At 62.7% G+C, this 113968-nt stretch carries 110 protein-coding genes (2 of these 110 cut by a window edge); 70 read left to right on the top strand and 40 right to left on the bottom strand.

The annotated features are described in order from the left end of the window. The 4 genes from IEY38_RS09660 to IEY38_RS09645 all read left to right on the top strand — a co-directional run. Positions 1-2667, top strand: the 3' portion of a protein-coding gene (locus tag IEY38_RS09660) for an ABC transporter permease (RefSeq protein WP_188977316.1). The gene continues 399 nt to the left of window position 1, outside the view; 2667 of the gene's 3066 nt are visible here — the last part of the coding sequence; the start codon falls outside the window, past its left edge; its stop codon occupies positions 2665-2667. 89 nt (positions 2668-2756) lie between these two features. Then, positions 2757-3032, top strand: a complete 276-nt coding sequence (locus IEY38_RS09655) for a hypothetical protein (protein WP_188977314.1) — start codon at positions 2757-2759, stop codon at positions 3030-3032. After that, on the top strand, positions 3032-4126 hold the full coding sequence (locus IEY38_RS09650; protein ID WP_188977312.1) for a DUF4350 domain-containing protein: 1095 nt from the start codon (positions 3032-3034) through the stop codon (positions 4124-4126). The genes IEY38_RS09655 and IEY38_RS09650 overlap by 1 nt, the downstream gene beginning before the upstream one ends. Further along, a complete protein-coding gene (locus IEY38_RS09645) occupies positions 4119-5129 on the top strand; it encodes an AAA family ATPase (protein ID WP_188977310.1) in 1011 nt (336 codons plus the stop codon). The genes IEY38_RS09650 and IEY38_RS09645 overlap by 8 nt, the downstream gene beginning before the upstream one ends. 14 nt (positions 5130-5143) lie before the next feature. Here IEY38_RS09645 and IEY38_RS09640 read toward each other — a convergent pair whose 3' ends face one another. From IEY38_RS09640 to IEY38_RS09630, 3 genes are read right to left on the bottom strand one after another with little or no spacing between them, the layout of a single operon-like run. Further along, the gene (locus IEY38_RS09640) at positions 5144-6100 is read right to left on the bottom strand and encodes a hypothetical protein (protein WP_188977308.1); all 957 of its coding nucleotides are present in this window, start codon (positions 6098-6100) and stop codon (positions 5144-5146) included. After that, positions 6097-6600, bottom strand: a complete 504-nt coding sequence (locus tag IEY38_RS09635; RefSeq protein ID WP_188977306.1) for a hypothetical protein — start codon at positions 6598-6600, stop codon at positions 6097-6099. Before IEY38_RS09635 ends, IEY38_RS09640 begins: the two co-directional genes overlap by 4 nt. After that, positions 6597-8042, bottom strand: coding sequence for a DUF58 domain-containing protein (locus IEY38_RS09630; protein ID WP_188977304.1), 1446 nt, complete (start codon positions 8040-8042; stop codon positions 6597-6599). The genes IEY38_RS09635 and IEY38_RS09630 overlap by 4 nt, the downstream gene beginning before the upstream one ends. A gap of 281 nt (positions 8043-8323) precedes the next feature. Between IEY38_RS09630 and IEY38_RS09625 the strand changes: the two genes are divergently transcribed. After that, positions 8324-9247 carry a thrombospondin type 3 repeat-containing protein gene (locus IEY38_RS09625; RefSeq protein ID WP_229775260.1) on the top strand — a complete coding sequence of 308 codons (924 nt, stop codon included), beginning with the start codon at positions 8324-8326 and terminating at the stop codon, positions 9245-9247. 28 nt (positions 9248-9275) lie between these two features. On the opposite strand, the gene IEY38_RS09620 is transcribed toward IEY38_RS09625, so the two are convergent. Beyond that, on the bottom strand, positions 9276-10490 hold the full coding sequence (locus IEY38_RS09620) for a glycosyltransferase family 2 protein (RefSeq protein ID WP_188977302.1): 1215 nt from the start codon (positions 10488-10490) through the stop codon (positions 9276-9278). Positions 10491-11386: 896 nt separating this feature from the next. On the opposite strand from IEY38_RS09620, the gene IEY38_RS09615 reads away from it, so the two are divergent. From IEY38_RS09615 to IEY38_RS09605, 3 genes are all read left to right on the top strand, one after another. Beyond that, complete coding sequence (locus IEY38_RS09615; protein ID WP_188977300.1) at positions 11387-11587, top strand: hypothetical protein; 201 nt, start codon at positions 11387-11389, stop codon at positions 11585-11587. A gap of 72 nt (positions 11588-11659) precedes the next feature. Further along, positions 11660-12493, top strand: a complete 834-nt coding sequence (locus tag IEY38_RS09610; protein ID WP_188977298.1) for an inositol monophosphatase family protein — start codon at positions 11660-11662, stop codon at positions 12491-12493. Between the two features lie 107 nt (positions 12494-12600). Beyond that, complete coding sequence (locus tag IEY38_RS09605) at positions 12601-13749, top strand: DUF63 family protein (RefSeq protein ID WP_188977296.1); 1149 nt, start codon at positions 12601-12603, stop codon at positions 13747-13749. 48 nt (positions 13750-13797) lie between these two features. Here IEY38_RS09605 and IEY38_RS09600 read toward each other — a convergent pair whose 3' ends face one another. The 3 genes from IEY38_RS09600 to IEY38_RS09590 form a co-directional block, all read right to left on the bottom strand. Further along, a complete protein-coding gene (locus IEY38_RS09600) occupies positions 13798-15507 on the bottom strand; it encodes a YcaO-like family protein (protein ID WP_188977294.1) in 1710 nt (569 codons plus the stop codon). 31 nt (positions 15508-15538) lie between these two features. Next, positions 15539-16357 (bottom strand): transcriptional regulator TbsP, encoded by an 819-nt coding sequence (tbsP, locus tag IEY38_RS09595; protein WP_188977292.1) that lies wholly within the window; start codon positions 16355-16357, stop codon positions 15539-15541. A gap of 377 nt (positions 16358-16734) precedes the next feature. After that, the gene (locus tag IEY38_RS09590) at positions 16735-18822 is read right to left on the bottom strand and encodes a hypothetical protein (RefSeq protein ID WP_188977290.1); all 2088 of its coding nucleotides are present in this window, start codon (positions 18820-18822) and stop codon (positions 16735-16737) included. A gap of 154 nt (positions 18823-18976) precedes the next feature. Here IEY38_RS09590 and glyA point away from each other — a divergent pair, with 154 nt between their 5' ends. The 4 genes from glyA (at position 18977) to IEY38_RS09570 (ending at position 22348) form a co-directional block, all read left to right on the top strand. Beyond that, positions 18977-20224 (top strand): serine hydroxymethyltransferase, encoded by a 1248-nt coding sequence (gene glyA, locus IEY38_RS09585; RefSeq protein ID WP_188977287.1) that lies wholly within the window; start codon positions 18977-18979, stop codon positions 20222-20224. Between the two features lie 81 nt (positions 20225-20305). Next, entirely contained in the window at positions 20306-20896 is a 591-nt protein-coding gene (locus tag IEY38_RS09580; RefSeq protein WP_188977286.1) for a hypothetical protein, read from the top strand. Positions 20897-20971: 75 nt separating this feature from the next. Continuing rightward, positions 20972-21865 carry a bifunctional methylenetetrahydrofolate dehydrogenase/methenyltetrahydrofolate cyclohydrolase gene (locus tag IEY38_RS09575; RefSeq protein ID WP_188977284.1) on the top strand — a complete coding sequence of 298 codons (894 nt, stop codon included), beginning with the start codon at positions 20972-20974 and terminating at the stop codon, positions 21863-21865. Next, the gene (locus IEY38_RS09570; RefSeq protein ID WP_188977281.1) at positions 21866-22348 is read left to right on the top strand and encodes an NUDIX hydrolase; all 483 of its coding nucleotides are present in this window, start codon (positions 21866-21868) and stop codon (positions 22346-22348) included. Positions 22349-22352: 4 nt separating this feature from the next. Here the strand turns inward: IEY38_RS09570 and IEY38_RS09565 are convergent, their stop codons facing one another. Beyond that, a complete protein-coding gene (locus IEY38_RS09565) occupies positions 22353-23072 on the bottom strand; it encodes a DUF7117 family protein (protein ID WP_188977280.1) in 720 nt (239 codons plus the stop codon). 59 nt (positions 23073-23131) lie between these two features. On the opposite strand from IEY38_RS09565, the gene IEY38_RS09560 reads away from it, so the two are divergent. Continuing rightward, on the top strand, positions 23132-23278 hold the full coding sequence (locus tag IEY38_RS09560; RefSeq protein ID WP_188977279.1) for a hypothetical protein: 147 nt from the start codon (positions 23132-23134) through the stop codon (positions 23276-23278). Between the two features lie 248 nt (positions 23279-23526). Here the strand turns inward: IEY38_RS09560 and IEY38_RS09555 are convergent, their stop codons facing one another. Beyond that, positions 23527-23739 (bottom strand): amphi-Trp domain-containing protein, encoded by a 213-nt coding sequence (locus IEY38_RS09555; protein WP_188977278.1) that lies wholly within the window; start codon positions 23737-23739, stop codon positions 23527-23529. Positions 23740-23997: 258 nt separating this feature from the next. Here IEY38_RS09555 and IEY38_RS09550 point away from each other — a divergent pair, with 258 nt between their 5' ends. Both IEY38_RS09550 and IEY38_RS09545 read left to right on the top strand, forming a co-directional pair. Next, positions 23998-24273 carry a PadR family transcriptional regulator gene (locus tag IEY38_RS09550; protein ID WP_004518082.1) on the top strand — a complete coding sequence of 92 codons (276 nt, stop codon included), beginning with the start codon at positions 23998-24000 and terminating at the stop codon, positions 24271-24273. 114 nt (positions 24274-24387) lie between these two features. Next, entirely contained in the window at positions 24388-25671 is a 1284-nt protein-coding gene (locus tag IEY38_RS09545; protein ID WP_188977370.1) for an MgtC/SapB family protein, read from the top strand. On the opposite strand, the gene IEY38_RS09540 is transcribed toward IEY38_RS09545, so the two are convergent. Further along, complete coding sequence (locus IEY38_RS09540) at positions 25668-25994, bottom strand: hypothetical protein (protein WP_188977277.1); 327 nt, start codon at positions 25992-25994, stop codon at positions 25668-25670. The two genes, IEY38_RS09545 and IEY38_RS09540, sit on opposite strands and share 4 nt — an antisense overlap. A gap of 158 nt (positions 25995-26152) precedes the next feature. On the opposite strand from IEY38_RS09540, the gene IEY38_RS09535 reads away from it, so the two are divergent. Together IEY38_RS09535 and IEY38_RS09530 are read left to right on the top strand one after the other, a co-directional pair. Further along, positions 26153-28018, top strand: coding sequence for a sensor histidine kinase (locus tag IEY38_RS09535; protein WP_188977276.1), 1866 nt, complete (start codon positions 26153-26155; stop codon positions 28016-28018). 121 nt (positions 28019-28139) lie between these two features. Then, positions 28140-29075 carry an HhH-GPD family protein gene (locus IEY38_RS09530; RefSeq protein WP_188977274.1) on the top strand — a complete coding sequence of 312 codons (936 nt, stop codon included), beginning with the start codon at positions 28140-28142 and terminating at the stop codon, positions 29073-29075. Positions 29076-29115: 40 nt separating this feature from the next. Here IEY38_RS09530 and IEY38_RS09525 read toward each other — a convergent pair whose 3' ends face one another. After that, entirely contained in the window at positions 29116-29655 is a 540-nt protein-coding gene (locus tag IEY38_RS09525) for a GNAT family N-acetyltransferase (protein ID WP_188977272.1), read from the bottom strand. 248 nt (positions 29656-29903) lie between these two features. Between IEY38_RS09525 and glmS the strand changes: the two genes are divergently transcribed. The 7 genes from glmS (at position 29904) to IEY38_RS09490 (ending at position 35144) form a co-directional block, all read left to right on the top strand. After that, on the top strand, positions 29904-30350 hold the full coding sequence (gene glmS, locus IEY38_RS09520) for a methylaspartate mutase subunit S (protein WP_005534263.1): 447 nt from the start codon (positions 29904-29906) through the stop codon (positions 30348-30350). Between the two features lie 127 nt (positions 30351-30477). Then, complete coding sequence (locus IEY38_RS09515; RefSeq protein ID WP_188977271.1) at positions 30478-30648, top strand: hypothetical protein; 171 nt, start codon at positions 30478-30480, stop codon at positions 30646-30648. 109 nt (positions 30649-30757) lie between these two features. Next, positions 30758-31336, top strand: a complete 579-nt coding sequence (locus tag IEY38_RS09510; protein WP_188977270.1) for an NADPH-dependent FMN reductase — start codon at positions 30758-30760, stop codon at positions 31334-31336. Positions 31337-31426: 90 nt separating this feature from the next. Beyond that, the gene (locus IEY38_RS09505; RefSeq protein ID WP_188977369.1) at positions 31427-32059 is read left to right on the top strand and encodes a YIP1 family protein; all 633 of its coding nucleotides are present in this window, start codon (positions 31427-31429) and stop codon (positions 32057-32059) included. A gap of 26 nt (positions 32060-32085) precedes the next feature. Continuing rightward, positions 32086-32349: a hypothetical protein gene (locus tag IEY38_RS09500; protein WP_004592637.1), complete on the top strand. Its 264-nt coding sequence runs from the start codon at positions 32086-32088 to the stop codon at positions 32347-32349. 64 nt (positions 32350-32413) lie between these two features. Continuing rightward, positions 32414-34615, top strand: coding sequence for a DHH family phosphoesterase (locus IEY38_RS09495; RefSeq protein WP_188977269.1), 2202 nt, complete (start codon positions 32414-32416; stop codon positions 34613-34615). Positions 34616-34655: 40 nt separating this feature from the next. Beyond that, entirely contained in the window at positions 34656-35144 is a 489-nt protein-coding gene (locus IEY38_RS09490) for a cupin domain-containing protein (RefSeq protein WP_188977268.1), read from the top strand. A gap of 3 nt (positions 35145-35147) precedes the next feature. On the opposite strand, the gene IEY38_RS09485 is transcribed toward IEY38_RS09490, so the two are convergent. Both IEY38_RS09485 and IEY38_RS21650 read right to left on the bottom strand, forming a co-directional pair. After that, positions 35148-37040, bottom strand: a complete 1893-nt coding sequence (locus tag IEY38_RS09485; RefSeq protein ID WP_188977267.1) for a methyl-accepting chemotaxis protein — start codon at positions 37038-37040, stop codon at positions 35148-35150. A gap of 360 nt (positions 37041-37400) precedes the next feature. Then, positions 37401-37535 (bottom strand): hypothetical protein, encoded by a 135-nt coding sequence (locus IEY38_RS21650; protein ID WP_268238762.1) that lies wholly within the window; start codon positions 37533-37535, stop codon positions 37401-37403. 106 nt (positions 37536-37641) lie between these two features. On the opposite strand from IEY38_RS21650, the gene IEY38_RS09480 reads away from it, so the two are divergent. The 11 genes from IEY38_RS09480 (at position 37642) to IEY38_RS09435 (ending at position 52418) form a co-directional block, all read left to right on the top strand. Next, entirely contained in the window at positions 37642-39297 is a 1656-nt protein-coding gene (locus IEY38_RS09480) for a tRNA uridine(34) 5-carboxymethylaminomethyl modification radical SAM/GNAT enzyme Elp3 (protein ID WP_170096180.1), read from the top strand. A 390-nt stretch (positions 39298-39687) separates the two neighbouring features. Beyond that, a complete protein-coding gene (locus tag IEY38_RS09475) occupies positions 39688-42687 on the top strand; it encodes a CARDB domain-containing protein (protein ID WP_188977367.1) in 3000 nt (999 codons plus the stop codon). 109 nt (positions 42688-42796) lie between these two features. After that, entirely contained in the window at positions 42797-43921 is a 1125-nt protein-coding gene (locus IEY38_RS09470; protein ID WP_188977266.1) for a hypothetical protein, read from the top strand. Between the two features lie 71 nt (positions 43922-43992). Continuing rightward, complete coding sequence (locus IEY38_RS09465) at positions 43993-45027, top strand: NAD(P)/FAD-dependent oxidoreductase (RefSeq protein WP_188977265.1); 1035 nt, start codon at positions 43993-43995, stop codon at positions 45025-45027. A gap of 36 nt (positions 45028-45063) precedes the next feature. Beyond that, positions 45064-47217 (top strand): ribosome rescue protein RqcH, encoded by a 2154-nt coding sequence (gene rqcH, locus IEY38_RS09460; protein WP_188977264.1) that lies wholly within the window; start codon positions 45064-45066, stop codon positions 47215-47217. Between the two features lie 45 nt (positions 47218-47262). After that, positions 47263-48291 carry an AIR synthase family protein gene (locus IEY38_RS09455; protein WP_188977262.1) on the top strand — a complete coding sequence of 343 codons (1029 nt, stop codon included), beginning with the start codon at positions 47263-47265 and terminating at the stop codon, positions 48289-48291. Positions 48292-48440: 149 nt separating this feature from the next. Next, positions 48441-49142 (top strand): DUF4013 domain-containing protein, encoded by a 702-nt coding sequence (locus IEY38_RS09450; RefSeq protein ID WP_188977260.1) that lies wholly within the window; start codon positions 48441-48443, stop codon positions 49140-49142. A gap of 124 nt (positions 49143-49266) precedes the next feature. Then, complete coding sequence (locus IEY38_RS09445; protein ID WP_229775258.1) at positions 49267-49863, top strand: DUF4013 domain-containing protein; 597 nt, start codon at positions 49267-49269, stop codon at positions 49861-49863. Beyond that, positions 49818-49982: a hypothetical protein gene (locus IEY38_RS21230; RefSeq protein WP_229775257.1), complete on the top strand. Its 165-nt coding sequence runs from the start codon at positions 49818-49820 to the stop codon at positions 49980-49982. The genes IEY38_RS09445 and IEY38_RS21230 overlap by 46 nt, the downstream gene beginning before the upstream one ends. A 91-nt stretch (positions 49983-50073) precedes the next feature. After that, positions 50074-51141, top strand: a complete 1068-nt coding sequence (locus IEY38_RS09440; protein ID WP_188977258.1) for an mRNA surveillance protein pelota — start codon at positions 50074-50076, stop codon at positions 51139-51141. 119 nt (positions 51142-51260) lie between these two features. Continuing rightward, positions 51261-52418 (top strand): sensor histidine kinase, encoded by a 1158-nt coding sequence (locus tag IEY38_RS09435; RefSeq protein WP_188977250.1) that lies wholly within the window; start codon positions 51261-51263, stop codon positions 52416-52418. On the opposite strand, the gene IEY38_RS09430 is transcribed toward IEY38_RS09435, so the two are convergent. After that, positions 52415-53167 carry an MBL fold metallo-hydrolase gene (locus IEY38_RS09430; RefSeq protein ID WP_188977239.1) on the bottom strand — a complete coding sequence of 251 codons (753 nt, stop codon included), beginning with the start codon at positions 53165-53167 and terminating at the stop codon, positions 52415-52417. The genes IEY38_RS09435 and IEY38_RS09430 overlap by 4 nt on opposite strands. A gap of 283 nt (positions 53168-53450) precedes the next feature. Here IEY38_RS09430 and IEY38_RS09425 point away from each other — a divergent pair, with 283 nt between their 5' ends. After that, positions 53451-54065: a class I SAM-dependent methyltransferase gene (locus IEY38_RS09425; RefSeq protein WP_188977237.1), complete on the top strand. Its 615-nt coding sequence runs from the start codon at positions 53451-53453 to the stop codon at positions 54063-54065. Between the two features lie 23 nt (positions 54066-54088). Here IEY38_RS09425 and IEY38_RS09420 read toward each other — a convergent pair whose 3' ends face one another. Both IEY38_RS09420 and IEY38_RS09415 read right to left on the bottom strand, forming a co-directional pair. Further along, the gene (locus tag IEY38_RS09420) at positions 54089-54913 is read right to left on the bottom strand and encodes a helix-turn-helix domain-containing protein (protein ID WP_188977236.1); all 825 of its coding nucleotides are present in this window, start codon (positions 54911-54913) and stop codon (positions 54089-54091) included. A gap of 148 nt (positions 54914-55061) precedes the next feature. Beyond that, a complete protein-coding gene (locus IEY38_RS09415; protein WP_188977234.1) occupies positions 55062-55934 on the bottom strand; it encodes a dihydrodipicolinate synthase family protein in 873 nt (290 codons plus the stop codon). Positions 55935-56031: 97 nt separating this feature from the next. Here IEY38_RS09415 and IEY38_RS09410 point away from each other — a divergent pair, with 97 nt between their 5' ends. After that, the gene (locus IEY38_RS09410) at positions 56032-58782 is read left to right on the top strand and encodes an ATP-dependent helicase (RefSeq protein ID WP_188977232.1); all 2751 of its coding nucleotides are present in this window, start codon (positions 56032-56034) and stop codon (positions 58780-58782) included. A gap of 93 nt (positions 58783-58875) precedes the next feature. Beyond that, positions 58876-59514, top strand: coding sequence for a beta-class carbonic anhydrase (locus IEY38_RS09405; RefSeq protein WP_188977230.1), 639 nt, complete (start codon positions 58876-58878; stop codon positions 59512-59514). A 13-nt stretch (positions 59515-59527) separates the two neighbouring features. On the opposite strand, the gene IEY38_RS09400 is transcribed toward IEY38_RS09405, so the two are convergent. Then, positions 59528-59893, bottom strand: a complete 366-nt coding sequence (locus tag IEY38_RS09400; RefSeq protein ID WP_188977228.1) for a hypothetical protein — start codon at positions 59891-59893, stop codon at positions 59528-59530. A 149-nt stretch (positions 59894-60042) separates the two neighbouring features. On the opposite strand from IEY38_RS09400, the gene IEY38_RS09395 reads away from it, so the two are divergent. Next, complete coding sequence (locus tag IEY38_RS09395) at positions 60043-60504, top strand: PH domain-containing protein (RefSeq protein ID WP_188977225.1); 462 nt, start codon at positions 60043-60045, stop codon at positions 60502-60504. Then, positions 60501-62186, top strand: a complete 1686-nt coding sequence (locus IEY38_RS09390) for a PH domain-containing protein (protein ID WP_188977223.1) — start codon at positions 60501-60503, stop codon at positions 62184-62186. The genes IEY38_RS09395 and IEY38_RS09390 overlap by 4 nt, the downstream gene beginning before the upstream one ends. Here the strand turns inward: IEY38_RS09390 and IEY38_RS09385 are convergent, their stop codons facing one another. After that, a complete protein-coding gene (locus IEY38_RS09385) occupies positions 62187-64922 on the bottom strand; it encodes an AAA domain-containing protein (protein ID WP_188977221.1) in 2736 nt (911 codons plus the stop codon). 69 nt (positions 64923-64991) lie between these two features. Next, positions 64992-65387, bottom strand: a complete 396-nt coding sequence (locus IEY38_RS09380) for a DUF2237 family protein (RefSeq protein ID WP_188977219.1) — start codon at positions 65385-65387, stop codon at positions 64992-64994. A 159-nt stretch (positions 65388-65546) separates the two neighbouring features. Between IEY38_RS09380 and IEY38_RS09375 the strand changes: the two genes are divergently transcribed. Continuing rightward, positions 65547-66092, top strand: a complete 546-nt coding sequence (locus IEY38_RS09375) for a hypothetical protein (RefSeq protein ID WP_004961247.1) — start codon at positions 65547-65549, stop codon at positions 66090-66092. Positions 66093-66132: 40 nt separating this feature from the next. Continuing rightward, entirely contained in the window at positions 66133-66468 is a 336-nt protein-coding gene (locus tag IEY38_RS09370; protein ID WP_188977217.1) for a hypothetical protein, read from the top strand. Here the strand turns inward: IEY38_RS09370 and IEY38_RS09365 are convergent. Then, on the bottom strand, positions 66465-66692 hold the full coding sequence (locus IEY38_RS09365; protein WP_004518043.1) for a ribbon-helix-helix domain-containing protein: 228 nt from the start codon (positions 66690-66692) through the stop codon (positions 66465-66467). The genes IEY38_RS09370 and IEY38_RS09365 overlap by 4 nt on opposite strands. Positions 66693-66766: 74 nt before the next feature. On the opposite strand from IEY38_RS09365, the gene IEY38_RS09360 reads away from it, so the two are divergent. From IEY38_RS09360 to IEY38_RS09350, 3 genes are all read left to right on the top strand, one after another. After that, positions 66767-68116: an MFS transporter gene (locus IEY38_RS09360; RefSeq protein ID WP_188977213.1), complete on the top strand. Its 1350-nt coding sequence runs from the start codon at positions 66767-66769 to the stop codon at positions 68114-68116. A 69-nt stretch (positions 68117-68185) separates the two neighbouring features. Beyond that, positions 68186-68872, top strand: coding sequence for a glycosyltransferase (locus tag IEY38_RS09355; protein WP_188977211.1), 687 nt, complete (start codon positions 68186-68188; stop codon positions 68870-68872). A 42-nt stretch (positions 68873-68914) separates the two neighbouring features. Then, positions 68915-70702 (top strand): ArnT family glycosyltransferase, encoded by a 1788-nt coding sequence (locus IEY38_RS09350; protein WP_188977209.1) that lies wholly within the window; start codon positions 68915-68917, stop codon positions 70700-70702. A gap of 29 nt (positions 70703-70731) precedes the next feature. Here the strand turns inward: IEY38_RS09350 and IEY38_RS09345 are convergent, their stop codons facing one another. Genes IEY38_RS09345 through IEY38_RS09330 form a run of 4 tightly spaced genes read right to left on the bottom strand, consistent with a single transcriptional unit; the run spans position 70732 to position 73664 of the window. Beyond that, entirely contained in the window at positions 70732-71754 is a 1023-nt protein-coding gene (locus IEY38_RS09345; protein WP_188977207.1) for a lysylphosphatidylglycerol synthase transmembrane domain-containing protein, read from the bottom strand. Next, positions 71751-72608, bottom strand: a complete 858-nt coding sequence (locus IEY38_RS09340; protein ID WP_188977205.1) for a polysaccharide deacetylase family protein — start codon at positions 72606-72608, stop codon at positions 71751-71753. Before IEY38_RS09340 ends, IEY38_RS09345 begins: the two co-directional genes overlap by 4 nt. Then, entirely contained in the window at positions 72601-72987 is a 387-nt protein-coding gene (locus tag IEY38_RS09335; RefSeq protein WP_170096154.1) for a DUF2304 domain-containing protein, read from the bottom strand. Before IEY38_RS09335 ends, IEY38_RS09340 begins: the two co-directional genes overlap by 8 nt. Before the next feature lie 2 nt (positions 72988-72989). After that, complete coding sequence (locus IEY38_RS09330) at positions 72990-73664, bottom strand: glycosyltransferase family 2 protein (protein WP_188977203.1); 675 nt, start codon at positions 73662-73664, stop codon at positions 72990-72992. Between the two features lie 273 nt (positions 73665-73937). Here IEY38_RS09330 and IEY38_RS09325 point away from each other — a divergent pair, with 273 nt between their 5' ends. The 3 genes from IEY38_RS09325 (at position 73938) to IEY38_RS09315 (ending at position 76464) form a co-directional block, all read left to right on the top strand. Continuing rightward, positions 73938-74360 (top strand): cobalamin B12-binding domain-containing protein, encoded by a 423-nt coding sequence (locus IEY38_RS09325; protein WP_004592670.1) that lies wholly within the window; start codon positions 73938-73940, stop codon positions 74358-74360. Beyond that, entirely contained in the window at positions 74357-75415 is a 1059-nt protein-coding gene (meaB, locus tag IEY38_RS09320; RefSeq protein ID WP_188977201.1) for a methylmalonyl Co-A mutase-associated GTPase MeaB, read from the top strand. Before IEY38_RS09325 ends, meaB begins: the two co-directional genes overlap by 4 nt. 107 nt (positions 75416-75522) lie before the next feature. Next, on the top strand, positions 75523-76464 hold the full coding sequence (locus IEY38_RS09315; protein WP_188977199.1) for an alpha/beta fold hydrolase: 942 nt from the start codon (positions 75523-75525) through the stop codon (positions 76462-76464). Between the two features lie 3 nt (positions 76465-76467). Here IEY38_RS09315 and IEY38_RS09310 read toward each other — a convergent pair whose 3' ends face one another. From IEY38_RS09310 to IEY38_RS09290, 5 genes are all read right to left on the bottom strand, one after another. Continuing rightward, the gene (locus IEY38_RS09310; RefSeq protein ID WP_005534330.1) at positions 76468-76854 is read right to left on the bottom strand and encodes a Zn-ribbon domain-containing OB-fold protein; all 387 of its coding nucleotides are present in this window, start codon (positions 76852-76854) and stop codon (positions 76468-76470) included. Next, the gene (locus IEY38_RS09305; protein WP_188977197.1) at positions 76851-78017 is read right to left on the bottom strand and encodes a thiolase domain-containing protein; all 1167 of its coding nucleotides are present in this window, start codon (positions 78015-78017) and stop codon (positions 76851-76853) included. Before IEY38_RS09305 ends, IEY38_RS09310 begins: the two co-directional genes overlap by 4 nt. Positions 78018-78174: 157 nt before the next feature. Beyond that, positions 78175-78372, bottom strand: a complete 198-nt coding sequence (locus IEY38_RS09300; protein ID WP_004592677.1) for a DUF5800 family protein — start codon at positions 78370-78372, stop codon at positions 78175-78177. A 105-nt stretch (positions 78373-78477) separates the two neighbouring features. After that, entirely contained in the window at positions 78478-79116 is a 639-nt protein-coding gene (gfcR, locus tag IEY38_RS09295) for a transcriptional regulator GfcR (protein WP_005534332.1), read from the bottom strand. Between the two features lie 331 nt (positions 79117-79447). Next, on the bottom strand, positions 79448-80323 hold the full coding sequence (locus tag IEY38_RS09290; protein WP_188977195.1) for a hypothetical protein: 876 nt from the start codon (positions 80321-80323) through the stop codon (positions 79448-79450). Positions 80324-80382: 59 nt separating this feature from the next. Here IEY38_RS09290 and IEY38_RS09285 point away from each other — a divergent pair, with 59 nt between their 5' ends. The 13 genes from IEY38_RS09285 (at position 80383) to IEY38_RS09225 (ending at position 94806) form a co-directional block, all read left to right on the top strand. Continuing rightward, a complete protein-coding gene (locus IEY38_RS09285; RefSeq protein ID WP_188977193.1) occupies positions 80383-81372 on the top strand; it encodes an aldo/keto reductase in 990 nt (329 codons plus the stop codon). Positions 81373-81432: 60 nt separating this feature from the next. Beyond that, on the top strand, positions 81433-82509 hold the full coding sequence (locus IEY38_RS09280; RefSeq protein WP_188977191.1) for a TrmB family transcriptional regulator: 1077 nt from the start codon (positions 81433-81435) through the stop codon (positions 82507-82509). Positions 82510-82741: 232 nt separating this feature from the next. After that, positions 82742-84274 (top strand): extracellular solute-binding protein, encoded by a 1533-nt coding sequence (locus IEY38_RS09275; protein ID WP_188977189.1) that lies wholly within the window; start codon positions 82742-82744, stop codon positions 84272-84274. Positions 84275-84352: 78 nt separating this feature from the next. Then, positions 84353-85333: a carbohydrate ABC transporter permease gene (locus IEY38_RS09270; RefSeq protein ID WP_188977187.1), complete on the top strand. Its 981-nt coding sequence runs from the start codon at positions 84353-84355 to the stop codon at positions 85331-85333. Position 85334: 1 nt separating this feature from the next. Continuing rightward, a complete protein-coding gene (locus tag IEY38_RS09265) occupies positions 85335-86336 on the top strand; it encodes a carbohydrate ABC transporter permease (RefSeq protein ID WP_188977185.1) in 1002 nt (333 codons plus the stop codon). A gap of 4 nt (positions 86337-86340) precedes the next feature. Further along, complete coding sequence (locus IEY38_RS09260) at positions 86341-87537, top strand: ABC transporter ATP-binding protein (RefSeq protein ID WP_188977183.1); 1197 nt, start codon at positions 86341-86343, stop codon at positions 87535-87537. A gap of 1 nt (position 87538) precedes the next feature. Then, positions 87539-87742: a hypothetical protein gene (locus IEY38_RS09255; protein ID WP_005534343.1), complete on the top strand. Its 204-nt coding sequence runs from the start codon at positions 87539-87541 to the stop codon at positions 87740-87742. 25 nt (positions 87743-87767) lie between these two features. After that, complete coding sequence (locus tag IEY38_RS09250; RefSeq protein WP_188977182.1) at positions 87768-88844, top strand: Gfo/Idh/MocA family protein; 1077 nt, start codon at positions 87768-87770, stop codon at positions 88842-88844. A 40-nt stretch (positions 88845-88884) separates the two neighbouring features. Next, complete coding sequence (locus tag IEY38_RS09245) at positions 88885-89949, top strand: glucose 1-dehydrogenase (RefSeq protein WP_005534346.1); 1065 nt, start codon at positions 88885-88887, stop codon at positions 89947-89949. A 276-nt stretch (positions 89950-90225) separates the two neighbouring features. Continuing rightward, positions 90226-91602 (top strand): ABC transporter substrate-binding protein, encoded by a 1377-nt coding sequence (locus IEY38_RS09240; RefSeq protein ID WP_188977180.1) that lies wholly within the window; start codon positions 90226-90228, stop codon positions 91600-91602. Between the two features lie 180 nt (positions 91603-91782). Continuing rightward, on the top strand, positions 91783-92835 hold the full coding sequence (trmB, locus tag IEY38_RS09235) for an HTH-type sugar sensing transcriptional regulator TrmB (RefSeq protein ID WP_170096139.1): 1053 nt from the start codon (positions 91783-91785) through the stop codon (positions 92833-92835). A gap of 431 nt (positions 92836-93266) precedes the next feature. Then, on the top strand, positions 93267-94043 hold the full coding sequence (locus IEY38_RS09230) for a helix-turn-helix transcriptional regulator (protein WP_170096138.1): 777 nt from the start codon (positions 93267-93269) through the stop codon (positions 94041-94043). Between the two features lie 49 nt (positions 94044-94092). After that, on the top strand, positions 94093-94806 hold the full coding sequence (locus tag IEY38_RS09225) for a dolichyl-phosphate hexose transferase (protein ID WP_188977178.1): 714 nt from the start codon (positions 94093-94095) through the stop codon (positions 94804-94806). Positions 94807-94836: 30 nt separating this feature from the next. Here the strand turns inward: IEY38_RS09225 and IEY38_RS09220 are convergent, their stop codons facing one another. From IEY38_RS09220 to IEY38_RS09195, 6 genes are read right to left on the bottom strand one after another with little or no spacing between them, the layout of a single operon-like run. Beyond that, positions 94837-95418, bottom strand: coding sequence for a gluconate 2-dehydrogenase subunit 3 family protein (locus IEY38_RS09220; protein ID WP_188977176.1), 582 nt, complete (start codon positions 95416-95418; stop codon positions 94837-94839). A gap of 9 nt (positions 95419-95427) precedes the next feature. Continuing rightward, complete coding sequence (locus IEY38_RS09215; protein WP_188977173.1) at positions 95428-97434, bottom strand: ArnT family glycosyltransferase; 2007 nt, start codon at positions 97432-97434, stop codon at positions 95428-95430. Continuing rightward, positions 97431-98561 carry an ABC transporter ATP-binding protein gene (locus tag IEY38_RS09210; RefSeq protein ID WP_170096134.1) on the bottom strand — a complete coding sequence of 377 codons (1131 nt, stop codon included), beginning with the start codon at positions 98559-98561 and terminating at the stop codon, positions 97431-97433. Before IEY38_RS09210 ends, IEY38_RS09215 begins: the two co-directional genes overlap by 4 nt. Next, a complete protein-coding gene (locus tag IEY38_RS09205) occupies positions 98561-100183 on the bottom strand; it encodes an ABC transporter permease (RefSeq protein ID WP_188977171.1) in 1623 nt (540 codons plus the stop codon). The genes IEY38_RS09210 and IEY38_RS09205 overlap by 1 nt, the downstream gene beginning before the upstream one ends. 1 nt (position 100184) lies before the next feature. After that, positions 100185-101351: an extracellular solute-binding protein gene (locus tag IEY38_RS09200; RefSeq protein WP_188977169.1), complete on the bottom strand. Its 1167-nt coding sequence runs from the start codon at positions 101349-101351 to the stop codon at positions 100185-100187. 55 nt (positions 101352-101406) lie between these two features. Further along, the gene (locus IEY38_RS09195) at positions 101407-102570 is read right to left on the bottom strand and encodes an alpha-1 4-glucan-protein synthase (protein ID WP_188977167.1); all 1164 of its coding nucleotides are present in this window, start codon (positions 102568-102570) and stop codon (positions 101407-101409) included. A gap of 218 nt (positions 102571-102788) precedes the next feature. On the opposite strand from IEY38_RS09195, the gene IEY38_RS09190 reads away from it, so the two are divergent. Genes IEY38_RS09190 through IEY38_RS09180 form a run of 3 tightly spaced genes read left to right on the top strand, consistent with a single transcriptional unit; the run spans position 102789 to position 105430 of the window. After that, positions 102789-103532: a beta-ketoacyl-ACP reductase gene (locus IEY38_RS09190; protein ID WP_188977165.1), complete on the top strand. Its 744-nt coding sequence runs from the start codon at positions 102789-102791 to the stop codon at positions 103530-103532. Between the two features lies 1 nt (position 103533). After that, positions 103534-105117 carry an acyl-CoA carboxylase subunit beta gene (locus tag IEY38_RS09185; RefSeq protein WP_188977163.1) on the top strand — a complete coding sequence of 528 codons (1584 nt, stop codon included), beginning with the start codon at positions 103534-103536 and terminating at the stop codon, positions 105115-105117. 1 nt (position 105118) lies between these two features. Beyond that, positions 105119-105430 (top strand): hypothetical protein, encoded by a 312-nt coding sequence (locus IEY38_RS09180; protein ID WP_188977161.1) that lies wholly within the window; start codon positions 105119-105121, stop codon positions 105428-105430. Here IEY38_RS09180 and IEY38_RS09175 read toward each other — a convergent pair. Next, entirely contained in the window at positions 105427-105612 is a 186-nt protein-coding gene (locus IEY38_RS09175) for a DUF7836 family putative zinc-binding protein (RefSeq protein WP_170096128.1), read from the bottom strand. The genes IEY38_RS09180 and IEY38_RS09175 overlap by 4 nt on opposite strands. A gap of 143 nt (positions 105613-105755) precedes the next feature. Here IEY38_RS09175 and IEY38_RS09170 point away from each other — a divergent pair, with 143 nt between their 5' ends. From IEY38_RS09170 to IEY38_RS09155, 4 genes are all read left to right on the top strand, one after another. Beyond that, positions 105756-106922 carry an ABC transporter substrate-binding protein gene (locus tag IEY38_RS09170; protein ID WP_188977159.1) on the top strand — a complete coding sequence of 389 codons (1167 nt, stop codon included), beginning with the start codon at positions 105756-105758 and terminating at the stop codon, positions 106920-106922. A gap of 7 nt (positions 106923-106929) precedes the next feature. Continuing rightward, on the top strand, positions 106930-107757 hold the full coding sequence (locus IEY38_RS09165; RefSeq protein ID WP_188977157.1) for a DUF7551 domain-containing protein: 828 nt from the start codon (positions 106930-106932) through the stop codon (positions 107755-107757). A 64-nt stretch (positions 107758-107821) separates the two neighbouring features. Continuing rightward, complete coding sequence (locus tag IEY38_RS09160; protein ID WP_188977155.1) at positions 107822-108973, top strand: thiolase family protein; 1152 nt, start codon at positions 107822-107824, stop codon at positions 108971-108973. Next, the gene (locus IEY38_RS09155) at positions 108970-109350 is read left to right on the top strand and encodes a Zn-ribbon domain-containing OB-fold protein (protein WP_188977153.1); all 381 of its coding nucleotides are present in this window, start codon (positions 108970-108972) and stop codon (positions 109348-109350) included. Before IEY38_RS09160 ends, IEY38_RS09155 begins: the two co-directional genes overlap by 4 nt. A 107-nt stretch (positions 109351-109457) precedes the next feature. Here the strand turns inward: IEY38_RS09155 and IEY38_RS09150 are convergent, their stop codons facing one another. Continuing rightward, positions 109458-109937, bottom strand: a complete 480-nt coding sequence (locus tag IEY38_RS09150) for an HTH domain-containing protein (RefSeq protein WP_188977152.1) — start codon at positions 109935-109937, stop codon at positions 109458-109460. A gap of 79 nt (positions 109938-110016) precedes the next feature. Then, positions 110017-110601 carry a DUF7547 family protein gene (locus IEY38_RS09145; protein ID WP_188977151.1) on the bottom strand — a complete coding sequence of 195 codons (585 nt, stop codon included), beginning with the start codon at positions 110599-110601 and terminating at the stop codon, positions 110017-110019. A gap of 149 nt (positions 110602-110750) precedes the next feature. Between IEY38_RS09145 and IEY38_RS09140 the strand changes: the two genes are divergently transcribed. Beyond that, a complete protein-coding gene (locus IEY38_RS09140) occupies positions 110751-110900 on the top strand; it encodes a hypothetical protein (RefSeq protein ID WP_004517997.1) in 150 nt (49 codons plus the stop codon). A gap of 144 nt (positions 110901-111044) precedes the next feature. Here IEY38_RS09140 and dpsA read toward each other — a convergent pair whose 3' ends face one another. Both dpsA and IEY38_RS09130 read right to left on the bottom strand, forming a co-directional pair. Beyond that, entirely contained in the window at positions 111045-111578 is a 534-nt protein-coding gene (dpsA, locus tag IEY38_RS09135; protein ID WP_170096121.1) for a DNA starvation/stationary phase protection protein DpsA, read from the bottom strand. Between the two features lie 178 nt (positions 111579-111756). Next, the gene (locus IEY38_RS09130) at positions 111757-112146 is read right to left on the bottom strand and encodes a hypothetical protein (RefSeq protein ID WP_188977149.1); all 390 of its coding nucleotides are present in this window, start codon (positions 112144-112146) and stop codon (positions 111757-111759) included. Positions 112147-112279: 133 nt separating this feature from the next. Here IEY38_RS09130 and acs point away from each other — a divergent pair, with 133 nt between their 5' ends. Further along, positions 112280-113968, top strand: partial view of an acetate--CoA ligase alpha subunit gene (acs, locus tag IEY38_RS09125; protein WP_188977147.1) — the 5' portion only. Its footprint extends 417 nt past the window's final position; 1689 of the gene's 2106 nt are visible here — the first part of the coding sequence; its start codon is at positions 112280-112282; its stop codon lies off the right edge, out of view.

The raw sequence follows: 113968 nt of genomic DNA, 5'->3' as shown, positions 1-113968 counted from the left end.
AGCGGGTCGAACGGCACCGTCTCGCTCACCGTCGTGCCACAGGAGCGGGGAACGACGTTCCTCTCGAATCAGTGGTATGCGACGAACGCCTCGACCGCTCAACGGGTCGGCGTCACCGGCTACTTCGTCATCGACCACAGCCCGAGCGGAACCGGGCTGGGGAGTCTGCCCAGCGAGGGAGCACCGCTGGTCAGCGCGCTCCTGTACGTCCTCGGCGGCTTGGAGCAGGTGCTCTGGGCGCTTGGCATCGCCGCGGCCGCCGGCGGATTGCTGGTCCTCATCGTCGTCTACAACGTCACGCGGATGAGCGTCCGCGACCGCCTCGACGCGATCCGGGTCATCCGCTCGACCGGCGCGTCGGGGTGGCGCGTGGGACTACTGTTTACGCTCCGCGCTGGTCTCCTCGTCACGACCGGTGTCGTGCTGGGCTACGCCGTCGGACTCATTCTGATCAAGGCGCTTGTCAACGTCGCCATTTACGTCGGCCTGCCTATTGCGCTCGACGTCACCGTCACGGGCCAGAGCGCAACCGTCGTCGGTGGCGTCGCCGGAATCTTCGTCTTGATGGGGCTGGTCGCCGGCGCGCTCGCGGCCTATCCGGCGGCGACTCGCCCGCCGGCATCCCTCGGAAACCGTCATACTCTGTCTGGCCAGTCCGGACAGTCGACGCTCGCGAGAGTCCGAAACTGGGTCTCCCCGACGTTCCTGTCGTGGCGCTCGGTCGTCCCGACGGCGGCGACGCTGACCGTCTTCGGCATCACGTTCCTGCTCGTCGTCTCACTGGCCGGCCTCGCGTCCCCGCTCGGCGGCGGGGCGGGTGGCTCCGGGACCATCACCGAAGCCGGCGCGCCCCACCCGCTGAACAGCCGCCTCGACGCTGAGTACGCCGCAGCCCTGCGGGCCGACGGGACACCGGCTAGCCCGGAGATAATCTACGCTCAGGTTTCGGACGGCCAGCCGTACATGGCTCACGGGGCGGAGTACGACGCGTTCGCGAACGTCACCGGGGCCACGCTGGTCGAAGGCAAGCGGCCACAGCGACACGACGAGGCCGTCATCGGGAGCGACCTCGCGCGGACGCTCGATGTCGAGATCGGTGACGAACTGACCGTCAGCGGGAGCGTCAAGCCCGGGTTCCGCCGGGTCACCGTCGTCGGGCGGTACGACGCCCCAAGAACGCTCGATGACCTGCTCATTCTCCCGCTTGACTCCGCGGCCGATCTGGCGACCGGGCAAGGACAGGTCCATATGATCCGCGTGAAAGGGTCGGTATCAGGGATTGACGATGCCGACGGTGTCACGGCCAACCGGTCGGGCGCTGTCGTGACGGGGCTATCGGGTCCGAGGCGCGTCACGAAAGGTGACACAGTCAACCTCACCGTCGCCGTCCGAAACGTCGGCAACGAGCGTGCAGACCGGGAAGTCACCGTCCGGTATCGCGGCGACCAGCGGACGATGACGGTGGCTGTCCCGCCGGGACAGGAGCGGACTGGCACTGTCTCATTTCCCGCGTCGGAGCTTGGGACCACAAACGCAACCGCCGGGGAGTACACTCATTCAGTGACCGTCGTCTCGCCGAACGCAATCGAGATTCCGAGCCAGTTGCCGTCACAGGCCCCGCCCGGATCGGGGCTCTCCGTCCCTGTCGTCACGAAAACTGGCGAGCGCGTTTCGAACGCCACCGTCACGGTGAACGGGCCGTCGCTCAGAACCGGATCGAGCGGTGTCGCCGTCGTTCCCCTGCCACGCGAGCCCGGGAACTACACGATAACAGCTCGTTCGGGTGACCAGACGGCGACACACGCCATCCAGATCGTTCGGGGTACCGAGCGGGAACTGTACGGGGAGTTGTCGATCTCGCCGTCTTCGGGGTCGGTCCTGACGACGCCAACCCTCAGGATCGGACTCGCAAACCCCTGGCAGGAACCTATCACCCGCGACGTGCGCGTCGTCGGTCCCGGTGTCTCCAGGAACCGGACCGTCTATATGCCGCCGGGGAACGTCACGCAAACGCGGTTCTCTCCGGATGGCGGACGAGGCCAGCCCGGAACGTACACCTATCGAGTGACAGCCAACGGGACCACCCTCACCACGGCGGACTACGAGGTGACTGGTGATCGCCGGCTGGCATCTGCGGTGGCAAGCAGCGGGTCGTACGCGTCCGGAACGCCGATCGAGCGCTCCGTCGAGGGTGTGTTCGGAAACGTCCAGTTGATTCTGGGCGTCCTTGTCGTCCTCTCGGCGCTGAGTACTGTCGGAAGTACCACGGCGACGTTCGCACAGGGAGTCCACGCGCGTCGGCAGGCGATCGGTATCCACCGCTCGACCGGTGCGACGCAGTGGCGGGTTTTACGGACGATCCTGGCCGACATCGCTCGTATCGCGATTCCGGCGACTGGGCTCGCGCTCGGCCTGTCGGTCGCCGCGTTACAACTGCTGGAGCGGGCTGGCTGGCTGGTCTTCTTCGGCTTCCGGCTCTCCGCGCGGACGCCGCCGGCGATCCTCGCAGCGATATTCCTCGGCGGCGTCTCGCTTGCCCTATTCGGTGCCCTCGTCGCAACGGTTCCCTATCTGACGGCCTCGCCGGTTTCGTTGCTCCCGAGTGGTGACCGAACGCGGACGCCCGATGCCGAGTCGGTCGACGAGAGACAGCCTAGCGACGACTGAGCCGAACTGCTAGGGTAGCCGTTACCTCGTGGCTCAGTCAGCAGCCGTCGGTCGGAACTTTGACTGTCTCCCGACAAGAACGCCGTAGCATGGCGACCCGACAGCGCCAGCAGTTCATCTACGGGCATCTCACGTGGGTGCTTGGTACCATCCTCGTGTTGACCCTCCTGGATGCGCTGACGCTGGAGCTGTTTTTCGTTGTCTCGCTGATCGGGTTTCTCGTTACTGTCGAACTGGTTGCACCGCAGGCCGTGTCGCCGCGCTGGCGACGGCGGCTCTGGTGGCTCATCGGACTCGGTCTGGTGGGCTTTGCCTATGTGGTCATCAAACGGATCCTCGAGATTCTACCGCCGGGGCTGGTCTGATGGCGCTGACACCGCTCTCTGAGGACTCCCGGTTGCCGTCGCTCACTCTCCCGCAGCTCCTGCTGGCCGCCTACACCGTCCTCACGGTCATCGCACTCGTCTACGCCGCGAGTACGTCCTCGGCGGCGTTCGGTGCGTACAACTCCCAGTGGGATGGGGCAGGTGAACTCCAAGGCGTCGTAGCTGATGCCGGTGCAAACGTGACTGTCGGAACGAACGTGAGTCAGTATCCGACGAGTGGCGCGGACGGCACCGTTGCGGTCGTTCTCTCGCCGGCAGAGCCGTACTCGTCGAGCGAGCGCACACGGATTGCGGAGTTCGTCCGGGGCGGCGGGACACTCGTCGTCGCCGAGGATTACCACCCACACGGAAATGAGCTGCTCGCTGCTGTCGGTGCAGACGCACGCTTCGACGGCCGCCCGGTGTACGACAACCGGAACTACTACCGTAACTCTTCGCTCCCGGAAGCGACGCCTGCCGGCGACTATCCGGAGACGACCGGCGTCGATACTGTCGTCCTCAACTACGGGACGACTGTCAGAGCCGGCAACGCGACGACACTCGTCAACACCTCCGAGTATGCCTACCTCGACAGCAACGGGAACGCCAACCTTGACGGTGAGGAGCAGTTAGCGTCTCGACCCGTCGTCACGAGCGAATCGGTCGGCGACGGTCGAGTTATCGCCGTCAGTGATCCGAGTATCTTCGTGAACGCGATGCTCGAACGTGGTGACAACCGACGGTTCGTCCAGAACATCGTCGCCAATCACGACACGGCCCTACTGGATTATTCACGCGCCAGCAGTGTTCCGCCAGTGGCCGCTGCCGTCCTCGCCGTGCAGCGGTCGGACGCGCTGTTGCTGTTCTGTGGCGTCGTGCTGGTCGGGACGCTGCTCGCGTACGACCGCCGTCTCGACGATCGACTCCGAGAGCGACTCCGGGAACATAGAGGCCGCAAGCCGGACCCGCATCTCTCCCGGGATGGCGTTGAGAAGTATCTTAGGGCCCGTCATCCAGATTGGGGAACCGCACAGGTAGAGCGAGTAACGGAAGCCATTATTAAACAGCGGTCCGAACGTCAACGCAATGACTGATCCGTCGGTGCTGTACGACCGTCTCAAGGAGGAGACGGAGACCGTTCTTATCGGTAACGAGCAGGTCCTTCGCCACATTACTGTCGCCATGCTTACACGCGGTCATGTGCTTCTGGAGGGAGTCCCCGGTGTCGCGAAAACGACGATTGCCACGCTCGTCGCCAACGCGACGGATCTCGAGCACTCTCGGGTCCAGATGACGCCCGACCTCCTCCCTGCGGATATCACCGGAACGACGGTGTACCACCAGCAAAACGGCGAGTTCGAACTGCAGAAAGGCCCAGTGTTTACGAATCTGGTCATCGCCGACGAGATCAACCGCGCCCCGCCGAAAACACAGAGTGCACTCCTCGAAGCGATGCAGGAGGAGCAGGTTTCCATTGAAGGAACGACACTCGAACTCCCGACGCCGTTTACCGTCGTTGCGACGATGAACCCCTTGGAGATGGAGGGGACATTCAAACTCCCGGAGGCCCAGCGCGACCGGTTCCAGATGAAACTCGTCACTGAGATTCCCAACTCCGAGGAGGAGCGTGCCATCCTCGACCAGTTCGACACGAACCCGACGCTTGACGCGGACTCTATCTCGCAGGTTATCTCCCGGAAGGAACTTCTAGACGCCCGGTCGGTGGTCCCTGAGACACACATCGAAGACAGCATCAAGGAGTACATTCTCGCCATCGTGGGCGCGACGCGGGACCATCGAAACGTCGTTCACGGGGCCTCACCCCGGGCGACAATCGCCCTGCAGAATACGGCCAAAGCAGTCGCTCGTCTGAACGGCCGGGAGTACGTCATTCCGGACGATGTCAAGGAGATGGCGCTCCCGGTGTTGCGGCATCGTCTCATTATGAACAGCGATGCCGAACTAAGCCAGATCGGTCCCGAGGCGGTTATCGAAGAAATCCTCCAGTCGATTTCGCCGCCCGGGTCCGACACCGACCACAGTACGGGTGTCGAGAAAGCGGTTGGTGATGGCGGGACGAAACGGGAATTCGAGTAGCGACCGGACTGACGTCAGCTGTTTTCCGGGGCTGGTGTCGTCTCTCGTTCTCGGGCCGCTACGCCATCGGACTGCGCCGATGGTTGTTCGAGTGTATCCCACGAAACGGTCACGACACCGCTGAAGCGGTCGTCGTCGCGCGTATCGACAGTGACAGGTCGGTCAAGGCCCGTGGCAAACCCTACCGCAAGCAGGGACACCACTGGGTGATCTAGTTGGTGAATGTCGCCGAACGCAGGATTGTCGATAGCAATAGAAGCGGTTCGGTTCTCGTCATCGATTTCGATTGTCGTGTCCTCGACGAGTTCGAACTGCTCGGACAGGGCTGCAGTCAGTTGTGTTGCTATTGCATCGGGGTCGCTACCGAATTCGCCCGACATCGTTTGCTCGAACTCGGTGTACAGACGATCTCCAGTCGGGGGAAGCGATATGCCCTGCTCCGCCTCGGCACCGCTCGTAACGAACAGTTCTCCCAACTGCTCTGGATCCGGAACCGCGTACTCGACGTGCTGGGGGACGAACAGACGCGCATTCGTCTCTGGACGGGATGCCATCGGGACATACACCGTCTCGGTCTGGAGTTCCAGTTCGCTGACGAGGTGCTGTTCGACATCGGCCAGCGTGTCGAACACCGTGTCACTGACTGACGCCGAGACGAACCGCTCGGGAGTGAGATAGAACGTGACGATGCCGGCGAACACACCGGTTCCAGCGAACGCGACGAAGATGGTCTGCAGGGCTGGAAAGAGGAACGCCGCTATGAGTGAGAGTCCACCGACCGCAAAGAAGCCCACTGCGGTCCGTCTGAACGTTGCCCGCTTCGCATGCGCGTAGGAGTCGCGCAACCGGCGGTTCTCCTCCCGTAACACTTCCATCTCCGCTTCGAGTGTCTGGCGGTCCCGCACAATATCCGTCTGTTGGGTGCTGTCATCACCTGATACATCCGGTCGCGTAGGTTCGGGTTGGCTCATAGGAAATCACGATCCGAAGCTGTGTCTTCAGTCACGATGTCGAGTTCTATCAGCAGATAGCGATGGAAGAGATAGCCGACGATGGCAATACCGATGACCAGGGCGGACCCGGCTCTGAGGGGGCCCACGTTCCAGCGCCAGAGCGACAGCCAGGCGAGACTGCCGAGCAGTGGAACGACAAGTGCGACGAGGCTGCCGGCGACTCGGCTGTCGGGCGTCTCGATAGTTACCGAAAGCAATGCAAGGAACAGGCCGCCTTCGACAAGGACGAGCGGTAGCAGTGATGGTGTATCGACTGTGACGAGTGCTATCTGTCCAAGCACGACCGCGAGAACGGGTGTTCCGGACAGGTAGAGACCGCCGAGGACAACACCGACGAAACCAAGCCATACCGGCCCGCCCCAGACGAGTCCACCTGTGGCTACGACGATGCCCAGCAGGCCGAGCACGGTGGGCAGTGATCGGAGCGAGCGTACCCTCGTTTCCAGTGTGACGCTCATGCGTACTTCCTCTGTTCTGTGCTCGCTGGGCTACCGGACAGAATAGCCGAGATCTGGTCTGGGGACCCAACCTCGTAGGCTGTCACCGAGTCGATCTCGTTCAGTTCGCGCCGGAACTGGTCGAAGGCTCGATACCGTTCGTATGCGGTATCGAGATCAGTGAGCAGATCCGTGTCGAAGGCTACCGATGGAGCGATAAACACGACAACCTCCGTTGCGTTGCGTCTCGCCAGTCCAACTGTGTTCCGTAGTTCACTCGGGTTGCTGTCGTCGGTACAGATGACCAGCAGATCCGCGTTGCGTATCTCGTGTGGTGCCGCCTGCAACCCGTTGTACAGCGGTTGGTTGGGAAGCTGTCGTTTTGATCCGGCGGTGTCCCGATACGCGAGCAGCGTCGCTTCCATCGGTGATTGCGTGTCGGCCGTCGGGGACATCGTCCCTGCCATCCGTCCGGTGGAAGCCGTTGTTGCGGTGGCTGTTACCGTCGTTTCAGCTTCGGTATCGATGTCGTTGATCCGATGCTGGCACGATCTGTAGGCCTCGGTTCTCGCTGCCGGGATTCCGGTTTCCGTTACGCCTGCGTCGTCGATAGTCACGTACCCTAACGGATCGCGGGTCGTTTCGGCGCGCTGCCGGAACGCCGCGGCGACCGCTTTGAGGTGTTCCAGCTTCGTTTCGCCAGGTACACCGTCGCCCAGCGTCTGACGGTGATTGAGGACGAGGACTACGCTACGGTTACCCTCGGCTTCGTAGTTGCGGACGTGCGCCTCGTCTAGTCTGGCAGTCGCCTTCCAGTCGACATACTTCAGTGCGTCGCCCGGGACGTACTTCCGGATTTCCTCGGCTGACAGGCCGCCGGTTCGCCCGCGGGCATCATGCTCGCCGACACCGCGTAGCAACTGTTTCCCGCTCTGGCCAACGTGAATCGGGCCGACCGACGGGGACTCGACTGCTATTTCCGGTCCAGGAGCCGTTGTGAACGACTGAGCAAACAACCCGGTGCCGTCACTGACCGTCACTGTGGCTCCGGGAACGGTGTAGATGCCAACAGTTTCCCAGGTGAGCGGGAGTGTCACTGATGACGACTGCATCGACGCACCGAGAGTGATATCCGGAGAGGGGCCCGCTTCCATCTGCGCTGTGAGTGGAATCCGTGCTTCGATGGAAAGCGGCAGATGATCGCCGGCAGCGTCAACCGATGCATCAAGTGTGTACTTCGCTTCGGCACCGGTCCGTATTCGGGACCGGTCGAGCGACTGGCTAACCGTGAGTTCGTCTTCGAGCCGTGAAACGCCACGAACGAACGCAAGCTGCATTGCGAGCAGCCAGCCTGCGAGCCCGACAGCTCCGACGACTAACAGGGGCGCATCGAGCAGCCCACCACCTACGACGAGGCTCCCGATAGCAGTGAGTGTGAGCCAGAACCGCCGGGTAACACGCATTAGCTCCTGTTACTGAATCGAGCCCATTGAAGATACCGACAGACTCGCTGAATACTCCAGATGTAGGTCTGTACCCGATATCGAAATCGATACTGATATTCGGAGAATCAGTTACTTAATCTCCAATCGAAAACATTGGCGTATAGATGTCTCAAAGCTCTACTATATTCCGATTTTTGGGTATCTGTCTGAATGCGGTTTTTGGAATCAGTCTTAATACTGAGGCTAAAGATCAAGATGACGCTGCCGGTTCAAGTCCCCGCTGGTTCCATAACGTGTCGATGGTTCGCTTCGGTGCTATTGTCCTCGTCACGGTACTTCTGGCGGGTGTTGTGTTTCCGGTCGCTGGAATGTCTCCACAGGTGAACACCGCTAGTGGTGGTGGAGCCGATACACCGAATGTACAGCAGGCACAGGCCGATGCGAACGCCACTGATACAGATGGAGACGGCCTGTCGGATTCGCTAGAGCGGTCCGTTTACGGCACTGACCCGACCGACGCGGACACGGATGGCGACGGCTATCCGGACGGCATGGAAGTCCGCTGTGAGCAAGCTATCCCGGATGCAGACCCGCTGCGAACGGACATCTACGTTGAAGTCGATTCCACACAGGCAACGACGCTCAGCGATCCGGTTCGGACATCTATTGTCGAGACTTTTGAGAATGCACCCGTTTCGAACCCCGACGACTCCACCGGGATCGATATCCATCTCGTCACGGACGATACGAACCTCTCAGCCAACGGAACAGTCCACTCGAAATCCCGTGCTGGTGTCGGGAACGACATCTACGACTTCCGGGCCAACCATTCCGAGTACCGTTCTGAGGGCTACTACTACGTCCTGCTAACCGATGACGTCGCATACAACGGTGATGACTACTTCGTCGGTGCAGGCCGACCTGAAATCGCGGCAATGGAGCGGTTCGATTCGACGAAGATCACCGCGTCGCTGTTCATGCATGAATTCGGGCACGCGATGGGGCTCGACGCCCATCAAGATGGTATCGACGAGGAGCGCTACTCCCGGACAGAATACGATAGCGTGATGAACTACAACGGGCTGTACAGACAGCTCACCTATTCGAACGGCACCGACAGCGTGGGTCGAAACGAGTGGCAGTTCGTCGCCGAGAACCGAACACAGCCCGACATCGAATGCGTCGAGAACGGAACGTGCTCTAGCAGATGTACGCAGAACTGACTAATCCCGTTAAAACGACAGTCAACGGTTAGCTGCTGTCTGCTAGCATACTCATGAAGAACGACCCGAACACTGTCTGTAGCCCCAGCACCACGACTGTCGAGGCCAGAAGGGTCGCCGTGGCTGACGGCAACGCCGCTTCCCCGGCAAGCAGCCACTGTCCGAACACGCTCCCCAGGTACAGAATCCCGGCTGCAGCCGCGAGAATGCCGATCGACGCGCCGTGTTCCAGTTGGAACTGCTCCCGTATTATGCCGACGAGTACACCGTCGGGCTTGTTTATCGGGTTCGCAGCAATGGAACTGAACAGCGCGAGCGTCCAGACCTGATACCCGACGATTGCTAGCAACGATCCGCCGACCATGGTCTGTATGCCGAAGTTGACGCCACCGATCGACAGCCGAGCGATTGACAGCGACATCAACACTGCCCCGACCGAGACGAGCAACAGAGCCGGATACGAGAACAGGTAGTCCGGCGCGTTCACGAGCATGAATCGGACGTGTCGCCAGCCGTCACTGAAACTATCGAGCGTTTCCTCGCCTTCCCGCTCGTGGTAGATAATCGGGACTTCCTCGATGGTGAGGTTGTTCGCACCGGCCTCCATGATCATCTCGCTGGCGAACTCCATCCCGGTCGTCTCTAGCTCTAGCGTTTCGAGCGCGTCTTTGGTGAACACACGGAAGCCGCTGTGTGCATCGCTTACACCGGCCCCGTAGAACGTGTTCAGGAACCGCGTCAACAGTGGATTGCCGACGTATTTGTGCAGTGGCGGCATTGACCCGTCCCGGATCTCGCCCTCCAGTCGGCTTCCCATACAGATGTCCGCGTCGCCGTTCTGGACCGGTTCGAGAAGCTGGGGAATCATCTCGAAATCGTACGTCGTGTCGGCATCGCCCATCGCTATGTACTCTCCCCGTGCCTTGTCGAACGCGTAGCGATACGCATAGCCATAGCCCGGTTCATCAGGTGTCACGACTGTCGCACCACGCTCGCGAGCTAACTCCGGAGTCGTGTCGGTCGAACTGTCGCTCACGATGATCTCAGTCGGCACACGTAACTCCGAGATAGCTGTCTTGATCCGATCAATACATTCTACGATTCCTTTCTCCTCGTTGAGGGTGGGCATCACGACGCTCAAAACCGGCGTGACTTCGCTCTCTGGCGTGACGAGAAACTCGTCTACAGTCTTCGTGATCCCCTGTTGACCCGCTTGATTTGCCTGATTTGCTTGTATCGTCATTCCCGTACCTCGGCTATAGCTGGTGCGTCTGGTAGCATGCACTCTCCACTCCCCTGGTCGGCTTTCGATGAATACGGCTAGTAGGCCCCATTTTATCTAATCTCAATGGTTAATTTCTGACAGGTACCGCACGGCTCCCACACAGGCTGTCATGTCAAAGCAGCGTATAATAAAGTTGTCGGGTGGAATAACCCATCATTAATAATAAGGGTTGGCATGAGAAATCCCGTTTTCCGCTGATTGTACACAATTTCTTCGGTCCATGACCCTCGTGTAGCGTACCATCTATCAATAAAGCACATTATTCACGCACTAATGTACGTTGTGAAGCAGACATCTATCAGACTAGTAGACTATGTCTCCTGCGGGTTTCACCGTATATATTTCAAGCAAGGTGATAAGACGGGCGCTGACAACAGGAAGCCACGTCTGCGAATGTCGAACGACACTGGGAAACTACTACGAGAGGCACTGGGCAGCGGCCCGGAACTTATCTGTAATCGGGAAACTGCGGTAGTTCGAGTAGACGAGTTTCGGGTACAGTCACTTGATTCCATGCGCCGGTCGGTGGCTTTGGCGTCATGGTTGCTGAGCGTCTTATGCTGGGCGGCGAAGCCGGCTCCGTATCTCGCCACCAACAGCATGTATCCGCGGCAGTCGATCCTCCGATGCACTGATCAGCGTTGCCACGCTTAACCCAAGGACGTAGACAACTCCCAAAAATGCGATAACTGAGATGTCCTTGCTGAACCGAAGTGCCCCACGTATCGATGCCATATATGTACATATCTGGGCTGAGTATAAGCCGTTGTGGCCCAATTATTAATATTTGTAACTGGCTGGCCGTTGTTGTCCAGAGCCGTAGATTTAAGCCGCCCTATGTGCTAAACAATAACATGGCCACAGATCAGTCCGAGGGGGCCAGCCTGCACGTGCCACCGCTGGAGAATACAGCGTTTTTCTCCATTGAGGACGATGACGGCTACGTCCGTATTGAACAGTCACTGGGGAACCAGATCCTGTACACGCCCAATGAGGCGCGGGACATCGCCGAAGCCATTCTCGACGCTGTTGATGAGGCTGTCGAAGAAGAGTAACTCCTCGCTGGCGGTCGGCCCTGTTTTGCTGGAAGGCGAGACGGTTTGAACGCGGGCGGTCCACCGTTAGGTATGACAGATGCAAGCCATCGGGCGGCGGTCGCCGAGCGAGCGGCCCGCGCTGGCGGTATCGTGGCCCGGGAGCAGTTCCGGGGCGATCTCAGCGTCGAGTCGAAGGCCAACAAAAACGACCTCGTCACGGAGACGGACCGTGACGCCCAGCGGCAAGTCGTTGCTACTGTTCTGGAGGAGTTCCCCGGCGACCGGTTCCTCTGTGAGGAAGACCTTTCCACGCGGGCCAGGCCGGAGGCCGATTACGACCCTGAAGCAGTCGATAGCATCCCAGACAGCGGCTCTGTGTGGGTAATCGATCCGATCGATGGAACGGCGAACTACGTCCGTGGGATGCGTCTGTGGGGGACGGTCGTCAGCGCAGTTGTCGACGGCGAGCCGGTCGCATCGGTGACCTATCTCCCCTCGTATGGCGACCTTTACGCGGCCGGCCCAGAAAGTGTGACGCGAGACGGGACTCAACTTTCGGTAAGTGGACGAACCGACCCGGAGACGTTCGCCGTGGCTCCCGTCGGCTGGTGGGACCGCGATGACAGGGACGAGTTTGGTCGGTTGTGCAGCGCCGTCGGCGACCGTTTCGGTGACATCCGGCGCCTGGGCTCGTTCCAGGCAACGCTGGCGCACGTTGCCGACGGGGCGCTCGAAGGACTCGTCTGCACGCGCCCGATGGCACCCTGGGATACGCTCGCTGGCGTCCATATGATCCGACAGGCCGGCGGCACGGTCACTGACCTCGATGGCGAGCCCTGGACCCACGACAGCGATTCCGTCGTCGCCTCCAACGGCGAGGCACATGAGGCCTTCGTGGCGGCCGGCAACGAAGCGCTCAGGTAGGACTGAGCGTACTTTCGCTCAGCAGTTCGGCACCACTGGGCCACGGACTTCCGCACCACGCACACGGGACCGGAACGCTAAAACCGCCTGCCACCGGTCACTCGGCCATGGAAACGCTCGAGCGAGCCGTCGATGAGTACGGGCCCGGCCAGCTCTGGGTGGGCTCTTTCGTTGCCGTCCTCCTCGTCGCTGTCGGAGCCGTTGTGGCCGCTCCACAGGCCGTCTGGGATCGGTTCCTCTGGCAATACTTCTGGGGGCCAGTGTACGCGGACGCCAAGTCGGCCAGCTGTGCCGAGATGACTGCGTCCGGGCCACAACCGGTGTACGAGGGCTGTAAAGCGGCTATACAGGAGGGACGGCTCATCGCAGAACCGGGGTACACTATCGTCTCAGAGATCGGCTACATGCTGATTCTGGTGTACATGCTCGTCGGTGTCTACTTCCTCCTCGAGCGGCTGGACATCGCCGAAGACCCGAAGCTCTACTTCGCGTTCGTCCCGTTCATGCTGCTCGGCGGCGCGTTGCGGACTGTCGAGGACGCGACCGACCGCGCGGTCGACGCCGGAGTCACACCCATCGTCGAGTACCCGCTGAGTTCGCTCATCATCAGTCCCGTCATCTACGGGACGGTGTTCCTGCTGACGCTGCTCGTCCTCGTCGCCTGCGTGGATCTCGAACGCCGGGGAATCATCGACAGCTACTACCGGGTGACCGGCGCTATCGGCGGAGCGTTCGTCGCCGTGACGCTCCTGTATCTGACGTTTGTCGCCCTCACCCGCGAGTACGCGACACTGTACCCGTCAGTCCTCATCACGACCGTCGGACTGGCGTCGGCACTGTCGTACGGTCTGTACCGTCTATTTGAGTCCTACCGACCGGCACTGAACGACGGAACTGGCTATATCGGCTCGCTCGTCATCTGGGGCCACGCCATCGACGGCGTCGCGAACGTCCTGCTGGCCGATTGGCTCGACACGCTCAACGTCCCGCTGACGTACTACCCGAAACACCCGGCTAACAGGTTCGTCATCGAGGCCACCGAGGCGCTCCAGCCAGCGGGAATAACAGCCGCTATCGGTACGTCATGGCCGTTCCTGGTCGTCAAGCTCGCCGTCGCTTCGCTGGTCGTCTCGCTGTTCAATCAGGAGTTCATCGACGAAAGCCCGCGGTACGCGCTTCTGTTGCTCATCGCCGTTACCGCAGTCGGCCTCGGGCCGGGCATGCGGGATATGCTGCGGGCGACGTTCGGTATCTGAACACCCGGCTATCCGGTATCTGCCTCCCCCCTCACTGCATCGCTGTTTCTACGGGAATGGATGATGCTCCCGTTCGAGTCGCGGCTCGAAGCCCATATCGGCCGGCACGGCTTCGGCCCGCTCGCCGAAGAACGAATCACCGAAGAACAGCGGCTGTGCCGACGGACAGACGACACGGACCGCCTCGAACCCGAGTTGTTCGAGGTCGCGCGTCGTCAGCCGCGTCCCGTACGGCGCGAGCCCTGCGTCAGCCGCCCGGTCACACAACGTCTCTAGCTCTTCCTCGCCGGAGAGGGCTGCGTCGGGGCCGAGCGAGTCCAGCGGGACCGCCGTCTCTGCCTCCGTCAAGTCGGCCGCCTTGCCCGGAGACTTGGCATAGCGGCCGATAGCGCCCTGTGCGTCCATGGCCGCCTCCGGACCCATATTGTCGAGTTCCATCCAGTTCTGGAGCGCCTCCTCCAGCGCGCCAACGGCGGCGGAACCAGGGTCCAGATCCGCGTCAGTCCCGAGCGCAAAGCGCGGCCACTCGTCCTGTTCCAGTGCGACAGTGATGACTGGCACGTCAACATCCTGTGTCAGCAACAGCGCTGTCACGTCGAGGCCCTCAGATGTTGCGCGCCGCCGAAGCGTGTCGTACTGCTCGTGGTCATCGACAGCCACCCGGAGCGGCTCGAACATCGAGTACCACGACAGCATCGCGGCGTCGCGCTCGATGACCTCGTACAGCCCGGTCAGCAACGCCTCCGTGACGGTGTTTCCCAGCCCGAGCCCGGTCGTCGTTGCCGGTCTGACGGCGTTCGACGGCGGCGGATAGTGGACGGTCTCGGCGGGCAGCGACCGACGTTCGTCGGTCAGCAGGTTCTCGGCCGGGACCCAGGGGAGTGCCGTCGATTCGTCCCACTCGGCCTCGTCTCTGACGAACGCATCGGGTGTGACGGCATCCGGAACATCGGCAACTGTCCCGTACTGCAGATTTCCTTCTCGGTAGACGCCGGCTGCATATCGCTCGTAGTTCTCGCCCAGCGCCTTCATGAATGCTGTGTCCCAGTCGATGGCGACACCCGCGGCCTTGGCGGCGGCAGACACGTCGCTGAACCCGGCGGTGTCAGCCAGCGTCGACAGATAGTACGGGGCCGGGAACGATTCGACTTCGCCGACCTCCGTAGCGATGCCGACTCGGTCGTCAAGGCCCAGTTCCGCCCGTGACAGCGCCTCGCTGTCATGGGCCGTCTGTCGACCGTCACCGAGGGCGTGGCTCTGTGTCCCGCCACAATCACAGCCCGGGACGGGGAGGAATCGCCGCTGGGTGTGTGGGAGTTCCGTGACAGTCCCGAAGAGGGCAGCGTCGCCGTCGAGAAACTGGGCTACCAGCCGACCGGCCAGCGACCCCGCGAACCGCTGTGTGGCTGCCGGCGGGGCCGCTGTGGCTTCCTCGGTGTCATCGACCGTCGCCTCGACCCGAGTCCGAAGGCAGTCGAAACAGCCCGTCTCGGGTCCGAATCCGCTGATCGCGGCGTCAGTCACTGGAACGCCACCGACGCCACCCAGTTCGACGGCGACCCACGGAATTGCATCGTCTTTCGCCCGGTCGTTCCACGCCGCAAACGTCTCCGAACCGACGGTATCGACGACAATGATGAGGTCGCCACTGCTCTCCGCCGGTGTCGAGGGCTGTGCCACTGAAACGTCGATATTAGCGAGAAACGCGACAAGTGCATCGACGGCCGGTCCACGCCCGACGACTTCGACAGTTCGCATGCCGAAGCCCTCGTGGTGAAGGGGGAAAAACCTACGCGGCGAGGATAGACTGGGCGACGGAGGCCAGTTCGTCCGGGTCGGCATCTTTGAGCCGGTCGTCGCCGAGCATCAGGCGGAGTCGTGGTCGACCCACATCAATCGGGACCTTCTCGGTGTCGATGAGGTTCATGTCTTCGAGCTTCGTCTTCGTCCGCGAGAACGTCGCCTTGCTCGCCAGCCCGACATCTTCGCCCCACTTGCTGATGTCGTACAGTAGTTCGCCGTTCCGTGCGGCCACGAGCAGGCTGATGGTGACCTCATCGAGGCCGTCGCCGTCGCCGCGGGCCGTCGACAGTGAGTTCAGAACGTCGTTGAAGTCCGACGCGGTTTCCGGGCCGATGTCGGATTCCAGCGTGCTCTGGACGCGGTTGAGCGGCGGCGTCCGGAGCGAGTACTCGTCGGCGTCTTCCCACGCCGAGTCGTAGTAGTCGTAGGCGTTGTCCACGAACTCTCCGTCGTCGGTCCCGAGACCGCCGACCGTATCGCTGATCGTGACGAGCGCGTACACCGTATCGACGGTTACCGCGACCGAGTGGTTCGGTACGTCGTCGAGCAGCCGCATCGTGAGCCGCCCCTCGTCGATGAGGTCGGCTGCGGTGCTCGCAACGAGAAAGTCGTCCATGACGTCTTTCAGTGCCCGTTCGTCGGCCAGCAGCCGAACTTCGGGAGCGCCCGAATCTGCGTCTAGTGTCGATACAAGCTCAGAGGTGGTCTGCCGCGACGGGTTCACGACGTACACCGGCTCGTCGGTTGCCCCAAACACCGTGGTCAACATAGACCCGACGTCGTCTTGCAGGAGATTTTCGGTCATTGTCCCTTGCCAGTATATAGTGTACTGTTATATTTAATTTTACCGGCCATACTGTGTTGATTTCGCCAACAATCCGACAACACCCACCAGCGAACAGCGATAAAATATTGGTCAGTTGTCCTAAGCAGAAGCCGTTAGACTCACGGACTGAACCACTTGCCCCACTCGTTAACGTCGTGTAAATCTGATTGAACCAGTGGCTGGTGTCACTGTTGCCTTCCCGCCAGAAGCCAGGACCTGGGTACCGGATCAAATCTTATCTTTGGTGTCAAAAGTTCTTGTAGGACATTGTATTGCCGCGACCACTCGGTCGGCCAGTTCGAAAACAGACGGCGGCCGTTTCGGTCTATGTCGACCGTCTGGTATCTCTACCGTCCTCAGAAGTCCGTCCGGAGACGCGCAGCCAGATCGTCGGACCAGTGAAACTCCCCGTCGTAGATGACAGGCAGCGAGGTCTGGCCCAGTGCGTCAGCCAACTCCGTAGCGTCGAGCGAGTGGCTCGTCTGTTCGCCGTTCAGTGCGGCGCTGTCGTCGAACGGCAGGCGGTAGCTCTCACCAGGCCGTTCCGGAGACACGACCGTACACTGTACGTCGAACCCTGTCTCCCCCTCAGAGAGCCAGACGACGGCCGGATGTGCAGGAGTAGGAACGATTGAATAGGTCCCGTCGCCGACAACCGCATAGTCCTTGCACATCATTATTCGCCGGCGAGCGAGTTCCAGCGCTCGCTGAATGCTGAACCCGTTACTGAGCAGGCGTGCGAAGGCGGTCCCGACCAGAGCGGCGTGCTTGTCCAGCACGTCGGTGAGTGTCACTGCGCCGGCGACCGCACCCTGTTTGACCAGATCAAGCCCTTCATCGTAGGAGCCACAGGCGTTCAGGAAGAACGTTTGCGTTCGGGCTTCCGAGAGCGACGACAGCGACAGATTACCGTCGGGGCAACGCAGTCCCGCCTCGTCGCAGTGGCCGATGAAGTGGACGAAATCGGTCGGTTGGCGGAACACGTCGGCCAGTTCGTTGACCGACAGCAGTTCGCTGACCCGCACGTCCATTGGGAGGTCCGCTGCCCGATATATTTCCGTGACTTCTGTGTGCTCGTCGGCCATCTCCTCGTCGTTGAGGACGACCGCGACCTGTTGACTGTCGGTGTCACGGTTCTGACTCCGGTAGCGGTTCACGTACGCTTCCGGCGGCGTTTTGCAGGCGTCTATCGGGTTCCCCGGAGCGAGCCACGAGTGCAGTTGGCCCTCGCGCAGGTTCGGCTCGATGACTGGCGGGCGCTCGGTCGATCCGCGACTCAGATACGAATCCGCGAGCGTTCTGTCGAGCAGTTCATCCTGGTCGAGTCGGGAGCTGTCTGGCAGGTAGATGAGACTGAGCCGGTCAAGGAGGAAGGGCAGATAGCGGACCCGCTCCGGCTCTGGCGAGACGTACGTCGAGAGGGGCCACTCAGGCAGAATCGAATTCACGGCCTCGTCCGAGACCTCGATGTACCGTTCGAGTCGGCCGGCCGGCGACAGCGACCGAAGCGTATCCGGGTCGAGCGAGAGCGCCGACGTGATACGGGGGCCGCTCTCGGCCGGGTCGACGCGTCTGACCTGGCAGTCGAGATAGAACACCTTTCGAAGCAGCGCTGCGACGCCGGCCTGTAGCGATGGCCACGCGTCGAAAGAGAGGTGTACTGACGTGTCTTCGGCCGTCAACAGTGCGGCATCCCGTGACTCGACCACCACTTCGGCCCCGAGATAGTACGCCAGCGGTGCGCTGACGAGCAGTTCCGCCTCGCACTCCGGAACACGGAGCGTGATACCAGTCTCGGGACGGTTCTGCCGAACCGTTTCGGGAATCCGGGTCGTCTCGCCGGTCGTGACTATCGGCGGGTGCCCGCGGAGTTCCGGGTGCGAGCGGGACGGCTGCATCGTGTGATGAGCGCCGCTCAGATGTGTGATCGCCGTCGCGAGCCCCGTGGGCGTCGCGGGGACCTGCAGATGCGGCCGCTCCGCGTTCGTCTCCCAGACGAACCCGACGGTAATGTTCGTCGGCTCTTTGAAACCGAGCACAGTTGTAATACCGGCCGAGTGGAGCGACGCCGGACCGTCGAAGCGAACGTGGATCCGAATGTCGTCTACGACGCCCAGCGGCGATTCCCGGTCACTATCCGCAGCACGGGCCTGCATCGTCAACAGGTACTCTCCGTCCTCAAGCGTTGTCGGTGAATCAACTGTCCCAGCATCGGCGTCAGTGTCAACTCGGGTTACCGTGGCACTCACCGCCGGCAGCGCCAGTTCGGTGACAGACCCGCGGTAACAATCGTCGACACGCCGTGGTAGCTGCTCTCCGTCCGTACTCTCTCTGTCGTGTAATTGGTGCACCAGTGCGGTCGGGTCGACCGTTTCCCCATCCCAGTCCAGCGTTTCACCGCCGTCCCGGCCCACCCGCTCGCCTGCCACCCCCCAGGTGACCATGTGTGGATATGTGGAACGTCATCTGATATATACGTATGGTTGTCAGCACGCCGTCACCGCCCACCATACCCGCGGTACCAAATGAGGAACAATAACGCTACACACGCGTGGGTCAAAGGGTAGATTATTGTCGTATCGGTCCTGACTCGGATACATGAGCTACGAAACCGTACGGGAAGCGGACCCGGCAGTCGCGGACGCTCTGGAGGGCGAACGAGGCCGGCAGAACGATACGCTGGCGATGATTGCCAGCGAGAACCACGTCAGCGAGGCTGTGATGGAGGCACAGAGCTCCGAACTGACGAACAAGTACGCCGAGGGCTATCCCGGTGAACGCTACTACGGCGGCTGCGAGTACGCCGACGACGTTGAGGGGCTCGCTATCGACCGCGCAAAGGAGCTGTGGGGCGCGGACCACGTCAACGTCCAGCCACACTCCGGCTCACAGGCCAACATGGGCGTTTACCTCGGCGTCCTTGAACCCGGCGACAAGATCCTCTCGCTTGACCTGACCCACGGCGGCCACCTCTCGCACGGCCACCCGGCGAACTTCGCCGGCCAGGTGTACGAAGTCGAACAGTACAAGGTCGACGAAGAGACCGGCTACATCGACTACGAAGGTCTGCACGACCACGCAGAGGAGTTCGAGCCGGACATCATCGTTTCGGGCTACTCTGCCTACCCCCGAGAGGTCGACTTCGAGCGGATTCAGGAAGCCGCCGATGCGGTCGACGCCTACCACCTCGCGGATATCGCTCACATCACTGGTCTCGTCGCCGCCGGCGTCCACGAGTCGCCGGTCGGCGTTGCCGACTTCGTCACAGGCTCGACGCACAAGACCATCCGCGCTGGTCGCGGTGGCATCATCATGTGCGACGAGGAGTACGCCGACGACATCGACAGCGCGGTGTTCCCCGGCTCGCAGGGCGGCCCACTGATGCACAACGTCGCCGGCAAGGCCGTCGGCTTCGGTGAGGCGCTGGCCCCCGAGTTCGAGCAATACGCCGAGCAGACCGTCGACAACGCCGTCGCTCTCGGTGACCGACTCAAGGAACACGGTCTGGACTTGGTCTCCGGCGGGACGGACAACCACCTCGTGCTCATCGACCTCCGGCCGTCCCACCCCGACACCACCGGCAAAGAAGTCGAGGAAGCGCTGGAGGAAGCCGGTATCGTCCTCAACGCAAACACGGTACCCGGCGAGACCCGCTCGGCGTTCAACCCCTCGGGCATCCGCGCCGGCACGCCTGCGCTCACCACCCGTGGCTTCGACGAGGACGCCTGCCGCGAGGTCGCGGATCTCATCTACAAGGTCGTCGACGCGCCCCATGACGACGATGTCGTGGCGGAAGTCAGCGACCGCGTGGACGAGATGACCGACGAGTACACGCTGTACGAATAGCGACAGAAGCGGTCACCCGCGGTGCTGCTATCCGCACACTTCGCGACTCACTTTTTATTGTTTCCACCCGACGCGTCCGGTATGCCCCGCACAACTCGACGCCGGATGCTCTATGCACTGTGTGCCTCCCTCTCGACAGTCGCCGGCTGTACGCAGTTCGAGGTCGAGTCGAGAGAGGAAACCGGACACAGCGATGACAGCGGGGGCGAGTCCACAACAGCGGCTACGGTGTCAGAGACGGATGCTGCCGCTGCGACAGACGAGCGGGCCACTGCTGGCCAGACGCCCGATGCCGAGGAAATCGATCTGCGGGAGGCCAACGTCGTAGGCGTCGATGTCAGTGACGAGGGCGGCGGCGACTACCGCTTCGACGTAACTCTCTATCACGATGACGACGGCGAGGACGGCTATGCGAACTGGTGGCAAGTCGAAACGCTGGCCGGCGACCGACTCGGGCGCCGGGAGCTCCTGCACGCTCGCTCGACGGGCCCGTTCACCCGTTCGGAGACGATTACCGTTCCCGACGACGTTGGCTGTGTCGTAGTCCGGGGGCACGACCAGACCCACGGGTACGGCGGGCAAGCGATGACGATGGCTGTCCGGAGCGGCGCGACGCGGGCTATCCAGCAGGGAGCCGAGCGGCAGTCGGTCGCCGAGTCGGACTGTCCCTGAGTGGGAGCGTGCCAGCCTGTTGTGGCTGACTGAAATCCGGGACGTTCATACCGCCCCGCGCCGCCGTTATACCTAATGACAGAGATTATCGACGGCAACGCCGTCGCACAGTCGATTCGGGACGATCTGGTCGCGTCCATCGACCGCCTTGCCGACGCCGGCCACCGCCCGTCGCTGGCGACGGTGCTGATGTCCGAGGACCCGGCCAGCGAGACGTACGTCTCGATGAAGCAGGACGACTGCGAGGAGGTCGGTATCGAGGCCATCGACATCGACATCGACCCCGACGCGGACGCCGCCGAACTGTACGACACCATCGAGGACCTCAACGCCGACGACGATGTGAACGGTATTCTGGTCCAGATGCCGGTCCCTGACCACGTTGAGGACAGGTCGGTCCTGCGAGCCATCGACCCGATGAAGGACGTCGACGGATTCCACCCGGAGAACGTCGGCCGACTCGTGGCCGGCGACGCTCGGTACAAGCCCTGCACACCCCACGGCATCCAGAAACTTATCGAGAGTGCCGGCGTCGATACCGAGGGCAAAGACGCCGTCGTTGTCGGCCGGTCGGACATCGTCGGCAAGCCGATGGCGAATCTGCTCATCCAGAAGGCCCCCGGTGGCAATGCGACGACGACGGTGTGTCACTCCCGCACCGAGAACCTCGCCGAACGGACGCGCAACGCCGACATCCTCGTCGCGGCGGCCGGCGTCCCGGAGATGATCGACGGCGAGATGGTACAGGAAGGTGCGACAGTCATCGACGTGGGCATCAACCGCGTCGACGCAGACACGGAGAAGGGGTACGAACTCGTCGGCGACGTCGAGTACGAGAGCGCGAAGGAGGTCGCTGGCGCAATCACGCCGGTCCCCGGCGGCGTCGGCCCGATGACCCGCGCGATGTTGCTGTACAACACGGTCAAAGCGACGGGCCTGCAACACGACATCGACGTCGACCTCCCCTGAATGCCGTCGCTTGCGGCCTTCGAGGACCGTGACGTGCTCACTCGCCAAGTGACCAGAGAGACTGACGCGGCGGGCGTAGACGGCGTCTGTGCCCGTGCCGACCGCGGCCTTCGCTGGGCGGTCGGCGCGCTCGTCACCGACCCGGCGGACCGCCTGCTACTCGTCTACGAGGACGACATCTGGAAGCTCCCGGGTGGCGGCGTCGAAACCGGCGAGACACGGCAGGAAGCGGTGCGTCGCGAAGTACGCGAGGAGACTGGTGTCCGTATCGCCGTCGACGAATTGGCTGCCGTCACCGAGGTCACAGTGACTGACGGCGACCGCGAGGCGACGTTCTTTTTCGGAACCTATCGCGGGAAAGCTGACTCGACGACGCTCGCGTCGGACCCCGGCCTCGACGACGAGGGAATCGAGAATGCGGCGTGGAAGGCGTCAGTGCCGTCGGACTGCCTGGACGAGTCGCTTGTACGGCGGCTCCGGTGACCGCTTAAACCGTATCGTCCTCGATTCCGGTGAGCCAGTTTTCAGCTCTGACGAAGGCGCTCTCGTCGCCGGTGATGTACGACCCCAGGTCCCGCGCCGCATGGACGAGGCGGTTCGCGTCCGCGGGGTCGACATCGCCGTCTAGTGCCTCGATGCGCTTCCGATGGTCGCGAATCCGCCCGGAGAGCTGTCGTGCGGTCGGTTCCGGATTGGCGTCCAGATACGTCCGCACGTCCCGCTGATAGCTGTCGACGACAGCCGCCATCGCTAGCCCGTACGGCACTCGAAGGGCCGACGGGACCTCGTCGACGGCCGGACGGTCGCCGTTGTCAGCCCCGCCGAGCAGTTCGTAGAAGTACCGCTCCGCCGGGTCGCCGCTACGTAACTCTCGGGAGAGGTGTGTGCCGATGTGCTGGAGTTCGACCGCGGCGACGAACGTCGGGTCGAGCGGGCGAAGTTCGCCCGCGTCGATGAATCCCCGCTTGCGCGTGTACTCCCGGCAGCGCTCGGCGGTTGCGTCAGCGATCTCCCGCGTCGTATCCGTGTCGATTCGGCTCCGGACAGGCGTCAGATCGAGCGTAGCCGGTGTGTCGGTGTGTTCGGTGTGCTCGTCGATGCCGACACTGTGGATGCTCCCACAGTCCGGACAGGCGATGCTCCCAGTTTCGTAGTACCGCCATCGCGTGCCACAGTCCTGACACTCGCGCTCCCCGCGGACTTTCATACGTGATGCTGAGAGGCCAGCCCTCAAGATTGTTCCGTGAGGGTTGTCTACGCCAACGTATGCGCTCGGAAAACGAGATCCGTGAGCAGTACGAGTTCCTCGCTGAACAGCTAGACGACGAGGAGATGGACCACGAGCGAGTCCGTATGATGTTCACCCACTACAAGCGGGCACTTGGATGGGTGCTTGAGGAGGAACATATCTAGGTTAGTTACAGCTTACATCCGCTTTTAATTCGATAACTAACACCTGCTGGACGGGGCCGGTACTTTTAAGTTATTCTGCCCCATTCGACCAAGTGACGCTTCGCTTGGAGGGCCGAAGCGTCAGCGGGGACCAATTCAGGGCGGCAAGCGGTCGCGTTTTTCGCGACCGCTTTCCACTTACTTCGCTGCAAACGATCTAAGACGAGAGATTTCTGTTCCTCGGAAAAGGAACTGCTGGACGATACGACTTACTCGATAGACCCCTCTGTCTCTGTCGCGCTCTCGGACCACCCCGGTTCGACTCCGATGCTGAGCTCTCCGTCGCCGCCCTCCGGGCACTCGTGCTCGGCTTTCACCTCGAACTCCACCTTCGATGGCGGCGCGACGTGACCCCGTCCATGCGCTGAGCGTAATCTCGGGTCCGTCTCTCGGGGCGTCGACCATCGTTCTGAGATACGCACGGTGACGTTGCGGCCGACTACTCCCTCGGCTTCAAACAGCTATGGTTCTGCTGACTGTTTTCTACAGTGACAATTAATACTGTTGCCATCAGTTTCCGGAGAATGATGATATACTGACTGTATTTACCATATGGACAAAATGCTGACTGAGAGTCTATGTGCAGAAAATTCGACACCCCGAACTGACGAAAATATATCAAATTCTCTGGGCCGATATATTTAACAGTATAGATACTAAATCATTACATAGGTGAATCGATGCACGACTTGACAGGATTCCAGCGTGACCTTCTCTACGTGATCGCTGGCAGAGAGGAACCCCACGGCTTAGCTATCAAGGAGGAGCTTGAAGCGTACTACGAGAAGGAGATCCATCACGGCCGTCTCTACCCGAACCTCGACACCCTGGTCGACAAGGGACTAGTCGAGAAGGGGCAGCGCGACCGCCGGACCAACTTCTACACGCTCACGCGCCGCGGGCGTCGTGAGATAGACGCACGCCGCGAGTGGGAAGACCAGTACGTCGACCTATAACAACGTCGCAGCGCCGATTGTGCTGAGACCGTCGTCTCGCTGGTAGCACTGGGTCTGTGAGTCGACAGATACCGGCTGACGTGACCCCCTACCACTTTAGCCCACGCCTGCTGTATCACATCTGTGTCGACCCTCTTGCAACTATCCCCGGAGCCGATTCAGACGACTGTGTTTCGAATCCTGCTTGCGGGGGCGCTCGGGATGTTTCTCGGGCTAGAGCGGGAGTGGTCACAGAAGTCGGCCGGCATTCGGACGTTCGCGCTGATTAGCCTGCTCGCTGCGGTGTTTACGCTGGTCGAGAACCAGGCACTGCTCGTCGTCGGTGGCGTGCTGGTCATCGTACAAGGGATTTTGCTCGCAGTGCAGGGGCTCCTCGGCGATGCGGAAGACGATGGGCTGTCGCTGACCACATCTGTGTCGATGCTCGTCGCCTACGGCGTCGGGGCGCTGGTCGCACAGGGGTTCATCCTCGAAGGCGTCTCGGTCGCCGTCTTCTCGTCGCTGCTGCTGGTGCTCAAGCGGGAACTCCACTCCTTGGCGTGGGGACTCTCCCGCGAGGAACTGCGTTCGGCGACGGAGTTCGCCATCATCGCCTTCGTCATCTACCCGCTGCTCCCATCAGAACCGGTCGAGCTACCCGGCGGACTGGTCGACGTGACCGTAGAACTGCGCGTTATCTGGCTGATGGTGGTGTTCGTCGCCGGCATCGGCATCGTCAACTACGCTATCGTCCAGACGTACGGCGGTCGTGGCATCGCCGTCACCGGTTTTTTCGGCGGCCTGGCGTCGTCGACGGCGGTCGTCGGCACGATGCTCGACCACGTCCGACAGCGGCCGGACGCAACCTCGTATGCCGTTGCCGCGATTCTGCTAGCCGACGCAGCGATGGCGCTCCGGAATCTTCTCATTACCGTGTTCTTCACGCTCGAGCGTGGCGTCTTGGTAGAGGCAATCATTCCACTGGGGGCCGTTATCGTCGGCAGCGTCGCCGTCGCTGCATACACCGCCGACTGGGCTGAGACAGTCGATATGGGTCTTGAAAGCCCGTTCTCCTTACGGAATGCACTTGCCTTTGGCGGCGTGTTCCTGCTGGTCGTGGTCGCTGGGGGGTTCGCGGAGACGCAGTTCGGAACGACGGGTCTCTACATCACGTCGGCGCTCAGCGGACTGGTCTCCAGCGCCGGGGCGACGACCTCGGCCGTGTTGCTGTACCGCGGCGGCGCTATCGACGGGCCGACGGCGATGCTTGCTATCCTCGCCGCGACGGCGGCCAGTATCATGGTCAAAGCAGCGTTGACTGCCCCGGGACCGAACCGAGCCTTCGCCACGCGCGTCGCGTTCTGGAGTTCGGTGGTTCTGGGTGTCGCAACGGTGCTGGCGCTGGGGCTCTTCGTTTAAAACTGGTAGCGCCGGTCGTCCTTGTCCTGTTGCTGGGGGAAGTCGTTCCCGGTCATCTGGTCGAAGGTCATCCCCGAGAGGTACTCGTCGTACGTGCAGTCGTAACTCGATCGGAGGTGGAAATCCAGCGTTCCACGGTCGACCGTCGACTGAAACAGCATATGCACCGCGCGCCTGATGAGTTCGTCCGGGTCGTCCGGGTCGAGTGCGACTGACAGCATCGCGAGTTCGTTACGCGTCTCGCGGTCGATCGACAGCTCGAACTCGTCGTCGAAGTCGCTGTACGCCGCTTCGATATCATCCTGTAGATCGTCGAGGCTCATACGAAAGGGGACGATGAGCGCGAGGAAACCCCTTACGACTCGTCTGGGGCCGCTCCGTCGAAACACGTGTCCCTGCGAGTATTACATATGATAAATTATATCATGGGTTGAACATAACGATGGGTAGCGGTCAACTACTGACAGATTCAGATCAGATAATGACAGGTGGTGGGGACAAGACAGCAGCGTCCAGCCAGTCCGACGGGCTGCGAGAGCGGCTTCACGCAGTCCTCCCGGACGTGTACACGCGTAACTACGCGGCGAAGTTCGCTGTCGCGCTGGCAGTAATCATCGTCGTACTCGCAGCCGTCGGCTTCGGTAGTTACTCCCTGATACAGGAACGGGTCGTCAGCGACGCGGCGACGGATCTTGAAACGTCGGCTACGCATCGTGCCGACAGTATCGAGCAGTGGCGATCAACCACCGAGACGGAGGCAATCGCTATCGCAGCCTCAGGGGTGTACGGCACTGGGACGCCCGCAGATATCAGACAGTATCTTACCACAGCAGCCACGGCAGAGTCGTCACAGATTCGTTCGCTCCACTACGTCTCCACCGTTGACGACTCTCAGATAGTCGTCGCGAGCACTGGGACGAGTACAGAAGGCCGGTCTCCGTGGGCGGTCGAACCCGCGTGGGAGTCTCCCGTGATGGCGGCGATGAACGACACCACAGATACCGAGACAGTAGTACAATCGACGGCATATGCGGACGGTGACGGCCACTCGATGGCGTTCGTAACGCCCGTCTCCGATGGCGACGGAGTACTAGTGCTGGTTGCCCGGGTCCCAATTGAGCAGCTTGACGATGGGCGCAGCGGGTTCGAGACGCAACTGTTCACCGGGGACGGGGACCCGCTTATTGACGGTCAGAGCAGTTCCGTACCGATCAGTCAGGACGGCCTCCGGGCCGCAACAGCGGGCCAAACGACGACTATCGAAACTGGGTCCCATGTCACAACGTACACACCTGTCAACGGCACGTCGTGGGTGGTCGCGACGAGCGCTGAGCGCGAGTCGTTGTACGGGACAGGCCGACTCGTCCGTCTGGGATTTCTCGCTGTCATCGGGACGGCAGTCGTCTCACTGGGCGTCGCAGGGTACCTTTTCGGACGGCACACGGTGCGACCGTTGGTACAGCTCCGCGACCGAACGCAGGCGATGAAACAGGGTGACCTCGGCGTCGACATCTCGACAGTTCGGAAGGACGAGATTGGGCGGCTGTACGACGCCTTCGAAAACATGCGGGACACGCTCCGGAGTCAGATCCGACAGGCCCAGGCGGCTCGTGAAGAGGCCGAGCGGTCGAGCCACGAACTCGAACGCCAGAACGAGCGGCTGGACGAGTTCGCGTCGACGCTGAGCCACGACCTCCGGAACCCGCTGACGGTCGCCCGCGGCCACGTCGAACTGCTGGCGACGCGGTTGTCGGACCCGGAGACGGACTCGGCCGACCTCCAGTCCCACATCGAGAAACTCGAAGACGCACACGACCGTATCGAGTCGATAATCGACGACGTGTTGACGCTGACGAGAAAGGGCGCAAGCGTCGAGGAGACGGCCCCGGTTCCGCTAGAGGCCGTCGTCACCGATGCGTGGGACAACATCGACAACAAACGCGCCAGCATCGAAGTCGCGGGCAGCCGAACCATCGATGCTGACCGGGCACGGCTACTGCGAGCCCTCGAGAACCTGTTTCGAAACGCCATCGACCACGTCGGCCCGGACGTGACTGTCACGGTCGGGCTGACGGAACACGGCTTCTACGTTGCCGACGACGGGCCTGGGATACCGACCGACGCGGTCGACAACATTTTCGAGTACGGCCACACGACGAGCGAGGACGGAACCGGGCTCGGCCTCTCTATCGTCAAGACCATCGCGGAGGCCCACGGCTGGCGGGTGTACATCGATACGACCTACCCCGACGGCGCGATGTTCGTGTTCGCGGACGTGTTCAGCGAGGACGAACCGGACTGGTACGGAACCGAGTTCGAGTGGGGACGATCCGACGCTGACGACTGACACTACCGGTTGTGCCTTGGGAGATGGATTCCACTTCGGGCGATGATTCTTTCCAGACGCACAGTCCTCGACGAGCAGCAACGACCGCCACGCACAAATCAGGACGGAGCCAAACGGGGGTATGACTGACCAGTCGACAGCGACGGACCGTCCGGGCGGCGTGCCCGCGGACCCGTCGGCTGTCCAGGACGCACTCGTGGAGTGGTACGAGGCGGACCACCGCTCGTACCCGTGGCGGGAGACGACAGACCCCTACGAGATCCTCGTTTCCGAGGTGATGAGCCAGCAGACACAATTGGACAGGGTCGTCGACGCCTGGGAGGACTTTCTGGACCGCTGGCCGACCGCGGCGGCGCTGGCCGAGGCTGACCGTTCGGACGTGGTGGGTTTCTGGACCAGCCACTCGCTGGGATACAACAACCGGGCGAAGTACCTCCACGAGGCGGCCAACCAAGTGGTCGAGGACTACGACGGTGAGTGGCCCCGGGACCCGGACGGCCTCAGCGATCTGATGGGCGTCGGCCCATACACCGCCAACGCCGTCGCTTCCTTCGCGTTCAACAACGGGAACGCCGTCGTCGATACGAACGTCAAACGCGTCCTGTATCGCGCCTTCGATGTGCCAGACGACGATTCGGCGTTTGAAGCGGCTGCGGGCACGCTCATGCCAGCAGGGCAGTCGCGGGTCTGGAACAACGCTATCATGGAACTGGGCGGTGTCGCCTGCGAAAAGACGCCGGACTGTGACGGCGCACAGTGCCCCTGGCGCGAGTGGTGTTCAGCCTACGAGACGGGCGATTTCACCGCGCCGGATGTCCCGACCCAGCCCGAGTTCGAGGGGAGCCGTCGACAGATGCGTGGCCGCGTCATTTCGGCGCTCAAGGAGTACGACGAACTGCAACTGGACCAGCTGGGGCCGCGTGTGCGCGTTGACTACGCACCTGAGGGAGAGTACGGCCGGGAGTGGCTCCGCGGGCTGCTTGCGGATTTAGCCGATGACGGACTGGTCGATGTCGACGACAGCGGGGGGGAACGGGTCGCCCGCCTGCAGCGGTAACCGCTTGATTTTCATATGACACGCAGGTGACTCCCCGCTGCTAGTCGTCCCCTTCTTCGGGCGATAGCTTGCGAGAATACACAGCTTCGTCGTAGGGATCGCCGCCGATAGTAAGCGTGCGAATATTCGTCCGTTCGAAGCCGAGGTTCTCGAAGAACTCCCGGCTCCGGTCGTTCGAGGCCAGGTCGAGCGCCCGGAACTGCTCGACGCCGTGTTCCAGAAAGATGTCTTCGAGTCGGTCGTACAGCGCCGTCCCGACACCCTCCCCGTGGTGGTCCGGGTGGACGTACAGCCGCAACATCGTTCCCATCGTGGGCATGGTGATACCCTGTGTGAAGCCGATGATTTCGCCATCCTGCTCGGCGACCAGGAGCGTCGCTTCGATATCGTCGAGGTCGTTGGCGGGGACGCCGCCAGCCCACCCGTGGAGCGCGCTGCCCAGCGGGTCGGCGTACCAGTCGGATATCGTCTCGTCGATGACGTCGGAATCAAGCGAGTCGTAGGCGTCGTGCCACGCCGCCCGCGCGACCCGGCGGATGCCGTCGGCGTCGGCGTCGAAGGCTCGGCGGATGGTCGTCATGCGTGTCCCGACGACGGACAGAGGGGTGGTTCCAAGCGGGCGCCACAGTGTGTGGACTGGCGCGATAGGCGGCGCAGTACCCGAGGCTCGGACAGAGGCTGAGGCGTGTCGCGTACCATAGATGCTGTGTCTATCGGTCCGTTTGTGCTATCATGGCTAATATCCTCTCCCCAGTGTGTGAACCGTTCTCACGATCTATCATGGTTTATCATTAGGTTTATGTAGTTGACACCCATTGGTGGTCTTGTATGAGGACAGTCATCCTCGGTGTCATCGGCTCCGACGCGCACGTCGTTGGGATTACGATTCTGGAGCGAGCCTTCGAAGCGGCCGGGTTCGACGTAATCAACCTCGGTGTCCAGTCGTCCCAGTCGGAGTTCATCGACGCCGCGGATGAACACGACGCCGAAGCGATACTCGTCTCGTCACTGTACGGTCACGCCGAGCAGGACTGCCAGGGGTTCCAACAGCAGATCAACGAGGCCGGGCTGGACGTGACGACCTACATCGGCGGCAATCTCGCTGTCGGGCAGGACTCTTTCGAGGAGACGCGCGAGACGTTCAAAGCGCTCGGTTTCGACCGGGTCTTTGATTCGGAAACCGACCCGGAGGAGGCTATCGAGGCGCTGAAAGCGGACCTCGGCCACCGCTCCCGCGAGGAGGCGTCGTCCGAGAAGATTCAACTCGGCTCCTGAGCCACGGACACCTTTTCCAGCCGCCCACGCTAGCGAACCACGCGCAATCCGGACTGCTTTTAGCGACTGCTATTGTCGACCACGCACAGCCCGGGGCGCTTTACGACCAGGGTGCGTAGGCTGTGTAATGTCACACATGACAGCTGAGTTGAGTGACGGCACCGAAATCAAGAACATTCACGATGTGGTCGAGGGGTCGAACGGCGTTCATCTGAAAAAAGAGGTCAGCGGTGGCGGGTTGGAACGCGTCGCATACATCCCGTATCCGAACCTCCTCTACGTGTACCACGACAACTGAGCGGTGGCCAGATACCCACCGTAGTCGTGACAGACTGGCAGGGGAACCGAGCCAAGCGGTGCGCCTCGTCACCCCCATCGATATACCGGCCCGACTCCATAGAGCCGCCATGTCCGAACCACACGTCGTCGGTGTCGTCGGCAGTCTCAGAGACCAGAGCTACACCAGAGTCGGTATCGAGCGCGCGCTCGCCGCTGCCGAGGAGTTGGGGGCGACGACGGAACTGCTCGATCTCCGTGAGTTCGACCTGCCGGTGTTCGATGCCGACCACCGCGAGGCAGGCGACGCCGTCGAGTTCGCTGACAGCATCCACGCAGCTGATTCGATTTTGCTGGGGACGCCGGTGTATCACGGGTCCTATTCCGGCGTGCTGAAGAACGCACTCGACTACTGTGGCTTCGACGAGTTCGAACACAAGACGGTCGGGTTGCTAGCGGTCGCCGGCGGGGGCTTTCCCATCACTGCGCTCGAACACCTCCGCTCGGTCTGTCGGGCGCTGAACTGCTGGGTCATCCCGCATCAGGCAGCGATTCCGAACGCGCACAATCACATCGCTGACGGCCGGATAACTGACGCCGACATCGAAGACCGCGTGACGACGCTCGGTGAGGAAGCGGTCCAGTACGCGAACATCGAGCCGGACCCGGCGTGTTTCGAGAGTACGGAGAATATCGGAGCGGACGATTAGCCGCGAGGACCGCTGTGCGTGTCCGAGCCGGACGGGGCCACTGACCGAGAGAAGGAAACGGTCAAACCGTCTCGCGCCCAAGTTCCCGGCGTGACTCAGTGGGTCGAGAATCCGACCGGTGGCCGGGACCGCGGGCCAGTCGCACTGGTGCGTGCGTGGGTAGAAATACTCAGCCGTCCGCGGCGCTTTTTCCGCACCGGCGTCGCGCCGGGTGACCAAGCACCGGGGCTGGTGTTCGCGGCGACGGTGGTCCTCTTTGAGGAAGTGAGCCGCTACGCTGTCGTCAAGCTGGCCGAGCGGGGGCTCCTGTCCACGGGGCCGTTCGATTACCCAGCTATCGGCGGCTTCTCGCCCGGCGTCGCGGTGCTGGCGCTGTTTGCTATCCTCGTGTTCGTCACGCCGGCAACGGTGCATCTGACGGCCGCACTGCAGACCCTGCTGTTGCTTCCGGTCGCGTCGGACCGCGGCGGCGTCAGTGAGACTGTGCAGGTGATGTGCTACGCGATGGCCCCCTGTCTGCTGGCGGGCCTGCCCAGCGCCGAGGTCCGGGTACTCGTCACCGCCTGGGGCGCGGGGCTGTACCTGCTTGGCACCGCCGTGATCCACAATATCCGGCTTCCGGTCGCCGCAATCGTCGGGGCCGTCCCCGCCGCGATCATCTTCGGCTACGGCTTCCGCGGCTTCCAGGCCCTCTCGGTACTGGCTGCTGACTACGGGTTTTAGGGTCCGCCGGCGTGCGTTTCCACACGATGCTCAGTATCGACATCGACCAGTTCATGCTGGAACTCAAGGATGGCGCGTTCAAGAGCGTCGGGCCGTCGAACAAGGAAGCGACGATCAAGATGTACGACGTGGAGGGCGTCGACGTTCGGGAGTACGGCGACAAGCGCGTGAAAATTGCCTTCGAAGACGAACAGGGGAGCGAAATCGAGGTTGCCCTGTTCCCGGAACAGGCGAAAGCGGTCGCCTCAGGTCTCGAACTGCTGGAAGAGGAGAGCGAGATGTTCGAATAGCGGACCTGTTTCGTTCGTCCGGAATTCGACAACCGTTTTAGGCCCGACATGCTTGCACCGTGTAATGGGTTCGTGTATCATCTGCGGCAAATCTGTCGAAGGACGCATCTGTGACCTCCACGAGGAGGACGCCCTGTTCGAGTTCCGCGGGTCTCGTGCCGACCAGCTATCGGTCGACCGCTACTACCGCGGCAGTGTCGACGGCTTCGCCGAGTTCGGCGTGTTCGTCGACATCGGCGACAGCGTAACGGGGCTGCTCCATCGGAGCGAACTGGACCAACGGCTCGACTCCCTCGACTGGGACTCGGGCGACACCGTCTACGTCCAGGTCAAGAACGTACGGGACAACGGCAACGTCGACCTCGGCTGGTCGATCCGCCAGTCCGAGCGCGAGTTCCGCGGCGTCCTTGTCGACGACCCGGACATCGGCCACTCCGTCCTGCTTGAGAACGAAGACGACGAAGACGAGGTGCAGTCCGACAACGGCTCCGGCGAGGTCGAGTCCGAATCGACAGCCGACGAGTCAACAAGCCAGAACGACGACGGATCGAGTGCGGACGACGACTCCGGCACAAGCCAGTCTGAATCCGAGAGTTCCACAAGCGCCGGTGCTGTCAGCCGGGCCAGCGACGACGACCGCGTCGAGGGCACCGCGGCCGTCGGCGGCAACGACAGCGGGTCGAACACCGCCGTCATGACCGAATCCGACGAGGAAGTCGACGCAGAGAGCGACGAGCAGACGGACGAAGCGACCACCGCCGAACCGGTCGCTGCGGCTATCGGCGACCTTGACGACCACGTCGGTGCGGACGTTCGACTGGAGGGCGAAGTCGTCGGCATTCGGCAGACCTCCGGACCGACGGTGTTCGAACTACAGGACGAAACCGGCACCGTCGACTGCGCGGCCTTCGTCGAAGCAGGCGTTCGTGCCTATCCCGAAGTCGAGGAGGACGACTACGTCCGACTGTCGGGCGAAGTCCGCGAGCGTCGCGGCGAACTGCAGGTCGAAACCGAGGAACTCGACGTGCTCGAAGCAGAGGAACGCGAGGAAGTCGAACAGCGACTTGCCGACGCCCTCGACGACGAAGCCCGACCCGACACGGCCGAACCGCTCGCCGACGACACGGCGGTCGCGGCGCTCTCCGAGGAACTGGTCGAAGCGGCGACCCAGATCCGGAAGGCAGTGCTGACCGACCGACCGGTCATCGTCCGCCACGCCAACACCGCGGACGGCTACCTCGCCGGCAGCGCCCTCGAACGGGCCGCGCTCCCGCTTGTCACCGAGCAGCACCGCCGCGCCGACGCGAAGTACCACTACTTCGACCGGCGACCTATCGAGGGCGGCGTCTACGACATGGACGACGCGACGAAGGACACGACGACGATGCTGGACAACCGGGAGCGCCACGAGGAGAAGCTCCCGCTGTTCGTCTTCGTCGCCGCTGGCGGCACGCGCGAGAGCCTCGACGGCTTCGACCTGCTGAACGTCTACGGCGCGCCGAGTGTCGTCATCGACGACATCGACGTCGACGGCGCGGTCGTCGACACAGTTGACGCTGTCGTCTCACCGTCGGCCGACGCCGTTTCGGAGACTACTTCAACGTCGCTCGCGGCCAACGTGGCCGCACACGTCAACGAAGACGTTCGCGACGACCTGGGGCACCTCCCGGCCGTGAGCTTCTGGGAGGACATCCCAGAGCCCTACGTTGCGGCTGCCAGCGAGGCCGGCTACGACGAGACCGCGGTGTCGGAGCTCCGCGAAGCCGTCGCGCTCGAAGCCCACTACCAGTCCTACGAGGACAAGCGCGAACTCATCACCGACCTCGTGTTCGGTGACGACGAGGAGGACGTGGGCGGTCTCGCCGGCCACATCGCCGAGCAGTTCCGCGAGAAGGTCGACGAGGAGGTGTCCACCGCTCGGGCTAACCTCGATCACCGGACCGTCGGGGACGTGGACATCGCCGTGCTCGACACGGATGCGTTCACTCACCAGTACGAGTTCCCGCCGGAGTCGCTCCTGCTCGATGAACTCCACCGGGACGTTCGCGACGAGAGCGACGCCGTGCTCGGCATCTCGACGGACACGATGTACGTCCGTGCCAACGGGGACCTGGACCTGCACGAGCTAGTCAGCGAAGTCAGCGAGCGAGTTCCCGAAGGTGGCGTCGCGACGCGGAGCGTCCGCGAGGGGACCATCCGCTACCTGGCCGGCGAACGCCCGGCCGTCCTCGACGCCACGCTCGACGTGCTGGCCGACGAACTGTAACGTAGCAGACTTTTTCTCTCCGCCGGCAGTCTGACCGGGCATGAGCGACGGGCCCGTCAACGAAGCCGATCTCGACTGGACCGACCACGAACACGGCGACCGGACGTTCAAGCGCAAACAGATCGGTGACGCCGCCGGCGGCGAAAAACTCGGCGCAAGCCTCTATACCGTCCCGCCGGGCAAGCGACTCTGGGTGCGCCACTATCATGAGGGCAACGAGGAAGCGATATTCGTCCGGGATGGGACGGGAACGCTCTGGCTCGGCCCCGAGGCCGAGGAATATGCACTCAGTCCGGGCGATTACGTCGCGCTCCCGGCCGGCGAGAAGAGCGCCCACGAAATCGAAGCCGGCGAGTCCGAACTCCGACTGCTGATGGTTTCGACGATGGAAGAGCCGGATATCACCGTCTACCCCGACCGGGAGATGGTCGGACTGTACGCCGGGTCGCCCCCGGGCGGCGAGAAAGCAGACCGCACGCTGTCGACGTATCTCGATATGAACGCCGAAAAAGAGTACTGGGAGGAGTGAGCCTTAGCGGCTGCCGACCTCAAACTCTGCGAGCATCGTCTGGAGTCGCTCAGACTGCTCGGCGAGCGATTCGATGCTGGCACTGACCTGCGACATAGACGCAGCCTGTTCCTCCGCCGTCGCCGACGCGGTTTCGGTCTCCGCGGCGGTCGCCTCGCTGATGTCCACGGCCTCCTCGACCATCGACACAGTTTCCTCTGTCGTGGCGGCCTGGTCATCGGTCGTATCGCTGATCTCCTGAATACCGTTGTCGGTCGCCTCGGCGTTCTCGGCCACTTGCGTGAACGTGTCGACGACCTCTTTGACGGCCTCTGTACTCTCCTGCATGTCCGCTTTGGCTCCACGTGCCTCCGTCACCGTTGTTTCGGTCTGCGCCTGCGTCTCCGCGATGAGCTGTTCGATCTCGGTCGCAGAGTTCTGCGTCTCCTCGGCTAGCTGTTTGACCTCGTCCGCGACGACGGCGAACCCGTCACCGCCCGACCCGTTTCCGGCCCGTGCAGCCTCGATATTGGCGTTCAGGGCCAGCATGTTCGTCTGCTCGGCGATGTCGCCGATGAGTTCGACGATCTCGCCGATCTCGGCCATCTTCTCGTCCAGTCGCTCCACGTTTTCGACTGTCGAGTCGATCGCTGTCTGGACCTCACGGGAGCCCGCTATCGCTTCCTGTGCCGTCTCTTCGCCGTCGTCCGCGATCTCGGCTGTCTCGCGGGACCGCTCTGCGACGGTTTCGGCGGAGGCGGCGACCTCTTCGACGGTCGCCGACAGATCGGTCATCTCGCCGGAGACGGTTTCAAGCATTTCCCGTTGCTCGTCCGCCCCGCTGGCAATGCCCTGAATCGATTCGCTCATGTCTTCGCTGGCCCCCGTTGCCTCGTTGGCACCGGCTGTGGCCTGGTCGCTCGTGGACGCGACTTCCTCTGAGAACGCCTGTATCTCTTCCATCGTCGATTCCGTCTCCGTCATCATCTTGTTGAACGACTCGGCGATCCGGGCCATCGCGTCGTTGTCGGCCTTGTCGGGATCGACACGAACCGTCAGGTCACCGTCGGCCGCGGTCGCCATCGCCTCACTGAATCTGCTGGCCGTCTCCTGCAGTTCAGTGTTTTGCCGCTCGACTTCCTGCATCTTGCGCTCCGCTTTCTCACGGGCCTCCTTCGCCTCAGCGCGTTGCTGCTCTATTTCTTCTTGCTTGGCCTGGAGATCGTCAATTTCCGAGGCACGCTGTTCGGCCTCTTCGAAACGCGCTCGGGATTTCTCGCGTGACCGCTCGGTTGACACCCAGTTGTTTACGAGGGCGACACACAGCATCAGGACGAACCCACCGTGGATGAGCCCCCATACCCACGGGTTGTTAATCGCTGCCGTGTGGTTGTAGACGCGACTCGGGTCGATGGTCCCGAAGTATCCGTGGGTCATAACTACATACCCCAGTCCCCACAGGAACGGGACCCAGTCCTCGTAGACAGCGACGATCGCCATCCCGACAAAGAAGTGAAAATGGGCCTCGATATAACCGCCAGAGAGTTGGACGAGAGCCAGCGACGACACGAACACCGCCGTGACTGAGAGGATAGTTCTGATTCGCCGCCTGAATCGACTGATGAGACTACCTGCAGACAGGGCAAACACAACCCCACAGAGTAACAGGACCCGAGGGAGCGCGGTAGCAGGGATTTGCGCTTCAGCTATCGGTGTTGACCCAGTGTAGATACCAAGCCCGAACAGAAACGGGATATGCAGTAATGTTACCAGCACCACACTCCGGTGCCGGTTGCGCCACTGTTTGTCCGGGATTGTCGAGCCGTCTGGTATGTAAGATACGAAATTCTCCAGCCGCTCGGCTACGCTCGGATTGCTGCCTGTTGTATGCCCGATATCTCCCGTTGACTGTGCCATACGTACACATCCTTTGAGTACCGCAAATTAACCCTTTCGTGCGGATTATCAATGCTTGAACTGCGGTATCGTCGCGTTCACCCCTTTATCGGAGGAATATAGCGTCGCTCGGTGCGTCCGTCGTGGCCGGAGAACCGGTCGTCGTTTCTAGAAATTAGTCTGCCGCCGCTCTCTGGGCGGCAGCCGTGTTACCGGCCGCTCACAATACAGCGGATCGTCAACACCAGCATTGACGTATCGACGGTCGTTCTCACGCTTTGGTCAACATGTATCGACTTACCCGCAGTATCACTCAAAATAACGAGGGCGTCTGCGGCGGAGGTCAGACGGCCCCGGATTGTTTCCGGAATTCGACGGGCCCTACGTATCCGGTGACGAGACGGACCTGGCTGCCTTCTTGACACCGTAGTACGCCCATTCTGCGCTGTAACAGAACACACAGCCACGGAAGGTCGGCCGGTCGAGGCTTCCAGTGTCGTCAGTATCACCGCTCATATGTCTATTTGGTGTGACAGCACAATGAACCCCACGGCTACCCCTGTCGCTGACGATACCCGAGCGACACGCTTATTCGGCCGAGACGCCGATTTCGCACAACCCGATGAGCACGGAGACGCCGGACCCAGACGAGACAGAGACCTTCCAGCAGGTGTGTGCGGAGCTGGTCGACCGGATTCTCGCAGGCGAGGTCGAGCGCGACGATGTCGAATCAGCCAAGATCGACGTCTGTCGGGAGTACTCCGCACCGAAAGTGCCGAAAAACTCCGAACTGCTCGATTACGCGCCACAGGAACACCGCGAGGTGCTGGAGGAGGTTCTCCAGCGCAAGCCGGTTCGGACCGCCTCAGGTGTGTCCCCCATCGCTATCATGACGTCGCCCGAGCGGTGCCCCCACGGGAAGTGCCTGTACTGTCCCGGCGGTCCCGACTCGGAGTTCTCCTCCGCCCAGTCCTACACCGGCCACGAGCCCGCGGCCGCACGCGGCGAACAGAACGACTACGACCCGTACGGACAGGTGACCCTCCGGCTCAACCAACTGCGGGAAATCGGCCACCCCGTCGACAAGGCCGAACTCATCGTGATGGGCGGAACGATGACAGCTCGGAGCCACGACTATCAGGAGTGGTTCGTCAAGCGAGCCCTAGAGGCGATGAACGACTTCGACGTGGATGGAGAGCCGACGCCCGCAGAGGACGTGAGCTTCGCCGAAGACGACTACGAGTTCCGGTATCTGGAGGATGTCATCGCGGAAAACGAGACCGCCGACGTCCGCAACGTCGCCACGACGTTCGAAACGAAGCCCGACTGGTGTGATCCCGAACAGATCGACCGGATGCTCGACCTCGGCGCCACGAAAGTCGAGGTGGGCGTCCAGACCACCTTCGAGCGCATCAACCGTGAGATGCACCGCGGCCACGGCGTTCAGGCCTCCATCGACGCCAACCGCCGCCTGCGCGACTCAGGGTTCAAAGTCGGCTTTCACATGATGCCGGGCCAGCCCGGAATGTCCAAGGAGATGTGTCTGGAGGACTTCCGACGCATCTTCGACGAGACGGACTGGCGGCCGGACTATCTGAAAATATACCCGACGCTGATCGTCGAGGGAACCGTCACCTACGACTGGTGGCGCAAAGACGAGTTCGACCCGCTGGACAACGACGAGGCCGCCGAGTTAGTCGCCGAAATCAAGGACATGATCCCCCGCTACACCCGCCTCCAGCGCGTCCAGCGGGACATCCCGGCGGACTTCATCGAGGGCGGCGTCTGGAAGTCGAACCTCCGCCAGCTCGCCTGGCAGCGCATGGAAGAACACGGCTGGACGTGTGACTGCATCCGCTGTCGGGAGGCCGGACACAGCGACGACGAGGCCGAGAACATCGAACTCAACGTGATGACCTACGAGGCCTGTGGCGGCACGGAACACTTCATCTCCTTCGAAGACTTCGAGAACGACGTGCTCGTCGGCTTCTGTCGGCTCCGGTTCCCCAACGATCCGGTACGCCGGGAGCTACAGGACGCCGCAATCGTTCGCGAACTCCACGTCTACGGCAACGCCGTCGGCGTCGGCCAGGAGGGCGACGACGGGGACCACCAGCACAAGGGCTACGGGAAGAGATTGCTGGAGAAAGCAGAGACACTGGCCCGTGATGCCGGTTTCCCGAAACTGGCTGTCATTTCCGGTATCGGTGTCCGGCAGTACTACCGGGAGAAGTTGGGGTACAAGCAGGACGGCCCATACGTGAGCAAGCGTCTCTGATAGCCGCTCGACCTGATTTTCTCCTTCTGCCATCCTCGGACGTGTGAAACTGGGTGTCCTGTCGGTAGGGCATCGCTGCAGAACTGCGCTGTTGTGTGTCTGGCTAGCCGAGAGTTGCCTTCATCGCGCGGCAGAACTCAGGCGACGACCGAAAGAACGGTCGCCGTTTGAGGTACTATATGTATACCGACACGCCAGCCCTAGGTCCGGGCGCGCCGAACAGGCCATTACCTGTAATGTTGGGGTTCGCCCCTTATTAGACTAGAACTGGCGGTAGCGGACGGTAAACGCGATAATAGGACCTTACTTGGCGATTCGTTCCCGCTAACTAATTACCATACTGTCATCGACCACCCCATGGGTAAGATTACGGGCCTGTGGCTATCAGCGATGACGCTACTGATGGTGGTTGCGGTGTCGACGACCCCGATGTTTGGGCCGGGTGTCGCGGCTGCGTCCAATCACGAGACAGGAACCATCGGAGAGTCAGACATTCGGGCAACGGATGCCGGCCTGATCGACGAGCGAGTCAATACGGCGGAGATGCAAACGCCCCAACCCGAGGTTTGGGTCACCTTCGAGAACACGGGCGGCACTGCCGGGACTGTGCCGATTACCGTCGAGGTCGGCGGGCGGGAAGTGACGGTCATCGGTCCCGACGAAGCGACGGTTGCGCCGGATGAGTCGAGCAACGTGACCACGGCGTACGTGCTGGAGACCAGTGACGGTGGCTACATCGAAAACGGGGAACACGAGGTGACGGTCAACGGCGAACCCGCGGGCACGCTAGTCGTCGGCGAACCCAATATCACCGTCACGGACCACTCTTGGAATACGACGACAGTCAGTGAGGGTGGAGCCGTCGAACTGACTGTCTCAGCGGAGAATACGGGCACTGTCTCCGGACAGCGAGACATCTTCACCATCGTCGACGGGAAATCCGACGGCGGGGTATCGTTCAATCTTAAGCCGGACGACTCGGGGACAGAGAAATACGTACACACGTTCGACGAAGCCGGTGAGTTCGAGTTCGGCACCGCTGGGGAGACGCAAACCATCACGGTCGGTGAGCCACCGAGTTTTGCGGTGACAGAGCGCGAACTCAATAGATCTACGGTCAACGTCGGCGAAGCTGTTGAAATAACTGCTACCGTAACGAACACCGGCGACCGGGAAGGGAGCTTTGAGGTGCCGTTCACCGTCGATGGCAAAACCGAGGTAACAAGAGAGGTGACGCTGGATGGTGGTGATTCGACGACGGTGTCGTACATCCGCTCATTCGACGAGAGCGGTAATCGAAGTATCTCGATAAACGACGCGGCTGCCGGGACACTCACTGTCGAAGCAGAGAACGGGGGTGGAGCCGGCCCACCAGACATCAAGGTACGTGATGCCGGCTTGATAGACAAGCGAGTCAATACGGCGGAGATGCAAACGCCCCAACCCGAGGTTTGGGTCACCTTCGAGAACACGGGCGGCACTGCCGGGACTGTGCCGATTACCGTCGAAGTTGGCGGGCGGGAGGTGACGGTCATCAGTTCAACAGATGTCAGTGTCGCACCAGGTGAACGAAACGTGACCACGACCTACGTGTTAGAGACCGATGACGGCGGCTACATCGATGATGGGGAACACGAGGTGACAGTCAACGGTGACTCCGCCGGCACGCTGGTCGTTGGTAAGCCGAATATCACTGTCACGGACCACTCGTGGAACCGGACGACGGTCACCGAGGGCGGTGCCGTCGAACTGACCGTCACTGCAGAGAACACTGGAGCTGTGTCCGGTCAGCGAGATATTTTCACATACGTCGACGACAGGTCTGTCGATGCAGTGTCGTTCAGTCTTGGACCGGGTGAGTCGGGGACGGACACGTACGTCCACACCTTTGAGCAAACTGGAACCCATCAGTTCTCCGTCGGAGATGTGAGCAAGACGATTACGGTTGAGGGAGAGAACGAAACTGAGGCCGCCACCGATGAAGACGGGACTGGAACTGAAACAGCTACGGACGAGCAGTCTTCGAGATTCGAGGTTCGCGACGCAAAACTGAGTAATCAGTCCGTCGAAACCGGCGATTCAGTGGACGTGACAGCAACTGTCGCAAATGTCGGCACAGAGAGTGGAAACTACACCGTGGCGCTCACAGAAAGCAATCGGACACTCAAGTCCAAAACTGTCGGTCCGATTGCCGGCGGTGAGACAGCAACTGTCTCGTTCAGTATCTCTTTCGACGATGAGGGCAATCGGTCACTCTCCATTGGCAACGTCCCCACCGAAACGCTCGCTGTCGAAGCTGAAGACAGTAGCGACGGTGGCGGTGGTGGAGGCGGAGGCGGCGGTGGCGGTGGTGGAGGCGGCGGATTCGACTTCGATGACGACGCAGACGAGACCGACAACGGCGGCGGCGCAGAGGCTCCCGCGATCTCGCAGTCCCATATCGACAACGGGGTCACTGTCCGGGTGACTGCCGACGCCGCAAACTCGACGGTCACCCAGTCGCTGAACCGTTCCGGTCCGTCCGAGACCGCGCCGGCGTTCACCCTCTCTGCACTCTCGCTCAACGTGACCAACGAAAGTGATGGGTTCAACGCGACGCTGCTCGGTCCGCACGCCACGCCGAACGACATGACCGAAGTTCAGGAAGACGGTGTGCGTGGGTACGTGACCGTCACCTCCGGCGCAAATGCGTCTGCCATCAGCCGAGCGACGTACACCCTGCGGCTCAACGAATCGGCGCTTCCGACCAACGGATCGATGGATAGCGTCCGGGTGTTCCAGTACCACAACGGGTCCTGGAGTCAGCTACCCAGTACTGCCAACGCGACCAATAAGTCTATCCAGGCATCATCGTCCAATCTCTCGACCATCGCTGTCGTCTCTCCGGTCGCTAATGCGTCCACCCCGACGACGACAGCTAGCCCCTCGAATACGAATGTATCGACACCGATGCCCGCAGAACTCACCGTTTCTAATGCGTCTCTGATGGCTGACTGGGTCCGGGCTGGCTTCAACACATCGGCGCGAGCGGCAGTGGAGAATCCGACCGACGAAACCGTCGAACAGACGCTGACAGTCACCGTCGACGGCGACTCGGTCGCCTCTCGGACTGTCCGACTCAATCCCGGCGAACAAACTACTGTGACGATGGAGTTCAAGGCTGTTGACGGCGCAGTCGCGGTCAACGGCGTCAGTGCCGGTGATCTGCGTGTCGGCTCAGACACCGCCCAGAGTACAGGCGAGTCCGGAACTGACGAGACTGGTGAGGGCAGCGGCGCGGAGCCAGCCGCGAAAACGGTCGCAGCGTCCGGCCCAGGGTTCACCGTCCAGCTAGTGGCAATTGTGGTGGCACTACTCGCCGGCATCGCCCGACTCCGCCGACGGGTGTAAGGCTCCAGTGGACAGGGACTTTCCGTCTCTCCAGTTTCAGCGTTGGAAGGACGACCTTACCGACGGGTTGGCTGCTGCGTAACTAATCGTTTACTCACGTATCCCCTGTATGAGCGAGGCCAGAACACTCTGTACTGCCGTCGCTGTCGTTTTTGCCACCACTGTGTTCGCATCCGTCTTCGCCGTCGGCGGCGTGGTCGCTTCCGACGCCGGTCCACAGAGCGAGTCAGAGACCACAGCAAGCACACCCGGACCCATCGTTCCATCTGTTCTCGAACGCCACACAGGGACACTACTCGGGCAGGTTAACGAGACCGACACACAGGATGACGGTGAGCAGACCGAAGAGAGGGAAGAAGCGACTGAGACAGAGGAACCCACAGAAACTGAGGAAACGGAGGAACCGACCGAGACTGAAGAACCCACAGAAACCGAGGAGACTGAGGAACCGACTGAAACGGAAGAGCCCACAGAAACCGAGGAGACTGAGGAACCGACTGAGACCGAAGAACCCACAGAAACTGCGGAAACCGAGGAGACAGAAGAACCGACTGAAACGGATGAACCGACCGAGAACGGAATCCAAGAGGAAACCGACGCAGATGATGGCGCTGACCGAAACAATTCGGCCGATGCAGACGACGACTCCGATAGCTCGAATGGGTCGGACGAAGAGGAGAACACGACGACCCGGAACGAAACCGCGGGCGGCGGTGCGCCTGCTGACAACACGACCGGTAGCGGGAACGGAACCGTCGGGTTTGGGACGGAAACCGAAACGGACACCGACGAGGCATCCACCTCCGGCGGACAGGGGAGCGCCGACGTCCGGATTTCGGACGCGTCCCTGTCGGCTGACTGGGTCCGGGCCGGGTTCAATACGACTGTGCGAACGACAGTAACGAACACCCGTTCGCGGCCGGTCAACGAGACGCTGACTGTGACGGTCGACGGCGAACCCGTGGCAACGGATCGAGTGGCGCTTGACCCAGGGGAAGAGACGGTCGTCGAGACCGAGTTTGAGGCAGTCAACGGAACGGTACGGGTCAACGGTGAGACGGCGGGGTCGCTCAGAGTCGAAAGTCAATCTGTTTCCGGAACTGACGGTGACGAGCAGGCGACGACCGCGGCACAGGGACCGGGGTTCTCACTCCGCCAGGTGGGTGTCGGTATCGCAATACTCGCCGTCATCGGCTGGACGGGTCGGGGCTCTCGACGCCAGTGGGATCGCTGAATCGGACCACGGGCGAGCGGTCCGAACTGGTTGTGTGGTGGATTTTTACTCGTACCGCCCGACTGGCAAGTATGTCTCGTAACCTCGCAGTCGTCGGTGCTGGTGGTGCCGGTGCGGCGGCAGCCTACGCGCTCCGCGACACGGACGTCGACGTAACAGTGTTTGAGAAGAGCCGTGGTGTCTGCGGGCGCGCCGCGACCCGGCGCCACGGCGACTGCACGTACGAGTACGGGGCGAACTATCTCAAGGCCGACGACGACCGCGTGACCGAACTGGTCACCGAGGCACTCCCGACCGAGGGGCTCGTCGATATCGAGGAACCGGTGTACGCGTTCGACAGGGCCGGCGACATCGACGCTGGTCGAGATGCTGACGAACACAAATGGACCTACGAGGCGGGGATTACGCAGGTTGCAAAGCGGCTGTTCAACGAGACGGACGCCGAGGTAGAGAACGGCGTGCGGGTCGAGCGTCTGGAGCGACAGCGCGACGGCTGGTTGCTTCAGGACGACGACGGAGCGGACCTCGGGCACTTCGATGCCGCGCTGCTGACACCGCCGGCTCCGCAGACGGCTGACCTGCTGGGGCAGTCGCGGTGGAACCACGACGACTGCCGGGAACTCCGGCAGGAGGTCGCTTCGGTCCCCTACCGAACGGTCATCGCCGGGGTGTTGCACTACCCCTTCGAACTTGACGTGCCGTGGTACGCCGCGGTCAACAGCGACAAGGACCACGACATCGGCTGGATCGGCCGCGAGGAATGCAAGGACGGCCACGTCCCCGACGGGGAGTCGCTCCTGCTGGTCCAGATGAACGAGCCGTGGTCGATTGCGAACTACGACGAACACCCCGACACGCTTATCGACGACATCGCAACTCGGACGGCCCGACTGCTGGACGACGACCGGCTGGCCGACCCCGACTGGACCGACCACCAGCACTGGCGCTACTCTCAGCCCGAGGGCGAGGTCGACCACGACCTGCTGTCGTGTGCGGCCGAGCACGACCTGCACTTCGCCGGCGACTGGGTGGCTGGCGAGGGGCGACTCCACGCGGCGCTACGGAACGGACTGGAGACGGGCGAGGCAATCGCCGACAGCGGGTAACGGAACGCCTTTGGGTGCCCGCCGACAGCCACCGACATGGACCACAAGCGGGAACTGACGAGCGTCGACCTCGCCGCTCTGGAGGGCGAACTCGCCGGCTACGAGGGCGCGAAGCTCGACAAGGCGTACCTCTACCCCGAGGACGACCTCGTCAGACTGAAGCTCCGGGACTTCGACCGCGGGCGCGTCGAGTTCCTCATCGAGGTCGGTGACGTCAAGCGCGCCCACGTTGCCGACCAGAGCCACGTCCCCGACGCGCCGGGTCGACCGCCGGACTTCGCGATGATGCTCCGGAACCGGCTGTCGGGCGCTGACCTCGTCCGCGTCGAGCAGTTCGAGTTCGACCGTATCATCGAACTGGAGTTCGACCGCGAGGACGGATCGACGACCATCGTTGCAGAACTGTTCGGCGACGGCAACGTCGCCGTGCTGGACGAATACGGCGAGGTCATCGACTGTCTAGAGACGGTCCGGCTCAAATCACGCACCGTCGCGCCGGGGACACCCTACGAGTTCCCGTCGGCGCGGTTCAATCCGATGACCGTCGATTACGACGGTTTCGTTGCCCGTATCAAGGAATCCGACGCCGACCTCGTCCGGACGCTGGCGACACAACTGAACTTCGGCGGTCTCTACGGCGAGGAGCTGTGTACCCGCGCCGGCATCGACTACAACGTCGCCGTCGACGACCTCGACGAATCCGATTTCGAGCGGCTGTACGAACTCATCGATGAGATGGGGACGCGCCTGCGCGAGGGGAATGTCGACCCGCGGGTATACTACGAGACGCTCGACGACGGTGACGGTGCAGGTAACGAGGGGTCCGGCGATGACCCAGACCGGCGGCGCGTCGACGTGACCCCGATTCCGCTGTCGGAGTACGAGGAACTCTACAGCGAATCCTTCACGGCGTTCAACTCCGCGCTGGACGACTACTTCTTCAATTTCCAGCGGGAGGAGGAAGTCGAGGGCGGCGAGACACAGCGCCCGGACTTCGAGGCCGAGATAGAGAAACAGCAGCGCATCATCCAGCAGCAGAAGCAGGCTATCGAGGACTTCGAAGCTGACGCCGAGGCCGAGCGGGAGAAAGCAGAACTGCTGTACGCGAACTACGACCTCGTCGACGACGTGCTCTCGACGGTTCAGGCCGCTCGTGAGGACGACGTGTCCTGGGACGACATCGAGGCGAAGTTCGATGAGGGAGCCGACCGCGGCATCGCGGCTGCCGAGGCGGTCGTCTCGCTGGACGGGAGCGAGGGGACGGTGACCCTCGATATCGACGGGACGCGCGTCACGGTGGACGCCTTCACCGGCGTCGAGAAGAACGCCGACGAACTGTACAAAGAGGCCAAACGCATCGAGGAGAAGAAAGAGGGCGCGCTCGCTGCCATCGAGAACACCCGTGAGGACCTCGAAGCGGTCAAAGAGCGACGTGACGAGTGGGAGGCCGACGACGGTGACGACGAGGCCGACGAGGACCAGAGCGAGGACGAACCGACCGACTGGCTCTCGATGCAGTCCATTCCCACCCGGTCGACCGAACAGTGGTACGAGCAGTTCCGCTGGTTCCACACCTCGGACGGCTTCCTCGTCATCGGCGGTCGGGACGCAGATGACAACGAGGAACTCGTCCAGAAGTACCTGGAGGGCGGTGACAAGTTCTTCCACGCGCAGGCACACGGCGGCCCGGTCACGGTCCTCAAGGCGACCGGTCCCAGCGAGCCGTCCAAGGAGGTGGAGTTCCCGCAGTCCTCGCTGGACCAGGCCGCGCAGTTCGCGGTTTCGTACTCCTCGGTCTGGAAAGACGGGAAGTTCGCCGGCGACGTGTACATGGTTGACCCCGACCAGGTGTCGAAGACGCCCGAAAGCGGCGAATACCTGGAGAAAGGCGGCTTCGCCATCCGCGGCGACCGGACGTACTTCGAGTCCACGCCAGTCGGCGTCGCGGTCGGCATCACCTGCGACGACGAGACGCGGGTCATCGGCGGCCCACCCGAAGCCATTGAGGGGCAAGCCGCGACGAGCATCACCGTCGAACCGGGCCAGTACGCCCAGAACGACATCGCCAAGCGCCTGTACCGGGAGTTCAGGTCCCGCTTCGCCGACGAGTCGTTCGTCCGCAAGGTCGCCAGCCCGGACCAGATACAGGAGTTCCTGCCGCCCGGCGGCAGCCGAATGTCTGAGGACTGACCATGTCGGGGTGGAGAGAACACCGCGCTGGGGGTGACCGACTGCATGAGTGACCTCGGGAAAATCGACCGCGAACTGTTCGATAGCGTCATCTACCCCGAACTGGGCGCAGACCGAGCCGACGTGACGCTGGGGCCGACTCACGGCATTGACTTCGGCGTCATCGACGTTGGCGGCGACGCCCTCGTCACAGCCACCGACCCGCTGTCGATCCTCCCCGACTTGGGCTTCGAGCGGGCCGGTCGGTTTGCACTCGACGTGGTACTGGCCGACGTTGCCGTTTCCGGCATCCCGCCGTCGCACCTCTCCGTGACGTTCACGCTCCCGCCCGAGATGACCGACGACGAACTGGCGGCGATGTGGCACGGCTTCGCCGGACGGGCCGAAGAAGTCGGCGTGAGCGTCGTCACCGGCCACACCGCCCGGTATTCGAGCGTCGACTACTCCTGGGTCGGCGGCGCGACGGTGCTTGGCGTTGGGTCCCACGACCACATCGTCCGGCCGGACGGCGCGCGCCCGGGCGACAAACTGGTCGTCGGGACCGGCCCCGGGGCCGAAGTCACTGGGCTGTTTGCAAACCTCTTCCCGGCGCAGATCGGGCTGTCGCCCGACCGAATCGCTACCGCCCAAGAGCGACTGGCCGACACCGCTCTCGTCGAGGATGCCATGGCCGCGACTAACGCCGGAACCGTGACGGCGATGCACGACGCCACAGAGGGCGGCATCACCGGCGCGCTCATCGAGATGGCCGACGGTGCGGGCGTCCGCTTTGACGTAGACAGCGACGCGATGCCGGTCGCCGACGGCGTCGAATACCTCTGTGGCGCGCTCGATATCAACCCTTGGCACGTCAGCAGTTGCGGGACGCTTCTAGCCGCTGTTGACCCTGCGGACGCCGGCAACGTCGCCGACGCGCTCAGGGCCCGCGGGACGCCAGCCGCCGTCGTCGGCGAGGTGACCGACGGCGAGGGCCTGTACGTCGACGGCGCTCGACAGTCACATCCCGGAGCCGACCCCTCGTGGGAGGCGTTCGCGCGGTTGCAGGCGGCCGCCGACAGCGACACCGACACGTAGGACACTGAGAGCTGTCCGGCTACACCTGACAGCACGGCACACGTACTGCTATATATACCTGTAAGTTGTATTATAACTTGATGTGACACCTCGTCGTGACTGACGTGGCAGCGGCCACGCCGGCCAGGCTGATGTCACGGAGTACTATCATGTTCCAAGAAGCACTATCGTATCCCCGGGACAGCGACAGCGCAGTGAAAACTATCGCCATCGGGGGCGTGTTGCTGCTCCTGAGTTTCCTCGTCGTGCCGGTGTTCTTCGTCTTCGGCTACATCGTCCGGACGCTCCGGGCGGTGCTGAACGGCGAAGCCGAACCGCCGGTGTTCGACGACTGGGGCGACCTGGGTATGGACGGCCTGAAGGTGTTCGCTATCGGATTCGTCTACTCACTCATCCCGGCGGCTATCGCTCTCGTAGCGGTGTTCGCAAGCGGCGCGACGCTGGGTCTGGGCGGCAACGGCGCCGGAAGCGGACTGGCCGTCGGCCTCATCGCCCTCGTCGCCACGCTTGCGATGACCGTCCTTTCGCTCGCCATCGCGTACGTGCTCCCGGCCGCAATCGTTGCGTACGTCCGGACGGACAGCATTGCGGCGGCGTTCGCACCTGCTGAACTCCGCCGGCTTGCGTTCAGTCGGACCTACGCCACCGGCTGGCTGGTCGCGTTCGGTATCAGCCTGCTCGCCGGTGTCGTCATCGGTGTCCTGAACGCCGTCGTCATCGGCGCAGTGCTGGTCCCCTTCGTGACGTTCTACGCGAACGTGGCAGGGACCTACGCGGTCGGGACCGCGGTACGGGATATGCCCGTCGTCGACGCCGGTGACGAGACGCCCGACGCCCAGCCCGCGGCCTGATCCAGTCTCTGTGCCAGGTCTTTCCGTGCTGCTGGAGCGCCCGGATTTATGATATTGGTTCAACAACACTGATCCGTGGCTGGGGTTCCAGGACTGTCCGGATACAAACCGTTACGAAGTCTCCATGTTAGAAGACGCACTCCGATACCCCTGGACCGGCGAGCAGAAAATCGAAACTATCCTTATCGGTGGCGTGTTGAGTCTGCTGGGCGTGTTTTTCATCCCGGTGTTGTTCGTGTACGGCTACCTCGTCCGTGTCATCCGAGCAGTGAGCGACGGTGCCGACGAGGAGCCGCCAGTGTTCGACGAGTGGGGAGACCTGTTCATTGAAGGTGTGGTCGCGTTCCTGATTTCGCTCGTGTACGGGCTCGTCCCGCTGGTCGTCATCGGCCTCGCAGTCGCCTCGTTCATTGTGCCAGCCTCTGTGGTCACGACGACAGGCGGCGAGCCAGCACTGGGACTTTCCGTCATCGGCCTCCTGTTTGCACTCGTCGTCGCTGTCACCGTTGTGGTCTCGCTCGGCGCGGTGTATCTCCTCCCCGCGGCCGTGGCTGCGTACGCAGTGACTGGGCGTGTCGGGCCGCGTTCTCGCCCGGCACGCTGCGCGCGGTCGGTGGATCACAGACCTACGCTATCGCGTGGCTGGTGGCGGTCGCCATCGCCATCGGTGCGCAGGTGGTCGGCGGGTTCGCCTCCGTCACCGTCGTCGGCGCGGTCCTGATACCGTTTCTCTCGTTCTACGGCAACGTCGCTGGTGCGTACGCTATCGGAACCGCCGTCAGAGAGGTGCCAGCCCTCGCAAGCGAGTCACAGACGCCAACCGCAGGCTCTGTCGCCTGAGTGGCTCGGCACACCCGGTCGGAACCGGGTTCTTGCCGTCGCGGCGCGTCGAATGGCAGAACACTTGTGTCCATGAAGCGGACGCTTCAGTATGCAGATACAGAGTCAGGAGACCACCGCGGAAGGGGCAGAACGAATCGAGGTGGTCCCCGAGACGCTTGACGACCTCTGGCATCTCTCGTATGTTATCGAGCCGGGGGATCTCGTCTCCGGCGACACGACGCGGCGCATCCAGCGCAACGACGACAACCTCCGGGACAAGGGCGGCGAGCGCGAGCCGATGTGGATTCAGATCGAAGTCACCGACGTGGAGTTCGCGAAGTTCGCCAATCGCCTTCGCGTCGGCGGCGAAATCGTCGACTGCTCCCGCGAGGACCAGCTGGGCTTTCACCACACGCTCAACGTCGAGGAACACACCGAACTCACCGTCGAGAAGCACCTCAAGCCCGATCAGGCCGACCGGCTGGAGGAGGCCGTCGAGGCGACGGAGAACCCCGACGTGGCGATTGCGACCGTGGAGGAAGGCGAAGCACACGTTCACACCGTCGCCCAGTACGGCACCGAGGAGCGGGCGACCATCACCTCAACGACCGGGAAAGGGGAGTACGCCCGCCCACGAAAGGAACTGTTCGACGAACTGGCGTCGGTTCTCAAACGGCAGGACGTGGACGCCTACATCCTCGCCGGCCCCGGCTTCACCAAACAGGACGCGCTGGACCACTTTCAGGACGATATTCCCGACATCGCCGAACAGATTACCGTCGTAGACACGTCCGCTGTCGGCGACCGCGGGGTTCACGAAGTGCTCAAACGCGGCGCTGTTGAGGATGTCCAACAGCAGACACGTATCGCTGAGGAGGCCGACTACATCGACGAACTGATGGAGCGCATCGGGTCGGGCTCGGAAGTGGCGTACGGCCCGGAGGAGGTCGCAAAAGCGGCCGACTACGGCGCTATCGAGACGCTGCTCGTGCTCGATGAGCGACTCCGACTGGAGCGGGCCGGCGAGGGCGACTGGGATATCGACGTCGACCAGATCATCGAAACGACAGAGCAGAAAGGCGGGGACGTGACCGTCTTCTCCGCGGAGTTCGCTCCGGGACAGCAACTCTCGAATCTCGGCGGCATCGCCGCGCTGCTGCGCTACCGACTCGACTGAGGCCGCATACTCACGCTACATGTCTGTCATCTATTACGCCATCGGTGAGTCTCCCGAAACCGTTTTTTGCCGCGCTCTCCATTAATACGTAGTTCCAATGTCTGCGAGGAGTCGGTGATATGTCGTTTGAAGAACAACAGGACTTCGCCAGACAGGTCGCCGACCTGAACAAGTACGGTCAGGCGCTCAATCGGTGCGAGTCCGTCGACGAAGTCGTCTCTCTCACACTCGAAGCGATGTCACTGCTGTTCGAGTTCTCCTACTCTACGTTCGTCGAGGTGCGCGAGGATGACCTCCGAGTCGTCCACAGCACGAACCCGAACCTCGTTCAGGGCGAGCCACCGAGTGACCTGGCTCGACGGGCGCAGGAGGCTGGCGAGACGCTGGTCGAGCAGGGGTCTGATGCCGCTGTCACGGCCGATTCGGACGTGACTGGTGCCCTGGCTGTCCCAGCCCGGATGGGCGACGAGGTGACCGCGGTGTTGGTCACGCGGTCACGGAGCGTCGAGGAGTTCGGGGACGAGTACGTCAGGCCGATGGAAATCCTCGCGACGCACGCCGCGACAGCCATCTCAAATATCCGCTCCCGTGAACGGCTAGAACGGGCACACCGAGATCTGGAACGGCGAAAGGAGATGATCGAGATGTACGACCGACTGCTTCGCCACGACCTGGGTAACGACCTGCAGGTCATCGCCGGGTTCGCCGACGTCGTCGCTGGACAGGTCGACGGCCAGACCGAGGAGTACGCCGGCAAGATCCAGCGCGCGGCCGAGAGCGCTGCCGACCTCATCCAGCGCGTCGGCGACCTCGTCTCGACGCTGGAAACACAGGACAATCCGGAGCCACACGACCTCGAATCTGTCCTTGGAGATACGGTGCGTGACATTGAAGCCAACTACGAGTCGCTGACCGTCGACTTCGATGCGGCCGAGTTCGACTATCAGGTGTACGGCGGTGACCTGCTCGACTCGGTGTTCACGAACATCATGTCCAACGCGGCGGTCCACAACGAAGGCGAGATCAATATGCGAGTGTACCCGGCGGACGTCAGTTCCGACGAGGTTACGGTCTGTTTCGCCGACGACGGGGACGGTGTCTCGCCGGACCTGCGCGAGGATATCTTCGAGATGGGTGTGAAGGGGCAGGAGAGTTCGGGGACCGGATTCGGCCTCGGGTTCGTTCGGGCGCTGACTGAATCATACGGCGGCAGCGTCAGCGTGGCCGAAAGCGATGCCGGCGGGGCCGAGTTCCGAGTCACGCTCGAACGTGTCTAACTGACCGTTATTGTCAGGCCGTCCTCGGCGAACTGTACGTCGCCATCGTAGCTCTCCGCTATCGACTCACGCATCTCCTCGTGTCGCCCCTCAGTGTGTGGGTACAGGTGCGTGAGATACACGCGGCCGACCTCGGCGTCGGCATCGCGGAGGGTCTCTCCGAGCATCTTCGGCGTCGGGTGGTTCGATACGTCCACGTCGTCCGGGAACGCGCAGTCGTGAACGAGTACGGCCGACCCGTCGGCGAACTCGATGAGGTCCGTGAACGCCTCCGAGTCCGCGCCAATCGTTATCGCTGGACCGTCATCGACGGAGAGCCGGTACGCGAAACACTGCATCGAGTGGCGCGTCTCGCAGGCGTCGCCGCTGAACCCAGCCAGCTCGAACGATCCGCCGTCGAGGTCCCTGAGCGTCAGGTCCAGACGGTCCTGCATGTAGTCGTGTGTTTCGAGCAGATCCCGAACCAGATCGCTCGTCCCCGGCGGGCCAGCTATCGTGAGGTCCGTCTCACCGGCCAGCCAGCGGGCCTTCATCAGCACGTCGAGGTCGGAAACGTGGTCCAGATGATGGTGGGTCAGCAACACGGTGTCGACGCCTTCGTACCCCGCGTCTGTTCGGGCCAGCGAGTGCAACACGCCGCTGCCACAGTCGACGAGCAAGCGGTTCCCGTCGGACTCCAGCAGATGGCCGGATTGCATTCGAGAGCCGGTGGGCATGGCGCTACCGGTGCCGAGAAACGTGAGACGCATACCGGACGACAGCGAGCGAACGGACAAAGCGTTGGTGTCTGGGGGCACACGTCGGCAGGGGAACCACCAGGGAGCGTCAGCGGAGTGAGGGCGGTGGCCGTCGGCGGGGACGGGGTCAGGGCGGTCGTGTGGGAAGGTCACCCGACGACGGCGCAGTTCATGCTTCGGACGGGGATAGCAAAAATTCACCCGTGGCTCAAAAACCGTTTTAACCGAACCGCGTTTGCGGCAAAACCGCGAAACGGAGCGGGAGACACTTGTGCGAGCACGACGAGAAGCGCGTATGAAGAAATCACTCGACGAACACGCCGATCGGTTCTCCGAACACGCTGATGCCTACGACGAGGATCAGGATTCGGCGGCGTATCGCGCCTGTGTCGATTTCGTTGTCGAGCACGCGGCTCCCGAAAGCGACGACGTGGTACTCGACCTCGGCACTGGCACCGGAGCCATCGCGTTCGCGCTCGCGCCCGATGCACGGGAGATTATCGGCCGCGACATCAGCGACGGGATGCTGGAGAAAGCACGGGAGAAAGCCGACGAGCGTGGCGTTGAGAACGTTTCCTTCGGCGACGGTCGCTTCCGCGCTCCCAACGTCGACGGCCCGGTCGACATCGTCACGTCGAACTTCGCGATGCACCACCTCGGGGACGACGAGAAACGCGAGGCTATCGACACTATCGCTGACTTGGGGCCGCGACGCATCGTCCTCGGGGACGTGATGCTGTTCGGCGACGACGACCCCGACGCGCCGTTTTACAGCCCCGAAGTCGACGACCCGGCGACGGTCGGTGTCCTTGCCGACGCCTTCACTGATGCCGGCTACGCGCTGACAGCTGTCGAGATGGTTACCGAACAGGCCGGCGTGCTGGTCGCCGAACGGACCGAGTCGGACTGAAGCGGGTGGGTCGCTGAACCGACTCAGCGGTAGTTTCTGTACGCCCAGAACGAGACGTACAGCGTCAGGACAAGCAGCCCGCCGAGGAAGAAGGCCACGCCGGGCTCGATATGGAAGCCGCCACCGGCCGCGGCGTCGGTCGTTAGTTGCCGTGCCTCCTCGGTCATTGCTGCGACCGGCGTATCGGCTTCCGGAGCCGGAGTGCTTCTCGGGGCCTGCGTGGCCTCTGGCGTCTCCGTCGCCTCGGCAATCTGGAATCCGCCGTCGTCCGACGCTGTCGGGGTTGGCGTGGGTTCGGCCGTCGCGGCCGTCTGGTTCGCTGCATCCAGACTCTCCGCGTCCCCGCCGCCCTGCGCACCGTCACCGGCGGTTCCCGCGTCGCCGGCCCCCGAACTCCCGAACTGGATCGGGAACTGCCCGAGCAGGAGTTGCAGCATGACGCTGGCCGCGGTGAGAACCCCGATGACAGGCAGGACGCGGCGGACGAGCGACCGGAGCGACTGCTTGCGTTCCTGCGTCCCGACGAACAACACCAGCGGGTCCTCCGGGGGCTCGTACACTTTCATTTCCTGCCCTTTCTCGGAGTACTGGACCCCGGCGACGGTGATGAGTTCCTCCTCTTCCAGTTTCTCCAGATGATAGGAGACCTTCTGTATCGACATATCGAGTCGGTCAGCCAGCTCGGAGGGCGTTCCCGGATCGTCGTAGACGGTGTTGAGAATCTCTCTGGCCGTTTCCGAAGAGAGGGCATCGAGTACGGCTGAGACGTCTTCGTCGACCCCGACGACCTGTAGCTCCCCGTCCTGTGAGGTGCTCGTGTCGGGACCGCGGGAGGGCAGCAACGACATATATTGCGTTCACTGCCGCCCAGCGTAATGAATCTCGTGGAACCTCACAGGGCTATTTGAGTCTCAGAGCTCTATCGGAGGTGACAAACAACACACCATCTACGACAGCAGTGCGCGCGGTATGCTGAGCAGTGCGATCTGATTGCCGCTACAACATCCCGGTCACGGACTCCACTGCGTCCGGTGAGAGTGAGTCCCGGGGCGGCCGCACCGTCGCGTGGTCGATGATGCCGCGGTCGGCGAGCAATGCCTTCACCGTGGGTGCGAAGCCGAACTCGGCACACGCTTCTGAAAGCGGTGAGAGGATGTCTCGTTGGACCGCTCTGGCCTGTTCGACATCACCGCTGGCGACGGCGGTGCCCGCCCGCTCCAGATCGTCGAACAGCAGGTGTGAGAGCGCGCTGACGCCGCCGTCGCCGCCCAGCACGAGCGACGGGACGAACAGGCCGTCGTGGCCCTGATAGACGCTGAAGTCTCCGGGCGTCTGATTCATCACCGCGGTGGCGTACGGGAGGTCGCCCGAGGAGTCCTTGAGCCCCGCGACGGCGTCGGACTGCGCGAGCGTGGCAACCGTCTCGACGGAGAGATCCTGTCCGACTGCTCCGGGAATGTTGTAGAGGTAGACGGGCAGCGGCGCGTCGGCCAGCACCGCGTCGAAGAACCCCTCGTTACCCGCCCCGCTGGCCTGGCCGCCGTAATACGACGGCACGACCAGGGTGCTGTCCGCGCCCTGTTCGGCGGCGAACGCCATCCGGTCGTGGACCGTCGGCACGTTGGTGGCGGCCGTCCCGACCATGACGCGGCAGTCGTCGGGCGCTGTCTCCGTCGCGGTTCGGACGACGGTCCGGTACTCCCGGGGCGACAGCGTCTCGAACTCGCCGGTCGTTCCGCAGGGAACGATCCCGTCGACGCCGGCCGCCACGACGTGCCGGATCAGCGATTCCAGGCCAGCAACATCGAGGTTACCGTCGGCGTCGAATGGCGTCACCAGCGGCGTCAGTACGTCGAAGGATTCGGCCATGCTCCAGGCCAGACGCGGCGGTCGCTTAGACGTTTTCCCCATCGATATGGCGGAACCCACTTGCCGTGGCAGTCCTACTGGTCGGTAAGAGCCGACAATGGGAGGACGCGAGCGTCTCGCAGCGACGGACCCGGGCTTCGACCCGGAGGCGGTCGATATCGACGATGGCGAGGTGCTGGACCGCCTCGCACCTGTCGTCCAAGAGTGGTGGGTCGAGCAATTCGGCGAGTTCGTCCCCGGCAACGGCGGCTTCTTCACGCCGCCACAGAAGGAGGCCATCCCGCTCATCCACGAGCGCGAGAACGCCCTCATCTGCGCGCCCACGGGGAGCGGCAAGACCCTCGCGTCCTTTACTGGTATCATCAACGAACTGTTCGGGAAGGCCCGCGAGGACGAACTGGAGAACTCCGTCTACTGCCTGTACGTCTCGCCGCTGAAGTCGCTGGCAAACGATATCCACCGGAACCTCGGACAGCCACTCGACGGTATCACAGCCAAGCTTGCGGAACGCGGCGAGGACGTGGAAATCCGCCACGCGATCCGCCATGGCGACACCAGCGACAGTGAGCGGCAGGCGATGCTCGAAACGACGCCCCACATCCTCAACACGACGCCGGAAACCCTCGCAATTCTGCTCAACTCACCGAAGTTCAAGCAGAAACTCGAAACCATCGAGTACGTCATCGTCGACGAGATCCACAGCCTCGCCGGGAACAAGCGCGGGACCCATCTCTCGGTGTCATTGGAACGATTAGAGGAGATGGTCGAGACGTCACCGACGCGGATCGGCTGTTCGGCGACCGTCGAGCCGCTCGACACCGTCGCGGAGTTCCTGGTCGGCCGCGAGGAGCCCGGTGGCGACCCTCGCGACTACGAAATCGTCGACACGCGCTTCGCCCGCGATTTCGACATGGAGCTGTCCTGTCCAGCTGACGACCTCATCAACACGCCGCGGGATATCGTCACCGAGCGGTTCTACAAGCAACTTCACGATCACATCCAGTCGCATACGAACACGCTCGTGTTCGCCAATACGCGCTCGGGGGCCGAACGGGTCCTGCATAACCTCCGCGAGAAGTTCGACGGCTACGACGAATCGAACTCCGGGTGTCACCACGGCTCGCTCTCGAAGGAGCGACGCCGCGACATCGAGGAGTCGCTGAAGGAGGGGTCACTCGATGTGGTGACGACCTCGACCAGCCTGGAACTGGGTATCGACATGCCCCACATCGACCTCGTCGTACAGGTCGGCTCGCCCAAGTCCGTCGCCGCGTTGCTCCAGCGTATCGGCCGCGCGGGCCACCAACTTGGTGAGACTGTCGAGGGCCGCGTCATCGCGCTCGACCGTGACGAACTGGTCGAGTGTGCGGTGATGCTCGAAAAGGCCGAGCGGGGCTTTGTCGACCGCGTATTCATCCCCGAGAACGCACAGGACGTAGCAACCCAGCACGTCTACGGCATGGCTATCAACGACGTTCGCCCCGAAGCGACGTTCAAAAGCGTCCTCCGACGTGCCTACCCGTACCGGGATTACGACGACGAGGACTGGGAGCAGCTGATGCGGTATATGACTGCTGATTACCCGGGAATGGAGGACAAGAACGTCTACGCCAAGATCTGGCGGGACACCAACGACGCGCCCGACGGCGAGCACCACTACGAGGAGTACGACGTGGGTGAGCACCTCATCGGCAAACGCGGTCGGCTCGCGCGAGTCATCTACATGACCAACATCGGGACGATTCCGGATTCGTTTACCTGTGATGTGGTCACCCGGAGCGACGACAGCTGGGTCGGCCAGCTTGACGAATCGTATCTGGACACGTTAGAGAAAGGTGACGTGTTCGTGCTCGGCGGGGACAACTTCGAGTACCGCTACCGCCGCGGGTCGAAGGTGTACGTCGACCGGACCGCCGCCCGCCCGACGGTGCCGTCGTGGTTCTCCGAACGCCTCCCGCTTTCGTACGACCTCGGGCGTGAGATCCTCGATTTCCAGGACCAACTGCTGGACCGGCTGGCCGACGGCGGGATGTCAGAGGTCCGCAACTGGCTCCGGACCTTCCCCGTCGATGAGAACAGCGTTCGAGCTATCGCGCGGATGTTCCGCGAGCAGGTAGCCTACGCCGGGCCAGAGAGCGTCGCCACCGCCGACCGTCTAGTCATCGAGGAGACGCTGGACCACGACGAGTACGAACGGCACTACCACGTCCACTCGAACTACGGCCGGCGGTTCAACGACGGCTTTTCTCGGCTACTGGCGTATCACATCGCCCGGGAAGCAAGCGCGAACGTTCAGGTCGCCGTCGCCGACAACGGCTTCACGCTCTCGATGCCGCTGAACCGGAAGGTCGATATCGCGCGAATCGTCGGCGACCTAGACCCCGAGACGGCCCGCGAGGACCTCCGGGCCAGCCTCGACGGGACGGACCTTCTCCAGCGGTACTTCCGCATCAACGCCACGCGGTCGCTGATGATTCTCAAACGCTACAAGGGCTACGAGAAGTCCGCCAGCGAACAACAGGTGTCCTCGGAGATGCTGCTCGGGTTCGCCGAGGACCTCGGCGACTTCGCCGTCGTCGAGGAGACTTACCGCGAGATTCTGGGGGACAAACTGAACGTCGCCGGCATCGAGACCGTCCTGCGTGCGATACAAAACGGCGACGTGGACGTGGTCCGGACCCGCGTCGACTCGCCGTCGCCGCGCGCGTTCGGCCTCGCGACGCTGATGGCCAGCGACGTGGTACTTGCCGAGGACGAATCGGCCGTCCTCCAGGAGTTCCACCAGCGAGTCCTGAACGAAATCGAGGACGGAAACAGCGAAGACAGCGCTGTCGCGACTGACGACTGAGAGGCTTGCACTGCCCGACTTGGTTGTCTTCCCTCCGCTGGACTGCCGCCGAGCAAGCAGTAAAGGCCACGTGGCACAAAGGCGTGTTCTGCAATGCCACACCACACACACGGGAGCGACGACACGCACGAGCACAGCGAACCGGAGGCCGGCCACGTCCACGAATCGGTCGACGACGGCGTCGACGCGAGGGACGACTGGGCGCGTCGACGGCGCAAGGGAATCCCGACCGACAAGCAGTTGCTCGTCGTCGCCTGCATGGACGAGCGAATCCCCGTCGAGGACGCGCTCGGCCTCTCGCTGGGCGACGCACAGATATACCGCAACGCCGGCGGCAAAGTGACAGACGACGTAATTCGCTCGGCCGCGCTGACAACACAGTATTTCGATACGACCGAAATCATCGTCGTCAACCACACCGATTGTGGGATGATGAGCGCGTCCGACGAGGATATCGTCGCGGGGTTCGAGGCCGCGGTCGACGGCGACCTCGATGATATCGATCTGGACCCAGCACTGCCGGAGCTAGACATCGGTGACGCGTCAATCGCGGAGTGGGTCCGGATGACCGACGACATCGATGCGGCTTGTGCGGCACAGGTCGAATACCTCGAAAACCACGAGCTGATTCCCGACGACGTCACGGTGACAGGCTACGTCTACGAGGTCGAGAGCGGCCACCTCCGTCGGCCCGGCGAGCGGGTCTCCGAACAGGTCAACGAGCGCGTGTAGTTCGTTGCGGTCGTCACTGGGTGGCGTACGACGCCGTCTCGTTTTCGGTCATCCCGGCGTCCATCTCGTCGTCACCCATCGATTCGCCGTCCGCGGGCTCCGTCATCGATTCGGTCATTGCGCTGCCCTCCATCGACTCCGTTTCATTACCTTGTACCATCGAGCTGTTCGTTTCGCCGCCATCCATCGACTCAGTCATCGCTTCGCTTTCCATCGAATCGGTCCCCTCGCCTTCCATCGAGTCAGTCATCCCCTCATTGTTCATTGACTCCGTCTCCTCGTCTCCGGATTGTCCGTCGCCGCCGGCACAGCCGGCGAGCGGGAGCGTGACACTTGCAGCGGCGAGCGTCGTCAGAAACGTCCGTCGGCTTCGTGACATACGCCTTGTCCGGCGTCGGGAGCATACAAGGACGTTTTCCGAAGTTCCGGACGATTTCGCCCACTGTTTGCCCCGTGTGTGGGTCGAAACGCTTCCAATTTCGCCCCGGAGCCAAACCGTTAATCCGCGGCCGGCCCCTCAATTCGGACATGGAGTCGCTCCACCCGCGGGTGAGACTGCTGTGGGTTCTGTCGACAGTTATCCAGGCGTCGGTACTCGGCGTCATCGCGTATCTCGTCGACCGGTTCGCTGTCTCGCTGCCACAGACGGTCATCGTCGGCGGCTGGGTTGTGCTCGTGCTTCTGGGTGTCGCCCACGCCATCGCTGCTCACCGCATCTGGCGTTTTGACCTGCAGGACGACGCGCTCTTTCTCCTTCGTGGTGTCGTCACCCGGACCGACACGTCGGTGCCGTACGTCCGCGTCCAGCACGTCGACACCACGCGCGGCCCGGTCGAACGCGCAATCGGGCTAGCGAGCGTCGTCGTCTACACCGCCGGGACCCGCGGCGCGGACATCACCATTCCCGGGCTACGACCGGAACGGGCGACCGAACTACGCGAACAACTCCGTGACCTCGCGAACGAGAGCGAGGCCACGGACGCGGTATGAACCGGCTCCACCCCCGGAGTGCGGTCCTGCGCGTCGCCAGAGCAGCGCTGCAAGGCGGTTTCTTTGGCTTCTTCGGGGGCTCACTCGGAACCGGAATGCTCGGACTGCCGGGGTTCGCGGTTCCGCTGCTCGGCCTGCTCGGTGCGTTGACGTTTAGTGGGTACGCGCTGGCGCGCTATCTCCGCTTTCGCTACGAACTCGACGGGGACACGCTCACCGTGGAATCCGGCGTCTTCGCCAGACAGTCCCGCCAGATTCCGCTGGGTCGTGTCCAGAACCTCGATGTCGAACAGAACATCATCAACCGCCTGCTCGGACTCGCAATCGTTCGCTTCGAGACGGCCGGTGGCAGTGCGACGGAAGCCACCCTCGACGCAGTCGACGAGACCGAAGTCAAACGTCTCCGGAACTACGTGCGAACCCACGACCGGGACGAGGCCACCGGGACCGAGACGGGAGCCGCCGACGCGGTGTCCGAGGCTGCGACATCTAGCCGGGCAGCCCACGCTGATCTCCCCGGAGTGAACGGCTCCACGCCTGCACGGACCGGTGACGCCCAGACGGCGGATGATTTTGGGGACCCGGTTTCGGCCTCGGACACGGCGGAACGCGACCAGCCGGACGGGTCGCTGCTGTTCGCGTTCGACCAGCGCGAACTCCTGACGTACGCGCTCGTCTCCGTTCGACCGGCCGCGCCGGTCCTGACGCTAGCGTCGCTCCCGCTTGGGATGGACGTCGTCTGGGCCGTCCTGCGGTTCAACGCGACCCTTTCCGGCGCATCGCTCAATGGACCTGTCGTCCGCTGGCTGGCCAGCTCACCGGAAACCACGCGACTCGTCGTCTTCGCCGCCCTCTCCGCCATCCAGTTCCTCCTGCTGGCACTGGTCGTCAGCGTGGCACTGACAGTCATCGAGTACTACGGCTTCCAGCTCACGCAGGCCGACGGCGACCTCCGGTACGAGCGGGGACTGTTGCGCCGCTACAGCGGCAACATCCCGATGGAGAAGGTCCAGACGGTCACCATCCGCGAGAACATCCTGATGCGGCGGTTCGGCTACGCGACGCTGGCCGTCGAGACAGCCGGCTACAGCGGTGGAAACCAGCAGTCGACGCAGGGTGTCGCTGTCCCACTGGCCCCCCGTGAGGAGGTGTACGAACTGGCCCGCGATATCGAGCCGTTCGGCGACCTCAACTTCGACCGGTCGCCCACACGCGCCCGTCGGCGCTATCTCGCTCGCTTCTCGCTGGCCGCGGCCGGCCTCACCGCAGTCGCCTACGCCGTGGACTCGCTGGTACTTGCAACGGGCTATTGGTGGCTCGCCGCCCTCCTCTTTCTCCCGGTCGTGCCGGCGGCCCACCTCCGCTGGCGACACCGCGGCTTCGACCTCGATGACTCGGTACTGGCGACCCGGAGCGGCTTCTGGCGGCGGACGACGCGCATCGTCCCCTACTACCGGCTCCAGACGGTGTTCGTCACGCGGTCGCCGTTCCAGCGCCGCCGCGACCTAGCGACTGTGGGAGCCGACACGGCGAGTTCGTCAAGCCTGCTCGGCGGTGTCGCTCGGGTGTACGACATCGATGAGGACACCGCAAGCGAACTCAGAGATACGCTGCGGGAACATCTCACCGCACACGTTGCAGGGCTGCGGACGGGCGACAGGGTCAGCGACGCGGACTCTTAGTCAGCCCCGCGCCCACTCGACCATCCGGCCGTACACCTCGTCGGTCGCCAGCGCGTCGCCGTCGCCGACGAGAACGAGCGCCTTCTTCGCCCGCGTGAGTGCGACGTTGATACGCCGGTAATCCTCGAATATCGGGCTGTCAAGCGTCCCGGTGGCGACAAAGGAGATAACGATGACCTCCTTGCTCGACCCCTGGAACCGGTCAACCGTGTCGACGGTCACGTCCGGCAGGCGCTTCGATATCTCGGCGACCTGCGCGCGGTACGGTGCGATGACGCCGATGTCGTCGGCTGGCACTCCCGCCGACCGGTACGACGCGACGATGTCGGCGATTCGGTCGGCCTCGGTGGGATTGGTGTTGCCGACCTGGCTGCCGTCCGGGTCGACGAACGCCACGCGGTCCCGGAGGCCTTCGGGCAAGTTCGACAGTGAAACACCGTCGAGATCGTCGAGCCGCTGGGCAGCCACCTCGCCATTCGCCGGCCGCAACTGCCCGTCGTAGAACTCCTGCGAGGCGAAGGCTTGGATGTGCTGGGCCATCCGGTACTGGCGGTCGAGCATCACGCCCGCGTCCGGGTGGGCGTCTATGAGCCGCTCGAACAGCGAGGTCGTCAGCGTCTCGTCCTCTGACTGGACCACCGGCGGGAGCTGCTGGTGGTCGCCGACCAGCACGAACCGGTCGGCCAGCGTCGTCGCCGCGAGCGTCCCTGGCTCGGTCAGTTGGCCGGCCTCGTCGACAACGGCCACGTCAAACTTCTGGGTCTGGAGCGTGCTCCCGCCGCAGGTAGCTGTCGTCGCCGCGACGACCTGGGCATTCTGGAGCCGACTCGCACACTCGCCCGGGTCGCCGCTGGTCTCCAGACGGTATTTTTGCATATCTTCGCGGACGCCACTCTCCGTGCCGACACGGACGATATCGGTGTAGCCCTGGTCTTCCAGCGCTTCCAGCAGATTGTCGACGGCGCGGTTGGTAAAAGCCGAGAGCAGGACGCGGTCGCCCCGGTCTACGAGGGCTCGGACCATCCGCGCCAGCGTGTACGTCTTGCCCGTCCCCGGCGGCCCATGGACGAGCGCGAAGTCCTCAGCACCGACCGCTAGCTGGACGGCCTCGTTCTGGGCGTCGTTGTTGTCGATGAACGTCTCCTCTACCGAATTGAACTCCGGTTCGCGCCGTCCGAACAGCACGTCCTTCTGTTCGGGCGGCTGGAGGAGCACGGCGTCGTGCAGCGCGTTCTGGAGCCGGTCGGTCGTCAGTTCGGAGGGGTATACGTCCAGTCGGCGGAGATCAAGCGGCTCGTCGGCCGTGACGACGATCTCCGCGTTCACGGCGTCGCCGTTCCCGCTGTCCGAGGCGCGTGGCGCCTCGTTGCCCAGTCGCTCGACCCGCGCCAGTTCAGCGTCGCCGGTCACCGGGTCGCCGTCGCTTGCGAGCACGAGATTGCCCTCGCGGATCTTCGAGACGGCCCCGGTCCCGGTCGCCCGGAGTTCCCAGCGGCCGCCGTCGAGTTCCCGGCGACCGGTGGGTTCCAGGTCGATGAGCGCCCGGTCGTTGTCGGCGCGCTCCTCGGGCGTCTGTTCCCAGAGCTTCGCGTACTCCCGGTGAACGGACCGGCGCTCGGCCTCGACGGCCGTGTAGAACCGCTCGAAGTAGTCCAGTTCCTCGTCGGGCACCGCTCGGCCGACCTGTCCCGCCTTGGATTCCTGGTCGAGGCGGCCGGAGACGGCCATGCAGGTGTCCTGCTCGAAGCAGTACTCGCATTTGGCGTTGGCCTCGTAGCCCGTCGGCACGCTAGAGTCGTACTCCATCGCCGCAATCGCGTTGCGGGTCCGAACGACGTAGTTCAGCAGCCCGCTCCCGATAGAGAACTCCTTGGCCGGCGAGAGATCGCCGCTCTCCTCGTTGCGGTCGACAGCGGCGTTTTTTGTATAGAGGAGCGTGCCCGTGTCCGGGGCCGCGTCGACAGCGCTGTCTGCGCCAGCCGAACGCTCGCCTAGCATCAAAGCGTACGCCGTCGCCTGTATCTTGTCCTGAAACCGCGGCTCCCGCTTGGTGTTCTTGCCGGTCTTGAGCTCGACGGGCATACCCCGCCTGACGGCGTCGGCCCGCCCTTTCATGCCGAACCGCTCGGAAATGAGCGTCATCTCCGAGCGCCACTGGTCAGTTTCAGTTAGCGTCCCCTGTTGGAGCCACCCCTGAATAGCCGACGCGTGGTCGCGTACGTCGCCGGCCACCTCGTCGGCTTCTCGGCCCAATAATCCGATGTCCAGTCCGGCAGCGTCGACCTGCTCTTCGATGGCGGTTTCGAGGTCCCGGCCCCGAAGCAGGTCGCCGAAGACCTCGTGGACGATGGTCCCTTTCACCAGCGGATAGGCGTGCTCCGCGCCGTCGAGTTTCCGGAGGTAGTACATCCGCGGGCACTGCACCCACGCCCGGATGTCGGTCACGTCGACGAGGAAGTCCGGCTGGACGACGAGCGTGGCGTCGCCGCCGACGGAATACTGCTGTTCGCCCTGATACTCGCGTTCGTCAGGGTTGTAGACGGCAATCTCCATTCCCGTCTCGATGGCCGCGGCGTTCTCGGTCCACTTCCCCCAGAGCGTGACCGTCGTCGGCTCGCCGGCCCCTCGGTCGGGTCGGATTGTCACCTCACAGAGGTCGCTCTCGCCGTACTGGGTGTTCACCGTCTTCGGCTCGTCGATGTCGACGACGACACCGCGAACACGGTCTACGCTCATGCTTCGGCCCTCCCCTGTTGCACGACTCAAGCGACGGGGCGGTCCCTCAAAAGTCGTTCGCGCCGGGGCTCATTCGCTGGTCGCATCGGCATCGGACTCGGTGTCGGCGGCGTACTCTTTGAGCGTCTCCAGCGACACGTCTTCGAGCACGTCCTCGCTCGTCGCGTCGAGATTCACCGGCGGTGCGTGCCCGGCCTCGTGGGCCTCTATCCAGCGCGGAACGCAGACACACCAGTGGTCGCCCGGGTCGAGGCCCGGAAAGTTCAGCTCCGGCCGCGGCGTCACGAGGTCGTTGCCCTGTGCCTTGCTGTACTCCAGAAACTCAGCCGTCATCACGGCACAGATCTCGTGCCGTCCCGGGTCGCGCTGGAGCGGGTAGCAGTAGCCGTCGCGCATGAACCCCGTCTCCGGGTCCATCGAGCAGGGAGCTAGCTCCCCGCCGAGGACGTTGCGTTCGCTTTCCATACCACGTCTGGCTGTTCCGGGGAGTAAAGCCGTTCGGCTACGTGACTGACACGCCGGCTGGCGAGGGTCCTTAGCTTCCGCACAGCGATGACCAGTCGGTCGCTGTGCCATTCCGGACCGATGGGTTCATTCTGACCCAGGCCGAACAAGCGACTGACAATGCGCGTTCGCGACTGGCAGGACATTCTCGAAGACGTGATGGAGAGCAATGCCAATCCGGGGGACTGGCGTGCCGTCGGGGGCGACCGCGCGAACGGAATCGGCGAGGACATCTACTTCGGTCACCCTGACGCCGGTGTCTACCAGCTGAAGACATATGCAAAGAACCCCTTCGAGGTACAGGGCGTCGGGTCGCAAGTGGCCCGCCGCATCGACGACGATATCGACCCGCTGTTCCCGAATGACGGGTCGGGCATCTTCGGCGTCCAGCAGGGACCGGAGGACGAGGACGACGCCAAGGAGAAGGCCAAGAACCTCGAAACGGTGCTCGAAACGCATGCGGACGCACCCACGTCGCCGCAAGCGTTGCTTGAGGACATGATGGACGCGATGGACTCCCCGGCCTACGGCCCGATGGAGTTCGACCACCACGACCGACCCGACCAGATGAGCGAACTCACTGAGACGTTCGAGGAAGCGGAGGAACTACTCGATGCGGAGTTCGAAGACGTCATCGAGGAAGACGTAGAGCGGGGCTTCTACTGATGGTCAACCGGACCCACCCAGTCTGTACCGGGGGCCGCTGATGGTCGGTCCCTCGATGACGGACGCCGACCGGAAACGATTTCTCAGATATACGCAAGTCGGCTTCGCACTCCTCTTCGGCGTCTCGATGGGGCTTGTGACGTTGTACGGTGGTTCGGAACTACCGATTGTCGCTGTAACGTTTGTTGGCGGAACCGTCGTTGGCGGTGGCCTCGCGTGGTACATCATCCCGGAGAGCATCGCGGAAACGCCCTACGAGTCAGTCGACAGAGGTCCGAAACCCGGCGCAAAAATGAAACAACAGCGGCAGGAAGACAACGGCTCCGGACAGCGGGCATCCGAGGACGACAGCCGGCTCTCACAGAACCGCGATTAGAGGAAATCGTCCTGCATCGCCGGGTCCTGCTGTTCGGAGGCCGTCTGGTCGAAAATCTCTTCATCGAGCGTCTCGGTCTCTTCGGTCGTGGTATTGTAGGCCGAAATCCCTCGCTTCAGGAGGTCTTCCACGGCCTGGTCACGGTTGAGGAACTCGCCCTGTTCGACGAGTCGCTGGATGTCCGAGTCGACCTGATCCGGAAGTGACACCTTGATCTTGCTCACACTTGCCGCCTATACTGTTCGGACATAAAAACCCACCCCTGGTTCTGGGAGGGGGTAAAAAGGCGCACGCGTAGATGCGCGGAACCGTCACACACTTGCCGGCGGCAGACACGAACCACAGTGTGAACGCGAACGACCGAGCGATCACCGCGCTGGTCATGCTCGCACACGGTCTGGTCCACACCTACGAGATGGCGGTCCCGATATTCGTCGTCATCTGGCTCACCGAGTTCGACCTCATCAACCTCGGTATCGCACAGTTCAACGTGACGACGGCGACGGTCGGCGTCATCGTGACGCTGGGCTACGGCCTGTTCGGGGCCGGCGCACTCCCGGGCGGTATCGTCGTCGACCGAATCGGCTCCCGGCGGCTCATCACCGGGTGTCTGCTCGGCATGGGCGGCTCGTACATCCTGCTGGGACTGGCTCCGAGTATGGTCATCATCGCGCTGGCGCTTGTCCTCTGGGGGCTCTCGGCCAGCGTCTACCATCCGGCCGGGCTCTCGCTCATCAGCAAAGGTGTCGAACAGCGCGGGACCGGACTGGCCTATCACGGCGTCGCCGGCAACCTCGGTATCGGCCTCGGCCCGCTCGTCGCCGCGATTCTTCTGCTGGTCGCCGAGTGGCGGACCGTCGCGCTCGTCCTCGGCGTTCCGGCGTTGCTCGCCGCCGTCTACGCCTCGCAGGCGAGCTTCGACGAGACGGCAGCAGTGGCGACCGCGACTGACGGCGGGTCGAGGGCAAGTAGTGGTATCGACTCGCTTGAGGAGTTCCTCTCGGAGAGCAAGCATCTGCTGGCCGGGAGCTTCCTGCTCGTGTTCCTTGTCGTCATGTGCTCGGGGCTGTACTACCGCGGCGTCCTCACGTTTCTCCCGGAACTCCTGCGGGACCTGCCGGGTTTCGAACCGATCCCGATAGAGACCCTGTTGCCTCCCAGCGTCCTGTCAGCACTCGGTATCGAGGCCGGGACGGGCCAGACGCTCAAGCCACAGGACTACTTCTATGCGGGCCTGTTACTCATCGGCGTCCTCGGCCAGTACGCTGGCGGCAAACTGACCGACCGGATTCCCGTCGAGTACGGCATCGCCGGCTCGTTCCTGGTGCTTGCCGCCCTTGCGGCGCTGTTCGTTCCGGTGTCGGCGATGGGCTTCGGTCCGCTGGCGGTGCTCGGTGCGCTTCTGGGCGTCGCGCTGTTCGTCGTCCAGCCGATGTATCAGGCCGCTGTCGCGGAATACACGCCTGCCGGCACCCGCGGACTCTCGTATGGCTTCACCTATCTGGGCGTGTTCGGCGTCGGCGCGCTCGGCGGCGGTCTCGCGGGGTCGATTCTGGCCTTTGCGAACGCGACGGCGCTGTTCGGGACACTCTCCGGTATTGCACTCGTCGCTGTTCTCGCGGGGACTGCTCTCGCACGGCGTTCGTAACCGCCTGAGCATCGGGCAGGCCGTCGCATCGCTTGCTATTTCTGTCTGTACGATGTACCTGCTGCTCAGATGGACGCCGCAGTCATCGTCCCGGCCTACAACGAGGCGGAGTCGCTGGCCCGCTGTCTGGCTCCCTTCGAGTCACAGTCCGTGGAACTGATCGTCGTAGTCGGCGGCGACGACGGCACGGAACAGGTGGCCCGTGACACCCCCTTCGTCGACACCGTCGTTCGGTGCGACGAAGGCGGGGCGGGAATCGCCAGGAATCGAGGAGCCGAAGCCGCGACAGCGCCGATTCTGCTGTTCACCGATGCAGATACGGTGGTTCCCGAGGACTGGGTCCGCCTGCATCTCAGGCACTACGTTGACGACGAGGTGATCGGGGTCGGTGGCCCCGCGCGGCCACTCGAAGACAGCCTCAAGCACCGCGTACTGTTCAAATTGCTGTCGGACTACTGGTATCGGGTGTCCTGGCCGCTGGGTTTCGTCCAGCAACCGGGCTTCAACTGTAGCTTCCGGGCCGACGCCTTCGAGGCCGTGGGCGGCTTTGACGAGGACATCCCGTTCATGGAGGACACGGAACTCTCACTGCGGATGAAAGACTACGGCCAAATCGTCTACGACGCCGATTCCTGCGTGGCCACGTCCGCGCGTAGAGAGGCTGACGAAGGGTACCTCTCACTGTTTGCCAAGTACGTTCGGGGATACGCCAATCACTACATCTTCCGCCGGGAGTTCGATGCCGACTACTTCTGAGAAGGGCAGCCTTTTCAACACACACACCGGAGCACTGACACGATGAGTGGCTGGCGGTCACTGCCCCGACGTGCTGTCGAACAGGTACGGGCGGACCTCCGGGACAACCCGTACCTCCGCTACGTACTCCTGCTGTCGGCTGTTATGGTCGGGTTCTGGTTCTGGCACCGCATCCCGAACTTCGCGACCCGGGACGAGTACAGCCGCTTGCTCGACGCGATGGTCGTCTACGGGTCGGTCCTCGAAGAACCGACTTTCGAGGGACTCAAGGCCGGTATCGAGTGGGGCCGAGCGCCGTTCGGCGCGACGCTATATCTCTATGCGCTGGCTATCCTCCCTGTCGTACTCGTTGCGGCTTTCATTGGGGACCTCGGCGCGTTCACTACGATTGCCTTCCCCGGCTGGGAGTTCGGCCACTACGAGGTCTGGGCCGGGACCCCCGAGTGGATCTGGACCTGGAGCCTTGTCTCTATCCGGCTAACTAACGTCGTTGCCGCGCTCTGTGTCGTCTACCTCACGTACCGCCTCGGCGTCGCAATCGAGGGGCGCAACGCCGGCCGGCTCTCGGCCGTCGTACTCTCGCTGACTTTCGGCTTCCTCACCATCTCGAAGGAGGCCGGCGAGGACATGCCGGCGCTGGTGTTCGTCCTCCTTGCGCTGTATCTGCTGGTCAGGTACGTCCAGACCGACGACGGAACGCTGTTTCTGGCAGCGAGCGCTGCCGGCGGCGTGGCTATTGCGTTCAAACTGACGGCTGCGCCGGTCATCCTGCTTATCGGCGTCGCCTTCCTGCTGCGTGCCCATGCTACTGACGCGCCGCTGACGGAGACGCTGTACCGGCCGAAGCTCCTGCTGAGTGGCGCACTGCTCGGCTTCGCCATGATCGTGCTCGGGTTCCCGACCGCGCTCGTGGCAGGGGCCGAACCGTTCATCGAGCGGGTGTTCGGCGGCTCGACCTCGCGGATGAGCCACCCAACGGGTCCCGACGCCCCGATGTGGTGGTGGTTCCTGCGGGGCTATTTCAGCGCGCTGGGACTGCCGCTGGTTACCGCGGCCGCCGCCAGCGTCGTGGCAACTGTCGCTACGTTGCGTGACCGCAGTTCCGGCGTCCACGGCACTGTCCTCGTCCTGACGGGACTGGTGGCCTATATCGCGATGTTCTCCCAGTGGCACGACTTCCGGGTGCACCACCTCCTTCCGACGTTCCCGCTCATTGCCTTGCTCGTCGGCGGACGACTGGTGACCCTCCGTGAACGCTCGTCGTCTCTGGCGCGGCCGGTGATGGCTATCTTGCTGGTGACGACGGCCGTTTACGCCAGCGTTGGGACAGCACAGTTTGCGTCGATGCCCCGGGACGAAGCGACAGCGTGGCTCGAAGACAACAGCGACGACGGAGACGTGGTGGAGACGTACCGCGTCCACGTTCAGGACACCGCCGTCCCGCACTCGCTGACCGCTCGACACGTCGCCGGCCAGGACTCGGAGGCGGAGGAAGCGATGGCGTGCCCCCGATACATCCAGATCGGGTACCGGGATCTGCTGTATCTCAAGGAGGACACCTACTACCGGAACGGCGACGCACAGGCCACCTATCTCCGGAGCCTCCTGAACGAGGAGTACAACTACCGAATCGTCGCCGAGTTCGGGGAGCGGCCGCCGAACTTCGTGCCCCAGCGACCGACGCCCGGCTCGTTCACCGACCTGCTCCGGCTCGGCGTCGTCCCACATACGGACCAGTTCGCCGACGAGCAGGAACTCGCAGCGAACCAGTACACCCTTATTCTGGAACGTGACGGCGAGTGCGACACGAGCCGCCATCCGCCGTTCTGAGTCCGTCTTGACGTGACTCTCTCGGGCCGCTATTCTGTCGTCAGTGACGTGACGTCGAGTCGAACAGAGGGATACCAGCCCGCGAGCGACGGCAGGTAGATACTCAGGAACCGGTCGACGAAGATGATGGGGATGATGACTTCCGCTGGGATGCCCAGCGCGACGAACACCGCCGTCGCCGTCGCTTCGGCAACACCGATCCCGCCGGGCGTCAACGGCAGGAGCGTCACGGTGTACGCGACCAGAAGATACAGCGGCAACGCGACCAGCGGTTCGAACCCGGCGCCGAAACTCCCCAGCAGCAAGCCCACGCGGACGCCGGGCGCGAGGACGAGGTCGACGGCCCAGCCGACTGCGTAGCGTAGCCACACTGCTGGCTCGCTCACCAGTGACCGAAATGTCGTGGTTGAGCTGTCGGTGAATTCGAGCAGGCCGTCGAGCTGCGACGCGAGTGCCTCACCGACGCGCGGAACCCGGACCGCCACCCCGGACAGCCAGCCGATAAGCCGGTCCAGATAGGCGAGGTTGAGGCCGCCAAACAGTACCGTCAGACCGGCCACGAAGTACAGGCTCGTCGCGAGCGCCAGCAGCATGAGGAGTTCGAGCCGGAGCAGTGGAATCGCCAGCACGAGCCCTGCGGTCGCCGCCACGCCATAGTATAGCGCGAAGATGGCGGTGTGAAGCGCTGAGGCGGCTGCGGCGTCGCTGTAGGCCATTCCGGTCTGGCTCCGGAGGACGAACGGCGCGGCCAGCCGCCCGGAGAGCCGCGACGGGAGCAACTGGTTGACGAAGTTCACGATGAGCGTCGTCCCGGCGGCGGTCCGGAACCGAGCGGGCGCGAGTGGGGTCATCACCGCGTGCCATGTGTAGGCTCGGCCACAGATGCCAAGAACGCTGACGACAACGATCGCGAGCACCGCTTCGGTCTCGACGCCGGCGAGTAGGTCGATCGCGCTGGCGATGTCGAACTGCGTGAGCAGCCACGCTAGCGCAACGACGGCGAGTCCGTACTGGGCGACCGTGATCCCCAGATCACGAGCCCGGTTCGTCACGGCGTCTCGCCCCTGTGGAGCCGTGTCGCGGCTGTTTCACCGTCCTCCAGAACGGCCCGTGCGGTCGTGAACTCGAAGTCCTGCTGTAGAATCCGTTCGACGGCCCGTCGCATCCAGTCGCCGGTCCTGACGTACACCCGCGTCGGCACCCCCTCGACGGCCGGTAGGTCCACCAGTTCCCACGGATGGACGTACAGCATCGGCGTGATGCCCTGACGGGCCAGTAGCTTCATGCCCAGAATCGTGTATCGCGGGCCGAAAAACCGGATCCAGGTCCCGGTGAGGGGCAGCTGCAGGCCCGGCATGACGCTCGCCGGGAACTCAGTAATGCTGTCCGGTGCGTCCAGGTGGACTGCCGTCGCCGGGACAGGTTCGTGGAGGTCGTACTCGCCGCCGTACCACCCCGGAATCGACCGGCTTGAGACGACGCTAGAGTCGTACGTGTACCCGATATCGGCAAGCAGGTCGAAGTGGTCGTCGGTGATGTCAAAGGCAGGCGCGCGGAACCCGGAGACCCGCTCGTCTGTGACTCGCTCCAGCACGTCCTTCGACTGGGATAACTCCACCCGTCGCTCCTCACTGTCGATATCAGAGAGCAACTGGTGTGTGTGCGTGTGCGAGGCGATCTCTATACCCGCGTCAGCGAGCGCTCGCACAGCGTCGGGATGAGATTGGGCGACTGACGACACTACGAACGCGGTCGAATCCGCGTCGTGTTTTGCGAGTGTCTCCCTGAAAAACCGGCCACCATCGAGGCCGACACCGTCGCGGTCGGTCGTCCCCGACGCGCTCCGGTACGCCGGCGTCTGCGTGAACAGCTCGAAATCTATCGACAGTACCGCACGGTCAGTCATCCTGCTCGTCCTCGGTCCGTAGCTGGTGTTCCTCCAGTTCGCTCCGAAGAAGGCTCAGCTCCTCGTTCAGCCGCGACAGCCGGTCGTACATGTGCCCGATACGGTTGAGCAGGTACGTCACCGCGACGAACAGCGTCAGGTTCGAGATGACGAGGATGGCCCGGGCTTTCCACTCCAGACCGAGCAGCCGCGCCACGATCTCGAACACGTTGGGGACGATGGCGACGACGATGAGTCCCGTGCCGAGCAGCAGCGACATCACGAACAGTTCTAGTGATTCGCGTTCGCTTCGGACGATGATGTAGCCGTTCGCGAGGAAGGCCAGGCCGACGACCAGCGACAGGAGATTGACCAGTGAGTAGTCGAATCCAAAGACCATAGTTAGCGAAAGAGGAGGACGCGAAACACCGTGTCAGTCATCCGGAGCGGGTAGAGCACGAGCGTGTCGAGGCTGAACTGCGACTCGCCCTCGTCCCGGATCGGCATCTCTATCGATACCTCTTCGATTCGCTGGCCGCGCTGGGCCGCATCGAGCGTCTGTTCGACCGCCCAGTGGTTGTCCGAGCGGTGGAGGATATCTTGTAGTGCCGACACGCGGTAGACGCGGAAGCCGCTCGTCACGTCGGTGATATCGATGCCGCCGAGCCTCCGTACGACGGTCGTGAAGAACGTGATTCCCAGCCGCCTGATGAGCGGGTAGTCGTCGATGCTCTCGTTCAGGTAGCGGCTGCCGATGACCATGTCCGCGTCCTCGGCGTGGTCCAGCAGGGTTGGAATCTTCTCCGGGTCGTGCTGGCCATCGGCGTCGACCTGCACGACGAAGTCGTAGCCGTGGCGGATCGCGTACTGGTACCCCGTCCTGACGGCCCCACCGACACCGGTGTTAAAGACGTGTGTGACGACGTGTGCGCCGTGCTCCCGGGCGATTGCCGCGGTATCGTCCGACGACCCGTCGTCGACGACGACGACCTCGTCAACGTAGCGGCTCGTTCCGTCGATCACCGACCCGATGGTGCTCGACTCGTTGTACGCGGGGATGACGGCGACTGTTCGCACTGGTGGAAACGCCGCTAGCAGCGAACTTAGAATTGTCGTTCTCTGGAATACCTCACTCGGAGTCTGTGAGTGTGTACTTGGCCGTTTCGCTCACGCAATACGACCTCTGTGGGCTATATCGGACGTGAAACCGAATAGTCGGGAGACCGCTGTTTCCCACGACCAAGGTAGTGGTAATTGTTTACAGGCCTCTTGCTCAGAGGAGCACTTGCCCCGAGATAAGTCATGATGAATAGGGCAAGAATGAAAACACACCGCGCGGTACGTACTGCCATGAGTGTCGAGCAGGAGCAGACGGAACGGACCATCAGGTGTCTGGTGGCGAAAGTCGGACTCGACGGTCACGACCGGGGCGCACATGTCATCGCGCGGGCGCTCCGTGACGCCGGCTTCGAAGTGATTTACTCGGGGCTCCATCGAGCGCCCGACGAGGTTGTGCAGGCCGCCGTGCAGGAGGACGTGGATGTCGTCGGTATCTCCATCCTCTCAGGGGCTCATAACACGCTCGTCCCGAAGATTCTCGACGGGCTGAAGGAGTACGACGCGTTCGACGACCGGCTCATCCTCGTCGGCGGCATTGTCCCGGATGACGATCAGGAGGAACTTCGCGGGCAGGGCGTCGACGAAATCTTCGGTCCGGGTGCGTCGATGGAGGAGATGATCGACTACATCCACGAGAACGCGCCCGAGCGATGAGCGATCTCGTCGCTGACCTGCTCGCGGGCAAGCACAGCGCCCTCGCCAGGGTCATCACGAAGATAGAGAACCGCTCGCCGGGGTATCGGGAGATAATCTCCGACCTGCACCAGCACACCGGAACAGCCGACGTTATCGGTGTCACTGGCAGTCCCGGCGCGGGCAAGTCCACGCTGGTCGACAAGGTTGCGGCGACCTACCGCGAGCAGGGACTGACTGTCGGTGTCATCGCCATTGATCCGTCGTCACCGTTCTCGGGCGGCGCGGTGCTGGGCGACCGGATACGAATGGCCTCGAACGCGGGCGACATGGACATGTTCTTCCGGTCGATGTCCGCGCGTGGGTCCCTCGGCGGGCTGTCGACGGCGACGACCGACGCCGTGACCGCGCTGGACGCGTTCGGCAAGGACAAGATCATCGTCGAGACGGTCGGCGCTGGCCAGAACGAGGTCGACATCGTCCGCACTGCTGACACCGTCGCCGTACTCGTGCCGCCGGGTAGCGGCGACGACGTACAGATGCTTAAGGCCGGTATCCTCGAAATAGGCGACGTGTTCGTAGTCAACAAGGCCGACCTCGACGGGGCCGACCGGACCGTCCAGCAGCTCCGAGAGATGCTTCAGGGACAGAGCGGCCGGCCGAACTCCGGCCATCACGGCGCGACCGAACTCGCCGGTGACAGTGACGACGCGGCCACCGACGACGCCGATGCTGTGGACGACGAGACGGAGACGTGGGACCCCCCTATCGTAGAGACGGTTGCCAATCGGGGCGAAGGCGTCGAGGACTTCCTGAACACGCTGGCCGACCACGGCGAGTATCTGGACCGAACCGGCCGACGTGAGGGACAGGCACGGGAGCGATTCGCCGCCGAAATCCGAACCCTGCTTCGGGAGGACGCCAACGAGCTACTGGTCGACGAACTCGACCGCCGCGGCGGTATCGAGCAGTACGTCGACGCCGTCATCGAGCGCCACACTGACCCATACACGGTCGTCGACGAGGTCCTCGCGCCGCTCCGGGAGTGCCTCGACGAGCCTCGCGACGGGAGCTAAGTCCGGGGCTGTCGCGTTTACGGAACCACGTTTGCCCGGGCCGATAGCGACAGCCATCTACCGCTCGTCCAGCATGTATAACATACTCGGGGCCCCAAGTCATCAGTATGAAACTCCGCAAGGCGCTCGGTGCAGTCGTCGGTGCGGTCGGTGCGACAGCCGCTGCCAACCGCGTGCTGCAGTCGCGGGCCGGCGCGTTCGAACCGATGCTCGACGGGGAACAGGGGACGTACCGCTGGCGCGGGTTCGATATCGCGTACACCGAGGCCGGCGACCCGTCGGACCCGGACCTCGTGTTGTTCCACGGCATCAACGCCGCTGCCAGCAGCCACGAGTTCCATACGGTGTTCGACACGCTGGCGGAGGATTACCACGTCATCGCGCCGGATCTGCCGGGCTTCGGGCAGACGGACCGGCCGCCGCTGCTGTACTCGGCATCGCTGTACACGGCCTTTGTACGGGACTTTATCGAGGACAACACCACCGACGCGACTGTCGTCGCGTCGTCACTGACTGGGGCCTACGCCGCCAGCGCGGCACAGGAGGTCAACGTGAAGGAACTCGTCCTCGTCTGCCCGACGGACAGTTCGATGGGGAATCGCACCGTCTGGCTCCGCTCGCTCCTGCGCGCCCCCGTCATCGGCGAGGCCATCTACAACCTCACCGTCTCGAAGCCTTCTATCCGGCACTTCCACGCCGACCACGGCTACTACGACATGGACAACCTCACCGAGGAAGTCGTCGACTACGAGTGGCAGAGCGGCCACCAGCCCGGTGCGCGATTCGCGCCGGCGTCGTTCGTCTCCGGCTTCCTCGACCCGGAAGACGACCTCGGCGAAACACTGGCCGGCCTCGACGTGCCCGTAACGCTGGTCTGGGGTGAGGACGCCGACATCACGCCGCTCTCGAAGGGTCGTGACCTGGCCGAGCAGGCGGACGCGATGCTCGTCGTGTTCGGCGATTCGCTGCTTCTGCCCCACGTCGAACATCCCGGTGAGTTCGTCGACGTGGTCCGTGACAGAGTGACGTCGGTAACAGTCGAGAACTGAGCCTCAGCGCGGTCGGAACACGACCGCTCTCTCCCCGGTCGTTACGCGCTCGCCGACATCGAGGCCGACTACGTCGCCGATGGAGACGTCGTCGGGGTCCACGTCACGGACCAGCCCCGTGACCGAAACCGGTCCGAAGTCGGCGATAGCGGTGACGTAGGGCGCGTCGTCCTCGAACTGCGGCGTCGGGACCGTGATCGTCGTGTGGCTCGCGATTTCGCCGGACTCCGGTAGGTCGACCTCCGAGAGGTCCTGGTCGTGACAGCGCGGGCACACCCGCCGGGGCGGCAGCCAGCCGTGGCCGTTCGAACATTCGAGGTAGTAGCCGTTGTCCGATTCGATGCTGTCGAGCCACGCGTCGTATTCGCCGTCTTGTGCGGATTCAGTCATTCTCGCACCTCCATGATGTGGACGGTCGTAGACGCGACTGTGCCGCCCGCGTTGTGCGCGACGCCGACGGTGCTGTCCGGGACGGCGTCGGCCCGCGGGTGCGACCCGTCGAGTAGCCAGGCAACGGTCGCTAGCTGGGCGACGCCGGTCGCGCCGACCGGGTGACCCTTGGCTTTCAGCCCGCCCGAGAGATTTATCGGGCGGTCGCCGTCGCGGGTCGTTTCGCCGTTGCGTGCCGCGGCGATGCCCTCGCCGCGCTCGTAGAAGCCAAGCGATTCGATTGCGAACACCTCCGCGATAGTGAAACAGTCGTGGACTTCGGCGAAATCGACGTCGTCGGGACCGACGCCGGCGTCTTCGTAGGCCTCGTCGGCGGCCTTGTCTGCGGCGGGCGTCTGGGCTAGATGCGGACGGTCCTGTAACGCGAGATTGTCGCCGCCCTGGCCGGTTCCGGTGATGGCGACCGGGGCGTCCAGATCGCGTTCCTCGGCGTAGGACTCCGTCGTCAGGACGGCGGCTGCAGCGCCATCCGTAATGGGACAGGAATCGTACAGGCCCAGCGGGGACGCAATCGTCGGGGCCTCGGTAGCGTCCTCGACCGTGATCTCCTTTTGAATCTGTGCGTGTTCGTTGACCAGCGCGTGCTCGTGGTTCTTGACGGCGATGTGTGCGAGGTCCTCGTGGGAGCCGCCGTACTGGTCGAAGTACGACCGGGCCATCAGCGCGTAGGCCCCGGGGAAGGTCATCCCGGCACGGACCTCGTAGAGGTCGTCGGCGGCGATGGCGAGCGCGTCCGTCGCCGCTGCCGTCCCGATGTTGGTCATCCGCTCCGCGCCGCCGACGACGACGACCTCCGCCTCGCCGTTCCGGATCGTCTTGACGGCTTCACGAACGGCTGTCCCGGCGGATGCACAGGCTGCTTCGACGCGAGTCGCTGGAACGTCCAGCCCGATGGCCTCGGCCATCAGCGGGCCCTGATGGCCCTGATGTTCCGCGAGCTCTCCCATGAAGTTGCCGTAATAGAGGGCCTCAGCGTCGTCCGGGTCGATTCCGGCCTGCGAAAGCGCTTCCAGTCCGGCCTCGGCGAACAGGTCTCGGCCGGTTCGCTCGGGGTGTTTCCCGAAATGTGTCACGCTGGCCCCGGCGATACGTGGGTCTGACATTATCTCCCAGTGTGCGCTGACGGCTTAAATGCCTACTGTTCGGATGGTTAATTAGCGCATAATCACCGGCTTAAACGCCTACAAACGGGATATAGGTTCTCAGCAAGAATTAATTTCCCACGACAGTTCTATATCCTTCAAAGGAATTTGTCCCGTGTCAGTTCACAATCTCGGCGATACGCTGGGGTTCTCCCGACAGCGCGGGTTCCGGTTCAACCATCTGTAGGACCTCGTGGTCGGTCACGTTCGGATACGACTTCTGGACGGCGTCTTCGATGAGGGCCTTTTCAAGGCGGAACTCCGTCCCTTCGTAGACGACATCCACGCCCTGTTCGTCAAACGACAGTACAGTCATACAGCGAATTACGCACGGCACGAATAAAAGGATAGTCTCTCGCGCGGCCGCGCAGGTCCGGCGACTGCCCGGCAAAACGCGTGGCCGGGCCACTCGTCAGGGCCGTTACGAGTCGCCGTCGCTGCCGACTCGGATGACCTGTAGCAGGGAGTACACCGGGACGCCGCGGATGTCGCCGATGCCGCGCTTGTCAGCCAGCACGACGCAGGCCACGGGATTGCCGCCCTGTTCGTGGATAGCGTCGATGGTTTCCCCCATCGTCTTGCCGCTCGTAATAGTGTCGTCGACCACGTAGCAGTCTCGGTCCCGAATTTGCGCGAAGTTTCGGGAGAACGAGCCATCGCTGGTTTCGCTCTCGTCGTCGTCCCACTGGTGTTTGGTCGGGGCGTACGTCCCCAGGTCCGTTTCCAGTTCCCGGGCAACGGTCGTCGCAAGCGGTGCGCCGGCTTTCTCGATGCCGATGGTGAGGTCCACGTCGTCGCCTTTCTTCGAGAGCAGGTCAGCCATCGCCGCTCCTGCGTGGTACAGCCGGTTGCTGTCACGACCGACGGCGGACCAGTCGACGTGGATGTCGTGGGGACCACCGTCGTCGCTCGTATCCGGTTCCGTGCCGGTACCGCTGCGTTCGACAAGCCAACTCGCCGTCTCCCGGGAGACGTTGAGTTCATCAGCAATCTCGCCCTTAGAGAGGCCACGCTGTGCCAGGTCGGACGCGCTGTCGACGAGGTCGTCGATATTCTTCATACCATCATCTCCGTGTGCGAGGATTTAATAGGCAGTGTTCTTCACCCACCAAAATCTATTTACAACAGTCGTTGTACTAACCTATTGGCTGGGTACACTCTCCCTGCTATCCGGGGCCAGGTGGCGATCCCGTCAGGTCACCAGCATCCACATCCCTCAACCCGGCCGGCGCCAACCGTCTGTCACACAGCATGGTTGTCCACGGGACCGCACGCACCAGCGGTCAGGCGGGACTCTCCCGCCGTTCCCGTCCGTCGTCTCCCCCCGAACAGAACCCGGATAGCGTCTCGAACACTAACTCTGACTCGGATTCGCCCGTTCCGTGTCCGTTTCAGTTGTCGCCCATTTTAAAGGTATAGAGTCGCTGCTCGCAGGTCGGACAGACGAGCGTCTCATCGGGGTCCTGACGCGGTCCCAGATGACCGCCACAGCATGACACCGACGACGACTCGACCAGGTCGGAGTCACAGACCGGGCACCTATCGAGAAACATCCGGAAGGCTTCCGCGCCAGCGACTCTGAGACGCTCGTCGTCGAGACGCTCACCAAGGACCTCGTACGCTGCGAGCTCGGCGACGACGACCGGCCGGGGGAGGAGTTGTTTATGATCGGTGCCGAGTGCGATCCACTCCGCGTCGTCGACGTACGGTTCCGCGTGCCCGACCTGCTCCAGCGACGCCTGCAGTGTCGTCGAGAGAGCCCCAAGTGATTCCGCTGCCAGTTCGTCCATTTGCTCGTGCCACGCCGTGTCTACAGCCGTCGTGAGAAACAGTTGCTCCCCCTCGACTTCGATGACGCCTGCTGCCGAAAGCTCTCGGAGGATGGTTTCGCCGTCCAGTTCCACATCCTCAGCCAGCGAGTCACGCTTCTCGTGGCCCATGGCTTCCTGCGTTGCCGCGTCATGTGCGGACTCCCCGTGAAACCACTCGTCCGGGACCGGTGACGCCGCCACCAACTGTGGGGCAAATTCGGGCGTGTACGGAACCAGATACCCCCGAAGGTAGACCACCGCGACGCCGACAACGCCGATCAGCAGGCTCACCCGCGGACGGTTGCGTGCGCGCAAGAACATGACAACGATTCCAACGAGCCCCAGATTCAGGATTGTACACGGCCAGCATCTGTTCGCTCCGGTGTAGGATTCGTCGCTGAGGGTTTCGAGTACTCCCATCGGGTCGGATTCTTCCGGTGCGGGTTCCCGGCTCATGTTCGGACAACAGTACGCAGTCCCAAAATTCTTTAACAACAGCTGTGGTACAAAGTGTCATGAGCAATTCGCCGGTGACATACACCACGCTCGGGTCGACAGGCCTCGACGTGTCCGAACTCTGTCTCGGAACGATGAACTTCGGGAGCGCGGAGCCCTGGATGCTAAACGACGAGGCCGAGAGCCGTCGAATACTCGAACGGGCGCTCGATCTGGGTATCAACTTCTTCGATACGGCCAACGCGTATTCGAACGGCGAGAGCGAGCGAATACTCGGCGATGCTATCGACTCCGCTCGTCGTGGCGAACTGGTCTTGGCCTCGAAGGTGTACTTCGATATGCACGAGGGACCGAACGGGAGCGGGCTCTCGAAGAAACACATCATCGACCAATGTCACGCCACGCTGGACCGCCTCGGCGTCGACTATCTCGACCTCTACCAGATCCACCGATGGGACGACGACACGCCGATCGAGAAGACGCTGGACGCGCTGACGTATCTCGTCGACGAAGGGCTGGTCCGCTATATCGGCGCGAGCACGATGGCAAACTGGAAGTTCCAGAAGGCGCTGTACACTGCGGATATCGACGGGTACGAGCGGTTCGTCTCGATGCAACCGGAGTACAACGCCGTCGACCGACACGAGGAGGCGAACCTCCTGCCCGTCTGCGAGATGGAAGGGGTCGGCGTCATCCCGTGGTCGCCCCTTGCCGGCGGCTTCCTCGCCGGAAAGTACGATCGCGACGAGGACCTATCCGAAGGCCGAGCAAGTACAGACGAGTACACGGCAAACCGGTTCAGCGACGAGAACTGGGCGGTTCTCGACGAGGTGCGAGCGATCGCCGACGCGAAGAGTGCGACACCGGCACAGGTCAGTCTGGCGTGGCTCTGCCATCAGGACGTCGTCGACGCGCCGATCATCGGGCCGCGGACGATGGACCATCTAGAAGAGAACGTCGGGGCGCTCGACGTCGACCTGACCGACGAGGAATGCGCCCGGATCGAGGCCCCGAAACAGCCACAGTGGCCGGTCGAGGGCAAGGACTGACCGTGGATTTCGATAGATAACCATGCACGTTAACTGCGTTCTCAGTTTCCCTGTACACACATGGACGACAGCGAACTAACCGATGTCCTCGAAGATGCCGGTCTCTCCCCGTATCAGGCGGAGGCCTACGTGGCGCTACTCGGGCTGGGGACCGCATCGGCGACCGACATCGCTGACTCCTGTGACGTTCCGGACCCACGGATCTACGACGTGCTCCGGGACCTGGAAACGAAGGGATATATCGAGACGTTCCAGCAGGACAGCCTGACCGCCCGCGCCCGCAACCCAGATGTGGTGCTTGAAGACCTCCGGTCCCGGTCGAGCAAGTACCTCGACGCGGCAGAGACGATCGAAGAGCGCTGGAACCAGCCCGAGATATCAGACCACGAGGTCAGTATCGTCAAGCGGTTCGAAACGGTCGTCAGCCGGGCCCGGGAACTCATCGAAACAGCCGAAAACCAGATTCAGGTCGGTGTGGACCCGGAGCAGTTCTACGCGGTTCGAGAGGAACTCATTGCCGCCCACGACCGCGGCGTGAACATCAAACTCAGCATCTGTACCGGGCCTGACGACGAAGTCCCACCGCTTTCCGACATCGAAGGGACCTGTACGGAAGCCCGAAACCGCAAGATTCCGGCCCCGTTTTTCGTGCTGGTCGACCGGACCTGGACGTGTTTTGCGCCCCACCACGACTCGGTCAACGAGTACGGCGTGCTCGTCAAGGATCGGACCCACACCTACGTCTTCCACTGGTTCTTCCTGACCTGTCTCTGGGAAATCTGGGACACACTGTACACTGAGCGGACGCCGGAAACCCCGACGACGTACGTTGACCTCCGCCACGCCGTCCGGGATATCGAACCGCTGTTGAATGAGGACGCGATTATCGAGGCTGTCATTGTGGGGTACGATACAGAAACGAAAGAATCGGTTGAGCTGACAGGGCGGGTCACCGACATCGACTACACCGGGAGTAGTATCGGTCGGAAGGACCCCGTCCCACTGGCACAACTGGCCGGTCGAATCAGTGCGACGCTGGTTACCGACGACGGGACGTACGAAGTCGGTGGCTGGGGGGCTGTCATCGAGGAAATCGAAGCTACCGAGATTACGATTACGAACGTTCAGTACGAGTAACGAGCCGCTGCTTTCTCAGGGAGGGTAAACTTCCCCTCAGTTTGCGCGTTTAAGACTCTCTGTGTGGCAAACAGCTGTTTGACCTATCCGTGCGTATATATACTGAAAGATTTATACGATGCTTAATAGTCAATAACATATCACGATTGCCGGGCTGAGGGAGACAATTAACAACACCTGTGGTTAATTATGGACAACCTTTAAGGTGTGTCCGGGATAGCTCAGAATAGATATGTCGGACAATGGCACAAGCGGCGAGCGGAACTCGACAGGCGTCTCCCGGCGACGGTTCGTCCGTGCCGCCGGCACAGCAGGTGTCGTCGGTGGACTGGCGGGCTGTGCTGACTTCGTCGGTGGTGGTGACGGTGGCGACGGCGGTAGCGGTGGTGACGGCGGATCGACCGGCGACGGAAGTGGCGGAGAAACGACAACCGTGCAGTGGGGCTTCGACCCGGTGGCCGTCCAGAACAATGGCGACGCGATCAAGCAGGCACTCCACGACAACGGCCTGCCGGACTCCATCGAAATCGAATTCGTCCCGCGTGATCAGGACACCGGGGCGGCCCGGTCGAACTACAACCGACTGCTCTCGGCCGGCGAGACGAACCCGGATATGTTCCTGATGGACAACGGCTGGACGAACATCTTCATCCAGCGAGGGCAACTCCAGAACCTCTCGCAGACGCTGCCGGAGGACCTCCTCTCGGACGTGTCTGATAACTACTTCTCGGCCTTTACCGATACGGCACGGAACCCAAGCAATGGAAACCTGTTCGGCGTGCCGGTGTTCCCGGACTTCCCGACGATGCAGTACCGCAAGGACCTCGTCGAGGAGGCCGGCTACAGCCCCGAGAGCAACAACTGGGCGACCGAGCCGATGACATGGGAGGAGTGGTCGAACATCGCCGCAGACACATACGACAACGCTGACGTCGATTACGGCTTTACCACCCAGTGGGACATCTACGAGGGAACCTCCTGTTGTACGTTCAACGAGGTCATGTCCTCGTGGGGCGGCGCGTACTTCGGCGGCCGCGACAACCTCTTCGGGCCGATCGGTGACCGGCCGATCACGGTCAACAACGAAGAGGTCATCAACTCGCTGAACATGATGCGGAAGTTCGTCCACGACGAGGAGTTCGACGGGCAGTTCGAGGGCTACGGCGGCGGCTTCACCCCGACCGAAATTCTCGGCTGGAAGGAGGAAGACGCTCGCGCGCCGTTCGTTAACGGCAACGCCGTCCTCCACCGGAACTGGCCCTACTCGCTGGCACTCGGCGGCCGCAATCCCGAGGAAACCGACGACCCGGCGCTCGGCGAGAACCTCGGCGCGATGCCGATTCCGTACGCTGTGTCCGAGAGCGAGGCCGCACAGCCCGGTACGGGTGGCTCCACGGCCGCCCTCGGTGGCTGGCACATGACGGTCAACCCCAACAGCGAGCAGCTAGACGCCGTGACGCAGGTCATTCGCGCCGCCATGCAGCCGGACTTCCAGCTCACGCTGCTGTCTGTCCAGGGTTGGCTGCCGCCGCGGCCTGAACTGTTCAATTCCAGCGAGGCCCAGAACGTGCCCGTCGTTGGCCGGTACATGGACACGCTGCAGGTCGCCGGTAACAATACGATGCCGCGCCCGGTGACGGGTGTTTGGAGCGACCAGTCCAGCAAGATCGCACAGCAAGCGAACCGCGCAGTCGGGCAGGAAGCCTCTTCGGCTGACGCGATGGCGACGCTGGAGTCCGCGCTGGCAGAGACCGAGCAGAACTGAAGCCACAGGCAAGCGTTACAAAACCACCCCTGTGATTATTTACCATGACACATTCAAACGACGGACGGAGGTAACCGAATGAGCACAGAAACCGGCCGTGAATCCAGACGCTCGGGGGCACTCGTCAGCGTAATGCGTTGGATGGAGAACCTCAGCGACACGCAGTACGCGTATCTGCTGTTGGTTCCCGTGTTCGTGCTTCTGGGTGTCGTCGCGCTGTACCCGCTGTTGCGGACCTTCGAACTGTCGCTGTTCGCGCTCTCGGCGGACTTTTCAAGCACCACCTTCGTCGGCGCTGGGAACTACGTCGAACTGTTCACCGGCGGGAAGAACCGGTACCTACCGGGTGGAACGACGTTCCTTCCTGAAGGGTTTGGCTTAGGTGCATTGCTGAACAGCGCCCTCGTCGTCACGATAATCTTCGCTGTCACAAGTGTGCTGTTCGAGACGCTCATCGGCCTCGGACAGGCGCTCATCCTCGATCAAGATTTCTACGGTCGACGGTGGATTCGCGCGGCTATCATCATTCCGTGGGCTGTCCCCGTCGTCATCCAGGGAATAATCTTCTTCCTGATGTTCAATTCGAACGTCGGGTTCCTGACGCCACCGCTCGCTGACCTCGGATTGCTCGCGCCGACGAACACGCTCAACGACACGGCAAGTGCGACGTTTATCATCATCGTCGCCGACATCTGGAAAACATCGGCGTTCATGGCCTTGCTCATTCTAGCTGGGCTCCAGAGCATCGACCGCGGCCTGTACGACGTGGCGAAGGTCGCCGGCGCGACGAAATGGCAGCAGTTCAAGCTCATCACGTTCCCGCTCATCCTGCCGACTATCGGCGTTGCCGTGCTGTTCCGGTCGGTACAGGCGATGCGAGTGTACGGCATCATCGATACAGTGTCGAGCTGTACCGTCGTCCCGTCGCTGTCGTGTATGGTCGTTGCGACGTTCACTACCCGCGAGGGGACGTCCGCGGCCATCGCGTTCGTGACGGCGGCGATTATCGGCATCGTCGTGATGGGACTCATCGTCTGGCAAGGGGAGGACGCGATCTAACATGGCTACGCCAACCGACACCCAGGAGCAGTCGAGCGACGGACCGCTACAGCGCTGGACACAGAGTGCCATTCAGAACCCGGATAAAGTGTACCAGGCGCTGTTTTACGCAGCGATGGTGTTTTTCCTGGTGACGACGCTGTTCCCCTTCTACTGGCTCGTCGTGCTGGCGGTGACCCCCGAAGGGAACCTGCTCTCGGGCAGTTTCCTCCCGACAGTGAACCTCTTCGGCGTCAGCGGGACGTTCCCGCTCCCGGTTCCGAAAGGCTTCAACCCAGGCGCGTTCGTCACGGTCTTCGAACAGGTGCCGTTCCACCTGTACATGCTGAACAGCTTCGCGCTGGCGGTCACGACGACGGTCATCGTGCTGTTCGTCGCCAGCCTCGCCGGCTACGTGTTCGGCCGACTTCGGTTCCCTGGCCGCGCACTGCTGATGCTCGGTATTCTGGCGATCAGCTACTTCCCGCCAGCCGCATTCGTCATCCCGCTGTTTCAGGCGTTCGCCGGCAACGCCCCGATCACGATACCGTTCACGTCCATCCCGCTGTTTACCCCACCGCGGCTGCTGAACACACCGGGGTCGATGGTGCTGCCGTTCAGTGCGTTGTTCATGCCGCTGTCCATCTTCATCCTGACGACGTTCTACGGCCAGATTCCAGACGGACTGGAGGACGCTGCACGGGTCGAAGGAACGACGCGGCTGGGCGCGCTGTTCCGGGTCATCATGCCGCTGTCCGCGCCGGGCGTGGCGACCGCGGCCGTGCTGACGTTCATCGCCGTCTACAACGAGTACTTCTTCAGTTCGATCATGGCGACCTCGCCGGAGGCGGCGAAATGGTCGCCGATCGTCGGCGGGATCCTCAGCTACCAGACCCAGTACACGACGCAGTTCAACCTCATGGCGGCCGCGAGCATCGTCGGGGTCCTCCCCGTCGTCATCCTCGTTATCGTCGCACAGGAACGCATCGTTAGCGGACTGACCTCAGGCGCACTCAAGGAGTAACACAATGGCAAGAGTACGACTCGAACACGTAACGAAGCGCTACGACGACCAGGGTGACGTGGTGACCGCGGTCGACGACATGAACCTCGACATCGACCACGGCGAGTTTATCTGCTTCGTCGGCCCGTCCGGCTGCGGGAAGTCGACGACGATGGAGACTATCGCCGGACTCACCATCCCGACCGAGGGTGAGATATACATCGGCGACCGCGAGGTGACGAACCTGCCACCGAAGGACCGCGGCATCGCGATGGTGTTCCAGAACATCGCGCTGTTCCCGCATATGGACGTGTACGACAACATCTCCTTCGGGCTGCGGCTACGGGACTACCCACAGGACGAGATCGACCGCCGGGTCGAGCGAGCCGCGGACATCGTCCAGCTAGAGGGGATGCTGAACCGGATGCCCGAAGAGATGTCCGGTGGACAGCGTCAGCGCGTCGCCATCGCCCGCGCAATCGTGCGCGAGCCCGATGTGTTCCTGATGGACGAGCCGCTGGCGAACCTCGACGCGAAGCTCAAGGTCCATATGCGAACGGAGCTCCAGCGCCTGCACAAGGAACTGGACACGACAATCATCTACGTGACCCACGACCAGGAGGAGGCGATGACGCTGTCAGACCGGATCGCCGTCCTCGATTCGGGTCAGCTTCAGCAGATCGACCCGCCGCTGACCTGTTACAACGAGCCGGACAATCTCTTTGTCGCCGGGTTCATCGGCTCGCCGTCGATGAACTTCGTCGAGGGGACAATCACCGAGAACGCGCTGGAGACGCCGAACTTCTCCCTCGAGTTCAATCCGTCGTCTATCGATGGCGTCGGAGTCGGTGATGACGTGACACTCGGCATCCGCCCGGAGGATATCTACCCGGGCGAACTCAAGTCTGAGGTTCCCGATCCGTCGGGAATGATTACGGCGACGACCGATATTCTCGAACCGATGGGCGACGAGATATTCGCCTACCTACTGCTGGGCGACGGCGAAACGTCGATGTCTCAAGAACTGGCGACGAACGACCAGTTGCTGATGAGCATCGATCCCGATTCGGACCTCGAAGAAGACGATGAGATCGGGGTCGTCATCGACCGACGGAACGTCCACCTGTTCGACTCGGCCACCGGTGAGGCGATCGTCCACGACCTCATTCCGTACGAGGCCGAAGGCACTGCATCCAGTAGCGAAGTAGAATCAGACGACTGATATGAGTAGCCACCTCGCGATGCTGTACTGGAGCGGGATGCTCGTGCTGTTTTTCTTCTGGGCGTACGGTATCGTGTCGTTCGTCCTCGATCTGAAGAACAAAATCGTCCCCGGCATCATCCAGTATCGGCGTGGTCGACGCCGAGAGAAGGCGAAACAGGAACAGGAAGAGGAACGTGAAGAGCGTGAACAGCAGTTGTATTAATTCACCTTAGTGACAACTACTGCAAATGACTGAGACCGTTCGGATAGGCATCATCGGACTGGGGAACATCGCGGACATTCACTGTACTAACCTCCAACAGCTCGACCAGCCGGTCTCGATAGCGGCGGGCGTCGACGTCGATGCCGATGCGCGCCGCCGGTTCGCCGAAACGTACGACGCGGCGGTGTACGAGGAAGCCGCGGCGATGTTCGGGTCCGTCGATGCCGTGCTGGTGACGACGCCGAACAGATACCACGAGCAGTACGTCGTCGCGGCGCTTGAGGCGGGGCTGGACGTGCTCGTCGAGAAACCGCTGGCGCACACGCTCGAAAGCGCCGAACGGATCGCTACGGCTGCCGAAGCGGCCGACGGGTTCTGTATGGTCGGCTTCCACAAGCGGTTCGCCGATCCGGTCGAGACGTTGGTGGGCTACCGCGACGCGGGCGATATGGGCGAGATATCTCATGTCGAAGCGAACTACATCAGGCGTCGCGGCGTTCCCGGCCGCGGGTCGTGGTTCACGCGTAGCGACGTGGCGGGCGGCGGGTCGCTCATCGATATCGGCGCACACGCTATCGACCTGGCGCTACACGTTGCTGGCCATCCGGACGTCGCCGAAGTGTCGGGTGACACCCGCGCTCAGTTCGGCGTCGACGAAGAGTACGCCTACGTCGAGATGTGGGGCGAAGACCAAGGCGCAGCCGAGTTCAGCGTCGACGATTCGGCGAGTGCCTTCATCCGCTGTGATGACGGTACGACGATATCCCTAGAGGTCGCGTGGGCGACGAACCGACCGGAGAGTCAGGAGTACTACGTCCGCGGCACCGGTGCGGGTGCGAAACTCGATCTCGCGGACCAGTCGCTAACGCTGTTCGAAACGGCCGACATCGGCCGGATGCACCACCGGACGACCGACATCGAGACCCAACGCTCGGACCCGCAACGAAAGGAGCAGGCACGGTTCGTCTCGGCGGTCCGGGACGGGACCCCGCCGTCGATGAACACCGTCGAGCAGGCACTGCGAGTACAGCGCGTGATGGACGCGATCTACCGCTCCGGCGAAACTGGTGCGGCAGTCAGCGTCAGCGAGACAGAGACCTGAAGAAAGACTTAATCCCCAGTGTTCTCACTCTCTGCCTGGCATGAAAGTGATTGGTGTTACGCGGGACGACGACGGCCCACAGCTCCTAGAGCGGGAGCGACCGTCGCCTGATCCGGGCGAGGCACTCGTCCGGACGCTCCGCGTTGGTGTTGACGGCACAGACCACGAAGTCCTGAACGGGTCCCACGGCGGGTTCCCCGACGGGGCAGACCACATGGTTCTCGGACACGAAGCGGTCGGCGTCGTCGAAGAGCCCAATGGCACGGGGCTTGAGGCGGGGCAGGTCGTCGTCCCGACCGTCCGACGGAAACCGAACGGTGAAACGAACGAGTACTTCCGCCGGGGTGAACCCGACATGGCACCTGACGGCGAGTACACCGAACGCGGCATCGTCGGCGACCACGGCTTCATGGCCGAGTACTTCACCTCGCCGGCGGACTTCCTCGTACCCGTCCCCGAGTCGGTCGCGGAGTACGGCTTCCTCGTCGAGCCGCTCTCGATCACCGAGAAGGCCAACGAGCACGCCTACGCGACCCGGGAACCGTTCGACTGGCGACCGGAAGCCGCCTGCGTGCTCGGCAACGGCTCGCTCGGTCTGCTGACACTGTGGATGCTTGAACAGGAGTACGACCGCACCTACTGTGTCGGTCGGCGGGACCGACCCGATCCGACAGTCGACATCATCGATGAGATCGGGAGCACGTACGTCGATTCCCGCGAGACGCCGGTGGACGAACTCCCGGATGCCTACGAGGCGATGGACTACATCTACGAGGCGACCGGGTTCGCCCCCCACGCGTTCCAGACGGTCAAGGCGCTCGACCAGAACGGGGTCGGCGTGTTGCTCGGCATCCCGGAGCCGTGGGAGTTCGAAGTCGATGGCGGTTCGCTCCACAACGAGATCGTCCTGCACAACAAGTGTCTCATTGGGACGGTCAACTCGCACGTCTCGCACTTCGAGGACGCCGTCGAGACGTTACAGGAGCTTCCGGAATGGTTACTCGATGATCTGATCACGACGGTTACCGACCCGGAGCACGTCGAGGCGGCCTTCGAGGACGGGGACGACCAGATAAAAGCAGTCGTCGAGTTCGATTCGCTGTAACTCCTCGGGCCGAACCGCGCCCGAGCTTTTTCGTCGCAGTATGGCCTGGATAGCCCCCATCTAGAAGCGGATCTGTCGGTCACATGTAAGATAACAGATGTAAGGTAGTGAGGTATTTACTCACATACGATTAATTTGTTTTACCGCTCAAATACGAAAAATCACGTAATATAGATGATTTACCGGGATCGACCCGAATGTGAAATGGTGACTTTCGCTATACAGAAGTATTAAGTACGAATCTTCAATAAGGAATTATGAGGTATTGGTGCAACCATGACTGACGACAATTCAAATAAACGGTTGACGCGGCGTAACGCTCTTCGGATTGCTGGCGCAGCAGGTGCGGCCTCGCTGGCTGGCTGCGGTGGGAGTGACGGTGGTGACGGCAGCAGCGGCGACGGCAGCAGCGGTGACGGTAGTGACGGCAGCAGTGGCGACGGCAGCAGCGGTGACGAAAGTACTGATAGCGGGACACAGTACAGCACGCTTGAGGTCGCCCACTGGTGGGGTGAAGGCGACGGACTGGAAGCGATTCAGTCCGTTATGGACGCCTTCAAGGAACAACACCCGGACGTTCCGTTCGACGAGAACCTCATTGCCGGCGGTGCAGGTGACAACCTGCAGGCGAACATCCGGACACGGGTTCAGAACGGCAACCACCCGAGTACGTGGCAGGCCTGGCCCGGAAACAATCTGCTCCCGTTCACCGATGCGAACCTGCTGAAGGACATCGGCGACTCCGTGTGGTCGGAGAACAGCATGGAGGACGCGTACCTCCAGGGTGTCAAGGACGCGGCCCAGCCCGCCGGGAACTACGTGACGGTCCCGCTCAACATCCACCGGATCAACAACCTCTTCTACAACGTCGGGGTCGTCGAGGACGCCGGGGTCGACCCGACATCCCTCGAAACGCCGTCTGACCTCGTCGACGCGCTGTCGACGGTGAACGATGCCGGTTACACCGGAATGGCACATCAGACTGGGTCGCCGTGGTCCAGCTTCCAGATGTTCGCGACGGTCCTTCTGGGCGAAACGGACGCCGAGACCTACAGCGCCATCTTCGTCGACGGCGAGGTTGACGCCAACAGCGACGCGCTGGAGTCGGCAGTCGAGACCACGCAGTCCTATCTCGACTACATCCCGAGCGACGCCGGTTCGATTTCCTGGACCGAGGCCAACAACCAGGTCATCAACGGCGAAGCGGCGTTCCTCCATCAGGGTGACTGGGCGGCCGGAACGTACATCACGAACGACCTCACCTACGGCGAGGAGTGGGACCACGTGACGTTCCCGGGCACTGACGGCTACTACGCGCTGAACATGGACTCGTTCCCGTATCCCGTCAACAACCCGTCCCCGGAAGCGACCACGCTGTGGTGCCAGTTCGTCGGGACGTCGGAGGCACAGGAGATCTTCAACCCGAAGAAGGGATCGATTCCGCCGCGGACTGACGTGAACACCGATCCGTTCAACGACTTCTCCAAGGATCAGATAGAGGACTTCCAGAACAGCGAGGCCCAGCCGCCGTCCGTCGCACACGGCCTGGCCGCACCGCCGGCAGTCAAGTCCTCGCTCGAATCCGCTATCTCATCGCTGAACTCCGGCGCTTCGGCCGCGGACGTCGTCTCCCAGATCTCCAACGCCTACTAACGCCCCACCGATAGCGCGCAGTTTTTTCGCCGTAGCGACTCGGGCAACCGGAGTCCGCAGAGGTAGGCAGCCGCTGTGACGAGCCAACGAACAGTAGCCGATACTCATCTGACTGGTCCTGAAAGTGTCTGCTAAAGAGAGTGCCGAAGTTCTTAGTACTCGACTCGCAAACGCCACACTATGTCTAGTGACGACTTGGAAGCATCGCTCGAACAGGTGATTGCGCGGTTCAATCTCGGCGAGTACGAGATTTCAGCCTACCTGGCCGTGCTACAACACGGTGAGCTGACAGCGTCGGAGATCTCGGAGAACACGGACATTCCACAGCCGCGGGTGTACGATACGGTCCGGAGCCTCAGCGACGTCGGTCTGGTCGAACTCAAGGAGTCCCGGCCGATGAAGGTCCTAGCTATCGACCCTCGGGAAGCCTTCGAGGGGATTCAGGACTCGCTCGACGACCTCGTTGACGACCTGTCCTCGCGCTACACGGCACCTGCACGGGAGCCCGAGGCTGTCTCACTCGTCAAATCCCGACCGACGATACTCCGGTATCTCGAAGACATCATCGAGACGGCCGAGTACGAACTGACGCTATCCTTGACGCCGGCCCTGCTAGAGCGGTTCGAAGACAGGCTCGCAAGCCGAAAGCAGTCCGGCATCGCGATCGAGATTCTCATTTCGCCGAGCGTGGACGCCCCCGACCCGGCGCGGTTCGATTACGAATCCATCGCGACCACGGTGAAGGCCCGCCGCGGTATCACGACGCCGGTCGTGGCCGTCGCAGACGGGAACTACTCGATGTACGCCACCCGCGAGAGCGTCCGCGGTGACACGGACCGGTACGGCGTCATCTTCAACCGGTCGGAACTCGGGTTTCTGGTGTCTGGATTCCTCAACACGGTGCTGTGGACGACTGCCGAAACGATTGCCAGCGACGGCGAAGGACTGCCGTTCCCGCGCCGCTATGGGACGATCAGGCGCTGTATCTCTGATCTGGTGACGCTGGACGGGGAGTTCTACGCAACTATAGAGGGTCGGGACGTCGAAACGGGCGACCACCGGGTCGTCGAAGGCAAAGTGGACCAGGCGTCGTTCAGTTCGAACCGCGAGGTCGCGACGCTGGTCGTCGAAACGGCCGATGGGCCGGTTGAGGTCGGTGGACAAGTCGCTGCGTTCGAGGATATCGAAGCGTACGAGATCCGGATCGGGACTGACGAACCGCCCGAGAACTGATTATACCGTCACCGCTGCTGTTTCTCGCGCTGGCTCCCCGATTGCAGACGGTCAATACAGAAGCGAGAGACAACAGTCGATAACAAACGAGTGCAGCTGGACGAGCCGACAGCGGAGACAATGAGCACCGTGGGCGGGCAACCCACGGTGATTGCATGACCCTTCGGGCTGGCGAAGTATGTCAGAGGCACGACATCGCCGGGCCCGAACGTGGCAAATTCCACGAGACCAACGTGCTCCATTGCGTTCAGCGGGGACGTGGTCGTACGTGGACAGCAACAGTGTCTGCGTCGTGAGCGGTAAAAAAGATGGGCACATTGGCTGCAATAATATCCAGTGCCCGAGAGAATAGTTTCCCAGTCGAAGAAGATTCCATTACAAATGGAAACTGATATGTATGAAAAATATGATCTACAGTGTATGGGGACAGTATGGGCGTAGAATCGCTTATTCAGTACGTTCGAACGTCGTCCGTCCGGACGGATATCATCGGCTCGCTGTGTCCCGGAGCCAAGGCCACCAACGAACTGCTGTCAGCAGTCACCGCGAGCGAATCAGCGATCTACGATGCACTTTCGAACCTCGAAGGCCGCGGTCTGGTCACCTCGATGGATGACGGGTGGCAACTTACCGGCACCGGCCGTCTGGTCGCGGATACGATTCACCGCCAGCAGCGCCTGGAGGAACTCTTCGCTGTGGCCCCCCAGTACTGGGAGTCCCACGACACGTCAGTGCTGCCACAGCCGTTCCGGTGTCGCCTGCCCGAACTCGACGAATACACAGTCATCCGTGGCACACAGACCGATATCAACCGCCCCGTCCGCGAAGTTGTCACCCGCGTCGAGAGCGTCTCGAACTGCGACGCTGTTTCGCCTGTCTACCACCCCGAGTACGAGGCGGCTATGCCCGACAACGCCGATTCGAGGCTGATCGTAAGCTGTGCTGTCGTCGACGAAATGCTCGGTAAGGAGTCCGTCTCACTGGATACGGCTCGATACGAGGAGACGATCGTTCGTGTCACGCCGGTCCCGTACGCACTCGCCGTCGCCGACGACTGGATGATCCTGACGCTTCCAGAACTTGACGGGACCTGGCCGTCAGCGAAGATTATATCGGAAGCGGACAGCGCCATTTTATGGGCGAGAGACCTGTTTACGCATCTCTGGGAAGACGCCACCCCGATAGAGACGTATCTCGCCAACCACTGATTTTGGCAAACCTAAACATTCAAGAACCGTGGGTTCTGACGGACGAGCAATGGCTATTCAGGGCACGCGGACCGAAGACCCGGGCGGCTACACGTTCGACGATCTCGCGGTCGTCATGGGGACGTACAACGAGGAAGAAGCGATCGGCACCGTTCTCGACGATATCGAGACAGTGACCGACGGCCGCGCAGAAGTCGTCTGTGTCGACGGGTCCAGCGACCGGACACCGGAGATCGCCCACGACCACGGTGCGATAGTCGTCGAACAGGAACCACAGGGGTACGGCGTGGCGGTCCGCGAAGCCGTGTTGACACCGGATCGCCCGGTCGTCGTCACGACAGACTGTGACGACACGTATCCGATGGAACGCCTGCCCGATTTTCTGGCGGAGATTAACGACGGGGCCGACGTCGTCAGCGGTGACCGGTTGTACTACGGGGCCGAACAGATGCCGGCGATGAACAAACTTGGGAACGAGCTGTTCGCCCTCCTCGCGAGTGTGCTCATGGGCAAGCGCGTCCACGACACGACCACCGGAATGCGCGCCTACCGCCGCGAGATACTCCAGAAGATCGTCTGGACCGAGAACACCGGGCTCTCTGCGGAACTGCTCATGCGGCCGCTGATGCGCGGCTACGACGTGCGTGAGCGCCCAATCGAGTACGACGAGCGGAAAGGCGAGACGAAACTCGACCCGTTCTCCGGCGGGGCCGCCATCGCCAAATCCATCGTTCGGGTTGCGCTTGAAGAGCGGTTCCGGTAACCCAGCAAGAAATCGGCGACGGGAGCCGGCTCACCGGTCGCTCGGTGGTTGCTGGTAGCTACTCGTGCCGCCGGGGTAGCCCTGCGGGTTCTCGATACCGACAAGCTCGCCGCCGGTCGGCGAACTGTACAGCGCGAACAGGAGGTCGTTGACGAGATAGTAGCGCACGCGGTGCCTTGGGTCGCCATGCGGGTTCGGATCGGCGACCTTGACGCCCATTCCCCGGAGCGTTTCTTCTTGGGTCGCAGCGTCTACCGCCACGAAGTTGCTGTTTTCCCATTCTCGTGTGTACGCGTCCAGATCTGCGACGGCCGCTGCCATGTCCGCTGCTCGCTCGGAGTCCGCCTCGACGCGTCCGGCGACGTAGCTGTCGACAAACTCCTCTATGCCCGCTACCTCGCTCGGATAGACGATAGCGGCGACGGCCCGGTACGTTTCCCGCTCGTGCTCGCCGAACTCCGATTCGGAACTGGCAGCGTCGGCCTCTGTCTCGGCAGTATCGTCATCTCCCGACTCATCCCAGGCGAGCGCCGCCGCGCCGCCGGTGACAGTGACACCTGCCGCGCCAAGTGCTTTCAGTGCGTCGCGTCTGGTAAGTTCGTAGTCAGTCATCGGTGAGTCTCACGTGGTTACGGCCGTCGTGGTCGCGTTCATGCTGATTCCGTCGCGATGCGTGCCCGGAACGTACGCCGCTTCGCCGCCACAGCGACGTTGATCCTTACAGACTTCGAGTCGCGGCGTCAGCGTCCGGACGCCGCCGTCCGTCCGGTCGACCGGCAGCTCCGCCCGGTATTCGAACCCTGCACCGGTACCGTAGTCGACGAACATGATGAGCGTGACCGACCCGTCTTCCGGTGTCGACACGCCGACCTGCTCGTCGATGCCATCGCCGGTAAGCCGCGTCTGATTCCGGTCAGTCGAAAGCTGCAAATCGAGCCTGTCAGCCCCGGTAACCGTCGCGTAGTCGTTCTCACCCTCGCTTGTGAGCCGTATCGAGACCAGCGCGGCCTGCTCCGGAACTGACGCCGATACGTCCGTCCGGACCGTCTCGCCCGCCGCCACAGACACCGGCTGGAGTCGCGGCTCGACGGGCAGCCCCAGATACGGGACCCACTCGCCGCGGAACACGTAGCGGTAGTAGGTCCGGTCTGGGTAGGCGTCTATCACGTCAAACTGGCGGTGTTGCATCGCATAGACGGTGTCGCCGTCGAAGCCCGGGTCGTTGCGGACTGACTGGAACGGATGATTGAGCCAGTCACCGTACGGCGTTGGGAGCAAGACGAGGCTGTTGTCGAGGTCCCGCTCCTCAAACGGCTCGTAGGCCTGTTCGAACTGCTGGGTCACCTCGTAGTTGTCCGAAACCGGCCCGGCCGCCGTCGTGACGGCCGCGCCGCCGCCCAGCGCCGCACTACAGAGCGCCACCGCGAGCAGGACCGGGCGGACCCGGTCCGCGCTGACCTGTTCGGTGACCAGCCGCTGCGTCCGTTGGGCGGCAGTAACGACGCCGACAGCACCGAAAGCAGTTAGCGGAACGAGCATATCGACGTGGTAGAACGGCCCCAGAAACGTGACCAGCCCGTCGGTCGGGTCTGAAAGGTCGCCGAGCATATTCACCGTGCCCCAGAAGTAGCCGTTGCCGAGCGGGACCGTCAGCAGTACGCCGGCCAGCGCCGCCTGTCGGCCATCTATCCCACGGCGCACGATGGCCCCGAGTCCGACGGCTGCAGCGAGCGTCCCCAGCGGCCCGGCAACGACCCACTGGGTGACGAGTTTCCAGAGGAGTTCGGCGTTCGCGTCCAGCGACATCGCTGGCGTGAACTCCCGAGAGTAGCCCAGAATCTCACGGTAGCCAAAACCCGGCCCGTCCTGCGGGGCGAACACCTCATACGGGAACAACAGGGCGGAGCCGGTGACGACGCGGTTGTAGACAAGCGTCGCGGCGACACCGGTGAGCCCGCCGACGGCAGTCAGCGACAGACGCTTGAATCGCGCCGGGTCGCGCGTCCGGAGCGACCACAGCGCGTGGAGGATGAACGGCGTCGCGAACAGCACGGCGGTGTAGGGCCGCGCGAAGAACGCGACGCCGATCGAGAGCCCGGCACAGGCCGCCGTCTTTCGGCTCCCGGTCCGGTCGGCGTGGAGATACGCCGCGGCGAAGCCGAGGTTCCAGAGCGTCGTCGGCATGTACGAGAGAAACACCGAGGCGTCGATGAGAAAGAGCGGCGACCCAAACATGAGGAGCGTCGCTATCACACCCGTTCGGGCGTCGAACGCCTCGCGCACGGTGTGGTAGGTTAGCGCTAGGACGCCGGTCCCGATCAGGCCGAGGGCGACGCGGTACCCGCCGAGCAGTTTCCCGGCGGCGAACATCGCCGCCGGAACCGGCGCGTACTTCGGATACAGCCGCCCGCCGTCGGCCACGAAGAACCACGGCCGGAACGCCGCCTCGACTGGCGGGTACATGAACAGTTGTCCCTCCAGCAACATCGCGGCCTGCTGGAGATAGACACCTTCGTCGTGGTTGGTTGTGTGATGGGGAAAAACGACGTGGGCGAGCGTGAAGACGACGAGTCCGCCGAGCAGTGCCACCAGCCCCGCCTGTACCCCCGGCCGGCGCAGTCGCGTCATTCCGTCGGATACCAGGCCAGGTCGTGGTCGGCGACCAGGTCAACCTCGACGGGCTGGCCCGGTTCGAACGTCTCGACGTGGTTGTGCATACAGTGGACGACATCGCCGCTATGGAGTTCGACCCGATAGACGAACGAGGGGCCGTTGTACTGACGGTGGACGACGTAGCCGTCGGCTTTGGACTCGTTTGTCGGCATCGCCTGCAGGTCGTCGGGCCGGACGAGTACGTCGACCATCGCCCCGTTGTACGCTTCGACCGGCCCGTTCAGTAACTCGACATCGAACGAGCCGAGGCCGGTCTCGATGACGTCGTTGGTCACCCGGGCAGAGAGGAAGCTCGCCTGCCCGAGGAAGCTCGCGACGAAGCGGCTCTCGGGGTTTTCAAACACTTCAGCCGGGTCGCCGACCTGGGCAATGGTTCCGTCGTTCATGATGGCGACGCGGTCGCTTATCGACAGCGCCTCCTCCTGGTCGTGGGTCACGGAGATGGCGGTGACGCCGGCCCGCTTGAGGATTTTGCGGACCTCCTCGCGCATCTCGACGCGCAGGCGCACGTCCAGATTCGAGAACGGCTCGTCCAGCAGGAGGACGTCCGGCTCCGGAGCTAGCGAACGGGCGAGCGCGACGCGCTGTTGTTGGCCGCCCGAAAGCTGGCTGGGCATCTTGTCGTGATGGGTCGAGAGGTCGACTAGTTCGAGCAGTTCGTCGACCCGTTCCGCGACGGCGACTTCTTCCATCTCGGTCAGACCGAAAGCGATATTCTCGGCGACGGTGAGATGCGGGAACAGGGCGTAGTCCTGAAAGACGATGCCGACGTTTCGTTCCTCCGGCTTTCGGAACGAGGAGCCGTCGGCGATGACCTCGTCGGCGATCGAGATCTGCCCGTCAGAGGGACGCTCCAGCCCGGCAATCATCCGGAGCGTCGTCGTTTTCCCACACCCCGAGGGGCCGAGCAGCGTCAGCAGCTCGCCGTCTTTCACGTCGAGCGAGAGGTTCTCGACGGCGACTTCGTGACCGTAGTCCTTGGAAACATCATCCAGTTCGAGGACGGTCCGGTTCGGGTTCGCTACCGCTGCGTCCACGTCGTCGAAGTCCGATGTTTGCTGTGTGCGTGTTTGTCGAGACATTAGCTTGTGTCCTCCCGTCGAAGAATGACCAGCATGGAGAGTCCGGAAAGGCCAACGAGTACGAGGGCTGGGACCGCCGCCTGTCCGTAGTAGCCGGCACCCTGGACGAGCCAGATGTACGTGACGAAGGTTTCGAAGCCCGTCGGGCGTAACATCAGCGTTGCCGGCAATTCCTTCATGGTCGTCAAGAACACCAGCGCGGCCCCGGCGGCGATACCCGGGGCGACGAGCGGCAAGACGACTTTCCGGAACGCCGAGAGCGGGTGATAGCCCAGCGACCGCGCCGCCTCGATGTACTGTGGGTCGACCTGGAGAATCGAGGATTCGGTCGTCCCAACGGCCTGCGGGAGGAACCGAATCACGTAGGCGAACACCAGCAGGATGACGCTCTGGTACAGGAAGGGGACGTACCGGAGCCCCAGATACACCAGCGCCAAACCGAGCACGACACCGGGGACGGCGTAGCCGACGTACGTGGCCCGCTCGGGAAGCGACGAGAGACCCGAACTGCCGCGCGCGGCGAGGTACGCGATGGGGAGTGCCGCCACGACACAGATGGCGGCCGCGGCGGCCGCGAGGCCAACAGAGTTCCAGGCGTAGGATGCTTCGAACGCGAAGCCGCCGCCGGTGTAGCCCGTGCCGGAACGGAGGAGCCACTGGAGCAGGATACCGATGGGCAGCACCAGACACAGGGATGCGATAGCACCGCAAAACAGCAGTGCCGGGGCCTTCCAGTAGCCGAGCCTGATGAGCCCGGGCCGACGTGAGCCGCTGCTGACGTAGGCCCCGTCCCGGCCGGCGCTGAGGCGGGACTCGACGGCGAGGATGCCAAGCGCCATCACAAGCAGCAGCATCGAGAGCACGGAGGCGTAGTCGAGCCGGCGCGCGCCGAACTCGTTGTAGATCATCCGCGTGAACACGTCGTACTGCATAATCGCCGGTGTTCCGAAGTCAGAGAGTGCGTACAGCGCTACCAGCAGCGCGCCGGCGGCGATACCCGGTGCGATCTGTGGCAACGTGACGCGGCGGAACGCCTCCCAGCGAGTGTGGTTCAGCGTCCGGGCGGCCTCGACGACGGTCCCGTCGAACGACAGCAGGGACGCGCGCGTCGTCAAAAACACGTACGGGTAGGTAAACAGTGTCAGGACGAGTATCGCGCCGTGCAGGCCGTATATCGTCGGGATTTGCTCGATACCGAGCGGCGAGAGCAGATCCGCGAGGACGCCCCGGGGGCCAAACGCCGAGACGAACGCAAAGGCCCCGATATAGCTCGGAACGACCAGCGGCAACGCGGACGTGATCGTCCAGAACCGCTTGAACGGCAGGTCGGTCTGGGCGGTGAGAATCGCTAGCGGAACGCCGATGAGAATCGATGCGACAGTGACGCCGGTCACCAGTACCAGCGTGTTCAGCGTCACCGAAACAGTCGTGTCGCTTGTCAGCAATTCGACCGCACGCGCGAACTTGATTTCGCCTGCCCGGAGAAAGATCCACACCAGCGGTGCCAGTAACAACAGCGAGATCGCCAGCGAGACCACTGCGAGCAGTGTGTGTGGAGACGAGTCTCGCTCCGACGTCGTCGCTTGCTCTCGAAGCCGCTCGTAGCGGTCTTTTGTACCCATATTAGAGGACGCCAGCGTCTCGAAGTAAGTCAACTGTTCCGGCCACGTCGGCCAGTTCGGTCAGGTTGATCTCCGGCGGGTTCAGTTCGTCGATGCGCGGCAGGTCGCCGACCGGTGCGACACCCGGAATCATCGGATACGCAAACGTCCGGGTGGCGAAGAACTCCTGTGCCTCCGCTGAGAGGACGTGCCGGACGAAGTTCGACGCCAGGTCCGCGTTGTCGGTTCCGTTGATGATCTCCAGACCCGAAACGTTGACGAGTGCGCCAGCGTCGCCTTCAGTGAACGCGAGGCCGATAGGCGAGTTTTCGCGGGCCGACTGGACCCGAAGCGTGTAGTAGTGGTTAGCGAAGCCGGCGGCCAGTTCCCCGTCAGCACAGGAATTGGAGACGCGGAACTCGTCGTCGTAGGTGGTGATGCCGTGGTCCTGCATCGCCTGAAGCCACGACATCGTCTCGTCGTCGCCGCGAATGAGCCGCATCGCGGTGACGAACGACTGGAACGCACCGTAGCTTGGCGCCCAGCCCATGTTGTTTTCGAGGGCGGCCGTCTCGGGGAACTCCTGCACCGACGACGGAATATCGGAGTCGGAAATCTGGTTCGTGTTGTACGGAATCGCCCGGGCGCGTCCGGCGATGCCCACCCAGCGCCCCTCACTGTCCTGATAGGCTTCGGGGACCGTCGAAAGGGCCTCATCGGGGAGGCTCGCTGTCGCACCGGCGTTGGCCACGGCACCGAGCGAACCGGCGTCGATGGACATGAACACGTCGGCAGGACTCGCGTCGGCCTCGTTCTCCTCGATAATCCTGTTTGCGAGGTCACTGGAGGGTTGCCGCCTGTGGCTCGCCGAGAAATCCGGGTAGCGTTGTTCGAGCAATTCGATAAGGTCGAGATACAGTCCGCCCTCCCCGCCACCGAGATACACCGTCAGCTCGCCACTGAGGTCCGGCAGATCTTCGATAGAGGTCCCTCCGGGTGCCTCCCGCTGTGCTACCAGTGGGCCAGAGCCGCGGAAGTCCGAAAGAGAAATCTGCCCGGTTCCGGTGCCGGCCTCACCGTCACCGCCCCCGCCGAGAATGCCGGAACAACCGGCAAGCGCTGTCGCGGCAGTCGCGCTGCCGAGCGCAAGGAAGCGCCGTCGAGACTGCGTCGCGTTGCGTCCAGTCATATCGTTAGAATCACTCATTGTTTGATTTAGGGTTGCCTAAACAACTTAGGCCTTTCTAGTCGTCGGCGGTTGCGGGGACCTGTTCCGCCGCGGCGGCGTCCAGTTCGTCGAGACATTCCAGCCAGTCGAGCATGAATTCCCCGCAGTAGTTAAGGAAGGCACCGTTTTCCCAGTCGCTGAAATCGCCGTCGGCCATCGCTGTGGCGATTGCATCGAACACCTCGGCGTAGGAATCGGCGTCAGCGCCAGCCTCGTCGACGATTTCCCAGACGTGCTCGTTGAGTTCGAGCCCGTGGACTTCGTTGGTCAGGTCCGAGAACGTCGAACGGGGCGCTTTGTTGTGTTCACACAGTGGGTCGCCGTTGTAGATCTGTTTGCCCAGCACGTCACAGGCCCGCTTGAGGAACACGCCCGACCAGATGTCGTCGAAGCGACCGACGTCCCACTCGTTGTCGTCCATCGGAAGCTGGTAGAACGCCGGGATGACTTCGCGGCGGAACGCGAGGTTCATCGAGCAGACGGTGAGGTACTGCCCCTCGGCGGCGACGAAGTCATCGCCGAAATCCGCTCCGCTAGTACGAGTCTGGGCCTGTCCCTGGAGGTCGCCGTCCATCAGGATACGAACGGCGTCGAGGTCGGGCACGTTCGTCCAAAGACCCTGCGAGGCGACCACGTCGTCGACTTTGGTCTGCTCAGTTGACACCGTCTCATCCATCGCGGCGTAGGGGTAGCCACGCGGGTAGAGGCCGTGTTCATCCTCGTTCTGGTAGAGGACGTTGACCCACTGTTCGTCGGAACTGACCGTCTCGACCTCGCCCTCGAAGGCCAGATTCGACATATGCGTCCCGAAGAAGTCCGCGTCCTCGTGTGGCAGCGTGTCGTCGTCGATGAACACGCCGTACTCGTAATCGTTGGCCCACATGTAGAGGAGGCCAAACGATGTCTGAGCGTGACTCGCCTCAGGAATGAGGTGTGAATACTCGCTCGCGCCGTGGGTCTCGAACCACGCCTCGCGGTCGGTCCCGTCGTAGACGGTCCCGTCGACGCCCTCCTCGTCGAGCATCTGTTCCATCGCGCCGGTGTCACAGAAGTCCTCAGTGATGAGCACGACGAACAGTCGGTCCAGATTGAACCCGTGGTCCCGGGCGTTCTGGAAGTACGACCGCATGCATTCGTGGTTTCGTATCGTCGGCACCATCACGCAGATGTCGGCTGTCATGTACTGACCCTACGTCTTTAGGCAATCCTAAAAGACTTGGCGTTCTCATTTTGCTGCCCTCGTGAGTCTGTTTTTCAGCCGTCATTTCTCCTGTAATGGGATCATCATTATATTCTGACTTCGTCGTCAAATGTTGTATAAGGCGAACTATTATTTGGCTGTGCTTTGCCAGATTAGGTGATGAGCGTACGAAGCAACAGGGCTCCCATCAATCACAAATGAACCTAGAAAATCAAACCTGTGTCGTCACTGGGTCCTCGCGCGGTATCGGCCGCGGAATCGCCAAAGACCTCGGTGCCCACGGGGCCAATGTTGTTGTTAATTACCGATCCTCAGAGGCGGAAGCCCGCGCCGTCGTCGAGGACATCCGCGAGAGCGGCGGCACCGCTATCGCGGCGCAGGCCGACGTAGCGAAACTCGATGAGGTCCGGGCAATGCGTGAGAAGGTGGCCGACGAGTTCGGGCCCGCGGACGTGCTCGTCAACAACGCCGGCATCACTATCGACAAGAAGTTCGAAAACATGACCTGCGACGACTGGGAGACGGTTATCGATGTCAATCTTGGCGGTGTGTTCAACGGGACGAAAGCTTTCTACGACGACATTTGCGACGCCGAGCATGGCCGACTGATAAATATCTCTAGCGTCGTCGGCCAGCAGGGCAACATCGGGCAGGCCAACTACGCGACGACGAAATCCGGATTGTTCGGATTTACACGGACGCTTGCGCTCGAACTGGCACACACGGGCTCGACCGCGAACTGCGTTGCGCCGGGCTTTGTCAAGACCGACATGCTAGAGGAGGTGCCCGAACGCGTGCAGGAGAAGATTCTGCGGGAGATCCCGCTCGACCGGTTCGCACGCGTCGAAGACATCGCCGGCATCGTGAGGTTCGTCGCCAGCGAGGAATCGAGCTACATGACAGGACAGGTACTTGGTGTCAACGGCGGGATGGAGTGGTAGGATGAGTCAACAGGAAGAACCAGAAGACGAGACTGGAGCGCCTGACGACGCAGTCGAAGAGTTGCGACAGAAACGAGCCGAAGCCGAACTCGGGGGCGGTGAAGCCCGCATCGAATCCCAGCACGAGAAGGGCAAGATGACCGCCCGGGAGCGTATCGACTTCCTCGTCGACGACGGCACGTTCAACGAGGTCGATCCGTTCGTCGAGCACCGGTCGACGAACTTCGGCATGGAGGAGAAGCGCTTCGCCGGTGACGCAGTCGTCACCGGCTACGGTGAGGTCGACGGTCGGAAGGTGTTCCTGTTCGCCCACGACTTCACCGTGCTGGGTGGCTCGGTTGGCGAAGTCGTCGCCGACAAGATCTGTAAAGTGATGGATCGGGCCATCGAGAACGGCGTCCCGGTCATCGGCCTCAACGACTCCGGCGGCGCGCGCATTCAGGAGGGCGTCGACTCGCTGGTCGGCTTCGCCAAGATATTCGAGCGCAACACCAAGGCCAGCGGGCTCATCCCCCAGATATCTGCGATCATGGGGCCATGTGCGGGCGGGGCCACCTACAGCCCGGCGCTGACCGACTTCACGTTCATGGTGCAGGACACCAGCCACATGTTCATCACCGGGCCGGACGTCATCGAGACGGTGACCGGCGAACAGGTGTCGAAAGAGGAACTCGGCGGTGCGGGCTCACACTCCACCAAATCCGGCGTCGCTCACTTCTCGTACCCGTCGGAGGAGGAAGCGCTCGAAAACATTCGCCGGCTCCTATCGTACCTTCCGGCGAATAACATGGAGGACCCGCCGCGGGTCAAACCGTGGGACGACCCCGACCGGGAAATTCCCGGCGTGACCGATATCGTCCCGTCGGCCCCGCGCAAGCCCTACGACATGACGAAGGTCATCGACGCCATCGTCGACGAAGACTCTTTCTTCGAGGTCCACGGTAACTGGGCGCGCAACGTCGTGGTGGGCTTCTCGCGGATGGACGGCCAGTCGGTCGGCGTCGTCGCCAATCAGCCACGCGTGAGCGCGGGCACACTGGATATCGACGCGGCGGAGAAAGCGGCGCGGTTTGTCCGCTTCTGTGACTCGTTCAATATCCCTATCGTCACGCTCGTCGACGTGCCCGGGTTCATGCCCGGCACGGATCAGGAGCACAACGGCATCATCCGGCGGGGCGCGAAGCTCATCTACGCCTACGCCGAGGCGACGGTCCCGCTGCTGTCGGTCGTCGTGCGGAAGGCCTACGGCGGGGCGTACATCGTCATGTCCTCGAAGTTCCTGGGCAGCGACGTGAACTACGCCTGGCCCGGTTCGGAGATGGCCGTGCTCGGGCCACGGGGAGCCGTCAACATCCTCTACCGGAACGAGATCGCGGAGGCCGACGACCCGGACGCCAAGCGGCAGGAACTGATGGACGAGTTCCGCGACGAGTTCGCCAATCCGTACGGGCCGGCGAAGCGGGGCTACCTCGACGACGTCATCGAACCGAAAGAGACGCGCAAGCGCCTCATTCAGGACCTCGACCTCCTGCAGCGCAAGCGGGAGGACACGCCGCCGAAAGACCACGGCAATATCCCACTGTAACATGGCGACTCGCGATACACTACAGTCGGACACGGAGGCGGCGCTACCCGGTGAAAGCGCGGACCCAGACGACCTGTCACTGTCGATACCGGCGGACGCATCACAGGCAGAAGCAGCGGCTATCACCGCCGCGGTCAGTGCTCACCTGACTGACCGGCAGCGGTCCGCTAAAATATCATCGCGCCGTTCGACCGTCGAGTACGTCGATGAGTGGACGCTGGCCGGACGGCTGGCGAGTGTGGGCAAACGCCGCCCTCCGAACAACGTTAAGCGCGGCGAGGAATGGAAGGCAGCGGCGCGGGCGCGGTACTAGGATTCGGTAAACTCCTGCAGTACTTCGAGGTCGCGACTCGTCCGCATAAACTCCGACAGCGACCGCTCGGCTCCACAGTCGTCACAGCCGAACTGTGTCTCCGGGGCCGGGAGGTCGGACACTTGCTCTTCCCAGGCGACTGAACACGCCGGACACTGGAGTTGAAGCCAGGCCTCCTGCATATTTCGTGTGTGGTTAGCACACACGGATATACTTTGTGTGGATTCTCACTGTCGGGGGCTGTGGTGCTGTTTGTCGATTCATGGCGTTTTTGGCCTACCTAAATATGGGAAGATTTAAACCATTTAGGCAAGCCTAAAAAGATATGAACCGACGAGAGTACATCGTTGCAGCCGGTGTCGGGCTGGCAGGAACCGTTGCCGGCTGTTCGGGTCAGTCCGAGGCGGGTAGCGGGGGTAACGGCGCGACTGATGATGCGACAGATTCCGGGACGACGACCGCGGAGTCGACTACGACAGCGACCACGGAACCGACGAACTCGGCCTACTCCGTCTCGATGGAGCCGGTCGGCGAGGTCACCTTCGAGTCAGTGCCTGAGTTATGGGTCGCGAACAACGGGAGCTGGGCCGACATGGGGATCGCGCTCGGTCTCGACGCACCGGAGGGGGTCTGGCTGCCGTCGCGATATCATACCCAGTACTACGATGAGATTCCGGGCATTAGCGTCGACGGGAGCTCGATTCAGAAGCTGTGGGGTGACAGCGGCGTCGGGAAGGAACAGTTCTACGAAATCGATGCCGACATCCACGTCATGGACCCGAACTTCCTCCAGGCCCGCGGGTCTTGGGAGCAGTCGGACATCGACGAGATCGAATCCCAGATCGCCCCCTTCTTCGGGAACAGTATCTTCTCGACGGGCTACGAGTGGCACGATTACACCTACTACACGCTGTACGAAGCCTTCGAGAACCTCGCCCGGGCGTTCCAGCGGACCGACCGGTTCGAGGCGTTCCAGTCCCTCCACGAAGAGTTCCGGACGAGTCTGGACGACATCGTTCCAGACTCGAACTCCGACCGGCCGGAAGTGGCTATCATGTGGGCTGGGAGCGACGAGCCGACGAGCTTCTCCCCGTACCTCATCGAGGACGGAACTAGCTTCAAACAGTGGCGGGATTTGCGCGTTCGCGATGCGTTCGCGAAAACCGATGTCAGGGACTTCCACACCGATCGGAGCAAGGTCGACTTCGAGACGCTGCTGGAGATCGACCCCGAGTACTTGCTCCTGCGGGGGCAGGAGAACAAGACGCGCTCGGAGTTCGAAGACACGGTCGTCAGTTTCCTCGAATCGGACCAGACCGGGAGTGAACTGACGGCGGTCCAGAACGGGAACGTGTACCGCGGTGGGCCGCTGTACCAGGGGCCGATAACGAATCTGGTCCTCACGGAACGGGCCGCGTCGCAGGTGTACGACGTGGACCGGGAGCTGTTCAACCGCCAGCGCGTCGCCGATATTGTCGCTGGGGATCTGTAGGGAAACCATGGTCGGACGAACGCTCGCGGATATCCGTGACAGGCTCTCGGAGCTCAGCGTGGCTGTCGGGCCGTATCGCGTCGTCAGCGCCAGGACGGGCACGCCGCCGTTCCCAGTGTCGGGGATGCAGTTTCCGGACCGCGAAACAGCCGCCGAAGCGGCCAGTGTCGCGACTGCCTACCGAAGCGCTCTCCGTCGCTACGACCCACGTGTTACCGTGCACGGCCTCATCGTCTGTGAAGCGCCGTGGGGGACCGACGCCGTCAGGACTGGCCCGTCGTCGCTCCCGGAGTACTGTCACACGGTCGCCGGGTCGCTGTTCGAAGTACTGTCGGGCCATCATCGCTCCGTCGAGCAGGCAGTCATCGACAGCTATCTCGAAGCGGCTGAGGAAACCGAGAACCGCGAGCGACTCTGTCTGGCGATGCTCGAAAGCATGGCCACGGCACTGGAAGAACACCTCGACCCGGAGGTACAGGCGGACACCCTCCGCGAAGCCGCCGGACAGCTACCGAGAAAGCCAAGCGGCCCTGAGCCAGTTCGGGACGCCATCGACGACCTCGAAGCAGCGGGGCTCGTCGACGAGGCAGCAATCGAACCCGCGGCCACCGGTCCCGGCCGTTGTTCCAAATATATCACATTACAGAACTATCGCCCGACACTGTCGGACCTTCGCTGTCCGGTATTGCCGATCGCTGTCGAGTTACTGCGCCGGACGAGTATCACGCCACAGATGGCCCAAGCGGAGCGAACTGCCGACGGCTGGCGGTTGCTCGTCTCACTAGCCGGTGACCAGCCCGCCGAGGGGCTGTCGGTCGTTCGGACGCCTGTCTGAAAATTCTTCTCGTTCTATAGGTCGGACCGTAATACATACACGAGACCCCTGTGACGACACAGGTATGGGAGTCGCAGTAATCGGCGCGTCAATGACGAAGTTCGGGCAACGCGACGCCTGGATCCGTGAGTTGCTCTCGCAGGCGGGCGAGGAGTGCCTCACGGACGCCGGCGTCGCGCCCGACGACGTAGAGCACCTGTACGTCTCGAACATGGCAAGCGGCGAGTTCGAAGGCCAGACGGGAATCATGAACCTGCTGGCCCACGACCTAGGTGTGCTTCCGGCCTACAGTGAACGGGTCGATCAGACCTCGTCCTCGGGTGGGGCCGGGATCTACGAGGCTTGGCAGTCAGTCGCCAGCGGGGCCAGCGACATGACGCTGCTGGTCGGCGGGGAGAAGATGACCCACAAGACGACGGGCCAGGCGACCGACATCATCGCCTCGATCACCCATCCCGACGAGTACAAACACGGCGTGACGCTCCCGTCCTTTGCCGGGATGACTGCCCGGCACTATCTGGAGCGCTTCGACGCTCCCCGAGAGTCACTCGCCCGGGTCGCAGTCAAGAACCACAGAAACGGCGTGGATAACCCCAAGGCGCAGTTCCAGAAGGAAATCACGATGGAGAAAGCGTTGGAGTCGCCCATCATCGCCGACCCGTTGCGGCTGTACGACTTCTGTCCGATTACGGACGGCAGCGCCGCGCTCATGTTCACGACGGAGGAGCGGGCCAGGGAGATAACCGACGAGTACGCGCTGGTCTCCGGCATCGGCGGGGCGACCGACACGCACGTCGTCCACGAGCGCGACGACCCGACGGTCATGGGCGGGGTCGTCGAATCGAGCGAGCAGGCCTACGAGATGGCCGGCCTCGGCCCCGAGGACCTCGACGTGGCCGAACTGCATGATATGTTCACTATTCTGGAGTTCCTCCAGTTGGAGGGGATCGGCGTCGCCGAGCAGGGAACGGCCTGGGAAATGGCGATGGACGGTGCCACTGCCAAGGACGGCGAGTTGCCGATCAACACCTCCGGCGGGCTCAAATCGAAGGGTCATCCGCTGGGGGCAAGCGGTGTCGCGCAGGGCGTCGAAATCTACGAACAGCTCGTCGGCGAGGCCGGGCCGCGACAGGTCGAGGCTGATACCGCACTGGCGTGTAACGTCGGCGGGTTCGGGAACTGTGTCATCACCACCATCATGGAGGCCGCAGAATGACGCTGGAAGCAGGTATGTGTTCGAACGGTCACGTCTCGTATCCCACGCATCCGCTGTGTCCTGAGTGTGGCGAACCGCAGGAAGAGACGTTCGACCTTGCGGACCGGACCGGCGAAGTCGTCACCTGGACCCATTCGACAGCGACGCCACCGGGTGTCCGCGAGCCGAACACGCTCGCTATCGTTGAATTCGATGTCACGGATATCTCCGGGGCGAGCGACGAGTTCGTTCGCGCGCTCGGGCAGGTGACTACGGACGAGGTCGAAACAGGTGACACGGTCGAGCCGGTCTACGTCGAAGAACTCCGCGACCCCGACGCGGGTATCAAGGTGCCCGAGAGTCAGGACTGGGACGGCTACCGCTGGGACCCGGTCTGATCACTCTCCACAGACTGCCGGATAATGCGACCCTTTTCGACCGCCGCTGAGAAGACCGTAGCTGACGCTGCCGGAGACGGCATAGAAGCCGAACGGGGCACGCGGGCCTATACGGTCGAGACGGGTGTCGAATACGTCTCTGGGAGGGTCCCTGTCTCGGCCAGTTCTGTAATGCACTCCTCGACAGACTCTGTTCGGCCCGCGTCGGCAAAGGGGGCTACCTGCACGAGATCGCCGTCCTCGTAGACCGCAAGACAGACAGCCGGCATGACGAGTTCGCGGCGCTTCTCGCCCGTCGTCGAACTGTAACAGAGCCGGGTGTCGAAAAACGGTGCGAGGCAGACTCCGGCCTCGCGGGCCCAGTCCGCAAACTCGTTGTACAGGCCCCGTTCGGTTCCGTTACCAGAGCCTTGTAGCGGCACGCGTTTCTCCCATTCGACTGTTTCGACATCGTCGAGTACGCCACGGCACACCAGCTCCTGTAGCTCACGTTCGATAGCGGTACAGCGTTTCTGTGACGGCGAAGGGAGGTCAGACCGGACGAACAGGGTCGCCCGTCGACCACCCGGAGCGGTAGAGCTGGACATCGGTATTCATACCTATACTTGTACAATAATAAATCATTATGTTTGATACAACATAATTTTCACACCGTGCTGGATTCCGTTACTCCTCGTCGCTTCCGCCTCCGTTTTCGGTACCGTCGTTGTTCCTGTCCGGACCATCGATTTCGTCCTTTATCGACCGTAATTCGGCATCTACGTCCACTGGGACGTCAGTAACTTGATCGGGGTCGACCTCCTCACTCACCCCTTGTTCGTCGGCTAGTCTATCCTGGATCTGGTCACGCAACTGTTGGGCTTCCTGAATGAGCTCGCGGGCGTCTTCATCTTCCGGCCTCCCTTCCACAGCCTGCTGGAGGTCCGTCAGCGCACCGTCGAGTCGGGAGAGCGTGGCCCGACTCAGGTCACTCGCACGCTGTCGCACTTCATCCGAGGCGGACCCAGTCGTGGTCGGCCGCCCCTCGGCCATCCGGAGGGCTCGTCGGAGAAGCTTCAGCGCCTCGACGTTGGTCTTCAGTATGAGAATGACTGCGGGGATGGTCACGTCGCTGGTGAACCGCAGGAGTTCACCCGGCGTCGGCGGCCGCGGCAGGCCGCTGTCTGTCGTGGGTTCGACCTCCGTCTCTAGCTCCTGTAGCGTCGTAACGAGGTCCGTAACCAGGGCGGTAAGGTCGTCGTCCGAACTCATACCTCTCTCTTGTTGCCTCGGGTACTAAAGGCCGCGCCGTATCGGCGGCCAGCTTCTGGTTACCGCTGCCGTCGGTACAGGGGTGTGGGGTCCACGGACGATTAGGCCAACCAAAATCCTTTTAGCTTTAGGGGTGCCTAACTCAGGTAATGCCATCACAGACGGACGATGTCGAGGCCTCCGAGGATCGCCCGGACGTTGCAGCACTGGACAGCGGTGCTGACAGAACCGTGTTTACCGAAGACGGGAACCGAGACGGCTGGATTTCGACTGACGTCACCGTCGATCTTCGACGATAGTCCGTTCATCCCACGCGTTGCGTCTCTCTTTCCTTCGAGTCCCGGACTGCTTTCTACCGGAACGGTTCACGCCACGCTACACAGTCTGAGCTATGTGGCGACTATCCGGCGGAAGAAACTGAGAGAGAAAACGCTGTACCGACGTTAGTCTAGGACGAGCGTGTCGTCTTCGAGGTAGTGCTCGATGTGGTGGGCGTCTTCCTCGGTCTGCACGATGATCTCCCGGAGGATCTGTGCTGTGGCGTGGTCACCGAGGTTCTCCGCGAGGTCGATGTGGTCACGGAGCGACTCGATGATGTCGCCGTACATCTCGAGGTCGTTTTCGAGCGACGTCCGGATGTCATACACGTCCTGACCTTCGGGTTCGACCGACGCGTGCTCTTCCTGTGCCTTCCCACCGGCGATGGGTGTGCCGCCGAGAGCCTGTGCGCGCTCGGCGAGTTCGTCAGCCGCCTCTTCGGCGTTGCCGGCGGCGTCGCCGAGGAACAGGTGGAGGTCACGGAACTCGGCGCCTTCGACGTTCCAGTGGTGCTTCTTGACCTGATGGTACAGCGTGTACGTGTCCGCCAGGTCCTGGTTCAGCGCATTGATTACCTGCTCGGACTTCTCCTTGTCGAGGCGGAGTTCGTTCTCTTCGACTTCCCCGAACTCGCGTCGGACGTGCTCTTGTGTTGCCATAGTCATCTTATCGTACAGGTGGAAGCCACTTAAAGATTGTTTTGTGAAAATATGTTTTCGGGAACCCAAAAATTATGTTCTCAGATAGAATGGCTAGTTGCCTGAACTGAAATATTGTCCGAGAATCACAACCGTCGCTCTAGCCCGGGCTTGGAACCTGACACGAAAAGGAACACACCTACGTCGACGACGGCCGGGAAGCAATGAGCGCGACGGCGTTTTGGCCGATAGCGCTGCTGTCGACGGCTGTTTCACGAAGAACTTGCTCTTGATGGACTGCGACGACTGCGGCGAGCAGGTAGTCGTCAAGTCCGAGATGCGCGCCGTACTCTTCCCAGACGTCTTCTCTGACGGCCATGAAGAACGTCTCGGGCGTGCGGTGTAACACTGCGTCATTGAATCGCTTTCGCCACTCGTAAACGAGATCTTCGACGCCTGGATTCTCACGCATCGTTCGCTGGTGATCGGCGAGCGCGGACCGCAATTGCTCTTCATTGACGCTGTTTGTCCCCGCGACCCCACGGACCACCTCGTCGTCAAACGGTGCTAGGAGTGCTGCGTCAGTCATCGGACACCGCTACGGGGGTGACGAACAAAAACACCGCCACACCGAAATCGCGGTAATGAATCGTCTAGATTCCCGCTCACTGGGAGTTCCACACATCTATATTCGGCCCCAACAGTAGCTAGTAAATAGAGGCATGGGACGATTATCGACGTTGTTTGCGCCGGAACGTGTCGCAGTGGTCGGGGCGACCGATTCGGAGGGATCCGTCGGTCACGCGGTCACCACGAACCTGCTCGATTCGTTTGCAGGGGAGGTCGTGGCCGTGAACCCGAACAAAGAGACAGTACTTGGATTGCCGTGTTACGACAACCTCGCCGGCCTGGAAGACCCCGGGTCGGTCGACGTTGCCGTCGTCGTCGTGCCGCCAACGGTGGCGGTTGAGGTCATCGAGAACGCCGGGGAAGCGGGCATCGAAAACGTCGTCGTCATCACTGCTGGCTTCGGTGAGACTGGCAGTGATGGGGCCGAACGTGAAAAGCGGCTCCGGGAAGCGGCCAGTGAATACGACCTGAATCTGGTCGGCCCGAACAGCCTCGGTGTGATGTCGACACCCGTTGGGCTCAACGCTACCTTCGGGAATCTGATGGCTAGCGACGGCGACATCTCCTTTATGAGCCAGTCGGGCGCGTTCATCACCGCCGTCCTAGACTGGGCCGCCGAGCGCGATGTCGGCTTCAAGGACATCGTCTCGCTCGGGAACAAGGCAGTACTCGACGAGAGCGACTTCGTCGCCGAGTGGGGTGACGACCCTGATACTGACGTCATTCTGGGCTATCTTGAGGACATCAACGACGGGTCCTCGTTCGTGCAGACGGCCCGTGAGGTGACACAGGATACGCCGATTGTGCTTGTCAAGTCCGGCCGCACGGACGCGGGTGCGAGCGCGGCAGCCTCCCACACCGGTGCGATGGCCGGATCGGAGCGGGCCTACGAGGCCGGCCTCGACAAGGCCGGGACACTCCGTGTCGAGTCCGTGCAGGAACTGTTCGACTACGCGCAGATTCTCGCCGGCCAGCCGCTCCCGGACGGGGACGAGATCGCCATCGTCACAAACGCCGGCGGTCCTGGCGTAATGACGACCGACGCTGTCGGCGACTCGGACCTGCAACTCGCGCAGTTCGGTGACGAGACGTTCTCCCAACTTCGCGAGGAGATGCCCGACGAGGCCAATATCTACAACCCAGTCGATATTATCGGCGATGCTCCCGCGGAGCGCTTCGAGACGGCGCTCGAAACGGTACTGGCGGACGACAGCGTCTCGATGGCTGTCGTCGTCGCCTGCCCGACGGCAGTGCTTTCCTTCGAGGACCTCTCGGAACGCATCGTCGAACAGCAGGAGCGGTTCGAGAAACCCGTCGCGGCGACACTGATGGGCGGGAAGTCGGTCGACGCCGGTGCGAACGTCCTGAGCGAAGCGGGCGTGCCGAACTACTTCGACCCGGCCCGCGCCGTCGGAAGTCTGGACGCTCTGAGACGCTATCGCGAGATCAGGACAACCGAGTACGAGGAGCCGACGACCTTCGACGTGGACCGCGAGCGGGCCCGTGAGATACTCGAATCCGGTGCCCGGCGCGGGTCGAACCGGCTCGGCGTGGAAGCGATGGAACTGCTCGACGCGTACGGAATTCCCACACCGCAGGGCGATGTCGTCTCTTCACCCGTCGAGGCGGAGGCGATTGCCGAGGAGATCGGCGACGACGTGGTGATGAAAATCGTTAGTCCGGACATCTTGCACAAGTCCGACATCGGCGGTGTCGAGGTCGGTGTTCCCGTCGAGGAGGTCCGTGACACCTACGAGGACCTCGTCGTCAGGGCGCGCAAC

It is taken from the genome of Haloarcula sebkhae, from assembly GCF_014647415.1.
In the GTDB taxonomy this organism is placed as follows: domain Archaea; phylum Halobacteriota; class Halobacteria; order Halobacteriales; family Haloarculaceae; genus Haloarcula; species Haloarcula sebkhae.
Note: the sequence above shows the minus strand (reverse complement) of the source record. Positions and strands in the feature narration are given on the sequence as shown.

Bases quoted from the DNA above. Each gene is read 5' to 3' on its own strand.
- IEY38_RS09655 (WP_188977314.1), top strand. From the start codon at position 2,757: ATGGCGACCCGACAGCGCCAGCAGTTCATCTACGGGCATCTCACGTGG.
- IEY38_RS09650 (WP_188977312.1), top strand. From the start codon at position 3,032: ATGGCGCTGACACCGCTCTCTGAGGACTCCCGGTTGCCGTCGCTCACT.
- IEY38_RS09645 (WP_188977310.1), top strand. From the start codon at position 4,119: ATGACTGATCCGTCGGTGCTGTACGACCGTCTCAAGGAGGAGACGGAG.
- IEY38_RS09640 (WP_188977308.1), bottom strand. From the start codon at position 6,100: ATGAGCCAACCCGAACCTACGCGACCGGATGTATCAGGTGATGACAGC.
- IEY38_RS09635 (WP_188977306.1), bottom strand. From the start codon at position 6,600: ATGAGCGTCACACTGGAAACGAGGGTACGCTCGCTCCGATCACTGCCC.
- IEY38_RS09630 (WP_188977304.1), bottom strand. From the start codon at position 8,042: ATGCGTGTTACCCGGCGGTTCTGGCTCACACTCACTGCTATCGGGAGC.
- IEY38_RS09625 (WP_229775260.1), top strand. From the start codon at position 8,324: ATGGTTCGCTTCGGTGCTATTGTCCTCGTCACGGTACTTCTGGCGGGT.
- IEY38_RS09620 (WP_188977302.1), bottom strand. From the start codon at position 10,490: ATGACGATACAAGCAAATCAGGCAAATCAAGCGGGTCAACAGGGGATC.
- IEY38_RS09615 (WP_188977300.1), top strand. From the start codon at position 11,387: ATGGCCACAGATCAGTCCGAGGGGGCCAGCCTGCACGTGCCACCGCTG.
- IEY38_RS09610 (WP_188977298.1), top strand. From the start codon at position 11,660: ATGACAGATGCAAGCCATCGGGCGGCGGTCGCCGAGCGAGCGGCCCGC.
- IEY38_RS09605 (WP_188977296.1), top strand. From the start codon at position 12,601: ATGGAAACGCTCGAGCGAGCCGTCGATGAGTACGGGCCCGGCCAGCTC.
- IEY38_RS09600 (WP_188977294.1), bottom strand. From the start codon at position 15,507: ATGCGAACTGTCGAAGTCGTCGGGCGTGGACCGGCCGTCGATGCACTT.
- tbsP (WP_188977292.1), bottom strand. From the start codon at position 16,357: ATGACCGAAAATCTCCTGCAAGACGACGTCGGGTCTATGTTGACCACG.
- IEY38_RS09590 (WP_188977290.1), bottom strand. From the start codon at position 18,822: ATGGTCACCTGGGGGGTGGCAGGCGAGCGGGTGGGCCGGGACGGCGGT.
- glyA (WP_188977287.1), top strand. From the start codon at position 18,977: ATGAGCTACGAAACCGTACGGGAAGCGGACCCGGCAGTCGCGGACGCT.
- IEY38_RS09580 (WP_188977286.1), top strand. From the start codon at position 20,306: ATGCCCCGCACAACTCGACGCCGGATGCTCTATGCACTGTGTGCCTCC.
- IEY38_RS09575 (WP_188977284.1), top strand. From the start codon at position 20,972: ATGACAGAGATTATCGACGGCAACGCCGTCGCACAGTCGATTCGGGAC.
- IEY38_RS09570 (WP_188977281.1), top strand. From the start codon at position 21,866: ATGCCGTCGCTTGCGGCCTTCGAGGACCGTGACGTGCTCACTCGCCAA.
- IEY38_RS09565 (WP_188977280.1), bottom strand. From the start codon at position 23,072: ATGAAAGTCCGCGGGGAGCGCGAGTGTCAGGACTGTGGCACGCGATGG.
- IEY38_RS09560 (WP_188977279.1), top strand. From the start codon at position 23,132: ATGCGCTCGGAAAACGAGATCCGTGAGCAGTACGAGTTCCTCGCTGAA.
- IEY38_RS09550 (WP_004518082.1), top strand. From the start codon at position 23,998: ATGCACGACTTGACAGGATTCCAGCGTGACCTTCTCTACGTGATCGCT.
- IEY38_RS09540 (WP_188977277.1), bottom strand. From the start codon at position 25,994: ATGAGCCTCGACGATCTACAGGATGATATCGAAGCGGCGTACAGCGAC.
- IEY38_RS09535 (WP_188977276.1), top strand. From the start codon at position 26,153: ATGACAGGTGGTGGGGACAAGACAGCAGCGTCCAGCCAGTCCGACGGG.
- IEY38_RS09530 (WP_188977274.1), top strand. From the start codon at position 28,140: ATGACTGACCAGTCGACAGCGACGGACCGTCCGGGCGGCGTGCCCGCG.
- IEY38_RS09525 (WP_188977272.1), bottom strand. From the start codon at position 29,655: ATGACGACCATCCGCCGAGCCTTCGACGCCGACGCCGACGGCATCCGC.
- glmS (WP_005534263.1), top strand. From the start codon at position 29,904: ATGAGGACAGTCATCCTCGGTGTCATCGGCTCCGACGCGCACGTCGTT.
- IEY38_RS09515 (WP_188977271.1), top strand. From the start codon at position 30,478: ATGTCACACATGACAGCTGAGTTGAGTGACGGCACCGAAATCAAGAAC.
- IEY38_RS09510 (WP_188977270.1), top strand. From the start codon at position 30,758: ATGTCCGAACCACACGTCGTCGGTGTCGTCGGCAGTCTCAGAGACCAG.
- IEY38_RS09500 (WP_004592637.1), top strand. From the start codon at position 32,086: ATGCTCAGTATCGACATCGACCAGTTCATGCTGGAACTCAAGGATGGC.
- IEY38_RS09495 (WP_188977269.1), top strand. From the start codon at position 32,414: ATGGGTTCGTGTATCATCTGCGGCAAATCTGTCGAAGGACGCATCTGT.
- IEY38_RS09490 (WP_188977268.1), top strand. From the start codon at position 34,656: ATGAGCGACGGGCCCGTCAACGAAGCCGATCTCGACTGGACCGACCAC.
- IEY38_RS09485 (WP_188977267.1), bottom strand. From the start codon at position 37,040: ATGGCACAGTCAACGGGAGATATCGGGCATACAACAGGCAGCAATCCG.
- IEY38_RS21650 (WP_268238762.1), bottom strand. From the start codon at position 37,535: ATGAGCGGTGATACTGACGACACTGGAAGCCTCGACCGGCCGACCTTC.
- IEY38_RS09480 (WP_170096180.1), top strand. From the start codon at position 37,642: ATGAGCACGGAGACGCCGGACCCAGACGAGACAGAGACCTTCCAGCAG.
- IEY38_RS09475 (WP_188977367.1), top strand. From the start codon at position 39,688: ATGACGCTACTGATGGTGGTTGCGGTGTCGACGACCCCGATGTTTGGG.
- IEY38_RS09470 (WP_188977266.1), top strand. From the start codon at position 42,797: ATGAGCGAGGCCAGAACACTCTGTACTGCCGTCGCTGTCGTTTTTGCC.
- IEY38_RS09465 (WP_188977265.1), top strand. From the start codon at position 43,993: ATGTCTCGTAACCTCGCAGTCGTCGGTGCTGGTGGTGCCGGTGCGGCG.
- rqcH (WP_188977264.1), top strand. From the start codon at position 45,064: ATGGACCACAAGCGGGAACTGACGAGCGTCGACCTCGCCGCTCTGGAG.
- IEY38_RS09455 (WP_188977262.1), top strand. From the start codon at position 47,263: ATGAGTGACCTCGGGAAAATCGACCGCGAACTGTTCGATAGCGTCATC.
- IEY38_RS09450 (WP_188977260.1), top strand. From the start codon at position 48,441: ATGTTCCAAGAAGCACTATCGTATCCCCGGGACAGCGACAGCGCAGTG.
- IEY38_RS09445 (WP_229775258.1), top strand. From the start codon at position 49,267: ATGTTAGAAGACGCACTCCGATACCCCTGGACCGGCGAGCAGAAAATC.
- IEY38_RS09440 (WP_188977258.1), top strand. From the start codon at position 50,074: ATGCAGATACAGAGTCAGGAGACCACCGCGGAAGGGGCAGAACGAATC.
- IEY38_RS09435 (WP_188977250.1), top strand. From the start codon at position 51,261: ATGTCGTTTGAAGAACAACAGGACTTCGCCAGACAGGTCGCCGACCTG.
- IEY38_RS09430 (WP_188977239.1), bottom strand. From the start codon at position 53,167: ATGCGTCTCACGTTTCTCGGCACCGGTAGCGCCATGCCCACCGGCTCT.
- IEY38_RS09425 (WP_188977237.1), top strand. From the start codon at position 53,451: ATGAAGAAATCACTCGACGAACACGCCGATCGGTTCTCCGAACACGCT.
- IEY38_RS09420 (WP_188977236.1), bottom strand. From the start codon at position 54,913: ATGTCGTTGCTGCCCTCCCGCGGTCCCGACACGAGCACCTCACAGGAC.
- IEY38_RS09415 (WP_188977234.1), bottom strand. From the start codon at position 55,934: ATGGCCGAATCCTTCGACGTACTGACGCCGCTGGTGACGCCATTCGAC.
- IEY38_RS09410 (WP_188977232.1), top strand. From the start codon at position 56,032: ATGGGAGGACGCGAGCGTCTCGCAGCGACGGACCCGGGCTTCGACCCG.
- IEY38_RS09405 (WP_188977230.1), top strand. From the start codon at position 58,876: ATGCCACACCACACACACGGGAGCGACGACACGCACGAGCACAGCGAA.
- IEY38_RS09400 (WP_188977228.1), bottom strand. From the start codon at position 59,893: ATGTCACGAAGCCGACGGACGTTTCTGACGACGCTCGCCGCTGCAAGT.
- IEY38_RS09395 (WP_188977225.1), top strand. From the start codon at position 60,043: ATGGAGTCGCTCCACCCGCGGGTGAGACTGCTGTGGGTTCTGTCGACA.
- IEY38_RS09390 (WP_188977223.1), top strand. From the start codon at position 60,501: ATGAACCGGCTCCACCCCCGGAGTGCGGTCCTGCGCGTCGCCAGAGCA.
- IEY38_RS09385 (WP_188977221.1), bottom strand. From the start codon at position 64,922: ATGAGCGTAGACCGTGTTCGCGGTGTCGTCGTCGACATCGACGAGCCG.
- IEY38_RS09380 (WP_188977219.1), bottom strand. From the start codon at position 65,387: ATGGAAAGCGAACGCAACGTCCTCGGCGGGGAGCTAGCTCCCTGCTCG.
- IEY38_RS09375 (WP_004961247.1), top strand. From the start codon at position 65,547: ATGCGCGTTCGCGACTGGCAGGACATTCTCGAAGACGTGATGGAGAGC.
- IEY38_RS09370 (WP_188977217.1), top strand. From the start codon at position 66,133: ATGGTCGGTCCCTCGATGACGGACGCCGACCGGAAACGATTTCTCAGA.
- IEY38_RS09360 (WP_188977213.1), top strand. From the start codon at position 66,767: ATGCGCGGAACCGTCACACACTTGCCGGCGGCAGACACGAACCACAGT.
- IEY38_RS09355 (WP_188977211.1), top strand. From the start codon at position 68,186: ATGGACGCCGCAGTCATCGTCCCGGCCTACAACGAGGCGGAGTCGCTG.
- IEY38_RS09350 (WP_188977209.1), top strand. From the start codon at position 68,915: ATGAGTGGCTGGCGGTCACTGCCCCGACGTGCTGTCGAACAGGTACGG.
- IEY38_RS09340 (WP_188977205.1), bottom strand. From the start codon at position 72,608: ATGACTGACCGTGCGGTACTGTCGATAGATTTCGAGCTGTTCACGCAG.
- IEY38_RS09335 (WP_170096154.1), bottom strand. From the start codon at position 72,987: ATGGTCTTTGGATTCGACTACTCACTGGTCAATCTCCTGTCGCTGGTC.
- IEY38_RS09325 (WP_004592670.1), top strand. From the start codon at position 73,938: ATGAGTGTCGAGCAGGAGCAGACGGAACGGACCATCAGGTGTCTGGTG.
- meaB (WP_188977201.1), top strand. From the start codon at position 74,357: ATGAGCGATCTCGTCGCTGACCTGCTCGCGGGCAAGCACAGCGCCCTC.
- IEY38_RS09315 (WP_188977199.1), top strand. From the start codon at position 75,523: ATGAAACTCCGCAAGGCGCTCGGTGCAGTCGTCGGTGCGGTCGGTGCG.
- IEY38_RS09310 (WP_005534330.1), bottom strand. From the start codon at position 76,854: ATGACTGAATCCGCACAAGACGGCGAATACGACGCGTGGCTCGACAGC.
- IEY38_RS09305 (WP_188977197.1), bottom strand. From the start codon at position 78,017: ATGTCAGACCCACGTATCGCCGGGGCCAGCGTGACACATTTCGGGAAA.
- IEY38_RS09300 (WP_004592677.1), bottom strand. From the start codon at position 78,372: ATGACTGTACTGTCGTTTGACGAACAGGGCGTGGATGTCGTCTACGAA.
- gfcR (WP_005534332.1), bottom strand. From the start codon at position 79,116: ATGAAGAATATCGACGACCTCGTCGACAGCGCGTCCGACCTGGCACAG.
- IEY38_RS09290 (WP_188977195.1), bottom strand. From the start codon at position 80,323: ATGAGCCGGGAACCCGCACCGGAAGAATCCGACCCGATGGGAGTACTC.
- IEY38_RS09285 (WP_188977193.1), top strand. From the start codon at position 80,383: ATGAGCAATTCGCCGGTGACATACACCACGCTCGGGTCGACAGGCCTC.
- IEY38_RS09280 (WP_188977191.1), top strand. From the start codon at position 81,433: ATGGACGACAGCGAACTAACCGATGTCCTCGAAGATGCCGGTCTCTCC.
- IEY38_RS09275 (WP_188977189.1), top strand. From the start codon at position 82,742: ATGTCGGACAATGGCACAAGCGGCGAGCGGAACTCGACAGGCGTCTCC.
- IEY38_RS09270 (WP_188977187.1), top strand. From the start codon at position 84,353: ATGAGCACAGAAACCGGCCGTGAATCCAGACGCTCGGGGGCACTCGTC.
- IEY38_RS09265 (WP_188977185.1), top strand. From the start codon at position 85,335: ATGGCTACGCCAACCGACACCCAGGAGCAGTCGAGCGACGGACCGCTA.
- IEY38_RS09260 (WP_188977183.1), top strand. From the start codon at position 86,341: ATGGCAAGAGTACGACTCGAACACGTAACGAAGCGCTACGACGACCAG.
- IEY38_RS09255 (WP_005534343.1), top strand. From the start codon at position 87,539: ATGAGTAGCCACCTCGCGATGCTGTACTGGAGCGGGATGCTCGTGCTG.
- IEY38_RS09250 (WP_188977182.1), top strand. From the start codon at position 87,768: ATGACTGAGACCGTTCGGATAGGCATCATCGGACTGGGGAACATCGCG.
- IEY38_RS09245 (WP_005534346.1), top strand. From the start codon at position 88,885: ATGAAAGTGATTGGTGTTACGCGGGACGACGACGGCCCACAGCTCCTA.
- IEY38_RS09240 (WP_188977180.1), top strand. From the start codon at position 90,226: ATGACTGACGACAATTCAAATAAACGGTTGACGCGGCGTAACGCTCTT.
- trmB (WP_170096139.1), top strand. From the start codon at position 91,783: ATGTCTAGTGACGACTTGGAAGCATCGCTCGAACAGGTGATTGCGCGG.
- IEY38_RS09230 (WP_170096138.1), top strand. From the start codon at position 93,267: ATGGGCGTAGAATCGCTTATTCAGTACGTTCGAACGTCGTCCGTCCGG.
- IEY38_RS09225 (WP_188977178.1), top strand. From the start codon at position 94,093: ATGGCTATTCAGGGCACGCGGACCGAAGACCCGGGCGGCTACACGTTC.
- IEY38_RS09220 (WP_188977176.1), bottom strand. From the start codon at position 95,418: ATGACTGACTACGAACTTACCAGACGCGACGCACTGAAAGCACTTGGC.
- IEY38_RS09215 (WP_188977173.1), bottom strand. From the start codon at position 97,434: ATGACGCGACTGCGCCGGCCGGGGGTACAGGCGGGGCTGGTGGCACTG.
- IEY38_RS09210 (WP_170096134.1), bottom strand. From the start codon at position 98,561: ATGTCTCGACAAACACGCACACAGCAAACATCGGACTTCGACGACGTG.
- IEY38_RS09205 (WP_188977171.1), bottom strand. From the start codon at position 100,183: ATGGGTACAAAAGACCGCTACGAGCGGCTTCGAGAGCAAGCGACGACG.
- IEY38_RS09200 (WP_188977169.1), bottom strand. From the start codon at position 101,351: ATGACTGGACGCAACGCGACGCAGTCTCGACGGCGCTTCCTTGCGCTC.
- IEY38_RS09195 (WP_188977167.1), bottom strand. From the start codon at position 102,570: ATGACAGCCGACATCTGCGTGATGGTGCCGACGATACGAAACCACGAA.
- IEY38_RS09190 (WP_188977165.1), top strand. From the start codon at position 102,789: ATGAACCTAGAAAATCAAACCTGTGTCGTCACTGGGTCCTCGCGCGGT.
- IEY38_RS09185 (WP_188977163.1), top strand. From the start codon at position 103,534: ATGAGTCAACAGGAAGAACCAGAAGACGAGACTGGAGCGCCTGACGAC.
- IEY38_RS09180 (WP_188977161.1), top strand. From the start codon at position 105,119: ATGGCGACTCGCGATACACTACAGTCGGACACGGAGGCGGCGCTACCC.
- IEY38_RS09175 (WP_170096128.1), bottom strand. From the start codon at position 105,612: ATGCAGGAGGCCTGGCTTCAACTCCAGTGTCCGGCGTGTTCAGTCGCC.
- IEY38_RS09170 (WP_188977159.1), top strand. From the start codon at position 105,756: ATGAACCGACGAGAGTACATCGTTGCAGCCGGTGTCGGGCTGGCAGGA.
- IEY38_RS09165 (WP_188977157.1), top strand. From the start codon at position 106,930: ATGGTCGGACGAACGCTCGCGGATATCCGTGACAGGCTCTCGGAGCTC.
- IEY38_RS09160 (WP_188977155.1), top strand. From the start codon at position 107,822: ATGGGAGTCGCAGTAATCGGCGCGTCAATGACGAAGTTCGGGCAACGC.
- IEY38_RS09155 (WP_188977153.1), top strand. From the start codon at position 108,970: ATGACGCTGGAAGCAGGTATGTGTTCGAACGGTCACGTCTCGTATCCC.
- IEY38_RS09150 (WP_188977152.1), bottom strand. From the start codon at position 109,937: ATGTCCAGCTCTACCGCTCCGGGTGGTCGACGGGCGACCCTGTTCGTC.
- IEY38_RS09145 (WP_188977151.1), bottom strand. From the start codon at position 110,601: ATGAGTTCGGACGACGACCTTACCGCCCTGGTTACGGACCTCGTTACG.
- IEY38_RS09140 (WP_004517997.1), top strand. From the start codon at position 110,751: ATGCCATCACAGACGGACGATGTCGAGGCCTCCGAGGATCGCCCGGAC.
- dpsA (WP_170096121.1), bottom strand. From the start codon at position 111,578: ATGGCAACACAAGAGCACGTCCGACGCGAGTTCGGGGAAGTCGAAGAG.
- IEY38_RS09130 (WP_188977149.1), bottom strand. From the start codon at position 112,146: ATGACTGACGCAGCACTCCTAGCACCGTTTGACGACGAGGTGGTCCGT.